The sequence below is a fragment of the Pseudomonas sp. Choline-02u-1 genome (assembly GCF_002836515.1).
GTDB lineage: Bacteria > Pseudomonadota > Gammaproteobacteria > Pseudomonadales > Pseudomonadaceae > Aquipseudomonas.
In genome coordinates this window covers 57,672-173,014 of record NZ_PJBC01000063.1, presented here as the reverse complement: position 1 = coordinate 173,014, position 115,343 = coordinate 57,672, and the positions used below count along the sequence as shown (strand labels likewise).

Genomic DNA, 115,343 nt, shown 5'->3' with positions numbered 1-115,343 from the left:
CGGCGTGGCGAAGGCGTCGATTTCGCTCTTGAAACTGGTCATCACCATCCAGAAAATCGGGAAGAAAATCACGATCGCGATGGCCCAGGCCAGCGTGCCGAGCAGCAGGCTTTGCAGGCGGCGGGATTGTTGGAGCGTCATGGCAGGCCTCACGCTTTGTCTGTCAGGTTTTTGCCGATCATTCGCACCAGAATGATCGCGGCGATGTTGGCAATGACCACGGCAATCAAACCGCCCGCCGAAGCCATGCCGACGTCGAACTGCACCAGCGCCTGGTTGTAGATCAGGTAGGCGAGGTTGGTCGAGGCGTAGCCGGGGCCGCCGTTGGTGGTGGTGAATATTTCGGCGAACACCGAGAGCAGGAAAATCGTTTCAATCATCACTACCACGGCAATCGGCCGCGCCAGGTGCGGCAGGGTCAGGTGCCAGAAAATCGCGATCGGGCCGGCACCGTCCAGGCGCGCGGCTTCTTTCTGCTCCTGATCCAGCGACTGCATGGCGGTCATCAGAATCAGGATCGCAAAGGGCAGCCATTGCCACGAGACAATGATGATGATCGACAGCAGCGGATAGTGGGCGAGCCAGTCCACCGGTTGCACGCCGAACAGCTTCCAGAGGTAGGCGAGGATTCCCGACACCGGGTGGAAGATCAGGTTCTTCCAGATCAGCGCCCCGACCGTGGGCATGATGAAGAACGGCGAGATCAGCATCACCCGCACCAGTCCGCGACCGAAAAATTCGCTCGCTTCGAGCAGCGCACTGATCAACACGCCGAACACCACGCTGATCAGCAACACGCTGCCGACCAGCAACAAAGTATTGGTCGCGCCGGGCATGAAGCCCGAATCCGTGAGGAAATAGGTGAAATTCTCAAGCCCGACGAATTCATTTTCACCGGGGTAGAGCAGGTTGTAGCGAATCATCGAAAAGTACACGGTCATGCCCAGCGGCACGATCATCCACAGCAGCAACAGCGCTACCGAGGGGCTGACCAGAAACCAGCCGGGATTGCGCACGCGCAGCTTGCGCTGGGGCGGCGACAGGTCGATGTGGGCTTTGGCAGTTGAAGTATTCATGGCGATCACAACCGAGTCATACAGACCTATGGAGATCCCCATGTAGGAGCGAGCCTGCTCGCGAAAGCGCTGGGTCAGTGTCATGTGTACTGGCTGACACGATGTCTTCGCGAGCAGGCTCGCTCCCACAAGAGGCAGGAGCAAGTCGTTCAGCGGTTACTTGGGATAACCGGCGCGCTTCATCTCGCGTTCCGAGGTCTGCTGCGCCGCCGCCAAAGCCTGATCTACCGTGGTCTGGCCGATCAGTGCCGCCGAGAACAGCTTGCCGACCTGAGTGCCGACTGCCTGGAATTCAGGAATGGTCACCAGTTGAATGCCGATATACGGCACCGGTTTCAGCGTCGGTTTGCTCGGGTCAGCGGCCTTCAGCGACTCCAGCGTCACCTTGGCAAACGGCGCGGCGCTCATGTACGCATCGCTGTAGGTCGAAGCGCGGGTGCCCGGCGGCACGTTGGCGATGCCATCAGTTTTGGCAACCAGCTCGCCGTACTCTTTGGACGTGGCCCAGGCGCTGAAGGTTTTCGCTGCGTCTTTGGCCTTGGAGCTGGTCGGAATCGCCAGCGCCCACGAATACAGCCACGCCGAGCCTTTGTCGGTGACCTGATGCGGAGCGAAGGTGAAACCGACGTGATCGGCGACCTTGCTCTGGGTCTTGTCGGTGACAAACGAACCGGCGACGCTGGCATCGACCCAGATCGCGCATTTGCCGCTGTTGAACAGAGCGAGGTTTTCATTGAAGCCGTTGCTGGATGCACCCGGCGGACCGGATTTCTTCATGGTGTTGACGTAGAAATTCAGTGCGTTTTTCCATTCCGGGCCGCTGAATTCCGGTTTCCACTGCTCATCGAACCAGCGAGCGCCGTAGGCGTTGGCGACCGTGGTGATCAGCGCCATGTTCTCGCCCCAACCAGCCTTGCCGCGCAGGCAGATGCCGTACTGCTCTTTGTCTTTCTGGGTGAGCTTCTCGGCAAACCCGGCAATCTGTTCCCAGGTCGGACGCTCCGGCATGGTCAGCCCGGCATCCTTGAACAGGTCGGTGCGGTAATAGGTGATCGAACTCTCCGCGTAGAACGGCAGTGCATACAGCGAACCCTTCACCGACAGGCCTTCGCGCACCGATGGGAAGACATCGTCGAGGGCGTAATTGGCCGGCAGGTCTTTCATCGGCTCCAGCCAACCCTTGCCGCCCCAGAGTGCCGCTTCGTACATGCCGATGGTCAATACGTCGAACTGCCCGCCCTGAGTGGCAATGTCGGTAGTCAGGCGTTGACGCAGGACGTTTTCTTCCAGCACCACCCAATTGAGCTTGATGTCCGGGTGTTCGCTCTCGAACGTTTTCGAGAGTTTCTGCATGCGGATCATGTCGCTGTTGTTGACGGTGGCGATGGTCAGGGTCTGAGCGCCAAGGCTGATGCTGCTGAGGGTCATACAGGTGAGAGCGAGCAGAGCTTTTGCAGTGGGTTGCATCGTGCACTCCTTTTCTGGCACCCGGGGGGCAGAAGGACGGTTATTGTTTTTGTGTCTTCCGAATGCAGGAAGAATCTGCGCTGATTACAGCGTTCAATGGCGGGGCTGACAAATCATCCCTAGCACTTTTGCCGATACTTTTTTGCACAGGGGGTTGGTTGAGTGAACGCAGAGAAGGGGCACGCAGCAGAAATGCTCTGGCGGATGCGTACAGGTTTCTGATGCAACACGTCAGCCTGTGGGAGGGGGGTGCTCCCGAAGGCGGTGGCTCAGCAACACAGATTTCGACAAGCCGCATTCGCGAGCAAGCCCGCTCCCACACAGGATGGTGGGTTGTCAGACGTGGTTCTGTTCAGTCAGGCGCTGCACCGCCAGGCGCCGGTAGTGCGAAGGCGTCATGCCCTTGAGTTGCTGGAAGCGTCGATTGAAATTGGAAATATTGTTGAAACCCGACTCGAAGCAAACCTCCGTCACCGGTTTGTCGCCATCGGCCAGCAGCTCACAGGACTTGCTGATGCGCAGGCGATTGACGAATTCGATGAAGTTACGCCCGGTCGCCTGTTTGAATACCCGGCTGAAATAGGTCGGCGTCATGCCCAGGTGCTCAGCCACTTCTTCCAGCGAAATGTCCCGCGCGTAGTGGCTGAAGATGTAATCGACCGCGCGGTTGGTGCGGTCAATGTTGTGTTCGTCGGCGAGTTGCGGCGTGGTGGCGCCGGACAGCAACTGGAAATCGTCACTCGCCGCAAGCAGCTCCATCAGAATGAAAAAGTGCCCGAGACGAGTGATGCCGGTGCTGTCGGCGATCCGCTGCATAAGCGTCATGGCCTGGCGGATTGTGCGTTTGCAGCGGAACTCGATGCCGTACTGTGCACGCTCAAGCAGTGGCGCCAGGCTTTTCAGTTCAGCGAAGACCTGATGGCCGCTCTCGAACAACTCGTCAGTGAAGTTGACCAGCATGTCGCGCTTCTCAACCACTTCCTCTTCGGCCACCTGGCTGATCCAGTTGTGCGGCAAGTTGGGCCCGGTCAGAAAGAGCGTTTCCGGATAGAAATTGCCAATGTAATCGCCAATGAACACCTTGCCGGAACTGGCTACGATCAGGTGCAGTTCGTATTCCTTGTGAAAGTGCCAACGTACCAGCGGGCAGGGGAAGCCGTGCTGCCGGTAGATGATGGACAACCCGTTATGGTCATCCATCAATTCGTACGAGGGGTCGGTCACGCGAGCGGTTCGGGTCATGACGAGGCACTTTTCCTGTTCTCTGCGCAGGATCATGCCCGGTTTGCCACGCCCGGCGCCAGTCTGCAGGAGAGGCAGATCATGCCGAGCGTTGGTGCACCTTGTTCAGATTGGCCGTGCGGCAAAAATCCACTATTCGCGACTCCTCAATAAAGTCGACATTGATAATGTTGCACTTTTGCGCCCAGTCGCTTTTGTCTGGATCAAACCAGCCGTCCAGTTCGGTATGAATATCCACGGGCCCACCAAGAGCGCTGTAACTTGTTGCCGACAAGGACCAAAGCTCCCAATAGGCAGGCGGGTTTTTCAGTACCTGGCCGATGAAGTGCTGCAGTTCTTGAACGTTGGTTATATTGCTGCCGCTCCATTGGTGATTGATTTTGCCGACAAATACGCTTTCGCTGAGATCCCGGTGAGATTGCGCTGCTACCACAACACGTTGCTGTGGACTGATACGCTTCAATTGCTCGAGCGGCAAGTTGTGATTTCGCCGGGGGACGATGTGCGCACCCAACAAGTGAATGATCATTTGATTGAAATATACGAAGTCAAAGTTCGCGCCGTCCAGTGCATGGAAGTCAAGCACGATAAATTCGTCAGGGTATTTTTTAAGGAAGTCTTTAACGTCTGTAAACAGGTTGCCGAGTGTTCGTGAGTTACGGTAGCCCTCGTGATGTAGACGGAATTTACCCAGCCCTTCTGCCCCGTGATCATAGGAAAGGCGGATGTCCAGCGCTCTGGAGCCGTGATGGAGCTGATGGAAGAAAGTATCGTGCTGGCACGCCAGCCAATGACGCGGCGGGCTGAAAAAGGGATATGAGGCTTTCCAATCGCTGCCCGCGTTATGTGTGCCCGGAAGTGTCAGTTCCAGAAGCGATAACGTATCAATGGCCGGCGTTGCCGTCATCCATTGATAAGTGTCGTATTGAGTATTCATAAAGAACCTGCATTGATTAATTGGTTTGCACCAACTATATGGTTGGTGCGGCAGGTTGTTTATAAAGAGGTGTGGTTTGGTTGCCAATGCATTGATTGATGCAAGTTGTTGTTTTGTACGTAGCTATTTGCCGCGATTTTTCTCTTCAATCCATTGCGCCATGTATTGAGTGCTTTTCAGCGTGTGGTGACGCAACATGCCGCCCGTGAAGTTGTTTCTTCTAAGTTGTGTTAGTTGTTGTCGGCAGTGGTCGATTCGCGCAATTAGCGCCGCAGCGTGAGTTGTGCGCTGATAGCGCTGCTCAAGCAATTGCGAACCCAGATACTGCGCTTGCTGCCACCGCGTCTGGTCGTTATACAACTGCGCCGCTTGCCGCGCGAAATCCTGCGCTGTATTCACCACAGCACCGGGCCACGGATGGTCGCCATGCATGCCCTCAGCGCCGACAGGCGTGGTGACGCTTGGCGTGCCGCACAACATGGCGTCGATCAATTTTCCTTTGATACCGGCGCCAAATCGCAGCGGCGCCAGACAAACCCGCGCTGCTGACATCACCTCCAAGGCATCCTCAGCCCAGTCCATGATATGGAAACCTTGCGCTGCGTTATGCAGCGCCGTGGCTTTGGGCGGAGTGTAAGCGCCGTAGATGTGTATTTGCGCTGTAGGAAGTTGTGCTCTGATCAAAGGCCAGATCGTGTTTTTCAGCCACAACACGGCATCCCAGTTCGGTGCATGGCGGAAGTTGCCGATGCTTAAAAAATGCGCACGTGTCGCATGCCCGGTTGGCGCGGCGTCGGGCGCATCAATCATCAGCGGGCACCAGTGCAGCAACTCGCGAGACAAGCCAAAATGTTCCACCAGCAAGTCGATTTCCACGTGGGAAATGATCAGGTTGAGGTCGCATCGGTAGAGCGCGGCTATCTCCCGTTTTGCCAGATCGCTCGCGCTCATCAGCTCGAATTCGTCGCGCAAGGCCGGTGAGAACAACTCACTGAAATCGTCCTGATCCTCGTTCGACTTCAAACGCTCCTTGAGCCGCTGGTGACGCGCGTGACGCAGACTTTGCAGATCGGAAGTTTCGAGGATACGCAAAGCGTTCGGGCAGTGTTTTTCCACACGCCAGCCGAACTGTTCCTCCATCATGAACTGGTCGAACAGCACGATATCCGGGGCCAGCGCGCTGATGAATGTATCGAAACTACTGCTGTTGAGCTCGATCGGCACTTCGTGAATGCCCATCGCAGTGAGGTCTTCTTTATGTTCACCGGGGCCGGCCGGGCTGCCGAAGGTGATGTCCCAGCCTTGAGCGAGGAAAGCCTCAAGGATCTGCATGACGTGTCCGCTGGCCGCCGACGAACGTGGTTCCGGCCAGACATAGCCGATGACAAGGACTTTAGTGGTGGAAGGCAGGGTCATGAGGGCAGTCCTGAGCATCAGCCGGGTCGGCAAAAAAAGGGCGCAATTAAACCACAGCGAAGGTTGTCTGCGCCCCTATTGTCAGCAGTGCACCCGTTTTACTACGCAGGTCTAGCCAGATCGAGCAAGAGTGGCCCCGGAAGGAACTCTCCGGCAGCGGTGTTATTGATCGTGTTGGTGATAACCGAGCGGTTGAATTGGAAAGTGCTGGGGCTGGAGCGGTATTGATCTATCAAGGAAACCGCCAATGAATAGGATTCGGCATTCAACAGTGCCGGGTGCTCTTTGATGATATCTGGCCAGTCTGTAATAGCCTCAAACTCTTTAAAGTCTTCTGGTCTGGCGTAACGGTAGTGAGGGTTCATCGGATTATCGGGATGCGCCTTGCGCGGATCCCTCGCGAACTCCAGCAACCCGACGGCGTCGTACTTTGCCGGGGCTGCACCTTTGACTATATCTCCGTAGTAGAAGTCCAGGGTGTCTGGGGCGCCATGAGACATTTCATGTACCAGAACATCACCGATCCTGGCATCGTCAAATTTCGACGCGGCATATAATTCATCCAGATTGTCCGGGTAAATGGACAGGAAAGACCTTGTGTTGACGTCCAGTTTGGTATTCGAGTACACGGCGGCTTGCCAGCGTTTATAGGCCTGAGGCTGTAACGCAGCATAGGCATCGCTGCCCGGTGGCCGAAAGATCATGTTTTCGAGGCGCAAATAGTCGAGATCTTTGCGCATGCATCGCAGATTTTTTGTGATGTGCTCGACTGCCGCATTCGAGTTGATACCAAATACATGCAACAGGACGGTTCTGATCTCTTCGTTCCGGGCGTTGGAGATCAGCTCAATTGTGTTGTCGATTTTGTTTTTAGCGTGAGGAATCGCTTTTTTAAGATAGCCACGGGTGTAACTGAACGGCTTTGTTCGCTTGAGAGGATTGTGAAAGAAACTGACAAATTTCAGGTTTCTTAATGTTGGCCCCCACGGTTCCCCCAGGCGGTTCACGGCGTACCATTCATCTGTGTGGCGAATGCCCCAGACCTGGAAAAGGTCGGTGGAGTTTTGCGCGTATTGCCGCATGCCCAGTCGCAGACCGTCCGTATCGGCCACCGTGGAAAGTGCGTGGTAGGCCGGTTTTACAGTCCATTTCCGGGCATCGTGTATAGCGCCTTCCAGCGCAGCCACACCGCTGTGCCAGCCTTTACGTAAAAATTTCGCCCCCTTGGCCAGCGCATCTGTCGCTCCGTCGAGCGGATTGAGCAGGCTGCTCACCAGTCCAACGCCGGTCGCGGCAATTCTGCCGGCCTTTGTGGCAACACTCACGCCCGTGGCGACCACGGTGGCCACTTTTGCGAGGGCCGCGACGATCAACAGAACGGTCATTGCGGCTTCCAGCGTGCAAGCTGCTGCCCCTTGAGCTTGTCGTTCTACATCGTCGGAATTCAAATCTTCGATACAGGACTTGAACGGCACGATGACATTCAGGAATGTATCCAGATCGTTGTCCCTTTTGATCCGCAATGCCTCAAGCCGGGTCTGCCCCCAACATTCCTTGACCAGTTCATCGTAAGTGGCTATCGGTCTGTGCTTGAGCACGAAGTTGACCAAACGATCGAACTCCTTGGAATAGAAACTCTGATAATAGCCGTTGATCTGCGGCGGTGGCTCAGCGGGCAGTTCATCGATCCTGTCGATGATGCCCGAACTGAAAGCGACGAGACCGGGCGTCACACCATGGGTATAAGACTCGATATCCGTCGGTAATAGATACTCTGTAGCAGGTGCGGAGTAATTTATCCCGGCAGGACGAACCTTTGCATTCAACAGGTTTTCCTGTTTGATCAGCGCTGCCATTTGAGCGTTCTCACGGCAGACGCCGTGCAACGTGAGTAGTTCGTAACATGAGCCCTGACCTTCGTACTCGCAATAGATCACGACGCCGTAGCGGCCTTTGGCTTGGTCGATTTCTTTATGACTTTCGGTGGGTTTACGCTCAGTCGTCTTTACGATCGCATCAATGACCGATGCAATGGGATTGACAGGCAAACTCGTAATGGTCTGAAGTTTTGCGACCGAGGGCCTCACTGTGAACATTGTCACCTTGCCATTGAGCAGACGAGTCCGGTCAGGCGGTGGCAAGAATGCGAAGGCCTGCTTCAAATGCGTATGCATGGCCTGGGTATGCGTAACATAGGCCCTGTTGAACTGACGGTGAAATTCGCCATCTGGAGAAACCAGATTGCGCAGGAGACCAGGAAACGTTTTATACAGGCTTTCCCCTTCTTTCCGATCCCAGTCGCCGGTCGCAAGATCGTTGGACATGTGTAGTTCAACCGGCGACAGGCGCAGAGCGGTATAGGCGTCTTCAAGCGGTACATTGCGTGTTTGCTGAAGGACGTCCCGTTCCAGGTAAGTGCAGCCCTTGGCGACCTGCTTGAGAATGTCCAGTGCAACGCCTTTGCGCGTCGGCAAAGGACGCGCCAACGTCTCAGCATTTGCGGCCAGGGTCCTGGCATGCTGTAAGTAAGCCTCGGTGGCAATTTCCAATGCCTCAGGGACCGACTTTTCGACGTCTTGAGGTGGAACTATTTTATTGAGTACCGCCCAATCGATGACAGGATCAACAGCCGCCAGGGCATCGAGTTTCTTGCGCGATTCGGTCACCGGTTCCAGTGTCGAAAGTTGTTGCAACTGCGCGTAATTCATCGAGCGGGTCGAACCTGGCGCGACGATTTCTTGCACTGCCACGATTCGGCAGTATTCGACGCATTGCGGTGTGCCTACTAATAGCGTGGCGGGCAGATGTTTGACCAGAAACTCAGGCGCGGGCTCCGCCAGTAACAGGTGAGCGGCCAGCGCGACGTCGGTTTGACTCACCCGATGATGTGCGATCAGATGATTTTCGAAACGGGTTTGAATCTCTGCGAAGGACTTTTCCAGATGCTCGGCAGCATATAAATCGAAGCCAGCTACATGGTTGCGCGGTGCTTGCTCTCCGACTTGCGGATGAAGATCGAGCAAAAGAGAGGTCAGAATCATTTGTTTGCGCGACGCTGCCGATTGTGGCTGATCCGGCTGCGCGCCATACCAGCCCAGATCGCGAACGTAAGCGTCCGCCCAATGCGCGGCGATTGGACTGGAGAGCAGTTGGTCAATGATGTGTTCAGCTTCGGAGCGTTTGAACGGCACCGACCGGCCACCCAGAATGCGTTCCGACAAATGTTCCAGTAGTGACTGTCCTTTCAAATAACTGGCAATCAGCTTACGGAGCTCATCGCGTTGAGCGGCAGACAACGTGGCCGTGTTGTCATCACTGGCCTTGATCATGTCCCGATAGTTACCGAACACTGTACTTGGAGTGGGCGTAGCACTCATGAATGCCACCAGGCGGGAAATGTCGGCGGCGCTGCGGGGGATCAAAAAGCCATGGAATGCCAGCCATTGCGCTAAATCGATTTGATCGGTGTTGGAAATCTTGCCACCGGTCAACTGTGCCATTTCAAACAGTGTCTGCAGGTCTTCTTTCAGGTCCGGAGAAAGTACAAAAGCGTTTGCAAAATCAGTGGTGTTGTTCCAGCTGGCTGCAGAGATCTCGCCAGCAGATGTTACTTCGAAGATGAAACGTTCGGAGAGCTGCAATGTCGCCAGTAATTTTTTGAAGGAGGGCTGTTCGCACAGTTTTTGCAGTAGTTGCCTGCCTGGCAGTAGCGCGTCCTCCAGAGAAGAGCCGGCCAGCAAAGAAAGTTTGGTGCCGGTCAAAGTAATAGTTTGAGAAGGGGTGTGACCCTCTGCGATTTGTTTGAGTTTGTAAATCGCCTCTTCTCTTTCACCAATATCACTGGGAATGTGATCGCGCTGAAAGCCCGTTATATAAGGAGTGCGGGATAAATTGCGATGGCTCAAAGAGTTCGCATGGTCAATGCTCATAAGTTCACTTGCTGTGGTTTGGTAAGTGCGACTTATGCTCTTCGTTAAATCAGTGGCGATCAACAGGCTTTGTATGTGTGAGTTTTCAGTGCTCGAACGTTGTTTTTATTGTGTCGAGGTATTGAATGAGAGGCTGCCAAGTCTGGGGGGTTATTAGCCAGAATTGATTATTTGATTTACTTTTTCGCGCAGTTGTTCGATGGAAAAGGGCTTGCCGATCACATGCATGTCGACAGGCACCTCGATATTCTCGGCATAGCCGCTGGCAAACAGGATGGGCAGGGCAGGACGCAGATCACGTGCCTTTTTAGCGAGTTCGCGGCCATTCATGCCCGGTAGACCGTGGTCGGTCATCATCAAATTGATCGGTTTTTCATGGGCGGCGAGAATCTCAAGCGCCTTGTCGCCGTCTTCAGCCTCCAACACAGTGAATTCCAGTTCCTCAAGCACATCCACGATGAGCATGCGCACGATGTCGTCATCTTCTACGACAAGGATAGTGGAGGCGTTGGTAGACATGGCGGGACTCTCGAAAAATGAAATCGGGGGGTGCCGGGCGATCGGAATCGCCGGACTCTTGCATGAGTAAGTGGCGCGTAGCCACAAGTTCCCGGTCTGATACAAAAAAAACAGATCATTGCGGCGCAGCAAGGATAACTGTTGACGTCGTCTAATGCTCAGGCTTGCGTAGGAAAAAGCCATCATTTATGTGAGAAAAATGGATCCATGCCTGGGTTTTGGGGCAAACTCTCGGGTTTTCAACAGTTCGACAAGGCTGCCCCATGTCCTCTCCGTCCTCGGTTGATGAGCAACGGTTCCGCAAACTTCTGAGTCGCAACGTCAGCCTGCCGCTGGGCGTCGGCGTGCTCAGCGCGGTGTTTTTCGTCTCGCTGATCACCTATTTGCTGTCGGTCATCCAATGGGTCGAGCACACCGACCGGGTGATCAATAACGCCAATGAGGCGGTGAAGCTCACCGTCGACCTTGAAACTGGCATGCGCGGTTATCTGCTCAGCGGCGATGAGCACTTCCTCGATCCCTATGAAATCGCCAAACCGCGCATCGAGGTCGCTCTTAATACTTTGCTGGAGCTGACCGCCGACAATCCGGTGCAGACCGATCGACTGCGGCGTTTGCAGGCGTTGCAGGTGGAATGGGCCAACTACGCACAATCGATGATCGACCTGCAGCGTAGCAGCGGTGATTATCGCGGTGCGGTCAAGGCCGGGCGGGGCAAGCGGCTGACGGACGAAATCCGCAAGCAGTTCGAAGACGTCATCGAGACCGAGCAGGTGCTGCGCGCCACGCGCAACGAAGACGTGCGCCGCACGACGATCTGGAGCATCAGCCTTTATCTGATGTTCATCGTCGGTATCAGCGGTTTGCTGGCCTACATCGGCCGCCGTGACCTGCTCAATCTGTCGGCCAACTACAGCGCCAACCTCTCTGCACAACAGGCCAGCGCCGAACGCCTCGAGAAGCAGGCGTGGCTGCGCAATGGTCAGACACAACTGGCCGAGCAAGTGCTGGGGCAACTCACACTGAATTTGCTGGGACGCAATATTCTGCAATTCTGCGCGCAATACTTGGGCACCGCCGTCGCGGCTCTTTATGTGCGCGAAGAACATGGCGGCCTCAAACGCGTTGCAACCTACGGTTTCTCACGCGAGCAGGAGGAGCTGAACCAGACGATCTACAGCGGCGAAGGCATTGTCGGCCAGGTTGCAGAGCAAGCGCGGCTGATCCATCTCGACTCGGTGCCTGCCGACTATTTCAAGGTCAGCTCCGGGCTTGGCGCAGGCTTGCCGCATAGCGTGATGGTGGTGCCGACCAGCGATGACGACCGGGTCAACGGCGTCATCGAACTGGGCTTCCTGCGCCCATTGTCCGAACGCGACATCGAGTTGCTGGAGTTGATTGCCGGTAACATCGGCACGTCGATCGAAGCGGCGCGTTACCGTCAGCGTTTGCAGGAAGTGTTGGCCGAAACCCAGCAGCTCAACGAAGAGCTGCAAGTGCAACAGGAAGAGCTGAAAACCGCCAACGAAGAGCTCGAAGAGCAGTCGCGGATTCTCAAGGAATCCCAGGCGCATCTGGAAACCCAGCAGGTGGAGCTGGAGCAGACCAACGAGCAGCTCGCCGAACAGCGCGATGCGATGGACAAGAAAAACACCGAGCTGAATCAGGCGCAGATTCAGCTCGAAGAGCGTGCCGAAGAGCTGCAACGCTCAAGCAAGTACAAGTCCGAATTCCTCGCCAACATGTCCCACGAACTGCGCACACCGCTGAACAGTTCGCTGATTCTGGCCAAGTTGCTGGCGGAAAACCCGCAGCAGAATCTGTCTTCGGAACAGGTGAAATTTGCCGAATCGATCTACTCGGCCGGCAACGACCTGCTTAACCTGATCAACGACATTCTCGACATCTCCAAGGTCGAGGCCGGCAAGCTCGAAGTGATTGCCGAAAATACTCGCGTCGATCGGCTGGTCGATGGTTTGCGTTCGATGTTCGAGCCGCTCGCGGCGGACAAGAAACTTGCCTTCAACGTCGAAGTGCAACCGGACGCACCGGGCTTGCTGTTTACCGATCGTCAGCGTCTGGAACAGGTGATCAAGAATCTGCTGTCCAACGCGATCAAGTTTACCGAGCACGGCGCCGTCAGCCTGACGATCACCGCGCAGCCCAACGATCACATCGCTTTCAGCGTCAAGGATTCCGGGATCGGCATCGCTGCCGACCAGCAGGAAAGTATCTTTGAGGCATTCCGTCAGGCAGATGGCACCACCAACCGCAAATACGGCGGCACCGGTCTTGGCCTGTCGATCTCGCGGGATCTGGCGACGCTGTTGGGCGGTTCAATCAGCGTCGACAGCGTACCGGGGCAGGGCAGTACGTTCACGCTGGTGTTGCCGCGCCAGTATCACGAACTTGGTGATACGTCTGCCGCGCCACTGACCTTTCACCCAACACCTTCGGCGCCTGCGCCAGTGGGCGTAGTGGCCCCGGTGGCATCAGCGGTTCCGGCGGTTATTCCGCGTTTTGCCGATGACCGCGACAAGGCGCCATTTGCTACGCGCTGCATCCTGGTGGTGGAAGACGAGCCGAACTTCGCCCGTATCCTCTATGACCTGGCCCACGAGTTGGGCTACATGTGTCTGGTTGCCCATGGCGCCGATGAAGGTTATGACCTGGCCCGCGAGTTTGTGCCGGACGCTATCCTGCTCGACATGCGCCTGCCGGATCACTCCGGCCTGACCGTGCTGCAACGTCTGAAAGAACGCGCCGAAACTCGGCACATTCCAGTGCACGTGATTTCCGTCGAGGATCGCGTCGAAGCGGCCATGCACATGGGCGCCATCGGCTACGCCGTGAAACCGACCACCCGCGAAGAGCTCAAGGACGTGTTCGCCCGTCTCGAAGCCAAGCTGACACAAAAGGTCAAACGCGTGCTGCTGGTCGAGGATGACGATCTGCAACGCGAAAGCATCGCGCGGCTGATCGGCGACGAAGACATCGAAATCACTGCCGTCGGTCTGGCTCAGGATGCGCTGGAGTTGCTGCGCACGACCATCTACGACTGCATGGTCATCGACCTCAAACTGCCAGACATGCTCGGTAACGATCTGCTCAAGCGCATGTCCACCGAAGACATCTGCTCGTTCCCGCCGGTCATCGTCTACACCGGACGCAACCTGACCCGCGACGAAGAGGCTGAGCTGCGCAAGTATTCACGCTCGATCATCATCAAAGGCGCGCGCTCGCCGGAGCGGTTGCTCGATGAGGTCACACTCTTTCTGCACAAAGTCGAATCGCAGCTGTCCCATGAACGGCAGAAGATGCTCAAGACCGCGCGCAGCCGCGACAAGGTCTTCGAAGGTCGCAAAGTGCTGCTGGTGGATGACGATGTGCGCAACATCTTCGCCCTGACCAGCGCGCTGGAACACAAGGGCGCAGTCGTGGTGATCGGCCGTAATGGCCGCGAAGCGATTGAGAAACTTCATGAAGTCGAAGACATCGATCTGGTCTTGATGGATGTGATGATGCCGGAAATGGATGGCTTCGAAGCCACCATGGAAATCCGCAAGGACCCGCGCTGGCGCAAGCTGCCGATCATCGCGGTGACGGCCAAGGCCATGAAGGACGATCAGGAGCGCTGCCTGCAGGCAGGCGCCAACGATTACCTGGCCAAGCCCATCGACCTGGATCGACTGTTCTCCCTGATACGTGTGTGGTTACCGAAAATGGAACGCATCTAGTGGAACGCAGCAGTTCAGCCGAACGCAACAGCGAAATCGAATTACGCTTGTTGATCGAGGCGATTTACCTGAAATACAGCTACGACTTTCGCGACTACTCCGGCGCTTCGATCAAGCGCCGGGTGCAGCACGCGCTGGGTCAGTTCGAATGCGCGACCATCTCGGCCCTGCAGGAGAAAGTCCTGCACGACCCGACCGCGTTCATGCAGCTGCTGCAACTGCTGACGATTCCGGTGAGCGAGATGTTCCGCGATCCGTCGCACTTTCTGGCGATCCGCAACGAAGTGGTGCCGCTGTTGCGCACCTATCCGTCGCTGAAGATATGGATCGCCGGCTGCAGCACGGGCGAAGAGGTCTATTCGATGGCGATTCTGCTGCGCGAAGAAGGCCTGCTCGACCGCACGATCATCTATGCCACTGACATCAACCCGCGCTCGCTGGAAAAGGCCAAACAGGGGATTTTTTCCATGGAAAACGTCCGCGCCTACACCGCCAATTATCAGCAGGCGGGCGGCCAGCGTTCGTTTGCCGATTACTACACCGCAGCCTATGGCTACGCGATTTTCGACAAGAGCCTGTGCGAGAACGTGACATTCGCCGACCACAGCCTGGCCACCGACAGCGTGTTCTCCGAAACCCAGCTGATCTCCTGCCGCAACGTGTTGATCTATTTCAACAAGAAGCTGCAGGACCGGGCGTTCGGGCTGTTCCATGAATCGCTGTCGCATCGCGGCTTCCTGGTGTTGGGCAGCAAGGAAACCCTGGATTTTTCCAACTATTCGAACCAGTTCGAGCCGTTGGTCAAACAAGAACGGATCTACCGCAAATCATGAACGGCGCCCCAGGCCTGCCTCGCATCGAGGCTGTCGTGATCGGCGCCTCTGCGGGCGGTGTCGAGGCTTTGCTGAGCCTGCTCGGACCGTTGCGCAAAGGCTACGTGTTGCCCATCGTTGTCGTTTTGCATCTGCCAGAGGAGCGTCGTAGCCATCTGGCCGAAGTGTTTTCCCGCCGCTTGGCGATGCCGGTCAAAGAAGCCGAAGACAAGCAGGACATCAAACCCGGTACGGTGTATTTCGCCACCCCGGGTTATCACTTGTCGGTCGAAGCGGATCGCAGTCTGTCGCTGAGCCTTGAAGACCGCTTGCACCATTCGCGGCCTTCGATCGATTACCTGTTCGAATCCGCCGCCGATGTTTACGGGGCGACGCTTGCCGCCGTGCTGCTGACCGGAGCCAATCAGGATGGCGCGCGCGGGCTGGCTTACGTCAAGCGTTGCGCCGGCCTGACCATTGTTCAAGACCCCGAGGATGCACAAGTTGCCACCATGCCCCAGGCTGCACTGAACGTTCTGCAGCCGGATCATGTCCTACCCATTCACGGCATCGGCCGTCTGCTAGTCGAGCTGGAACGAATCGCATGCTGAGTAATATCCAAGCCAAACTGTTGATCGTCGACGATCTGCCAGAAAATCTGCTGGCGCTGGAAGCGCTGATCAAGCGTGAGGATCGCACGGTCTACAAGGCTCTGTCGGCGGACGAAGCACTGTCGCTGCTGCTGCAACACGAATTCGCCATGGCCATTCTCGACGTGCAAATGCCCGGCATGAACGGCTTCGAACTGGCCGAGTTGATGCGCGGCACCGAGAAAACCAAGAACATCCCGATCATCTTCGTCAGTGCCGCCGGCCGTGAACTCAACTATGCGTTCAAGGGCTACGAAAGCGGTGCGGTGGACTTTCTCCACAAGCCGCTGGATATCCACGCGGTGAAGAGCAAGGTCAACGTTTTCGTCGATCTGTATCGTCAGAGCAAGGCCATGAAGCAGCAGGTCGAGGCGCTGGAGCAGGCCCGACGTGAGCAGGAAGCGCTGCTGCAACAGCTGCAAAGCACGCAGCTTGAGCTGGAGCAAGCGGTGCGAATGCGCGATGACTTCATGTCCATCGTCGCCCACGAGGTGCGTACGCCACTCAATGGCCTGATTCTCGAAACCCAGTTGCGCAAGATGCATCTGGCCCGGGACAACGCGTCGGCGTTCACCCTCGACAAGATGCAGGCGATGGTCGACCGCGATGAGCGGCAAATCAAAAGCCTCATCCGTCTCATCGAGGACATGCTCGATGTGTCGCGAATCCGCACCGGCAAACTGTCGATCCGACCGAGTCGTTTCGATCTGGTACAGCTGGTGAGCAATCTGCTGCAGAACTTTGCTCCGCAAATGGAAGCGGCAGAAACCAGTGTTTCATTTGAAGCGGGGGCGCCGGTCGAAGGTTGCTGGGACGAGTTCCGCATTGAGCAAGTGGTGTCCAACCTGTTGACCAATGCGTTGCGTTACGGCGGTCGCAGCCCGATTCAGGTGCGCGTTTATCGCGAAGGTGACGAGGCGTGGGTTGAAGTTCAGGACCACGGCATCGGCATCAGCGCTGAGAACCAGAAGCGCATTTTTCAGCAGTTCGAGCGGGTGTCTGCCAAGACGGTGGTGGCCGGGCTCGGGCTGGGTCTGTTCATTTCCGATCAGATCGTCGCCGCCCATGGCGGCTCCATCGTCGTCGAGAGCGAAATCAACGAAGGCGCCCTGTTTCGCGTTTGTCTGCCGATCCAGGAAAACGGCATATCCGACGCAACCTCTGAGTGACCACACGGTCGTATCAGCAGCTATTGACCGAACAAAGGCTTCCCATGAGCGTAGATGCGCAAGATGTAGTACTCGTCGTCGAAGACGAACCGGTTATCTTGATGGTCCTGACAGATTATCTGTCAGGGCAGGGCTATCGCGTGTTGCAAGCGGAAAATGGCGAGCAGGCTTTCGAGATCCTCGCCAGCAAACCTCACCTGGACATGCTGATTACCGATTTCCGCCTTCCGGGCGGCATCTCCGGCGTACAGATCGCCGAGCCGGCGGTGAAATTGCGACCGGACCTCAAAGTGATTTTCATCAGCGGCTATCCGCAGGAAATCCGTGAGACCGGCAGCCCGATCACCAGCAAGGCACCGATCCTCGAAAAACCGTTCGATCTGGACGTGCTGCAGGAAAAGATTCAGGAATTACTGGCCTGATAGGTAGGAGCTGCCGAAGGCTGCCGATCGCGGAACGAGCCTTCGGCAGTTCCCACAGGCTCAGCTATTGATCATCTCCCGCACCTTGGCGGTGAGCAGATCAAATGTGAACGGCTTGGTGATCATTTGCATCCCCGAGTCGAGGAAACCACCGCGCACCGCCGCGTGTTCGGCGTAACCGGTGATGAACAACACTTTCAGACCCGGCCGATACTGGCGGCCGACTTCCGCGAGTTGGCGACCGTTCATGCCAGGTAAACCGACGTCGCTGATCAACAGATCGATGCGCTGCGTCGAGTTGAGGATCGGCACTGCGCCATCGGCATCGCTGGCCTCGACAAAGGCGTAACCCAGCTCACTGAGCACCGCGCTGACCAATACGCGCACCGCAGGATCGTCTTCGACAATCAGCACGGTTTCACCGTCCATCGCATACGGAGCCTGCAGCGAATCCGAGACGGGAATTTCCACTTCTTCGCCACGAAAGCGTGGCAGATACAGTCTCACGGTGGTGCCTTGATCGACTTCGCTGTCAATCGAAACATGCCCTCGTGACTGCTTGCTGAAGCCATAGATCATTGAAAGTCCGAGACCGGTGCCTTGGCCGATCGGTTTAGTGGTGAAGAATGGATCGAATGCTCGGTTGACCACGCTTTGCGGCATGCCGCTGCCATTGTCGGTGACGCTGAGCATTACGTAGTCGCCCGGTTCCAGATTGCTGTAGGCGTCTGTAAAGTCGTGGTGCAGCACCTGATTACTGGTTTCAACAACCAGTTTGCCGCCTTCGGGCATCGCATCGCGGGCGTTGATCACGAGGTTGAGCAGGGCGCTTTCCAATTGATTGGGATCCGCCTCAGCCACCCACAGGTCATCATCCAGACACATTTCCAGCTGAATGCTTTCATTGAGGCTGCGCTGCAGCAGTTCACCCATCGACAGCACCAGCGTGTTCATCTGCACGGCTTTCGGGTCGAGTGACTGACGGCGCGAGAACGCCAGCAGGCGGTGCGTCAGGCCGGCGGCGCGATTGGCGGAAGTCACGCCGAGGTCGATCAGGCTGTCGAGATCTTCAGTGCGGCCACGAGCCAGACGCCGGCGCAGCAGTTCCAGGCTGCCGATGATGCCGGTGAGCATGTTGTTGAAGTCGTGAGCGATGCCGCCGGTGAGTTGACCGACCGCTTCCATTTTCTGCGATTGACGCAGCGCTTCTTCGTTATGGCGAAGTTGTGCAGTGCGCTCTTCAACCTGCTGCTCAAGGGTTTCCAGGGTTGATTGCAGGCGACGTTCGCTTTCGCTCAGATCGATCAGCCGATCGCGAGCTTCGTATTGTCGTCGCCGTCCGCGCAGAGCAGCGGAAACCAGGCTGACCATGGTCGCAGGGTGGAACGGCCGCTCAAGGAACGTCACATTACCCAGCAGCGCACTCAGGCGTGACGGTGGGCCTTGCTCCTGGCCGCCGTGATGCGTGAGCAGGACAATGGGCAGATCCGACCAGGCTGGCTGCTCGTCGAGGTACACAATCAGGATTTCCAGTTCCGGTCCGCGAAGCGCTTCTGCGGCGATGAGCAACAGGCCAGCGCCGTGTTCCAGCTCCGTGCACAAATCCCCGAGACCGGGCGTCACGAGGCCGCTATAGCCGGCCTCGTTGAGAATTTGCAGCGCGATCTGACTGTCGCGCCCCAAAGGCGCCAGAATCAACACCCGTTCGGCCAGAATCAGCGGCGCAGTGTCCGTCACGGGCTTTCATCCTCAAGCAACGGATTGCTCGCTCCAAGATACGTCGGTACGCCCCGCAGCACGCCCTGAAAGGATTCCAGTGGCTGCCCGATGGTCATGCCGCGCGAAGAAATCCGGTATTCGCGAATGGTCGATTCGTGATTGCCGGTACGTTTTTTGATGATCGAGATCGCCCGACGGACTTTGCCGAGGGCTTCGAAGTAACGCAACAGGATCACCGTGTCGGCCAGGTAAGTGATATCGACCGGCGCCTGCATGTCACCGACCAGACCGTGCTGGGCGACAGTCATGAAGGTCGCCGCGCCTTTGCGGTTCAGGTACAGCAGCAGTTCATGCATGTGCAGCACCAACGCATTTTCTTCCGGCATTGCCGCTTGATAACCGTTGATACTGTCGATTACCACGGTCTTGATGCCACGCTCATCGACGCAACGGCGCACACGGTGCGACAGTTCACCGGGAGACAGCTCAGCGGCGTCGACCTGTTCGATCAGCAGATTGCCAGTGGCCTGCAAAGCTTTCAGGTCAATGCCGATATGACGCATGCGCTCGAACAGCAAGCCCAGCTCTTCATCGAAAATGAACAGCGCGGCTTTTTCGCCTCGGGCCACTGCGGCGGCGGCGAAGATCATCGAGATCAGCGATTTACCGGTACCCGCCGGGCCGAGAATCAGCGTGCTCGAGCCGGTTTCGATGCCGCCGCCGAGCAGGGCGTCCATTTGCGCGATGCCGCTGGACAGTTGCAGACGCGCATAGTCGCCGCGATGTTCCGCCGCAACCAGACGTGGGAACACATGCACGCCGTCGCCCATGATGGTGAAGTCGTGGAAGCCACCACGATATTTCTGCCCACGATACTTGACCACCCGCACCCGACGGCGCTCGGCGCCATAGCTCGGTGTCAGCTCTTCAAGGCGAATCACGCCGTGGGCGACACTGTGTACGGTTTTGTCGAGGGATTCGGTGGTCAGATCGTCGAGCAGCAGGACGGTGGCGTCATAGCGCACGAAGTAGTGCTTGATCGCCAGAATTTGCCGGCGATAGCGCAAGGAGCTTTGCGCCAGCAGGCGGATTTCCGAGAGGCTGTCGAGCACTACGCGGGTTGGCTTGAAGCGTTCGACCACTTCGAAGATCTGCTTGGTCGCCTCACCCAGCTCAAGGTCCGAGGAGTACAGCAGACTTTGCTGGTGCTCGGCGTTGAGCAGGCTTTCCGGCGGCGTCAGTTCGAAGATCTTGATGTTCTCGTTAAGCTCCCAGCCATGGGACAGCGCGCCTTGGCGCAGTTCTTTCTCGGTTTCCGAGAGAGTGATGTACAGGCAGCGCTCTCCGGCCAGCGCGCCGGCGCGCAGAAAATGCAGCGCCACCGTGGTTTTACCGGTACCAGGTTCACCCTCAAGCAAAAACACGTGGCCGCGAGACAGGCCACCGGCGAGGATGTCGTCCAGCCCTTCAATGCCGACGGCAGCTTTCGCACTGATCAACTCGTTTGATGTAGTCAAAAAATGCCCTCTTATGACTAGGGTAACCGGCGGCTGGTTTGAGTGAGCCGCCTGAATAACTTGACCTCATGGCGTGTTCACGGTTCCGCTTTTTCTTTAGACCGACGGCAATTGGAGCGCGCTTTACCTTGATTAAAGACCTTGTTGCAAGGCCGGGTCGTCCGGATTCAATTGTTCAAGTTGCGCCAGCAGAATCTGCACATTCTGCAACTGCCCGCTTTCCTTCCAGTAGTTGATCAGCAGTACTCGTGCCTTGCGATCGGCGGGATGGCGCTGGACGATCTCCTGCAATTGTTTCTGCGCCGCTTCCAGTTCTTCAGCACTGTGCAGAGTGGTCGCGAGGTCGTAGCGATAATCCTTGTTGTCCGGTTCCAGCTCGACGGCTTTGGACAGGCCGAGCAGCGCGTACTCGCGCTGACCATGGTGCAACAGCCATAGCCCGAGTGCGTGTTGCAGATAAGCCGAATCAGGCTGCGCCTTCAGTTGCTCGGCAAGTAACTGGCGGGCGGCATCGCTCTGGCCCTGACGGTCAAGTACGTCAATCTGCATGACAAGCGCGGGCAGGTTGGCGGGTTCAAGGCGCAAGGTATTGTCCAGCGCTTGTCGGGCCTGTTTGTATTCGGCGTTGTGAATATACAGGCGTGCCAGTTGCGCGTAGTTGGCGGCGCTTTCCGGCTGGCTTTCCAGCGTCTGTTGCCAGCCATCCACAGCCTGTTGCAGCGGCGCGAAGTAGAGGCCCAGCTCATCCGGGCTCAGGCCGAGCAGGGCGTTGATCGCCGCGAATCGCACAGTTTGCTCTTGATCGTCGAGCAGCGGCCCAAGCAACAGACTGCGCTGCCCGCCGGGCACCAGGCCGACGACACTTTTTATCGCAGCCACGCGTACCAGCGGGGATTCATGGTGCAAGTCGATGTCGGCCAGTTTCAATGCCTGCGGGCTTGGATAATTGGCCAGCTCACCATGCAGCCAGACCCGGCGCTTGACCGAAATGTCCGGGCGGCCCAATTGCTGGTACAACTGGCGCGCCGCACCCGGTTCACCGGTGCGCGCTGCGTTCAGCGCTTCGCTGTAACCATGTTTGATAGCATCGGGGATGGTCGGTGTGCTGCTGCGCAACATCAGCCAGACGACGCCGACGATCAGTACGAGGCCAAGGCCGATCAGCAGGTTGCGGCGGGACTGAGTCATGCGGGTTTCCGAGAGCTTCGAACTTGAGCAGAGCGGCAAGCTTCGGTCAGCTTGGCGCGTGAGTCAAACCCTTGCCAGCGAATCGTCCTACGACACGTGTCGACTGTGAAATCCGTCAGGCTTTTGTGGCAGTGTCTACGCTTGCAGAAGTCGTTTTAAAGAGTGTGCCCATGCCTGCGTTGTTCGCTTATTTCAAGGCTCTGATCCATCCCGGTCAGGCTGTTCTGTTGTTTGCCCTGCGAACCATCGCCGCCGGGCTGTTGACCCTGTATCTGGCGTTCGTTTTCGATCTCGAACAGCCCAAATGGTCGATCATGGCCGTGGTGATTGTCAGCCAACCGTTGGCGGGGATGGCGTTGGCACGCAGTTTCGGCCAGGTGATCGGCACGACCGTAGGCGCGGCGGTGGCGGTGCTGATCATGGCGATCTTTCCTCAGGCGCCGCTGCCGTTCATTACGACATTGGCGTTGTGGCTCGCGCTGTGCACGGCGGGCGGCACGCTGTTGCGCTACACCAGTTCCCAGGCGTTCGTGCTCAGTGGTTACACCGCTGTGGTCGTGGCTTTGCTGGCGATTCCGGATCAGGACGGCACGTTTTTGCTGGCGGTTACCCGAGTTACCGAAACATTGCTCGCGGTCGCCTGCGTGTGTGTGGTCAGTTTGCTGACCGCTCGCCCTGAAGCCGTGGCAAAAGGTTACTTCGCCAAAATCGATCAGGTGATCAAACTGGCCGCCAGCCACGCCGCCGAAGTGCTTCGCACGGAAGAAAGCGAAGCCGATTTCCAGCGCCGGCAAATGCAATTGCTCGGTGAAATCAGCGCACTGGAAGGGTTGCGGCGTCATTTGTATTTCGATGCGCCACGTTTGCGCAGTGCCGATAACCTGGTGTTGCTGCTCGGTAACCAACTGATGTTGCTGACATCCCGATTGACCGCTCTGCGGCATCAACGGGAATTGCTCATCGAGCGATGGGAGGGCGATCTGCCGCTGGACGTTCAGCAACTGCGGGCCGAGGAGCTGGCATTGTTGGAACAACTGGCGCAACAGGGCCGAGCACTGTCTGGGGCGGATCGGCAACGTTTCGTCACGTTGCAGCAACAGTTCGAAGCGTTGGCTTACAAGGCCGAGCAGCAGCACGAGAACATGAGCGCGACCCTGCGTTCACTCGCTTGGGCGCTGCGTTGGGAACAGGCGCGCCTGTTACAGCAACTGGAACAGATTCTTGAACTCAGCGACGCCATTCAGGAAGGGCGCCCGGCCAGCTGCCTCTATCGCGGCCAGAGCAGCCCGTTGCATCTGGATTTCACTTTGGCCTCGATGAATGCCATTCGCGCCTTTACCGCGCTGTTGGTCAGCGGGTTGATCTGGATCGAAACCGCGTGGGATGGCGCACGGGGAGGGATGATTCTGGTGGGGATTCTCTGCTCGCTGATGGCGACTTTTCCGCGGCCGCTGATGGCTGCGCAAAGCTATGCGCGAGGCTTGGGCCTGGCGCTGCTGGTGTCAGCGTTCTACCAATTCATGCTGGTGCCGGCGATCAGTGATTTCGAGCTGCTGGCCTTGCTGTTGGCGCCGCTGCTGTATGCGATTGCCGTGGGCATTTCCAGTCCGGCCACCGCCGGTATCGGCATGGGCCTGGGCTTGTCCAGTTTCCTCATGCTCGGCCCGCAAAATACCGGCACTGGGCAAAACACGGCGATTCAATGGTTCGAGTTTGCCGGTGCCTACGTCAGTGCAGCGATGCTGGCGTTAATCGTCTACGCGCTGATTTTCCCGTTCCGCCCGGCCTTGCGCATCCGCCGCTTGTACGGCGAAGCGCGGGAGCAGGTGTACCAACTGAGCAAAATGCCGGCGACCGATGAACAACAATTCGCCTTCGAGAGTCGGATGACCGATCGCCTGACCAGCATGCTCGGCCTGCTGCCGGCGGCGAATGATCGTGCCATGCAGCGCTTGTATGAAATCAGCCTGGCTTGCGTGGCGTTGGGCGTGGCCATGCATCAACTGAGGCAGCAGGCGCAGAACAACGCGCTGCTCACCGATGCGTTCAGTCAGCGTCTGGCTTCGGCGTTGCGCAAGACCGGTCGTTTGGTTGCCGGACGCGACGATGCGCAGCTTCCAGCACTGCTGGCCACGCTGCATGAGCTCGGAGATGAGCTGGATGAGCTGCACGCCGCCAGTCATGAGCATTTATGGTCAGTGTTCCGCATGCGTGTGGCACTGCTGATAGTGGTGTCGTTCCTTGAGCGCCACGGCGAGCATTTGCAACCTCAAGTTCTGCAAGGAGAACCGCAACTTGCCCATTGATTTCGAGATTGGCGGAGTCTATCTGCCGCCGATTGCCCAGGCGCTGTTACTGGCGATTCCGATTTTCATCGTGCTGGACTGGTGTCTGCGGCGCTTGGGCGTGCTGCGCCTGGTCTGGCATGAAGCGCTGTTCGAAGGCGCGCTGTATGCCTGTGTCTGCGCCACGCTGATTCTGTTGATGGGAGCCTGATGTCTTGAAAGCGTTAGTTGCAAGAATGATGACCTTGGCAGTGGTGATCCTGGCGATCGTACTTGGCTGGTTCGCCTGGGAGTATTACACCCGCGCGCCGTGGACACGGGATGCCCGGGTGAGGGCAGATGTGGTGACGCTGTCGGCGGATGTCTCGGGGCGAATCGTCAAACTGGCGGTGCAGGACAACCAGCATGTCGCCAAGGGTCAGTTGTTGCTGGAGATCGATCCGGCGCGCTATCAACTGGCGGTCGAACATGCCCGGCGTTCGGTTGAAGTGTCCAGGGCCTCGCTGGGGCAATCGCAAGCAGCGATCGTCGCCAGTGAAGCGTTGCTAAAACAACGTCAAAGCGAGGAGCGCCGTCGCCGCACGCTGAAGCAGGGTTTTGCCATTTCTGGCGAGGAATGGGAGAAATCCAGCACCGACGTGGCGGTTGCCCAGGCGGATCTGTTGCGCAATCAGGCCAACCTCGGCCTGGCTGAAGCCAACGTGCAGCTGGCAATTGCCGCGTTGACTCAGGCCGAGCTGGACTTGCAGCGTACCCGCGTCGAGTCGCCCGTCAGCGGTTACGTCACCAACCTGCTGACCCGTCAAGGTGACTACGCACAGGCGGGCGGAGCACTGCTGGCACTGGTGGACAGTGATTCGTTCTATGTCAGCGGTTACTTCGAGGAAACCAAGCTGCCACGTATCGAGGAGGGTGACCGGGTGCGCATTCAATTGATGAGCGGGGAGAGTTTTGGCGGCACCGTCGAAAGCATCGCCTTCGCCATCGCCGACCGCGAAAACGCGCCGGGCAGCCGGTTGTTGGCGAATATCAACCCGAGTTACACCTGGGTAAAACTGGCGCAGCGGGTGCCGGTGCGCATTGGCATCGACGGTGACTTTGCCGGCAAGAATCGCCTGCGCGCTGGTACCACCGCCACCGTTACCGTCCTGGAACCCTGATTCCCCTGTAGGAGCTGTCGAGTGCAACGAGGCTGCGATCTTTTGATCTTGGGACGCGGTGCGCCCCGGCTGCATTGCCATCAAGAATCTCAGCTTCGTTGCACTCGACAGCTCCTACACGGGATCGGTGATTCAGTGGCATAAAAAAACCCCGCGACCGAATGATACGCGGGGCAAAAAATCTGGTTGGTTGCGGCCAACCAAAGGAGCTCTTTAACAATCTTTACTTGCTCGCAACCGTCTCCGGTTGCCAGCCACCGCCAAGGGCCTTGTAGATCGCGACGATGCCGCGATACAGCTCGACTTCGGCCTGCGCCTGACTGTCTTCTGCGTTCAGGCGTTCACGCTGGGCATCGAGGAGGACGAGGAAGTCGGTGGTGCCTTCGCGATAGCGAATCTCGGCCAGATCGGCGGCCTTGCGGCTCGATTCGCTCTGACGAATCAGCGAGATCAAACGTTGCTGACGCTTGCCGTAGTCGCTGAAGGCGTTTTCCGATTCTTCCAGCGCCAGCAGCACTTGCTGCTCATAAGTCGCCAGTGCGCCTTCGGCTTCGGCATCGGCGCCGCGCAAACGGGCGCGGACACTGCCCAGGTCAAACGCAGCCCAGGTGATGCTAGGGCCGAGCGCCCAGGCGTTAGCTGCCGAGGAGCCTATCTGCGAGCCTCGCCCGGCCGTCCAGCCGAGAAAGCCGCTGAGACTGACCCGTGGGAACAGGTCGGCTTTGGCCACGCCGATTCGCGCTGTGGCCGAGGCCAGTTGCCGTTCGGCGCTACGGATGTCCGGACGACGTTGCAGCAGTTCACCGGGATCCCCGATCGGCAGCGCTTTGGCAATCGCTGGCAGGTCTTTCGGGCTCAGGTCTACGGTCAGTTTGTCCGGGCGCTCCCCGAGCAGGGTGGCGATGCGGTTTTTCTGCCGCACCTGTTCCGCCTGCAACTGCGGCACGGTCGCCTCGACATTGGCCAGACGCGCATCGGCCCGCTCAACGTCGAGCTGATCACCGACACCGGCATCACGCAGGCTGACGGTGATCTTGCGCGATTCCACCTGGTTGTTCAGGTTGGCCACGGCGATCTTTTCACGCAGTTGGGCACCGCGCAGTTGACCGTAAGCATCGACCAGCTCGGCAATCATGGTGACTTGCAGTTGATACAGATCGGCTTCGGCGGCCTGCTGATCGGCATCGCTGGCTTCCAGATTGCGCTGGATGCGGCCGAACAGGTCAAGCTCCCAGGCCATGTCCAGGCCGAGGTCATAGCGTTCGCTGTTGACCCGGTCGGTGGTCTGGCCGGGAATCTGGCCCTTGCCCAAGTCACTGCTGGCGCGGCTGGTGATGGTCGGCATCGCGTCGTTGCTGGCGTCGTCGCGGATCGCCCGGGCGGCTTTCCAGCGAGCGAATGCCACGCGCAGTTCACGGTTGCCTTGCAGCGATTGCGTCACCAACTGGTTGAGGGTCGGGTCATCGAATTGCTGCCACCAGATGCCTTCGAATTTCGAACGGTCGAAGTTCTTTTGCCCGGCGGCGCCGTCGGTGGCGGTCGTGATATTGGCCGCCTCCGTGGCTGGGGTCTTGTAGTCGGGGCCGACGGCGCAGGCACTGAGGGCCAGCACCAGCAGACTCGGCAGGAAGACTTTCAGACTCATTGTTGCGCCTCCAGTGGCTTTTGAAGAGTGTGCGCCTTGGCTGCTTTGCGCTGCTCGCCGCGTTCGACAAAGTTACGGATCAGTACGTAGAAGACTGGCGTCAGCAACAGACCAAAGAAGGTCACCCCGAGCATCCCGGAAAACACCGCCACACCCATGGCGTGACGCATCTCGGCACCGGCACCGCTGGAGAACACCAGTGGCACCACACCCATGATGAAGGCGAAGGAGGTCATCAGGATCGGCCGCAGACGCAGACGGCAGGCTTCCAGTACCGCAGCGAGCGGGTCGAGGCCTTCTTCCTGTTTGTCCTTGGCGAACTCGACGATCAGAATCGCGTTCTTGCATGCAAGTCCCACCAGTACGATCAAGCCGATCTGGGTAAAGATGTTGTTGTCACCACCCGAGATGATCACGCCGGTAATGGCCGACAGCAGGGTCATCGGTACGATCAGGATCACCGCCAGTGGCAGGCTCCAGCTTTCGTACTGGGCAGCGAGTACAAGGAATGCCAGCAGTACGCAGAGCGGGAACACGAACAGCGCCGTGTTGCCGGACAGAATCTGCTGGTAGGTCAGGTCGGTCCACTCGTAGGTCATGCCGTTCGGAAGTTCTTCCTTGAGCAGTTTCTCGATGGCTTTTTCGGCCTGGCCGGAGCTGTAGCCGGGGGCGGCGGCACCGTTGATTTCTGCGGTGATGAAGCCGTTGTAGTGCATCACGCGATCCGGACCCGAGGTGTCGCTGACCTTGATGAAGGTCGCCAGCGGAATCATTTCGCCCTTGTTGTTGCGTACTTTCAGCTGACCGATCTGATCGGATTCGAGACGGAACTGCTGTTCGGCCTGGACGTTGACCTGATAGGTGCGCCCGAAGCGGTTGAAGTCGTTGGCATACAGCGAACCCAGGTAGATCTGCAGGGTGTCGAAGATGTCGCTGACGGCCACGCCGTGGGTCTTGGCTTTTTCACGGTCGATGGCGGCATCGACCTGTGGCACGTTCACGGTGTAACTGGTGAACAGGCCGGCCAGTTCCGGCACGTTGTGGCTCTTGTTGATGATGTTCATGGTTTCTTTGTACAGCTCGTCGTAGCCAAGGTTGCCTCGGTCTTCGATTTGCAGGCGGAAACCACCAATGGTGCCCAGACCCTGTACCGGCGGTGGCGGGAAGATCGCCATGTACGCCTCTTGAATGTTCGCGTACTGGCCGTTCAAGGCCCCGGCAATCGCGCCGGCGGACATGCTCGGGTCTTTACGCTCGTCGAACGGTTTCAGGGTGACGAAAACGATGCCGGCGTTCGGGCTGTTGGTGAAGCCGTTGATCGACAGGCCCGGGAATGCTACAGCGCTTTCCACGCCCGGCTGTTTCAGCGCCAGGTCGGACATGCGTTTGATCACGTCTTCGGTGCGATCCAGGCTTGCGGCGTCCGGCAATTGCGCGAAGGCCACCAGGTACTGCTTGTCCTGGCCGGGTACGAAACCGGTCGGTGTGCTGGAGAAACCGAAGAAGGTCAACACCATCAGGCCTGCATACACGAGCAGGGCGATGCCGCTGCTGCGAATGACCCGGCGCACAGTACCGACGTAGCCATGGCTGGCGCGATCAAAGAAGCGGTTGAATGGACGGAACAGCCAGCCACCGAAAATTTTGTCGAGCCCTTTCGAGAAGCGGTCTTTCGGTGCGTCGTGGCTTTTCAGCAACACAGCAGCCAGCGCCGGCGACAGGGTCAGCGAGTTGAACGCCGAGATCACTGTCGAGATCGCGATGGTCAATGCGAACTGTTTGTAAAACTGCCCGGTAAGGCCGGAGATGAACGCCGCCGGGATGAACACCGCACACAGCACAAGTGCCGTGGCCACGATCGGGCCGGTCACTTCACGCATGGCACGTTTGGTCGCTTCGACCGGTGTGAGTCCGAGTTCGATGTTCCGTTCGACGTTCTCCACCACCACGATGGCGTCGTCGACCACGATACCGATGGCCAATACCAGACCGAACAGCGACAGCGCGTTGAGCGAGAAACCGAACAGATGCATGACCGCAAACGTACCGATCAACGATACGGGCACTGCCACCAGCGGAATGATCGAGGCGCGCCAGGTCTGCAGGAACAGGATCACCACCAGCACCACGAGGATCAACGCTTCGAACAGGGTATGAACCACCGCTTCGATCGAACCACGGACGAAGATCGTCGGGTCGTACACGATGCTGTAGTCCATGCCCTGCGGGAAGCCTTTCTTCAGCTCTTCCATCTTGCCGCGCACTTCGTTGGAAATGTCGATCGCGTTGGAACCCGGACGCTGGAAGATCGGAATCGCTACAGCCGGCTGATTGTTCAGCAGCGAACGCAAGGCGTATTGGCTGGAACCCAGTTCAATGCGCGCGATGTCTTTCAGACGAGTGATTTCGCCGTCGTCGCCAGCGCGAATGACGATGTTCTCGAACTCTTCTTCGGAAACCAGACGGCCTTGAGTGTTGACCGACAGCTGGAAGCTTTGCGCCGTCGGGGCAGGGGGCGCGCCCAATTGGCCGGCGGCGACCTGACGGTTCTGCTCGCGAATCGCCGTGACGACATCGGTCGCGGTCAGATTGCGCGAGGCGGTCTTGTTCGGGTCAAGCCAGACCCGCAGCGAGTAGTCGCCCATACCGAACAACTGCACGTCACCGACACCACCGAGGCGAGCAAGCTCATCCTTGATGTTGAGGATCGCGTAGTTGGACAGGTAGAGCATGTCGTAGCGCTTGTCCGGCGAGGTCAAGTGCACAACCATGGTCAGGTCGGGCGACGCCTTGTCGACGGTGATACCGATGCGCGTCACTTCCTCCGGAAGCTTCGGCTCGGTTCGGGTCACCCGGTTTTGTACCTGCACCTGCGCGTTGTCCAGGTCAGTGCCCAGGGCGAAGGTAATGGTCAGGGTGATCTTGCCGTCAGCGGTCGATTGCGAGGACATGTACAGCATGTTCTCGACGCCGGTGATGGCCTGCTCCAGCGGAGCGGCCACGGTTTCACCGATGACTTTGGGGTTGGCGCCCGGGAAGTTGGCGCGTACGACCACGGTCGGCGGCACGACTTCCGGGTATTCGCTGATCGGCAACTGGAACAGCGAGATCGCACCGGCGATCAGGATCAACAGCGACAGCACCGCTGCGAAGATCGGCCGGGAAATGAAGAATTGGGAAAAATTCATCGGAGTTGTCGTCCCTTAACCGCGTGGGGTCGTAGCGGCCAGCTTCGCAGCCGAACCCGATGCGCCCTTGGCAGGGGCAACTTTGGGCAGGTTGCTGGCTTCCAGCGCTTGACGTTGTTGAGCGAGGGCGGCGAGGGTCTGCTCGCTGGCCATCGGAATCACTTCGGGGGTGACCGGTGAGCCAGGACGAACCCGTTGCAAGCCTTTGACGATGATGGTGTCGTCCTTTTGCAGACCGGTGCGGACGATGCGTAGCCCTTCGATTTTCGGGCCGAGTTCAACGGCGCGGTAGGCGGTTTTGTTGTCGCCATCCATGACCAGCACGAACTTCTTGCCCAGGTCAGTACCGACGGCTTCGTCATTGATCAGCATGGCGTTGTAGGTGCCGCTGCCAACCAGTTTCAACCGTGCGTACAAGCCTGGGGTGTAGGTGCCGTCAGTGTTGTCGAACACGGCGCGGCCACGGATGGTGCCGGTTTTCGGATTGACCTGGTTGTCGACGAAGTTCATCTGACCCAGGTGCGGGTTGCCATCTTCGTTGGACAGGCCCATGTACACCGGCGTAGTTGCGCCGCGCTGACCGTTGCGGGCCAGTTGGGTGTACTTGAGGAATACACGCTCGTCGGCGTCGAAGTAGGCGTAGACCTTGTCGGTGGACACGACGCTGGTCAGCGCGGTGGTGTCGGCGGTCACCAGGTTGCCGGCAGTGATTTCGGCGCGGCTGACGCGGCCACTGATCGGTGCAGTGACGCGAGTAAAGCTCAGGTTCAGTTTCGCCAGATCCAGTTGTGCCTGCAGAGCACCGACGGCGGCGCGGGCCTCTTGGGCAGCGCTGGTGCGCGAGTCGGCCAATTCAGCGGAAATGGCGTTGCTGGTGCGCAGACGTTCACCGCGAGCGGCTTCGTTTTCACTGCGAGTGGCGGTAGCGCGGGCTTGCGCGACCAGAGCTTCGAGGCGGCGTACCTCGGCCTGGAACGGACGCGGGTCGATCTGGAACAGCAGGTCACCTTTCTTGACCAGTGCGCCTTCGGTGAATGCGACCTGATCGATCTGGCCTGAAACCCGTGGACGGATTTCAACGGTTTCCGGCGCCTCGAGGCGCCCGGTAAATTCGTCCCACTCGTTGACCGGTTGTTCCAGCACCTTGGCTACGCTGACTTTGGCAGCGGGCGGGGCGCCGGCAGTCTCCGGAGTTTTGCCGCAGGCGCTCATCACCAGTACGGCCAGCATGGCCAACGGGAAGCGCAAATGTTTGAGTGATTGTTCCATGGATGCAATCCGCCGAAGTATTGAAGATGGGCGGATGATGCTCGGCGCGGGTGTGATGGCACGAATCGAATGAAGCAAAGGTAACTATCATTCGGAATGATATAAGCGCCGAGGCAGCCCTCTAGCATGCGCCTTTCGTTAGGTGGCTATCAATTGGCTTGCTGGCAAAAGTTTGTTGCTTTAACCGCAACGATCCAGCGCAGCTGTGAATGCGTTCCGCACAAAAAAACGGCCATGAAGGCCGTTTCGATCCGCGATGGCGGCGATTGATCAGTTGAAGCCTTTGCGGTTGGCACCGAACCGATTGGGGCCGGGTTGGCTGTCTTGCGCCAGAAACACAATGTTGACGATGGGCAGCAGAATCCACCAGCCGCTGCGGTCAGTGTCGTGCATGCGCCGTACGCCAACAGCAAGACTCGGCAACAGCATTGCCAGGTTGTACAGGCTTTGCAGGGCACCACCGGTTTTGAGAAGACCGTCCACAATGCTGATGGCAATTGCGATGCCCATGTTGATCAGAAAGAACATCCAGTATTCACGGCGCGTGGCGCGTCCGGTGAACACGGCATATTTCTTCAGTGCTTCCACGTACGGGTTGCCGCTCGCCATGACGGGGCCACTGGCAATGGAATGCAGTGGCGCTTGGGGTGCGCCGCACTGTGGGCATGTCAGCGCCAGCGTACTTATTTCCTTGGCGCAACCACGGCAGAAAACCAGGCTCATGTTTTTTTCCCTAAAAATTGATCAGTCGAAAGACGGGGCAGATGCTTCCCGAGTGTTTCCGTTGGTGCAGACGTCCGCAAAAGAGAGCAGGAGACTGAACGCCCGACTCTCCATTGGCGGGGCGGCGTAATCTAATCGTTAACATGGGTTTTGTCATCGGCTCTCGACTTTCGATGTGTGGGTGTGCTGCTGAAGCAAAACCCGATCATTGCCAAATCCACTTCGGGCAAGAAGCGTGCAAAAGCATTTGGCTCTAACATGAGCGGTAATTCATGCCATGACCTTCAGCCCCGCCGGACCTTTCCTATATGCGAGACCTGCCCCCGACCGCCACATTGCGCGCTTTTGAAGTGGCCACTCGACACCCGACGTTCACTGCTGCCGCGCAGGAACTGCATGTGACCCAGAGCGCAGTCAGTCATCAGCTCCGGCATCTTGAAGATCTTTGGGGGTTGCCATTGTTCGAGCGCGGCAAAGCGTTGCGCCTTACAGCCGCCGGGGCTGCGCTGGCGCCGATCGTACGTGAGTTTTTCACCAGCCTTGAGGCGACGCTGGAGGATCTGCGCGAACAAAAAGGCAGGGTTCGGCTGAGCGTCAGCACCACTTATTCGTTTGCTTTGAAGTGGTTGCTGCCACGCTTGCCTGGTCTGTCGCGCCAGCACCCTGAATTGTTGGTATCGCTCGATACCACGGACAAGGTGATCCATTTCGCCAGCGGCGACGCTGATGTCGCGATCCGTATGGGCAAGGGCAATTACCCTGGCCTGTACTCGGAGTTCCTGTTCGGCGAGCAGGTGTTCCCCGTGGCCAGTCCCGAACTGCTGCAGCGCGTCGGCATGCCGGGCAGTCCCGCCGAATTGCTGCAAATGCCGTTACTTATTCGCGACGGCGCCGAGCTGGCGCCGAAATGGGAGGTGTGGTTTCAGTCAGTCGGGCTGGAGTTTTTACCGCTGCGCGAGAGCGTCAGGTTTGGCGACACCAACATGACGGTGGAAGCCGCGTTGCTCGGGCAGGGGGTGGCGCTGGTGCGCAGCGGGCACGTCGAAAATGAAATCGGCGACGGCCGGCTGGTAAGGCTGTTCGATGTGCCGTTCCAGTCGCCGCTTGCCTATTATTTCGTTTGCCCCAAAGGCATCGAAGCGCAGGCGCACATCCTCAGATTTCGCCAATGGTTGCTGGGTGAGGCGTGCAAGGTGCAGAGCGCACAGTGTTGAGCCATGAGGTATTGCTCATGAGGCGATGAGGAGACTTCTCTGTAACGCGAATGCTGCGGATGCCTAGAATGCGGCATGCCTTTGCACCTCGTATTCCTCGTCCTGTTCGCCGCGCTCCTGCACGCCAGCTGGAACGCGATGTTGCGCGGCGGTGCCGATCGGCTCTGGTCGATGACGATAATGTGCGTTGCCATCGCCATGGTTTGCGCCGTCGCCGCCGTTTTCATGGCCCCGCCTGCAGCACAAAGCTGGGGTTATGCGCTGCTGTCGGCACTGCTGCATGTTGGCTACAACCTGTTTCTGGTGCGCAGCTATCGAGTCGGTGACCTTGGGCAGATTTATCCGATTTCCCGCGGCTCGTCGCCGGCGCTGATCGCACTTGGTGCCGCGCTGTTCGTCGGTGAAACGATCACTGCGAGCGAGCTGCTCGGCATCGGTCTGGTGTCCGGGGGCATTATTTCGTTGGCATTCCGGGGGCGCAGCCTGTCGGTGCCGAGCCTGCCTTACGCGTTGGGCACCGGTTGTTTCATCGCCGCCTACAGCGTCGTCGACGGCATCGGCGCCAGGCTTTCCGGCGCGCCGCTGGCTTACACAGTGTGGATGAGCGCCCTGTGGGGGATGTTGATGCCAGCGGTCTATATCGGCCTGCGCGATGCCCGCAGTCTGTTTTCCGTGCGGCCAGGAATGTTCACCGCTGTGATCGGCGGACTGGTGTCCTTGCTGGCGTACGCAATCGTGATCTACGCCATGAACGAGGCGCCGCTGGGCGCGGTGTCGGCCCTGCGCGAAACCAGCGTGTTGTTCGCGGCGCTGCTCGGCTCCCTGTTCCTCGGCGAAAGACTCACTGTCCGCCGGATGCTGGCGTGTGTGGTCATCGCCAGTGGCGCCATCATCATTGGCTGATACAGCCCAAACCCGGGAGCACGTCTCATGGATAAAGTCTCGCAGGCCCCGCTGATTCTGATCACCGGCGGCAGTCGCGGAGTGGGCGCCGCCACTGCCAGACTCGCTGCTGCACAAGGTTACGACGTCGCGATCAGCTATGTTGCCAGTGAGTCCGCCGCGCTGGCGGTGGTGGCCGAAGTCGAAGCGCTGGGGCGCAAGGGGCTTGCGGTGCGAGCCGACAGCGCCGAGCCCGAGCAGGTCATTGAGCTGTTCTTGGCGATTGATCGTTCATTCGGGCGCATCGACGTTTTGGTCAATAACGCTGGCGTGCTGGCGCAGCAGTCACGCATGGAAGACCTCGGCTTCGAACGCATGCAGCGGATCTTCGCGGTCAATGCTCTGGGGCCGATCCTGTGTGCGCAGCAGGCGGTGAAGCGCATGTCCCCGCGCCACGGCGGAGCGGGTGGCGTGGTGATCAATGTGTCGTCTGCTTCGGCGCGCTTGGGCAGCCCGAATGAATATGTCGATTACGCAGCGTCGAAAGGCGCGCTGGAAACCTTCAGCATCGGCTTTGCCAAGGAAGTGGCGCGGGAGGGAATTCGGGTCAACTGCATTCGTCCCGGGCACATCTACACGGACATGCACGCCAGCGGCGGGGAGCCGGGGCGGGTTGATCGCGTGAAGGACTCCATCCCGATGGGGCGGGGCGGCCAGCCGGAGGAGGTGGCGCGGGCTATCCTGTGGCTGGCCAGCGCGGAAGCCTCGTTTGTCACCGGTACATTTCTGGATGTGACCGGTGGCAAGTAGCTCGGGTAGAGCGACGGGCTACAGGCTATCCGGATCGCCGAAAAACATCTGGATCCGCGACCGCAACCAACGCTCACCTGGGTCGTTGTCCTGCGAACCGCGCCAGGCCATGTGCAATTCAAAAGTGCGCGTCGGCAACGGTGGATCCTCAGCGCGCAGACCACCAGCTGCTGTCAGTGCGTCCGCCGTGTAATCCGGCACGGTGGCGACGATATCGGTGCCCGCCAGCAACGTTCCCAGTCCGTTGAACTGCGGAACAGCCAGCACCACGTGCCGTTTGCGTCCGAGTTTCTCCAGTTCTTCATCGACGAAACCACTGAGATCGCCAGCGAACGACACCAGCGCGTGCGGTCGGGCGCAGTAGTCGTCCAGGCTCAGCGGCCCCGGCACGGTGTCGGCACGTAGCAGCTTCGGTGCGCTGCGGCGCAGAACCTTGCGCTTGGCGTTAGCCGGCAGATCGGTGGTGTAGCTGACGCCAATCGAAATCTCGCCGGAAGCCAGCAGGCCCGGCATCAGTATGTAGTTGACCCGCCGCACGACAAGGACGATGCCCGGTGATTCGGCACGCAGGCGTTTGAGCAGCATCGGCAGCAGGGCGAATTCGACGTCGTCGGATAAACCGATGCGGAACACCGACGTGCTGGTCGCCGGATCGAAATCGGCGGCACGACTGACAGCCGTTGAGATCGAATCAAGTGCAGGTGAGAGCAGCGCGAAGATTTCCACCGCGCGAGCGGACGGTTCCATGCTGCGGCCGGTGCGGACAAACAGCGGATCGTCAAACAGGCTGCGCAGGCGCGATAACGCGGCGCTGATAGCCGGTTGGCCGAGGAACAATTTTTCCGCGGCCCGAGTCACACTGCGTTCGTGCATCAATGTTTCAAACACGATCAGCAGGTTCAGGTCGACACGACGCAGGTCATTACGATTCATCTGGAGTCCTGGCAGAGTCATCAAGCTTGACGAGAGCGGCCATATGAGAACAATGGCCGGCATGAATCTTACGGGGAAAGGCTGGTACTCTGCACCGGAAAATTCAGCTTTTACGAGACGGCTGCAGCGCTTTTTTGCTGGTTTTTGCCAATGCCGCCCCTGATGCGGAATCAATGACAGGCATGTCGACTATTAATAGCCACTGATGGTCTTGGGTCGAAAGCCCAGATAGAGTTCATGGCATTAGAGGTTACTTTGACGAGGTTTGCGATGTCCCGCACGATCCGTTTTCACAAGTTTGGTCCGGCCGAGGTGCTCAAATGCGAAGAGCATGCGGCTGCTCAGCCAGGTCCTGGCGAAGTGCAGGTGCGTGTCGAGGCAATCGGCATCAGTTGGTACGACACCCTGTGGCGTCAGAATCTGGCGTCATCCCAGGCCCGTCTGCCTTCGGGTCTTGGTCATGAAATGGCTGGCGTGGTCACGGCGGTCGGCGCCGACGTTGAAGACCTGTCCGTCGGTGACAAAGTCGCCAGTTTCCCGGCTGAAAGCCCGAACGATTATCCGGTCTACGGCGAGTCGATCGTCTTGCCGCGCACGGCACTGACCCGCTACCCGGATGTACTCAGCCCGATCGAAGCCAGCGTGCATTACACGCCGCTGTTGATCGCCTACTTCGCTTATGCCGATCTGGCGCGGGTCAAACCAGGGCAATTTGCGCTGGTCACTGATGCCAGCCACTGCGCCGGCCCCTCGTTCGTCCAACTCGGTAAAGCGCTCGGTGTGCGAGTGATTGCAGCGACCAAGTCGGCGGAGGAGCGCGAGTACCTGCTGTCCCTCGGTGCTGAGAAGGTCATCGTCACCGAAGAGGAAGATTTGTTGATGCGTATCAACAAGATCACCGACAACCGCGGCGTCGACGTGGTGTTTGATGGCCTCGGCGGTCCGCAGATGTCGTTGCTCGGCGATGTGCTGGCGCCACGCGGCAGTCTGGTTTTGTACGGACTGCAGGGCGGTAATCAGACACCGTTTCCGGCGTGCGCAGCGTTCCAGAAGAACATCCAGTTCTTTGTGCACTGCATTGGCAATTTCACCGGTAAGCCGGAACTGGGTATTGTTCAGGACCATGTCGCGCTGCAACGCGCGTTGCGTGACATCAACCAGTTGACCGCTGACCGCGTGCTGCTGCCGCTCAAAACGCGTGTATTTGCCTTCAACGAGTTCGTCGAAGCACACCGCTACATGGACGAATGCCCATGCCGCGAGCGGGTCGCACTGCAGGTCGAACCCGCGTAAACCCGCTAAACAGAGTCCGTGGCCCCACGGACTCTTTTGTTTATATTCCGTTCCGGAACTGATCCTGTCCGTCACCGAAGCGCTGACCATTTCAGCAACTGAACTGGTTTTTGCTCTCGATCTGTATCTTCTAATCACACTATAAGCGCTGATAATTGAATGATTACTTTCATCTCAAGGAATGAGCTATGGCTGTGCGTTCAATTTATTCAGGGCAATATCAAACGGCTGGCCCGGCTGACTTCGTAATTTTCTGTTTATTTGCTGTAGGGCGATTCGGAAGTTACTTCTTCTTTTCTTGTAATGAAATGTCGTGGGACGCTGTAAGAAGTTTCCTCAGACTATTTTTCGACCGAAAATATCCAATGAATACGGGTGTTTGAGCATGCAGGTCGGCGTCTTTTGCGATTTTCTCAGATCAAGTGTTTCAAATAACTACAACTTTGTAAGTGTTAGCATTTCAGCGTCTATTACTTATTGATCCAATTGTCGCGGACCCACTGTTCAGTGCGTGCGGCATGAAACTTTCTATACCGGGTATATTCCGATGAGCACGATCCACGATCAGGCAATGAACTACGTTTACCAGCAAGTCTTGCAACGTTTGCTGGGCTTCTTTTCACGGTCAGAGCGCACGGCCTTGCAGCTGTTGATCCAGCGCCTTGTCGTGGCTGCCGGCGGCACGGAGAACATCGGTCAGTTCAAGGTTCTGGTCAATCAGTCCGGCTCCCGTGACAGCTGCTATACGCTGGCATTGCTAAGAGCTGCTCAGTTGACCATCGCGGGCCGGGCGCCAGCCACATTTCAGCTGCGCGTGGCCACCTTGCGCTGGAATGGCAATGGCCCGACCACCCAGCAAAACCTGCATCGAAGCTACAGCGCACTGTTTCTCTACGACGATCCTCGCGTCGAGCTGCTGATGGTCGATAACCGCGAGGTGCTTGCGTTCGACCACCGCACGCCGGTCAGTGCGCAGGGGCATGAAAGCAATCGTGTCAACCTGCTGCTTGTCGGGCACTGTCGTACCTGGATCGAAACACCCGAATTATGGGATGACGCCTATCTGGCGACCGCCGAGTATTACAGCCACATCGCTCGCTGGAGCAATGGTGTCGACGCCATGATCAGCACTGAATCGCGAAGCAGCCAGCGGCATTTTCTCGAGGGTCTGAACCGCGCGATGCAGAGGGTGGCAATCGCGGGTCCCGAACCTGTCCCGTGCGGATTCGAGGCGCTGTTCCCCCTGCTTGACGGGCTCGGTGACGATTTCTATCGCGAGCTGCGTCGCGATGATGACCGTGTCGTCTGGCGCCCCGCAGGCGAATTCGAAGCCTGCCGGCGCACCAGCTTCATCGATGTGAACGATATGATGGTCGGCAAGCTTGAGGATCGCTGGCCGCTGCTGGGTGAATTTCTGGGTTTCGAGCCTGACGAACTGACGCTGTATCAAGGTGAAGTGCTATTTGCCGATCCGCTGATTTCCGCACACGTGCGCGGTCTGCACGCCCGGTTCATCGAGGGACGAACCTATGACGCGGGTGTCGACGACTATTTGCACAAGACGCTGGCCGACCTGCATCGAAAAGAAGCTGCGCAGTCCGTCTGCGAACATTTGATGGGCAGCTTCGACAGTCTCGGGGGGCCAGAGCCGCTGCGTTTACTGGCACAGGATTATCTCTTGCATGGTTTCGCTCTGAACGAAACGCAATTGACGTGCCTGCTGTTCGCACCGTTTATTGACAACGGCAGAGGACTTGAGCGGTTTCTGCGCAACTGTCACCCCGGGATGTTGGTGGCAATGCCCGATCTGCACCGTGCCATGCAAGGCCTGCACGCCCCTGAACAGGTGGTGAAATGGATAACGGAAGTCAGTGGTTTGCCCGTCGGGATGATCATCCGCCTCTATGCCATGGGACCTGTGCAGGTTCACGCGCCCGCAGAATTCGCCTCGCAGAATGCGGGCCTGGATGAGGTGGTTTCAGCCTCGCCATTCGAGCGGTCGACGGAACGCTGACGGTGAACCGAAGCCTGGGGCGCGAAACAAATGTCTGTGCAAAAGAGGGCGTGAAGGGCGCACGGGACAACGACTTTGTTTATCAGGCGGTCTATCGATATCTGACAACACTGATTGATGACGCCGGCGGTAGCACGGCGGTACGTCTGCCTTCGTTACGCCAACTGGCCGACCGGCTGGATGTGTCGATCTCGACAGTGCAGTACGCCTATTCATTACTGGAGAAGGAAGGGCGGGTCTATTCGATAGCCAAGTCGGGGTATTACGCGCAGGTGCTGCCAGGCATCGATACCCCGGGCAACGGCAGAGATCTGCTGGAAAGCGTTTACGTCAACGCCAGGCGTCCCGGAATGTGCGTTTTGAGCGACGACGACCCGGCTTCGCTGCAACCGCTGGACAGTCCTCTGTTAACGTTGGAGCGCGAGCTCCTGCGTCAATACCCTCGTCAGCTTCAATCCTTCATACAGCCTTGCGGTGAGCTGGAACTGCGAGTTGCCCTGGCTGCGCGATACACCTGCTCGACGGAGCATTTCTGGCATGCCGATGACGTCTACATCGGAGCCGACCTGCGGGGAGTGCTGGAGATCCTGATTTCGGTACTGGAGTTGCGTCAATCCGCCGTCATTGTTGAATCACCCTGTGACTGGGTGATATTGCGCCTGCTCGAGTCTTGCGGAGTGCGTGTGATCGAGTGGCCTGCACTGGTGGAAGGCGAGCTCAATCTCCGCTTGCTCGAGTCGCTGCTGGAGCGGGAGTCGGTGCGCTTGATCCTGTTGTCTTCGGTGTTGAGCACACCCCAAGGCACCGGTTTCACCCATGAGCATCAGCAGGCCATTGCGCAAATGCTGGATCGGTATGGCATCTGGGTGCTGGAGAATGACTGTTACAGCGAGCTTGATGAGCGCTGTGATAACCAGCGCTTGCGGCACTGGCTGGATCCGCGACGGCTGCTGGTGTTTTCCACTTTCGAGAAGTTCATCGGCACAGAAGCGCCCTTCGGTTTTGTACTGTCGCGACATTGGCGTCAGGAGCTGCAACGTCATTTTCTGTTACGCGCGTTTCGCTTGTCGCCAATCCGGCAGAAGGCGATTGCCCGATTGTTGAGTGGCGGGCGGCTTGATCAGCATCTTCCTGTGCTGCGGCGCATGCTCTGCGAACGTCGAACCTTGTTGATTCAAGTGTTGCGCGAGCGTTTGGGCGATACCTTGCAGATTGTCGAGCCGCAGGGCGGGGCGACGGTGTGGGTGCGTTCGTTGCGCCCGGTCGACATGGCAAATGTGTTCCAACGATTGCTCAGGCAACAAATCATCGTGGCACCGGGCGAGCTGTTCAGCCTGCAGGGCTTACACGCCGACCACCTGCGGTTGAGTGCGTTGAGCCATGGCGAACGGGATTTGGCGAGTGTCATCTGCTTGCTCGGCGATGCCTTGCGCCTGTCGCCCGATCCATAACGTTAAAAAACATCGGGCGAGGTTTGGATACATCCCGTCGCACAGTGGTCAAACTGCCAGTAAACTGCACAGCATTTCCTGAACCACTCCGATTTCAGAGGTTTTTGCATGACACTCAGTCCTTTTGCGGGCAAACCGGCACCGGCAGAACTGTTGGTCGATATCCCGCGACTGGTTACGGCCTATTACACCGGCCAGCCTGATGCATCTATTTCTACCCAGCGAGTGGCGTTCGGCACCTCCGGCCACCGTGGCAGCTCCTTCGATTCGAGTTTCAACGAATGGCACGTTCTGGCCATCAGCCAGGCGATTTGCCTGTATCGCGAAGCTCAAGGCATTACCGGGCCACTGTTTGTCGGTATTGACACCCACGCACTGTCGACCCCGGCCGGCGCCAGCGCACTGGAAGTGCTCGCCGCCAACGGTGTCACGGTGATGATCGCCGAAGGCGATGAGTACACGCCGACCCCGGCAATTTCCCACGCCATTCTTTGCTACAACCGCGGCCGTACCTCCGGTCTGGCCGACGGTATCGTCATCACCCCGTCGCACAACCCGCCGCAAAGCGGTGGCTACAAATACAACCCAACCAACGGCGGCCCGGCCGATACCCACATCACCAAGTGGATCGAAGCCAAGGCCAATGAACTGCTGGCGAACAAACTGGCCGGGGTCAAACGCATCAGCTACGAGCAAGCGCTCAAGGCCAGCACGACCCATCGCCACGATTACCTCAACACCTACGTCGCCGACCTGATCAACGTGATCGACTTCGATGCGATCCGCGACGCCAAGCTGCGTCTGGGTGTCGATCCGCTGGGCGGAGCAGGGGTGCGCTACTGGTCCGCCATTGCCGAGCACTACCGTCTTGATCTGGACGTGGTGAATAAACAGGTCGACTCGACCTTCCGTTTCATGACCGTCGACTGGGACGGCCAGATCCGCATGGACCCATCGTCCAGCCATGCGATGCAGGGCCTGATCGGTCTGAAAGAACGTTTCGACGTGGCGTTTGCCTGCGACCCGGATCATGACCGCCACGGCATTGTTACACCGTCCGGTGGTTTGCTCGCGCCGAACAATTATCTGGCGGTGGCAATTGATTACCTGTTTCAGAACCGTCCGCAGTGGCGCGCCGATGCCGCCGTCGGTAAAACCGTGGTCAGCAGTGGCCTGATCGATCGCGTGGCCAAGCGCCTGGGCCGTCGCCTGTACGAAGTGCCGGTCGGCTTCAAATGGTTTGCCGACGGTCTGTTCGACGGTTCGCTGGGTTTTGGCGGCGAAGAGAGTGCCGGCGCTTCGTTCCTGCGCAAGGATGGTGGGGTCTGGAGTACAGACAAGGACGGTCTGATCCCAGCCTTGCTTGCTGCCGAAATGACGGCGCGCACCGGGCGCGATCCAAGCCAGGCCTACCGCGCATTGACCGAGGAACTGGGCGAACCGTTCTCGGTGCGTGTTGATGCCAAGGCCAACCCGGAGCAGAAGGCACTGCTGAGCAAACTGTCGCCGCAGCAGGTTACCTCGACCGAACTGGCTGGCGAGAAGATCCAGAGCATTCTCAGCCACGCACCGGGCAACGATCAGGCGATTGGCGGTCTGAAAGTCATGACCGAAAACGGCTGGTTCGCCGCGCGTCCTTCAGGCACTGAAGACATTTACAAGATCTACGCAGAAAGCTTCCTCGGCGACGACCACCTCAAGCAATTGGTGGCCGAAGCGCAAACGCTGGTAGATGGCGCTATTTCCAGCAAGTGAGGCGCACATGAAAAAGGGCAACCGTGATGGTTGCCCTTTTTTGCTGCCTGCGGATCAGGCCAGGTCGACCAATACGATCTCGCTGTCTTCGAGCGCCCTGACCGTCAGCACTTGCTCGTGCGCGACCGCCACACCGTCACGCGCATGGGCACGCAAGCCATTGACCTCGATCACGCCGGTAGCCGGTACCAGATAGGCGCGACGCCCTTCGTCCAGCCGGTATTCAGCGGTTTCACCGGCCTTGATGTTGGCGGCGACCAGACGTGCATTGGCGCGAATGCGCAGACTTTCGTCGTCGTCGCCGTCCTTGCCGCTGGCCAGGGTTACAAACCCTTCGCGCTCACCTTTTGGAAATGGCTTGGCTCCCCATGACGGCGGCGCACCGGTTTCCGTCGGCAGAATCCAGATCTGGAAGATCCTGGTTTCCTTGTCCTCCAGGTTGTACTCGCTGTGGGCGATGCCAGTGCCAGCGCTCATTACCTGCACATCGCCGGCTTCGGTACGGCCCTTGTTGCCGAGGTTGTCCTGGTGCGTGATTGCGCCTTCACGCACATAAGTGATGATTTCCATGTCGCGGTGCGGATGCTGAGGGAAACCGGTGCCTGCGGCGATGATGTCATCGTTCCACACACGCAGATTGCCCCAGCTCATCCGTTGCGGGTCGTAGTATTCGGCAAACGAAAAGTGGTGATGCGCGTCCAGCCAGCCATGATGAGCGCCGCCCAGCGAGCTGAAGGGTCTGAGTTCAAGCATGATCGTCTCCTCGATAAGGTTCGTCAGGGAACGGGCCCCGTGGTTGATGACGGCGATCATCTATCAAACAATCATCGATAAAAAGCGCAAAAACTGCCGCATCAGGATCAGAGAATTAGATGGAATCTTGCCTCGGGATCATTTCATCCGACTTTCAATTCGTCGCCTAAACCGATGACCTGTAAGCATTTCGCTAGAACTGAACGGTAAATCCAGACACCATAGCCGCCACAGTCTCTCACCTGGAGTCCGTCAGCGTGGCGCAACACACCCCCGATCTTCCTCCTGAACTTCGCCCACTGGCCGAGATGCCATGGTTCAAGCGTCTGGCCGCGCGATTCTTCGGTCACGGCCTGACAAAACTACGCGCCCAGCACCGGGCGTCGTGGCTGCACGGGCAAGCCGACGGGTTTCGCAGCGGACACACCGCCGGTGTCGAATACGGCTTCAAGGAAGGCAAACTCGAGGGGCTGGAAGAGGGCCGCCAGGTTCTGCTGATTCGCGACAGCCGCAACACCGAGCATCGTCCGCCCAGTGTCGATAACAACCTGTTCGATGACTGGCGTCTGCCACTGACGGCGGAATTGAAAAAACGCATCAAGGCTGACGTCGCCCGTTTGCTCCCGGCCCACGCTCAGCCCAGCGCTGCGCAGTGGAAAATGATCTTCAGCGAGACGCCGTCCACCTCGGTGGTGGCGGGCGCCGGGGCCGGGAAGTCGACTACGTTGGTGCTGCGCATTCTATTGCTCAGCCATTATCTGGGTTTTGAGCTGGATTCAATGACCGTGGTGACCTTCACCCGCGAATCGCGCAAGGACTTCATCAACAAGCTCATCGAAATCTTCACGCTGTGGGGGCAGTCGCTGAACCTCAAGCAGGCCCGGGAACTGGTGCGAACATTTCACTCGCGCATTCTGCCGATGGTCCGCAGCCTGCCGGGTTTCGAGCGCTTGCAGGCCTTCGAGAACCTCAGCGATCGCCCGCAAAGCGGCGCAGAGGCGGTCGACAGCAATCCGTTTGACCTGCGCATCAATGATGCGCAGCGACAGCAACTGAACGCTTGTTATCACCGCTTGTTCAACGACGATGAGCGTTTCCGTCAGTCGATTCAGCCATTGTCCCGCGCCGGGCTGCAGTTGAAGGAGTTGGAGCGCGATCATCCCGATGTGCAGAAGCGCATGGCGGTCACGGAACTGGCGGCCAAGCGCGATGAAGAACTGTGCGACGTCATCGAGGACCTGTGGATTCGCGCCAAAGCGTGGCCCATCAAAGGCATCGAGCCCAATCGTCAGACCTTCGAAATCAATGGGTCGAACTTCCACGCTCACGGCTATATTCCCAGCCTCGATGCCTGGGTGGTGTTGGGGTTTGATCCCAGGGAAAACGCCCAGCTAAGTCGAGCCAATGCCAGGCTGAGTGTCCGCGCGGAATGGGCGGTAAAGCGCACCCTGTTTCAAGCTTTCTGCCGTAAGCCGTTGATATGGCTTGATACTTATGAGTCATCCAAGCGTGTTCTGGCGACATTGGCCGGTGATGCCAGCGCCGGCCCCGGCTTCGATTACAAGGTCAAGGGCGAGCTGGCATCAGCACCGCTGCTGGATTGTTTTGTCAGTGCCGCAGGCTTCATCGAAAACCTCGGTCTGGATGTGCCGGACGCGGTCAGTCGGATGAGCTTCGCCAAGGACGATCCCGATCGCTTTTTCTTCGAGGCTCTGAGCCTGTTCTGGCGCGCATTTGAGGATCACTTGCTGGATCAGAAACCGCCAGTGATGACTTACAACCGTATGTTCGCGCTGTTCAGTGAACACTCGCCGGAAAACCTCAAGCTGCTCAGCGATGAGTTGCTGCGGCCGATGGCACATTTGATGATCGACGAATTCCAGGACGTATCGCCGCAGATCGTTTCGTGGATTCGTGCCAGCCTCAATGAAATCCGCAGCCGTGGCCCGGCCATGCACATCGGCCGAGGGGCGCAACGGTCGTCGCTGTTGTGCGTTGGCGATGACTGGCAATCGATTTACGGCTGGCGCGGCAGTTCGCCAAGCTACTTCATGGAGTTCAACAAGCAATTCCCTTCGCCGAGCACCACGCGGGTCATGCTCAGTGACAACTACCGCAGCCACCAGCACATCATCGACGCCGCCGAACACATTGTCCGCGCAGCGCCAGCGATCGCGGGCAAGAAGGCCAAGGCGAGTGGCGAGCCTAAATCGCTGCAGCCAGTCAACGTGCTTGAGCGTGACGATGAAGCGCTGGGTCAGCAACTGGCCGAGCATTACCGGCGGGGTGATTCAATCCTGATGCTGTATCGAAAAAGCAGCGATAAGTTATTGATTGAAAAGCACATTGCGCCTGTTCTTAATGTAGATTCGAGCTTGCCGCATGAAGCTCGGCGGCTGAAACAACTGACCTATCACAGCGCCAAAGGCTTGCAGGCCGATGCGGTGTTTATGCTTGGCGATTGTCAGCACCTGACCAGTTCACCGTACAAAAATCAGGTCTACCGCATGGCCGGGCTGGGTAAACATGGCGACAGCGAGCCGTACGACACTGCGCAAAAGGACGAAATCCTGCGTCTGGCCTACGTGGGCATCACTCGGGCCGTCAGCCATTGTTACTGGTACGTCGAACCGCAGGAGGCCCAGGCGGTGAACATGCCGCGAGCGTCAGACCGAGTTGCGAAGGACAAGCCATTCTTCGTCGATCACCGGATGGAAAAGACCATTGCCTGAGCAATAAAAAGCCCGCATTGCTGCGGGCTTTTTCTTTTAAATCATAAGGTTAGGCGTAGTTCTTCAGCGATGCAGGAGGAGTGAAAGCTTCCAGCTCATCCTCGATGGCTTCAATGATTCGCTCGACATCCGCCGCGTTCATCACCGTCGCGCAGGGAATGCCGGCGATGGCGATCATGGTTTCGCCGCTGGCGCGATCGAATAGACGGGCAATCATGCTGCCCGGCGCATCCATCGTCGCCTCGAAACCCATAGGATGAAAATGCCAGCGCATCAGCTGGCAAGCGTTGGGAAAGGTGACTTTGCTGAACCCTTTGTTCATGGTGTTGCCCGCCTGCTTCATCGAGCGCTTCCTTTTGCTCATGTTAGGTGGGAAGAGCCTTCATTGGCTCAACCAGTGCTTGAGCTTTAAAAGTAGCATCCGTGTGTGAAAAAACTGTGAGATTTTTCAGTCCGTTTAGCGATTGATTCGCATTTTTTGATGTAAGTCACTGGCTCATCGATTATCGCCAAAACGCCACTATGGATTTTTCATTGAAGCGGCAGTGGAAGTTGGGCAAGCTCGGTTCTTTTTCGCCGAGCCGCTTATGCACGCCGATGACGACGGCCCAGAACAGACCCAGGCCACGGCCGCCACGGTCATGCGCTATCACCTGAGCTGGAAACACCGGGATCTGGACAGCGTCATGGCGCTTTATCACGCCGATATCCGGTACAACGATTTCTTTCAGAACCGCGTGCTTGCTCTGGATGAGTTGCGCGAATACGTGCGCGTAAGCATGCCGCGAGAATCAGACGAACTGCTCGAGCATTGCGATCGTATTCGGGTGGATGGCGACACCGCGTTCATTCAGTACGAAGTGACCTTGCGCGGCGGCGACGGCTTGGTGTCGTTCCGTTCCAGCGAAGCGATCACCGTCAAGGACGGCCTGATCTGGCGCGTCAATGAGTACGCCTCGCTGGTGCGCACCCAAGCCGATGGCAGCACAGCGCCGAATCAGCGCCCGGCGGTCAGCCGTCTGGGGCTGTCGCCACGGCAACTGAGTTTCATGGCTGAGGACCTGCAGCAATATTTCGAAAAACAGCAACCGTATCTCGATCCTGAACTCGACCTGCAACGGGTGGCAAAGGAGTGCGGGTACAGCCGCAATCAGATTTCCTATTTGCTCAACCAGGTGCTCGGGCAGAGCTTCTATCGCTACGTCAATCAGGCGCGCCTGCAGCATTTGCTGCGTGCGCTGAACAGCGCCATGCCGCCGTTGCGCGTCGACGAGTTGGCCTTTGCCGCTGGCTTCAACTCGCTGTCGGCGTTTTACAAGTGCTTTCGCGAGCACACCGGCCAATCACCCAAGGCCTACGCCAAACAAATTTCTCTGCGGGCACGCGCGCAAGACAGCCACTGAAGGCAACCACTAGGATCGACGCCATCGAAGGTTTTCAGGGCGGAGTCTGGCATGTCGGCGTGGCGCACGATCAGTTTATGGATGGATCAGCTCGATGAGCCCCTACTGGCGCGGCCTGCGCTGGAGCGGGACCTAGATGTCGACGTAGCAATCATCGGCGCCGGTTATACCGGATTGTGGACGGCGTACTACCTGAAGAAACACGCGCCTGGCCTGGATATCGCCATCGTCGAGGCGCAAACCGCCGGCTTCGGTGCATCCGGACGCAATGGCGGTTGGCTGATGGGCAATCTGCTCGGCGAGGATCGTCTGCTGGCAGCATTATCGCCAGAGCAGCGCCGCGCTTCGTACGACCTGCTGCACAACATCCCGGACGAAGTTGAGATCGTCCTCGAACGCGAACGCATCGACTGCGATTACCGTAAGGGCGGGGTGCTTTATTGTGCGGCGCGCTATCCCGAGCAGGAGGCGGTGTTGCGCGAATACCTGAGTAAGCTGCACGCTCAGGGTCTGACCGACAACGATTACCGCTGGCTCAGCCCCGAGCAGTTGGCTCAGCAGATCCGTGTGGCGAAACCCTACGGCGGAATCTTTGCCCCTCACGTGGCGACCATTCACCCGGCGAAACTGGTGCGTGGCCTGGCGCGGACCGTGCTGAACATGGGCGTGAAAATCTACGAAAACAGCCCGGTCATTCAATGGCAATCCGGCAGTTTGCGCACCGCCAAGGCCAGCGTGCGCAGCCGCTGGATCGTCCCGGCCGTGGAAGGTTACTCGGTGACGTTGCCGCCACTCGGTCGCTACCAGTTGCCGGTGCAAAGCCTGATCGTCGCCACCGAGCCGCTGTCTGCTGCGACCTGGGACGAAATTGGTCTCAATCGCGGGCAGGCCTTCAGTGAGTTCAGCCGTCAGGTCACCTATGGCCAACGCAGTGCCGACAACCGCCTGATTTTCGGCGCCCGCGGCGGTTATCAGTTCGCTGGCAAGCTGCGCCATGACTTCAACCTGACCCGTGACGAGGTCGAGTTGCGCCGCTATCTGTTCGGCGAACTGTTCCCGCCACTGAAAAATGTGCAGATCACCCACGCCTGGGGCGGCAACCTCGGCATGTCGCGGCATTTCAAACCGCACATGCTCTGCGATCGCGCCAACGGCATCGCCCTATCGGGCGGCTACGGCGGCGAGGGCGTCGGTGCCAGCAATCTCGGCGGCCGGACGCTGGCCGATCTGATTCTCGAGCGCGACAGCGAGCTGACCCAACAACCGTGGGTGCTGCCTGACGGCGGCATTCACGCGCTCCGTGCCTGGGAGCCGGAGCCATGCCGCTGGCTCGGTTACAACGCGATCATCAAAAGCTTCGTGCATGAAGACCAGACGCTGGCCAATCCGGCGACCGCACCGTGGCGGCGCAAGCTCGCCAGCCGTGTCGCCGGGTTCATGGAAGGTTTCATGCACTAAACGCCGTTTCCCTCAATAAACAGGTCACGCCATGAGCATCACCCAATTCAAGAACACTGCCACGCTCGAGCTTGAGGAATCCAACCCGGTCGCCGTCCCCCTCGGCGAGCCCGTCGCAATTGCTTCGACCACCAGCGTCGAGCGCGACGACGGCGTTGAAACCGGCGTCTGGGAATGCACCCCCGGTCGCTGGCGCCGGCAGATCACCGCGCAGGAGTTCTGCCATTTCATTTCCGGGCGCTGCACGTTCACCCCCGACGGCGGCGGCGAAACCCTTCACATACAAGGCGGCGACGCACTGATGTTGCCGGCCAACACGCTCGGAATCTGGGATATCCAGCAAACCGTGCGCAAGAGCTACGTGCTGATTTTCTGATTGTTTGATCCTTTGATTGCCTGCCAACAAAAAAAGCCCATACAGGAATCGCCCCATGAACCAGAAAACCCTCGCATTGGCGCCGCTGCTGCTGGCCGCTTCCGTCAGTCACGCGGCCGAGACGGTCAAGGTCTACAACTGGTCCGACTACATTGCCCCGGACACCACGAAGAACTTCCAGAAAGACACGGGTATCGGCGTCACCTATGACGTCTACGACAGCAACGAAACTCTCGACGGCAAGTTGATGACCGGCAAATCCGGTTACGACGTGGTCTTCCCGTCGAATCACTTCATGGCGCGGCAGATTCAGGGTGGGGCGCTGAAGAAACTCGACAAGAGTCAGTTGCCGAACTGGAAGAATCTAAACCCGGCGCTGCTCAAGGCCTTGCAGACCAACGACCCCAACAACGAGCACGGCTTCCCGTATCTTTGGGGCAGCACCGGTATCGGCTACAACATTGCCAAGGTCAAAGCGGTGCTGGGCGACAACGCGCCGGTGAATTCCTGGGATCTGATCTTCAAACCCGAATACATGGAAAAACTGCAGAAGTGCGGCGTGGCGATCCTCGACAACGGCCCGGAACTGCTACCGGCGGCGCTCAACTACCTCGGCCTGCCACACCACAGCAAGAATCCCGACGACTACAAGAAAGCCGAAGCGCTGCTGATGAAAGTGCGTCCGTACGTCAGCTATTTTCATTCCTCGAAATACACCAGCGACCTGGCCAACGGCGACATCTGCGTCGCGGTTGGTTTTTCCGGCGACATCCTCCAGGCCGAAAACCGCGCCAGTGAAGCCAGGAACGGCGTCGAGATCGGTTATGCGATTCCCAAGGAGGGCGCTGCGATCTGGTTCGACATGGTCGCCATGCCCGTCGACGCACCGGACGAAAAGGCCGGCTACGCCTTCATGAACTACCTGCTGCGCCCGGACGTCATGGCCGGCATCACCAATTACGTGCATTACGCCAATGGCAACGAACAAGCCGACAAACTGATCGACCCGGCGATCAAGAACGACACCAAGGTTTACCCGAGCCCGGAAATGATGGGCAAGCTGTTTGCGCTGGAGGCGATGCCGTTGAATATCGACCGGATTCGTACGCGGGTGTGGAACAAGATTCGTACCGGTAGCTGAACCTCCGTCCTCTGTAGGAGCTGACGAGTGCAACGAGGCTGCGATCTCTTGATCTTGATCTTAAAAAGGTCAAAGTCAAAAGATCGCAGCCTCGTTGCACTCGTCAGCTCCTACAGTCCGAATAAAGTCATGGAGTTGATATCAAAGCACTGGCACCGCAGCTTGAAAGTGTGACTTGCCCGACAAATCAAAACTTACTGATATTTAATATTTAAATAGAAAATCTTCAGGCAAATCCTGCTATCCCACCAACTAAAAACATTCTTTCCTCGCCGCACGCTTTGTTTACGGCAGTTTCCTGACACCGCCAAATTGGATCGCAAAAAAATCCTTTACGACAGATTTCAAATTGTGTCAGGTTCGTTACGCCTTCATTGGGCGAGTGATAGGACGATCTCGCCAAAGATCGTCCTGTCGGACAAAAACTGTTCCATTGCTAAACAAGGAAGTGTGTTTATGTCGAAAGTTAAAACCAACGCTATTGATAGCGCCGAACAGGCTTTCCAGCTGGCCGCCTTCAGCTCGGCTTACAACCAGATCAATAGCTTCAGCCATCAGTACGACCGTGGCGGTAACCTCACAGTCAATGGCAAACCCTCGTATACCGTCGACCAGGCGGCTACGCAATTGCTGCGTGATGGCGCTGTCTACCAGGACAAGGACGGCAGCGGCACGATCGAGCTGACCTATACGTTCCTGACGTCGGCCTCGAACAGCACAATGAACAAGCACGGGATCAGCGGATTCAGTCAGTTCAGCGCGCAGCAGCAAACCCAGGCCAAGCTCGCCATGCAATCCTGGGCCGACGTTGCCAATGTCACCTTCACCGAGCGAGCCTCGGGTGGCGACGGGCACATGACCTTCGGCAACTACAGCGGTGGCCAGGACGGCGCTGCGGCGTTTGCCTATCTGCCGGGCACCGGCGCTGGTTATGACGGTACTTCGTGGTACCTGATCAACAGCGGTTATACCCAGAACAAGAACCCGGATCTGAACAACTACGGTCGTCAGACCCTGACCCACGAAATCGGCCATACCCTGGGCCTTGCTCACCCTGGCGACTATAACGCAGGCAATGGCAACCCGACCTACAACGACGCGACTTACGGCCAGGACACTCGTGGCTACAGCGTCATGAGTTACTGGAGCGAGAGCAACACCAACCAGAACTTCAGCAAGGGCGGCGTCGAAGCCTACTCGTCCGGCCCGCTGATGGATGACATCGCGGCGATCCAGAAACTCTACGGCGCCAACACCACGACCCGCACCGGCGACACCACCTACGGCTTCAACTCCAATACCGGCCGTGATTTCCTCAGCGCTTCATCATCGAGCGACAAAGTGGTCTTCTCGGTGTGGGACGCCGGCGGCAAGGACACCCTGGATTTCTCCGGTTTCACCCAAAACCAGAAGATCAACCTCAATGGCGCTTCGTACTCCGACGTGGGCGGCATGGTCGGCAACGTATCGATTGCCAAGGGCGCAGTCATCGAGAACGCGATTGGCGGTTCGGGCAGTGATCTGTTGATCGGCAACAGCGTGGCCAACGAGCTGAAGGGCGGTGCCGGTAACGACATCCTCTACGGCGCAGGCGGTGCCGACAAACTGTGGGGCGGTGCCGGTTCGGACACCTTTGTGTTCGCGGCCAGTTCGGATTCCAAGCCGGGTGCGATCGATCAGATTCTCGATTTCGTCAGCGGTCTCGACAAAATCGATCTGACCGGCATCACCAACGGCGCTGGCCTGCACTTCGTCAATAGCTTCAGCGGTTCCGCTGGCGATGCAGTGTTGACGTCGTCGGGCGGCAACAGCCTGTTGTCGGTGGATTTCTCCGGGCATGGCGTGGCGGACTTCATCGTCAGCACCGTTGGCCAGGCAGCGACCAGCGACATCGTCGCGTGATGTAAAGGGAAAGCGGCGCCGCGTGCGTCGCTTTCTTCGCTTGCATCGGCCTGATCGCCGGGCAAGGCTACGAGCGGAAGTGAAATTTCCTATGCGTGGATACGTTTTTACTGACACTACGATGGCATGGCTGATGGCAGTCACGCTGATGATGAGCGGAGCGACAAGCATGGCAAGCAGCCTCAGACTCGAAGAACCCTCGGTATTCGCCGGGCGCTGGCAGGCCACATTGACCGGTCACAACGACACGCATGAAGCGCGAACGCTGCAAGACAAGCCGTCGAACACATGCCTGGTCGATCTCGCGCCGAACCAGACTTTGGGTGCAGGCGCCGAGTGCCTGGGCGCGTGGTTGAGCGAAGCGCCGATCGGCTGGTTTCCCGAGCCCGATGGTATTGCCATCACCGGCAAGGAAGGTTCGAGAATCGCTTTCTTCAGCCGCCAGCGTGAAGGCTTGTATACAAGCAGATTGAGTCCGCATTTGCTCATTTTGCTGGAGCGTGTCGAACACTAAGCAACGAATGGAAAGTTGCAGGTAGTTGATATATGGCACTGCCTGCGGGTTATATGCGCGGGGCCCATTTACTTGTTATGAAATTGTAAGCGCTACTTGCTCATCCTCTTTGCAGGCCAGCGCAATATTCAATGGAATGCTCGTTCGGCAATGACGAGACTATGAACTCAGGAAGAATCAATGAAGATGGCGAAGTCTCCTGCCGCTCCGTTAATCAAGGCACTGGGCGACTATAAAAGCATCCTGATCAGCGTCGGTTGTTTCACCGCGCTGATCAACGTGTTGATGCTGGTACCGTCGATCTACATGCTGCAAGTTTATGACCGGGTGCTGTCGTCGCAGAACGAAACCACCCTGGCGATGCTGTCGTTGATGGTGGTCGGATTCTTTGCCCTCATCGGGCTGCTGGAAGTGATCCGCAGCTTCATCGTAATCCGCATCGGCAGCCAGTTGGAGCGACGCTTCAATCTGCGCGTCTATCAAGCCGCGTTTGAACGCAACCTGTTCAAGGGCGAGGGCAACGCCGGGCAAGCGCTGGGCGACCTGACCCACATCCGCCAGTTCGTCACCGGCCCGGCGCTGTTCGCCTTCTTCGATGCGCCATGGTTCCCGGTCTATCTGTTTGTCATCTATTTGTTCAACGTTTGGCTCGGGGTGCTGGCGACGGCGGGGGCGTTGCTGTTGATCGCGCTCGCATGCCTCAACGAATACATGACCAAAAAGCCGCTGGGCGAGGCCGCCGGGTTTTCCCAGCAGTCCAGCCAATTGGCCACCAGCCATTTGCACAACGCCGAAACCATTCAGGCGATGGGCATGCTCGGCTCGCTGCGCACACGCTGGTTTGGCGTGCATTCGCGCTTTCTCGGCTTGCAGAACCAGGCCAGCGATACTGGCGCGGTGATCAGTTCCCTGAGCAAGACGCTGCGTTTGTGCCTGCAATCGTTGGTGCTTGGGCTGGGCGCGCTGCTGGTGATCAAGGGCGACATGACCGCCGGCATGATGATCGCCGGTTCGATCCTGATGGGCCGCGTACTGAGCCCGATCGACCAGTTGATCGCCGTGTGGAAACAGTGGAGCGGGGCGAAGCTGGCTTATCAGCGCCTTGATGCGCTGTTGCAGGCCTTTCCACCCAGCGACGAAGCGATGGCGCTGCCGGCACCGAAAGGTCAGATCACTTTCGAGCAAGTCAGCGCCGGCCCGCCGGGGCAACGTGCGGCGACGCTGCACCTGGTCAATTTCAGTCTAGGTGCCGGCGAAGTGCTTGGCGTGCTCGGCGCCTCAGGCTCGGGCAAATCGACGCTGGCCCGGGTGCTGGTCGGCGTGTGGCCCGTTCTGGGCGGCACGGTGCGTCTGGATGGCGCTGATATCCACCGCTGGAATCGTGATCAGCTCGGTCCCTACATTGGCTACCTGCCGCAAGACATCGAGTTGTTCAGCGGCACCATCGCCGAGAACATTGCGCGTTTCAGCGAAGCCGATTCGCAAAAAGTCGTCACTGCCGCGCAGCAGGCCGGCGTCCACGAGATGATCCTGCGTCTGCCGCTGGGGTATGACACGCAACTGGGCGAGGACGGCAGCGGCTTGTCCGGTGGCCAGAAGCAACGTGTGGCCCTGGCCCGCGCGCTGTACGGCACGCCAAGCCTGGTGGTGCTGGATGAACCCAATTCCAACCTCGACACCGTCGGTGAAGCCGCACTGGCCAGTGCTATTGCGCAACTCAAGGCTCAGGGCACCACGGTGATCCTGGTCACGCATCGCTCTTCGGTATTGGCTCAGGCGGACAAACTGCTGGTGCTCAACGATGGGCGCTTGCAGGCGTTCGGCCCGAGTCAGGATGTGCTCAAGGCACTTTCCGGCCAGCACGAACAGCAGCGCGAGAAAGCTGCACAGGCACCGGGCGGGCTCAGTATGAGCAGGCAATATCAGCCCTCGACAAGGAATTCGGGCGTATGAGCAGGGCCAGCATGAACACGCAAAACGAAGCGAGCATGGAACATGCCTACGTCGCTGAACGTCCGGAACGCGATGCGAAATACTTCGTGCGCATGGGCTGGATTCTGGCCATCGTCGGCGCTGGCAGTTTCTTCACCTGGGCGGCACTGGCACCGCTGGATCAGGGCATCGCGGTGCAGGGCACCGTGGTGGTCTCGGGCAAGCGCAAGGCCGTGCAGTCGATGAGCAGCGGCGTGGTCAGCCGGATTCTGGTGCGCGAAGGCCAGACCGTGAAGCAGGGCCAGCCGCTGTTCCGCCTCGACCAGACGCAGGTCGCCGCCGACGTGCAGTCGCTGCAGGCGCAATACCGCATGGCCTGGGCCAGCCTCGCGCGCTGGCAGGCCGAACGCGACAACCTCAAGCAAGTAAGCTTTCCCGCCGAGTTGAGCAATGATGCTGACCCGCGTCTGGCGCTGGTGCTGGAAGGCCAGCGTCAGCTGTTCAGCAGCCGCCGCGAAGCGTTTTCCCGTGAACAGGCGGCACTGCGCGCCAATATCGAAGGCGCCACTGCGCAACTGGCTGGCATGCGCCGCGCGCGCAGTGACCTCAATGCCCAGGCCAGCTCCTTGCAGCAACAATTGCGCAACCTGCAACCGCTGGCTGACAACGGCTACATCCCGCGCAACCGCTTGATGGATTACCAGCGGCAACTGTCGCAGGTGCAGCAGCAATTGGCAGAAAACACTGGCGAAAGCGGGCGCGTGGAGCAGGGCATTCTTGAGTCGCGCCTCAAGCTGCAGCAGCACGGCGAGGAATACCAGAAGGAAGTGCGCACGCAACTGGCCGACGCGCAACTGAAAAGCGTGACCCTGTCCGAGCAACTGACCTCCGCCGGTTTCGACCTGCAACACAGCGAAATCCTCGCTACGGCCGATGGCGTAGCGGTCAACCTCAGCGTGCACACCGAGGGCGCCGTCGTGCGCCAGGGCGAAACCCTGCTGGAGATCGTTCCCCAAGGCACCACGCTGGAAGTGGAAGGGCACTTGCCGGTCAACCTGATCGACAAGGTCGGCACGCATCTGCCGGTGGATATTCTTTTTACCGCGTTCAACCAGAGCAAAACCCCGCGCGTGCCCGGCGAAGTCAGCCTGATTGCCGCTGACCAGATGATCGATGAGAAAAGCGGCGTGCCGTATTACGTGTTGCGCAGCAGCGTCAGCGATCAGGCGATGGAAAAGCTCAACGGGCTGGTGATCAAGCCCGGCATGCCGGCGGAGATGTTCGTGCGCACGGGGGAGCGGTCACTCCTCAACTACCTGTTCAAACCGCTGCTCGATCGCGCCGGTTCTGCGTTGACCGAGGAATAAGGATGTTCGGCTGTATGACTAAGCTTTCAATGTTGGGGGCCGTGGTGCTGCTGCTCGCGAGTCACTCGGCAGTCGCCGCCATGGGGCCGTTCGAGATTTACGAACAGGCGTTGCGCAATGATCCGGTGTTTCTCGGCGCAATCAAGGAACGTGATGCCGGCCTTGAAAACCGCGTGATTGGACGCGCCGGGCTGTTGCCTCGGATCGGCTACAGCTACAACAAGGGTCGCAACTCGTCCAAGGCTACGTCTCTGGATGATCGTGCGCGCAACCGCACCGATGAGCGCAACTACAACAGTTACGGCTCGGCGCTGACGGTGCAGCAACCGCTGCTCGATTACGAGGCTTACGCGGCCTATCGCAAAGGTGTGGCGCAGTCGTTGTTTGCCGACGAAGCCTTTCGCGGCAAGAGTCAGGAACTGTTGGTGCGCGTGCTGGACAACTACACCAAAGCCTTGTTCGCCCAGGACCAGATCGACATTGCCCAGGCGAAGAAGAAGGCCTACGAGCAACAGTTCCAGCAGAACGAACACATGTTCAAGCAGGGCGAGGGCACGCGCACCGATATTCTCGAAGCCGAGTCACGCTATGAGCTGGCGACTGCCGAGGAAATCGAAGCGCGCAATGAACAGGACGCTGCCTTGCGCGAACTGGGGGCGCTGGTCGGCGTGCCGGCGGTCGACATCGGCGACCTGGCACCGCTGGGCCAGCAATTCCAGACCTTCACGCTGCAACCGGCCAACTTCGACACCTGGCATGAACTGGCGATCAGCAACAACCCGAACCTCGCTTCACAGCGTCAGGCGGTCGAGGTGGCGCGCTATGAAGTCGAGCGCAACCGCGCCGGGCATCTGCCGAAAGTGAGTGCCTACGCCTCGATGCGCGATAACGAGTCCGAGAGCGGCAACACCTACAACCAGCGCTACGAAACCAACACCATCGGCCTGGAAGTCAGCGTGCCGCTGTACGCCGGCGGCGGGGTGTCGGCTTCGACGCGCCAGGCCAGTCGCACCATGGAACAGGCCGAATACGAACTGGATGGCAAGACCCGCGAAACCTTGATCGAACTGCGCCGACAGTTCAGCGCTTGTCTTTCCGGGGTGAGCAAATTGCGCGCTTACCAGAAGGCGTTGAAGTCCGCCGAGGCGCTGGTGGTCTCGACAAGGCAAAGCATTCTGGGCGGTGAACGCACCAACCTCGACGCGTTGAATGCCGAACAGCAACTGTTCACCACCCGCCGCGACCTGGCCCGGGCGCGCTATGACTACCTGATGGCGTGGACCAAATTGCATTACTACGCCGGAACCCTGAATGAGCAGGATCTGGCGCGGGTGGATGAGGCATTTGTGGTCGCGCAACGGCCCTCACCCTGACCGAGGGGGAACGGGCGAAACCGCCATTGAACCGGCATAAAACAAAAAACGAGAGTGATGACCATGGACGTACGCATCAAACCGATTTCGCTCGGCACGCTGTTGCTGGTGACCTCGGCTACTCAGGCGCAATACCTCGAATCCGGCCAGCCCGGCAATCCGGCCAGTTGGCGCAGCGCCGAGTTCCTGCGTGACTGGGGCCTGCAACGCATGCAGGCGGATCAGGCCTACGCTATCGGCATCACCGGCAAGGGCGTGACAATCGGCGCGCTCGATTCCGGTTTCGATGCCGCCCACCCGGAGTTCTCCGCCGCGCGCTATCACCCGGTCTCCGCCAGCGGCAGCTATGTTGATGGCTCACCGTTCAACGTCGACGGCACGCTCAACCCGAACAACGATTCCCATGGCACCCACGTGGTCGGCACCATGGGCGCCTCGCGTGATGGCAGCGGTATGCACGGCGTGGCTTACAACGCGCAAATCTACGTCGGCAACACCAACAGGAACGACAGTTTCCTCTTCGGCCCCAGTCCTGATCCGCGTTATTTCAAAGCGGTCTACGACAGCCTGACCGACGCTGGCGTGCGGGCAATCAACAACAGCTGGGGCAGTCAGCCGCCGGATGTCAGCTATCGGACCTTGGCGGATCTGCACGACGCCTACGCTCAGCACTGGAACAAAGGCACTTGGCTTGACGCCGCCGCCGATGTGTCGCGGCGCGGCGTGATCAATGTGTTCAGCGCCGGCAACAGCGGTTACCCGAACGCCAGCGTGCGCTCGGCGCTGCCGTACTTCCAGCCGGATCTGGAAGGCCACTGGCTGGCGGTGTCCGGGCTTGATCAGGGCAATCAGCAAAAGTACAACCAGTGCGGCATCGCCAAGTATTGGTGCATCACCACACCGGGGGCGAAGATTGACAGCACCATTCCCGGCGGCGGCTACGCGATCAAATCCGGCACCTCAATGGCGGCGCCGCACGCGACGGGCGCGTTGGCGCTGGTAATGGAACGCTATCCGTACATGAACAATCAGCAGGCGCTGGAAGTGTTACTGACCACCGCCACCCAGCTCGACGGCTCGGTCACCGATGCGCCGAACGAGCGCGTCGGCTGGGGCGTCGCCAACCTCAACCGAGCGATGCGCGGGCCGGGGCAATTGCTCGGTGCGTTCGATGCCAATCTGGGGGCAGGGCAGCGCGATGTCTGGAGCAACGACATCTCCGACAAGGCGCTGCTCCAGCGCCAGCGCGAAGACCTCGCCGAGCACACCGCCTGGCAGCAAACCCTGCAGGACAAAGGCTGGCAGAACGGCGTTCCGACCGGCACCAGTCAGCAGGACCAGACCGACTACGCGGTCGGCATGCTGCGTGATGCGGCAGCGGCGAACCGGGTGTATCAGGGCAGCCTGATCAAGTCCGGCGCCGGGCAATTGCTGCTCAGCGGCGCAAACACCTATCGCGGCCCGACCACCGTCAACGGCGGTCTGCTGACGGTCAACGGTTCGCTGACGTCAGCCGTCACCGTCAACGACAGCGGCACCCTCGGCGGCTCCGGACGCATCGCCGCGTTGACCGCCAACAGCGGCGGCCGGGTTGCACCGGGCAATTCCATCGGCACCTTGAACGTCGCCGGTGATGTGACACTTGCCCCGGGCTCGACTTACGCCGTCGAGCTATCGCCCACCAGCAGCGACCGCATCGTTGCCGGCGGCGCGGCAACCGTCAGCGGCGCTAATGTCAGCCTGGCGCTGGAAAACAGCCCGACCCTGCTCAGCAGCGCCGAAGCGCAAAGCCTGCTCGGTCGCCAGTACAACATCCTGCAAGCGGCGGGCGGCGTGCAGGGGCAGTTTGCTGCGGTCGTGCCGAACTACCTGTTCATCGGCGGTACCCTCGATTACGCCGCAACCGGCATTCAGCTGAATATCCAGCGCACCGCGACCAGCTTCGCCAGCGTCGGGCAAACGCCGAACCAGCGTTCGGTGGCGGCGGCAGTCGAAGGTCTGGGCGCCGGCAATTCGGTTTACGAAAGTGTGCTTCGTGCACCGACTCAAGCCTCGGCGCAGCAAGCCTTCCAGCAACTGAGCGGCGAGATTTATCCGGCGCTGGGCACGATGCTGATCAACGACAGCCGCCAGTTGCGTGATGCGGTCGGCGAGCGGCTGCACGATGAATCGGCGACTCGCAGCAACGGCTGGATCAAAGCACTTGGCGCGTGGGGCAGCACCGATTCCAGTCACGACACGGCCGGCTACAACACTTCGATCGGCGGTCTGCTGGCCGGTGTCGACGGCGCGCTGGACGAGCAGACCCGCATCGGTCTGGTCACCGGCTACAGCGACAGCTCCTTGAGCATGGGCTCGGGCACGCATTCTTCGGCGACAGTCGACAGCTATCACCTCGGCGCTTACGCCGGGCACGACCTCGGCGCGTGGCGCTTGAGCACCGGCGCGGCGTACAGCTGGCATCGCGGCGATGTGAAGCGCGATCTGCAATACGACGTCGTCAGCGCCAAGCAGAAAGCCAAGCTTGATGCGACCACCACTCAGGTGTTTGGCGAGGCGGCGTATCGCTTGCCGCTGCAACCTCTGGCGCTGGAACCGTTCGCCAATTTGACTTACCTGCATCTGGACACCGAAGGCTTTACCGAAAAGGGCGATGCCGCTGCGCTGAAAAGCTCGGGAGACAGGCGCGACGTGGTGTTGAGCACCTTGGGCGTGCGGGCGAGCAAAACCTTCAACCTTACGAACCAACAAGCACTGGACGTCAATGCCCGTCTCGGCTGGCAGCACAGCCTCAGCGATATCGAATCGCAGCAACATTTGCGCTTTGCCAGTGGCGGCACGCCGTACGCGGTGGAGAGCTCGGCACTGGTACGCGATGCGGCGCTGGTCGGCGTGCAGGCCAGTCTGGCCCTGAGCAAAGACGTGCGGGTCAACCTTGATTACAACGGCCAACTCGCCAGCCGCGAGAAGCTGCATGGCGTTGGGCTGAGCCTGAACTGGCAGTTCTGACACAGGTTTTTTTCGCAACATCACTAAGGAAGGTCGTGGATGGATAACAACAATACCCCCGCGCAATCGGGTGGCCGCTTTGCCCTGAAAACCCTGACAGTCGCGATGCTCTGTGCCAGTGCGATGGCGCAGGCAGCGCCTTACGTGGAAAACGGCCGCAGCGGCGATCCGTCAAGTTGGCGCAGCAATGAGTTCAAGGCGGACTGGGGCCTGGGCGCGATCGGCGCGGATTACGCTTACGCCGCCGGCTATACCGGCAAAGGCGTGAAACTGGGAATTTTCGATCAGCCGGTCTACGCCGCCCACCCGGAGTTCTCTGGCAGTAACAAAGTCGTCACCCTGGTCACCAGCGGAATCCGCGAATACACCGACCCGTATATCCCGGTGAAGGCCGGCGACGCGTTTGTGTATGACGGTTCACCCTCGGTCGGCTCCAACGGCAAGCTTGGCGCCCACGGCACCCACGTTGGCGGCATCGCGGCGGGCAGTCGCGACGGCGGGGTGATGCACGGCGTCGCATTTGGCGCGCAGATCATCAGCGCCGACAATGGCGACCCAGGGCCTGAAGACGGCATCGTGCGTGGCAACGACGGCGCGGTGTACAAGGCCGGTTGGGATGCGCTGATCGCCAGCGGTGCGCGGATCATCAACAACAGCTGGGGCATCGGCATTACCGATCGCTTCGACCTCGGCGGCCGCGATCCGGCGTATCCGCACTTCACCGTCAACGACGCGCAGTTGCAGTTCAACGAAATCCGCACCTTGCTTGGCACCAAACCCGGCGGCGCCTATGACGGTGCGATTGCCGCCGCACGCAGCGGCATCGTCACCATTTTCGCTGCCGGCAACGATTACAACCTAAATAACCCTGACGCCATCGCCGGCCTCGGCTATTTCGTTCCGGACATCGCGCCGAACTGGATCACCGTCGCCGCATTACAGCAGAACCCGGACACGGCCAGCGCCAATCCGTACGTGATCAGCACGTTCTCCTCGCGTTGCGGCTACACCGCGAGTTACTGCGTCTCCGCGCCGGGCACCAGGATCTACAGCTCGATCATCGAAGGCACCAACGCCGGCAACCTGACCACCAGCTATGCCAACTACAACGGCACCTCGATGGCGGCGCCGCACGTCGCCGGTTCCATCGCGGTGCTGATGGAGCGCTTCCCGTACATGAGCGGCGACCAGGTCGCCAGCGTGTTGCGCACCACCGCCACCGACCTTGGCGCGCCGGGCATCGACGCCTTGTACGGCTGGGGGATGATCAACCTGCGCAAGGCCATCGAAGGCCCGGCGATGTTCGTTACCGAGCAGGACATCCCCGAGCAATTCCGAGTGCAGGGCGCGTACGGCTCCGGCCAGTTCGTCGCCGATCTGCCGGGCATCGGCGCGATCATCGATCAGGGCAAACCGACCGAGCGCGTGTGCAGCGACATCACGTGCGGCCTCGACACCTGGCGCAACGACATCGGTGGTCACGGCGGTCTGACCAAGCAGGGCATCGGCACGCTGGTGCTGACCGGCAACAACACTTACAGCGGCCCGACGCTGGTCAATCAGGGCCGACTGGCCATCAACGGTTCGCTGCAATCGGCGGTCACTGTCAACAACGGCGGCATTCTCGGCGGCAATGGCCGCATCGGCGCGTTGGCGGTGAACAGCGGCGGTACGGTGGCGCCGGGCAATTCCATCGGCACGCTGAATGTGGCGGGTGACGTGACCTTCGCCCCCGGTTCGACCTACGCCGTGGAGCTGTCGCCAACCCGCAGCGATCAGATCGTCGCGGGCGGCAAAGCGTTCATCGACGGCGCCACGGTGAGCCTGTCGCTGGAAAACAGCCCGACCTTGCTCAGCACCGGCGAAGTGCAAAGCCTGCTCGGCACCCGCTACAACATCCTGCAGGCAGCGGGTGGCATTGACGGGCGCTTCGGTCAGGTCTTGCCGGATTACGCGTTCCTTGGTGGCACCCTCGATTACTCGGCGGGCGGCATTCAACTGGCGGTCGGGCGCAACGCAGCGTCGTTCGCCAGTGTCGGTCTGACGCCGAACCAGCGCGCCGTTGGTGCGGCCGCCGAGCGTTTGGGCGCGGGCAATGCGCTGTTCGAGACCCTGTTGCTGTCGCCCAACGCGGCGTCGGCGCAGCAGGCCTTCCAACAGTTGTCCGGCGAGATTCACCCGGCCATCGGCACGCTGCTGATCAACGACAGCCGCTACGTGCGCGAAGCGGTTGGCGAGCGCCTGCGTGAGCGTGATCTGTTCAATGCCGATGCGCCGACGGACGAGCGCAGCAACGTCTGGGTCAAGGTGCTCGGATCGTGGGGCGAGAGCGACGGCGGGCATGACAATGCCGATTCCAACAGCTCGATCGGTGGGCTGCTGGCCGGTGTCGACGGTCTGATCGCTGAAGATACCCGTCTCGGTTTCGTCACCGGTTACAGCGACAGCTCGTTGAGCATGGGCAGCGGCACGCATTCCCAGGCGTCGGTCGACAGCTACCACTTGGGTGCGTATCTGGGGCATGAAATCGACGCGTTGCGCCTGACCGTCGGCGGCGCCTACAGCTGGCATCGCATCGACGTGAAACGTGATCTGCAGTTCGGCGACGTGAGCGGCAAACAGAAAACCAAACGTGACGCGACCACCGCGCAACTGTTCACCGAGGCCGCGTACGATCTGGGCCTGCAACCGATGAACCTGGAGCCATTCGCCAATCTGTCCTACGTACACCTCAACACCGACAGCTTCACCGAGAAGGGTGACGCGGCCGCGCTGAAGGGCGGCGAAGACAACCGCGACGTGGTGCTCTCGACTCTCGGCGTACGCGCCAAGCGCAGCTTCGCCGTATCGGATAAGCATCAGCTGGAACTGGGCGCTAGCCTCGGCTGGCAGCACAACCTGAGCAGCGTCGATGCCGACAGCCATCTGGCCTTCGCCAACGGCAACAGCGCCTTCACCGTGCAGAGTGTGTCGATGGATCGCGACGCCGCTGTGGTCGGCGTGCGCGCCGGGCTGGCGCTCAATCGCGACGTGCGGGTCAACCTCGATTACAACGGTCTGATCGGCTCGAACGAGAAAGATCACGGCGTTGGTCTGACCCTCGACTGGCAGTTCTGAGCGTAACCGGCAGCGCGTCACGGGCTGCCGGTTTTTCAAGAACAAGGAGCACTGCACATGGGACTGTGCGAGTACAACAATCCAAATGTGCAGAAGATCCAAATGTGGGAGCGGGCTTGCTCGCGAAAGCGGTGTGTCAGTCGAGAAGGTGCCGTCTGACACTTCGCTTTCGCGAGCAAGCCCGCTCCCACAGGGCCGGCGTACACATGATATTTGAGGGTCATCACGAGATGTAATGAAATGCTCCGGAGCCTCGCGCTCTGGCTGTGAGCTATCTCTGACAATTCCAACAACAAGAGAGGCAATGGCAATGGGTGTATACGACTACAAGAACTTCGGCACCGCCGATTCGACTGGCAGTTCTGAGCGTAACCGGCAGCGCGTCACGGGCTGCCGGTTTTTCAAGAATAAGGAGCACTGCACATGGGACTGTGCGAGTACAACAATCCAAATGTGCAGAAGATCCAAATGTGGGAGCGGGCTTGCTCGCGAAAGCGGTGTGTCAGTCGAGAAGGTGCCGTCTGACACTTCGCTTTCGCGAGCAAGCCCGCTCCCACAGGGCCGGCGTACACATGATATTTGAGGGTCATCACGAGATGTAATGAAATGCTCCGGAGCCTTGCGCTCTGGCTGTGAGCTATCTCTGACAATTCCAACAACAAGAGAGGCAATGGCAATGGGTGTATACGACTTCAAGAACTTCGGCACCGCCGATTCCATGGCGATGTTCAGCGATGCCATGGCAATCACGCTGTATTCCTATCACAACCTCGATAACGGCTTCGCTGCCGGTTACCAGCACAACGGCTTCGGCCTCGGCCTGCCGGGGACGCTGGTCACCGCGCTGATTGGCGGCACCGATTCGCAAGGGGTGATCCCCGGGATTCCGTGGAATCCCGACTCGGAAAAACTCGCCCTGGAAGCCGTGCAAAAGGCTGGCTGGACGCCGATCAGCGCCGCGCAATTGGGCTACGACGGTAAAACCGACGCACGCGGGACCTTCTTCGGCGAGAAGGCCGGCTACACCAGCGCGCAAGTGGAAGTCCTCGGCAAGTATGACGCTCAGGGCCACCTCACCGAACTGGGTATAGCCTTTCGCGGCACCAGTGGTCCGCGTGAAATCCTCATCGGCGATTCGATTGGCGACGTGATCAGTGACCTGCTTGCAGCCTTCGGCCCGGCCGATTACGCAAAAAACTACGTCGGCGAAGCCTTCGGCAATCTGCTCGACGATGTGGTCGCATTCGCCCGGTCCAATGGCCTCAGCGGCAACGACGTGCTGGTCAGCGGCCACAGCCTCGGCGGCCTGGCGGTAAACAGCATGGCCGACTTGAGCGGTGACAAGTGGGGTGGGTTCTTTGCTGACTCCAATTACATCGCCTACGCCTCGCCCACCCAGAGCAGTGGTGACAAGGTGCTGAATATCGGTTACGAAAACGACCCGGTGTTTCGTGCCCTCGACGGGTCTACTTTCAGCAGCGCTTCGGTAGGCGTGCACGACGCGCCGCATGCCTCGACCACCGATAACATCGTCAGCTTCAACGATCACTACGCCTCGAGCGCCTGGAACGTGCTGCCGTTTTCGATCCTGAATATTCCGACGTGGATTTCGCACCTGCCCACGGGCTATGGCGACGGCATGACCCGCGTGCTCGAGTCGAAGTTCTATGACCTGACCAGCCGCGACTCGACAATCATTGTCGCCAACCTCTCCGACCCGACGCGGACCAACACGTGGGTGCAGGCGCTCAACCGCAACGCCGAAACCCACAAGGGCAGCACCTTCATCATCGGCAGTGACGGCAACGACCTGATCCAGGGCGGCAGCGGCAATGACTACCTGGAGGGACGCGCCGGCAACGACAACTTCCGTGACAGCGGCGGCTACAACGTCATCCTTGGCGGGCAGGGCAGCAACACCCTCGACTTGCAGCAAACGGTGAAGAACTTTGATTTTGCCAACGACGGCGCCGGCAATCTGTACATCCGCGATGCCAACGGCGGGATCAGCATCACCCGCGACATCGGCAGCATCGTGACCAAAGAGCCGGGTTTTCTCTGGGGCGTATTCAAGGACGACGTGCTGCACAGCGTCACTGCGACGGGTTTGAACGTCGGCGGTAACCTGACCGCTTACGAATCGAGTGTTAAAGGCACGGCCGGTGCCGACACGCTCAAGGCGCATGCGGACGGCGATTGGCTGTTTGGCCTTGAGGGCAATGATCATTTGCTCGGCGGCGCGGGCAATGACGTGTTTGTCGGTGGCGCTGGCAACGACCTGCTGGAATCGGGCGGCGGGGCGGATACGTTTCTGTTCAGCGGCGCGTTCGGCCAGGACCGGGTGGTTGGCTATACGGCCGATGACAAACTGGTGTTTCTCGGCGTGCAGGGTGTGTTGCCGGGGGATGATTTGCGCGCCCATGCCTCAGCGGTCGGGCACGACACCGTGCTGACGTTTGGTGCCGATTCGGTGACCTTGGTCGGCGTGGCGCTGGGGAGTTTGAGCGCCGCCGGGGTCGTTATCGCCTGAGGTTGATGCGGGGCCTGTGCCGGCCCCTTCAAGCCTAAACATACAAGCGAGCCTGCTCGCGAACATCACACGGCATGATCATTCCCACGCTCCGCGTGGGAACGATCGGCGTGGATCAGTCTTCCTTGCGCACGGTCGCGACTTCATCAGCGCGAACCTTGACCTTGGCTCCGGAAATATCCTCGAACTCATAGAAACCATCTTCGGTCTCGGTCTTCGGCATGTCCTCGGTCAGGTACTGGGTGCCGTTCTGCAGCGTCACCACGGTCTGGGTCGAACAGCCGCCCAGCGCCAACAGGGCTGCAACCGCTACAGGAATACCCAGCATCTTGATTTTCATACCCACCTCTGACTCCTTGCTTGAATGTGATTGCGGGCATTGTCGGCCCTGTAACGCGGTTGGTGCCAGCCTCGGCGGAAAAGTTCGATGACGGCGCGAAAAAATGCCATTGATCTTTTTCCGTTTGCGCCGGGCAGGGTTGAGCTGCTATCTGTACGCATAACCAGTGTTCGCTTGCCGTGGCTTTGAATTCCCGTGACCTCCAACCCTCTCGACGATCCGTTCTATTACCTCAACAACTTCCAGCAAGTGCTTGATTGGCTTGGACTTCGCTATGCCGATCTGATGAGCGAGAGCGAGCATGGCTTCATTCGCGACTTCAATGCGCTGCCGCAAGCCTCGCAGGGACTGCTGGTACGCATGGTCATGCGCAAAGGCATTCATTTTCGCGCGAGCAAACTCAATTACCTGGAAATTGGCGACATCGCTGCGGCGGCGCAGCCGTTGCTCGATCAAGGCTGGCTCGACGAGCACGCCGCGCTGACACTGGCCGAGCTGTTCGATGTGCTGCTCAAGGCCGAACTGGTGCAAGCCTTTGGCGCCTTCATAACGCAGCCGAAAGGGCGCAAGGATGAATGGCTGCCCTTGCTCGCCGAGCAATTCACCGAGGCGCAAACCCTGCGCAACTGGGCGCCGCAACTGGCTGACCGGCTATTCAGCCTGACCCTGATGGATTTGTGTGATCGTCTGCGCCTGATGTTCTTCGGCAATCTCTATCAGGACTGGTCGGAGTTCGTGCTGGCCGACCTTGGCATCTTCACTTATGAAAAAGTCGAATTCTGCGCTGACTCCCGCGGCCTGCGCAGCCGCGAAGACGTCGATGCCTGCCTGTTCCTGCATCAGTGCCAGTTGCGCTTCGAGGCCGGTGAACCGCTGGAGGCGATCGCCGCACAGATCAACGCCGTGCAATTGGACAACCCGTGGCTGCGCCGCCGGCAAGCCAAGGCATTGTTCCAGATCGGCCAGTATGGCGAGCGCATCGGCGATTTCGCGCTGGCTCTGAGCGTTTATCGTGACTGTGCTTATCCGGGCGCGCGATTGCGCATGATCCGCGTGCTCGAACGCTGCGGCGAATATGCATTGGCGCTGGAACTCGGCACGCTGGCCGAACAGGCTCCGCAAAGCGCGGCCGAGCAGCAAGGCTTGCAGCGCATCGTCCCGCGGCTGCGGCGTAAACTCGGTGGCCCGCCGCTCAAGCGTGCCAAGGCCAGAGAGGTCGAGCGCCTCGACTTGCACCTGCCGCGCGCCGATCCGGCGCGGTCAGTGGAATATCACGTGCAAGCGCACCTGCATGCCGATGATGGCCCGGTGCATTACGTCGAGAACAGCCTGATCAATTCGCTGTTCGGCCTGTTGTGCTGGCCGGCGATCTTCGCGCCGTTGCCGGGTGCGTTCTTTCACCCGTTCCAGCGCGGCCCGGTCGATCTGCTCAGCGAAGACTTCCTCGAGCGCCGCGCCGAGCTGTTTCAGGCCTGCCTGGGCGAACTCGATGACGGCCGCTACGCCGAGACGATTCGCCAGCGCTTCGTCGACAAGTGGGGCATCCAGTCGCCGTTCGTGTTCTGGGGCGCGCTCAACGAAGACTTGCTGGAGCAGGCGCTGGCCTGTCTGCCCGCCCAACACCTGAAACACTGGTTCAACCGATTGCTGCTCGACATCAAGGCCAACCGCGCCGGCATGCCGGACCTGGTCCAGTTCTGGCCGCAGCACAAGACCTACCGGATGATCGAAGTCAAAGGCCCCGGCGACCGCTTGCAGGACAATCAATTGCGCTGGCTGGAGTTCTGCCATGAGCACCAGATGCCGGTGGCGGTGTGTTACGTGCAGTGGGTGGAGCAGAGCGCTTGAGTTACAGCGTTGCCGTGCGTGCACTGTGCGAGTTCACCGCCAAGACCGGCGACCTCGACCTGCGCTTCACCCCGTCACCGACCGCGCTGGAAGGCATCGTCGGCCATCGCACGGTGGCCTCGCGGCGCAGCGAGCAATACCAGAACGAAGTGGCGCTGCAAGGCGAGTTCGGTCAACTGCGGGTCAAGGGCAGGGCGGACGGCTACGACCCGACGCAAAACTGCCTGGAAGAAGTCAAAACCTATCGCGGCGACTTGAGCAAGCAGCCGGCTAATCATCGCCAGTTGCACTGGGCGCAGGCGAAGATCTATGGCTGGTTGATGTGCGAGAAACTGCAACTGGAGCAGATCAATCTGGCGCTGGTGTATTTCGACATCGTCAGCGAAAAGGAAACCTGCCTGGTCGAATCCCACAGTGCCGAGTCACTCCAGGCGTTTTTCACGCAGCAGTGCGGCGTGTTCCTGCAATGGGCCGAGCAGGAAATGGCCCACCGCGAGGCGCGCAATCTGGCTGCGCAGCGACTGGCGTTTCCGCATGCGGATTTTCGCCCGGGCCAGCGGCATCTGGCCGAATCAGTGTTCAAAGCCGTCAGCACCGGCCGCTGTCTGATGGCCCAGGCGCCAACCGGCATTGGCAAAACCCTCGGTACGCTGTTCCCAATGCTCAAGGCCTTGGCGCCGCAGCAACTGGACAAGGTGTTCTTTCTCACCGCCAAGACCCCGGGGCGCAAACTGGCGCTGGATGCCAGCCAGGTGTTGTTCAGGCAAGCGCCGGACTTGCCGCTGCGGGTGATGGAAATGGTTGCCCGCGACAAGGCCTGCGAACACCCGGACAAGGCCTGTCATGGCGAATCCTGTCCGCTGGCCCAGGGTTTTTACGATCGCTTGCCGGCCGCCCGCGAAGCCGCCAGCCTGATCAACCTTCTGGATCAGGCTGCGATGCGTGAGGTCGCCGCGCAACACAGTGTGTGTCCTTATTATCTGAGTCAGGAAATGGCTCGCTGGGCCGACGTGGTGGTTGCCGACTACAACTATTACTTCGACTTCAGCGCGCTGTTGTTCGGCCTGGCCCAGCTCAATCAGTGGAGAGTCGCGGTGCTCGCCGACGAGGCGCACAACCTCGTGGAGCGCGGCCGGCAGATGTACAGCGCCAGCCTTGATCAATTCACGCTCGCCAGCGTGCGCAAAACCGCACCCGCAGCGCTGAAGAGTTCCCTGCAACGGGTCAACCGCGAATGGAACGCGCTGCATGCGCCGCAACTGGCGGCATATCAGGCGTACGACAAGGCGCCGGACAAACTCCTGCAAGCCATATCGCTGTGTTGCGCGGCCATTGGCGATTACCTCAACGAGCATCCGCAAGGCCTCGACAGCGGTCTGCAGAGTTTCTATTTCGACCTGCTGCAATTTGCCCGGGTCGCCGAGCTGTACGACGAGCATTACCTGTTCGATATCAGCAAACGCGACCTCGACCGCAAGCGTCCACTGTCGCAACTGTGCCTGCGCAACGTGGTGCCGGCGGCGTTCATCGGCCCGCGCCTGACCGCGGCGCGCAGCAGTGTGCTGTTCTCGGCCACGCTCAGCCCGCGCAACTATTACGCCGACCTGCTGGGCACGCCCGCCGACACGGTGTGCATCGACGTCGAATCGCCGTTCAGCGCCGAGCAGTTGCAGGTGCGCATCGTCAGCCAGATCTCCACCCGCTTCAATCATCGCCAGGCTTCGCTGGGGCCCATTGTCGAGCTGATCGCCCGCCAGTTCAGCGAGCGCCCGGGCAACTATCTGGCGTTCTTCAGCAGTTTCGATTACCTGCAACAGGTCGCGACGTTATTGGCCGAACGCCACCCGCACATCACTCAATGGCTGCAGTCGCGGGGCATGGCCGAGGGGGCGCGGCAGGCGTTTCTCGAGCAGTTCAGCGCCGACAGCCAGGGCGTCGGCTTTGCGGTGCTGGGCGGCGCGTTTGGGGAGGGCATCGATTTGCCCGGCGCACGGCTGATCGGTGCCTTCATTGCCACGCTGGGGCTGGCACAGCTCAACCCGGTCAACGAGCAGATGAAGCGGCGCATGGCGGCGATTTTTGGTGCCGGCTACGATTACACTTATCTGTACCCGGGGATGCAAAAAGTCGTACAGGCCGCCGGCCGGGTGATCCGTACCCGCGAGGATCGTGGCACGGTGATGCTGATCGACGACCGCTTTGCCGAAAGCCGCATCCAGCAGCTGCTGCCGCGCTGGTGGGCGATCAAAAGCGCGCCGGCACTTTTCAAATCGGCGGATTCACGCATACTTCAGCCCATGACAGTGGCTGGTGAGTGTGATGAGTGAAAACAACAGAACCGCAGCGATCGAAGACAGCCGTTTCCGGCTGCTGATCGATGCGGTTGTCGACTACGCGATCTACATGATCGACCCCGACGGTACCATCACCAGCTGGAACTCCGGCGCCAAGCGTTTCAAAGGTTATGAAGAAGCGGAAATCATCGGCGAGCACTTTTCCCGCTTCTATACCCCTGAAGACCGCGCCAACGGCATGCCGCAACGGGCGCTCGACACAGCGATCCGCGAAGGGCGCTTCGAAGGTGAGGGATGGCGGGTACGCAAGGACGGCACGCATTTCTGGTCGCACGTAGTGATCGACCCGATCATGGACCCCGACGGCAATCTGCTCGGTTTCGCCAAGATTACCCGCGACCTCACCGACCGCAAGATGGCCGAGGAAACCCTCAAGCAAAGCGAACAGCAGTTCCGCCTGCTGGTGCAGGGCGTCACCGACTACGCCATTTACATGCTCAGCCCCGAGGGCTGCGTCAGCAACTGGAACCAGGGCGCCCAGCGCATCAAGGGTTACTTGCCGGAAGAAATCATCGGCCAGCATTTTTCGATTTTCTATACCCCCGAAGACCGCGAACTTGGCGAGCCGCAGCGTTCGCTGGCGATTGCCATCCGCGAAGGCCGGTTCGAGAACCGCAGCTGGCGGATGCGCAAGGACGGCACGCGCTTTCTGGCGCACGTGGTGGTCGATGCGATTCGCGGTGACACCGGCACGCTGCTCGGCTTTGCCAAGATCACCCGCGACGTGACCGAGGCGTACGAGGCGCAGCAAGCCCTGGAAAAAACCCGTGAGGCGTTGTTCCAGGCGCAGAAGATGCAGGCAATCGGTCAGCTAAGCGGCGGCGTTGCCCATGATTTCAACAACCTGCTGACAGTGATCCTCGGCAATCTCGAAATCGTGCAGAAGCGCATTGGCGACGCGCCGAAAATCGCCCGTCTACTGGAAAACGCCACCCAAGGCGCTTTGCGCGGTGTTTCGCTGACCCAGCGCATGCTGGCCTTCGCCCGGCGTCAGGAACTGAAAACCGAATCGGTGGACATCCCGCAACTGGTGCAAGGCATCACTGGGCTGCTGCGCAGTTCGCTGGGGCCGGGGATTCGCATCGAAACGCGCTTTCCCGAAGATCTGCAGCCAGTGCTGGCCGACAGCAATCAGCTGGAACTGGCAATCCTCAATCTGGCCACCAATGCCCGCGACGCCATGCCCGAGGGCGGCACGGTGATTATTCAGGCGCAAGCCGAAGTGGTTCTGGAACTTAGCCATTCGACATTGCCGGCGGGGCGTTACGTGTGCCTGAGCCTGAGCGACACCGGCGAAGGCATGGACGAAGCCACGCTGGCCTGCGCCCGCGATCCGTTCTTTACCACCAAGGGCCTGGGCAAAGGCACCGGACTGGGCTTGTCAATGGTGCATGGCTATATTGAGCAGTTGGGCGGGCGCTTTATTCTCAAGAGCGAGAAGGGCCACGGCACAGCGGCGCAGCTGTGGATTCCGGTGGCGCTTGAGCGAGCGGTCAGTCGCCCGATGTACAGCAACGCGGCGCCAATTAAAGTGCCCAGGCTCAGTGTGCTGGTGGTCGATGACGATTCGCTGGTGCTGACCAGCACCAGTCTGCTGCTCGAAGACCTCGGCCATCGTGTCATCGGTGCGACTTCCGGCGCCAAGGCGCTGGCACTGTTCGATCAGGGCGAAGTGATCGATCTGGTGATCACCGACATGGCCATGCCGCACATGAGCGGCGCGCAACTGGCCCATGCCATACGCCTGCTCAAGCCGGATCTGCCGATCATCCTCGCGACCGGTTACGCCGAACGCCTTGAAGGCTTCGCCGCCGAACTGCCGCGCCTGCCGAAACCGTTCACCCAGTTGAATCTGGCGCAGATCATCGCCCAGTCGATGACGTGACGCGCTGGTCGATCCGGCTGAACTAGTCTGGGTGCGTGCCTTTCCAAAATGTCTTGATCATTTTTGGAGGGCACGTCTCTTGCCTCGCATATTGACCCAGCCAAGCGCTGCTGAAGAAGCCTTGGCCGAACACGACGCCAAGATGTTTGGCTCACCCAAGGAACGGCTGGACTTCTATCGCCGGGAGATCCAGTACGAAACCAGCATCCTCGCCAACCGCACCGACGCCTATCTGGCGGCGCAGTCGTTTCTGGTGATCGCTTTCGCCTCGTGCATGGCCAACCTCAACCCCGAATGGGGCAAGATGTTCACCCTAGTCGTGCCGCCGTTTCTGGCGCTGCTTGGCGTGCTCAGTTCACTGAACGCCTGGCCAGGGATTCGTGCGGCCTACGACATCATCGACCACTGGCACTTCAAACAGAGCCAGTTGCTGCACAGTGAGCCGGTGATGGGTGCGGCGTATGACGAATCACCGCTGTTCAGCGAAATGGAATCGAGCCACAAGGGTTATCGCAAGTCGCTGCTGTTTTCGGTGCGCACGCCTTGGATCTTCGCCACGTTCTGGGTGATGTTGGGGGTTTATTCGGTGTTTATACAGGTGACCAATCCGTAAAGAGATTGGTCGGCGGGGGAAAGTCTTGCAATTCAATCAGTTTCCCCCTCACTGGCCAGAGTGAGGGGGCTGGTAACCTGCTATGCGGTTTCAAGCTCGCGCCGCGAACTCACAGCATTCTGCACTGCCGCCGGAATCGGCGGAAAATCCTCATTCAGCACACACAGATGATCAATCGCATCTTCAAATTTCGCATCGGCTTTCTTGCGCAGTGCCCGGTATTGCTCAAAGCGTTCGAAGTCGGTAGGCGTCTGTTCCAGCAGCGCGTTGGCCGCTCGGTTCAGTTCGTGGGCTTCTTCGAACAGTTGACGATTGCGTTCCAGAGCCAGTGCTCTGCAAGCCTTGATTTGCGCAGGAGTCGAGCATTCGTTCATGACCGTAACCTTGTTTGTGTCGGGGTTCCGTTTAATAGGCTGTTCACCGCAGGGGAACCGAACCTGCCGGGCCGCGCTGGATGATTGGCGCGGTTAAAGTTGTGACCCTTGAGTCGCACCCGCCGATCCATTTTTTTTCAGAAAAATCTTCGATGATTTCAAGCGAGGCGTTGCGGTTGATGAATCAGCTTTTTCGTTCCTTCAAGCTTTCATAGCGTGCCAGCATCGGCTGGGTGCTGATGCCATGCAGCAGAATGCTCAGCGCTACCACGGAAAGGGTGAGGTCGGTGCAGACCTTGGCCACGTCGGAATCCAGGCCATGGTTCAGCGCGAAGAACAGATAAAACAGGCTGCCGATGCCACGAATGCCGAACCAGCCGATCAATAAACGCTGCGGCCCGCTGAGCAGATTGCCCCAGGGCATCAACGCAACGCTCAGCGGCCGGATCAGACAAAACAGCACCGCGCTGATCCACAGCGCCCGCCAATCCCAGTGGGCAATCAGGACGACGCCGAGCAGGGTCACCAGAAACACTTCCATCGCCCGCTCGACCAGACTGCCAAAAGCCAGCATGTCTCCCATCATGATGCCCGCCGCGACCTGGCTGTCTTCCAGCCGCTCGGTGTCGCCATGCACAGCGTTTTCGGGTTCGACGTTCTGATGGCCCACCACCGGCTGCACCAGATGCTCGGCAGGCGCTTGGGTGATCCCGGTGGACTTCACTTCCTCCTGACGCAGACCGAGGCCGGCGGCAAACACCGCGAGGAAGCCGTAGCCGCCGATGGCATCGGCCACCACGTAGGAAAGCGCGATCAGTGCGAGGGTCAGGTAATCGTTGGGGCCCAGGGTGCTGTCTTCGTTGTGAATGCGCAGCGACAAGGCGATGCGGCCGATGCCACGGCCCATTGCGTAACCGACCAACAGACCTGCCGGCACTGCCCAGAGCAAATCGTTTAAAAACCACTGTTGCAACTCCCTGAAACTGCCGTCGGTGTGCAGCAGCAATAAGCCGAGAAATACAAAGGGGAAGGCCACACCGTCGTTGAGCCCGGCTTCACCGGAGAGGCCGAAGCGCACGCTGTCGACGTCCTGCGCATCATTGACCTGCACCAGCGCCGCCAGCACCGGATCGGTTGGCGCCAGCATCGCGCCGATCAGCAGCGAAGGCCCCCACGCCAATTGCAGGCCCCAATGCAGCAGCAGACATACGCCGATGATGCTCAGGATCATCACCGGCCCCGCCAGACCAAAGGCGATGCGCCAGGTCTTGTTGCCCAGCGGCAAGCGCAGCTTCAGGCCACAGACAAACAAGGAAAAAAGCACCGCCACTTCCGTCAGGTGCTCCATCCACAACGACGATTCTTCCAGTGACAATTTCAACAAATCGAGGCCACTGGGTCCGATGGCAATGCCCAACAGCAGGCATACCGCTGAAGTGGTCACCGGCATCCAGCGCAGCCACGAGGACGTCAGGGCCAACGTCAGCAACACGGCGCCGAGCACCGCAACCCACACGCCGAAACTCATGAGCGCTCACTGCAGTGAATGTTCAAGAACAGTCGCATCGGGTCAGCTCACGGTCGTACGAAGGTACTCGGGGATGAGCACGTTGAACCACAGCAGAATCATCGAGACGAGCATGGTCACCAGCACCAGCAAACCAACGCCCCATACGCACGCCGAATACAGCAGGCCTTGCTCCTTGCGTTCATGCATGAAAGTCGGCAGGCCGACGAACAGCAGGAATGTCGAATAGATTGACGCCGCGCCGAGCACTAGAATCGCCAGCCAGCGGCTCGGGTACAACCCGGCAATCCCGGCAATGAAGAACGGGGTCACCGTGTAAGCGGCAAAACCGATGCATTGATTCAGCGTCGGCCGCGCATCGAATGAACGCGACATCCAGCGAACGAAACCGCCCATGACCGCAACACCCGCGACAATCGTCACGTACAGCAGCACGCTCAACTGCAGCGCGCTGGCGGTGCTCAAACGCACGTTTTCACCCACCGCGAGGCTCCAGCCGACGTAGGCGGTGCCGATGAACAGGCACACGGCGGGAATCAGCGCGAGCAGCAGCAAATGGGCGAGGTAGTGGCGGGGATGGGTTTCTTCCTCGCGGCGGATATCGGTCCAGGCGAAGTTGGGTTGGGTGAAGAGTCTGACGAGGGGGGCGGACATGACAACCTCCTGTTCCTGTTGGCCCGTAGGCGCTTACTGGTATGGAGGGATGCCATGCCGCTGGGGTTCAGTTTTTCTGCTGCACGGTTACAGCATCGGTTTGCCGCCGGTCACGCCGTAGCGCTGACCGGTGATGTAGCTGGCTTCGTCGGAGGCCAGCAGCACGTAAATCGGCGCCACTTCCACCGGTTGGCCAGGACGGCCGAGCGGGGTGCTGCCGCCGAAGTTCTGCACTTCTTCGTCGGGCATGGTCGAGACGATCAGCGGCGTCCAGATTGGGCCGGGTGCGACGCTGTTGACGCGAATTTCCTTCGGCCCGAGCATCTGCGCCAGACCACCGGTGAAGTTGGCGATCGCACCTTTGGTGGTGGCGTAGGCCAGCAGGGTCGGTTTGGGCATGTCCGAGTTGACCGAACTGGTGTTGATGATCGAGGAGCCGGGCCCCATGTGCTTGATCGCCGCCTGACAGATCCTGAACATGGCGGTGATGTTGACGTCGAACGTCATCACCCATTCGTCGTCGGGGATTTCTTCGAAGTTTTCGTGGGTCATCTGGAACGCGGCGTTGTTGACCAGCACATCAATGCGGCCAAAGCGCTCGACGGTCTTGTCAACCAGCGCCTGGCACTGCGCTTTTTCGGCGATATCGCCCGGCAGCAGCAGGCACTGACGCCCGGCCTGCTCGACCCAACGCGCGGTTTCCTTGGCGTCTTCGTGTTCGTTCAGGTAAGCAACGGCAACGTCGGCGCCTTCACGGGCGAAGGCAATTGCGACGGCGCGACCAATGCCGCTGTCAGCGCCAGTGATCAGCGCAATCTTGCCGGCGAGGCGGCCGGACCCGACGTAGCTTTGCTCGCCGCAGTCTGGGTACGGTTCCATTTTGCGTTGCGAGCCAGGCACCGGTTGGGCTTGTTTCGGGAAGGGTGGTTTTGGATAGTCAGTCATCGCAGGGTCTCCTGATTTCAAGGCCAGTGTTCCGGGTTGACCCGGTGGCTTCGCCGTGAGTTCGATCGGATTTGCGATGGATTTTTCAGAAAATGCTCACACCCAATGTGGGCGCGGGCTTGCTCGCGAAGGCGGTCTGTCATTCAACGATGATGTTGACTGGAATACCGCATTCGCGAGCAAGCCCGCTGCCACATGACCTGATTGTGCCAGTGGGATGTCAGCTGTTGCGTTTAGCCAAAGCCCGCTCCATCCGCGCAATGCCTTCTTCGAGCAGCGCCCGCGGGCAACCGAAGTTCAATCGCACAAACTGCTGATGCCGGTCGCCAAAATCCAGCCCGGCACTCAGGCCGACCTTGCCCTGCTCAAGGAAGAACCGCTGCGGATCGGGCAGGTCCAGCGCCGTGCAATCGAGCCACGCCAGATAAGTGCCCTGCGGCACGTTAATGCTCACGCCCGGCAGGCGCGTGCGCACGGCATCCACCAGCCAGTCGCGGTTGGCCTGCAGGTAGGTTTTCAGTTCGGCGAGCCACGGGCCGGCTTCGCTGTAGGCGACGCGAGTGGCTTCCATGCCCAGCGGATTGACGCTGTCGACCATGCCGCAGCGGGCGTGGTTGACGCGTTCGCGCAGGGCGGCGTCCTGAATGATCATGAATGAGGTCTTGAGACCGGCGATGTTGTAGGCCTTGCTCGCCGACATCAGCGTGATCGTACGTTTGGAAATCTCGGGGCTCAGCGATGCGGTGGGAATGTGCACGCGGCCGTCGAAGCACAGTTCGGCGTGGATTTCGTCGGAGATGATCCACGCGTCCTGCGCTGCGCAGATATCCGCCACTGCCTGCAATTCTTCGCGATCGAAGACCTTGCCGATCGGGTTGTGCGGATTGCTCAACAGCAGGGCGCCGCCGCCTTTCAGCGACTCGCGCAGTGCGTCCAGTGGCGTGGCGTAGGTGCCATCGGCCTGGGCGTTGAATTCCAGTTCGACCTTGTTCAGGCCCCAATGCCCCGGCGCATGACGCAGTGGCGGGTAGTTCGGCACTTGCACGACGACATTCTGCTGCGCCTGGACCAAAGCCTTGAGGGCCATGTTGAAGCCCGACTCCACGCCCGGCAGGAAAATCAGCTCCCGCGGCTGGACACGCCACGCGTATTTGTTCCACAGGTCGGCGACGATGGCTTCGCGCAGGTTGTCCTGCGCCACGCTGTAACCGAGCAGTGGATGCAGCAGGCGCTGCTGCAAGGCTTCGACGATGACCGGTGGCGCGGCAAAATCCATGTCAGCGACCCACATCGGCAACACATCGGCCGGGTAGCGGCTCCACTTGGTGCTGCCAGTCTGGTGGCGGTCGAACAACTGATCAAAATCGAAAGTCATGCGCGGTCTCGTCAAGGCAGGATTGGTACTGGGCGCCATGATAAGCCTATGGCCCAAGTGGAGCACTCAAATCCTGTGGGAGGGACCTTGCCCCAAATGCGGGGTTGGCCTGCATATGCGTTGACTGACTCAATGCCTTCGCGAGCAAGCCCGCTCCCACAGGGATTTCGGGCGCGCACCGTCTGATCCCTGAGCCAGCACAGGTTTACCGATGCATGACCGATTGCCGCCGACGGTCGGTTTTCACACAGTCCGCAAGGTCTTTGTCTACAGTGAAAAAGCCAGCGCCGTCGCGCTGCAACCGTGATTGTCCAGATAAAGCCCGGCACAAGTACCGGGTTCCACCTGATCAGGAGTGCACGATGGATCTCAGCCGTCGTCAGTTCTTCAAGGTCGCAGGTCTAGGCCTTGCAGGCTCAAGCCTGGGCGCGTTGGGCATGGCCCCGACGGCGGCCTTCGCCGAGCAGGTGCGCCACTTCAAGCTCGCCCACACCCGTGAAACCCGCAACACCTGCCCGTATTGCTCGGTCGGTTGCGGTTTGATCATGTACAGCCAGGGCGATGCCGGCAAGAACGTGGCGCAAAACATCATTCATATCGAAGGCGACGCCGACCACCCGGTCAATCGCGGCACGCTGTGCCCGAAAGGCGCGGGCCTGCTCGACTTCATTCACAGCCCCGGCCGTTTGCAGTACCCACAGGTGCGCAAGCCCGGCAGCAATGAATGGACGCGCATCGGCTGGGACGAAGCCCTTGATCGCATCGCCGACCTGATGAAGGCCGACCGCGACGCCAACTTCATCGAGAAAAATGCCAACGGGCAAACGGTGAATCGCTGGCTGACCACCGGTTTCCTCGCGGCATCGGCGGCATCCAACGAAGCCGGCTACATCACCCAGAAAGTGATTCGCAGCCTCGGCCTGCTGGGGTTCGATAACCAGGCGCGTGTCTGACACGGCCCGACGGTGGCAAGTCTTGCCCCGACGTACGGCCGTGGTGCCATGACCAATACCTGGACCGATATCGCTAACGCGAATCTGATCCTGGTAATGGGCGGCAACGCAGCAGAAGCGCATCCGTGCGGCTTCAAATGGGTGACCGAGGCCAAGGCGCACAACGCGGCGCGGCTGATCGTGGTGGATCCGCGTTTTACCCGGACCGCCTCGGTGGCCGACTATTACGCGCCGATCCGCACCGGCACCGACATCGCCTTCATGGGCGGTTTGATCAATTACCTGCTGACCGAGGACAAGATCCAGCACGAATACGTGCGCAATTACACCGATGTGTCGTTCATCGTCAAAGCCGGCTATGGCTTCGAAGACGGCCTGTTCAGCGGTTATGACGCGCAGAAACGCAGCTACACCGACAAGTCCGGCTGGGGCTACGAATTTGCCGAGGACGGTTTCGTGCGGGTCGACCCGACCCTGCAAGACCCGCGCTGCGTCTATCAGTTGATGAAGCAGCATTACAGCCGCTACAACATCGACCTGGCCAGCCAGATCTGCGGCATGCCGGTCGACGCGATGCAGAAAATCTGGGAAGAAATCGCTACCTGCTCTACACCGGGCAAGACCATGACGATTCTCTATGCCCTCGGCTGGACGCAACACTCGATCGGTGCGCAGATCATCCGCAGCGCGGCGATGGTGCAATTGCTGCTGGGCAACGTCGGCATGCCCGGCGGCGGAGTCAACGCCTTGCGCGGGCACTCGAACATCCAGGGCCTGACCGACCTCGGTCTGCTGTCCAATGCCTTGCCTGGCTACCTCACGCTGCCCAGCGACAGCGAGCAGGATTACGGCCAGTTCATCTACAAGCGCACGCAGGTGCCGCTAAGGCCGGGGCAGCTGTCGTACTGGCAGAACTACAGCAAATTCCACGTCAGCCTGATGAAATCCTGGTACGGCGCCAACGCCACCGCCGACAACAACTGGCTGTTCGACCATTTGCCGAAGCTCGACATTCCCAACTACGACGTGCTGAAAATGTTCGACCTGATGAGCCAGGGCAAGGTCAACGGCTACTTCTGCCAAGGCTTCAATCCGATCGCCGCATTGCCGGACAAGAACCGCGTGATGGGCGCTTTGGCCAAGCTCAAGTGGCTGGTGGTCATGGATCCGCTCGCTACGGAAACCTCGGAGTTCTGGCAAAACGTCGGGCCCTACAACGACGTGAAAACCGCCGAAATCCAGACCGAAGTCATCCGTCTGCCCACTACGTGTTTTGCCGAAGAGGACGGCTCGCTGGTCAACAGCAGCCGCTGGCTGCAATGGCACTGGAAGGGCGCCGACGGCCCGGGCGAGGCGCAGACTGACATTCGCATCATGAGCGAATTGTTCCTGCGCTTGCGCCAGCGCTATCAAACCGAAGGCGGCAAGTTTCCTGACCCACTGCTGAAACTGTCGTGGCCGTACAAGATCCCTGACGAGCCTTCGCCGGAGGAACTGGCGCGGGAAATCAACGGCACCGCCGTCAGCGATTTCACCGACGCCAGTGGCGTCACGGTCAAGGCGGGCACTCAGCTGGCCGGCTTCGGGTTGCTCAAGGATGACGGCAGCACCGCGTCCGGTTGCTGGATTTTCGCTGGCAGCTGGACCGAGGCCGGTAACCAGATGGCCCGGCGCGATAACGCCGACCCGTTCGGCATGCATCAGCATCAGGGCTGGGCATGGGCGTGGCCGGCCAATCGGCGGATTCTCTACAACCGCGCCTCGTCGGACCCGGCGGGCAAACCGTGGGATGCGAAAAAGCGTCTGGTGTGGTGGAACGGCAAGACCTGGACCGGCACCGATGTGCCGGATTACAAGGCCGACGTGCCGCCGGAAGCCGGGATGAATCCGTTCATCATGAACCCCGAAGGCGTGGCGCGGCTCTTCGCCGTCGACAAGATGAACGAAGGGCCATTCCCCGAGCACTACGAGCCGTTCGAAACGCCGATCGGCATCAACCCGTTGCACCCGCAGAACAAGCAAGCCACCAGCAACCCGGCGGCGCGGATCTTCGATTCGGTCTGGGAAACCCTCGGCGAAGCCAAGGACTTCCCGTACGCCGGCACCAGCTATCGGCTCACCGAGCATTTCCACTTCTGGAGCAAGCACTGCAAGTTGAACGCGATTGCCCAACCCGAGCAGTTCGTCGAAATCGGCGAAGTGCTGGCGAACGAGAAGGGCATCGCTGCCGGTGATCGCGTGCGCGTCAGTTGCAAGCGCGGCTTCATCGAAGCGGTGGCGGTAGTGACCAAACGCATCCGGCCGCTGCAGGTCAACGGCCAGGTCGTGCATCAGATCGGCATCCCGTTGCACTGGGGTTTTACCGGCCTGACGCGTCACGGTTACCTGACCAACACCCTGGTGCCGTTCCTCGGCGATGGCAACACCCAGACCCCGGAATCCAAGTCATTCCTGGTCAACGTGGAGAAACTGTAAATGGCCAGCCAAGACATCATTGCCCGCTCGGCCACCACCACGGTGCCGCCGTCGGTGAGGACTCAGCAAGGCGTCGCCAAGCTGATCGACACCACCAAATGTATCGGCTGCAAGGCCTGCCAGGTCGCCTGCTCGGAATGGAACGAGCTGCGCGACGAGGTCGGCCACAACCACGGCACCTACGACAATCCGCAGGACCTGACGGCGGATTCGTGGACGCTGATGCGCTTCACCGAGCATGAAACCGACGCCGGCAACCTTGAATGGCTGATCCGCAAGGACGGCTGCATGCACTGCGCCGAGCCCGGTTGTCTGGCCGCGTGCCCGAGCCCCGGGGCGATCATTCAGCACGCCAACGGCATCGTCGATTTCGATCAGGACCACTGCATTGGTTGTGGCTATTGCATCACCGGTTGCCCGTTCAACATTCCGCGCATCTCGCAAAAGGATCACAAAGCCTACAAATGCACACTGTGTTCCGATCGCGTCGCGGTGGGGCTGGAGCCGGCCTGCGTGAAAACCTGCCCGACCGGCGCCATCGTTTTCGGCACCAAGGAAGACATGAAAGAGCACGCCGCCGAACGCATCGTCGATCTGAAAAGCCGTGGCTTTGACAACGCCGGCCTGTATGACCCGCAAGGCGTCGGTGGCACCCACGTCATGTACGTCTTGCACCACGCCGACACGCCGAAACTGTATGCCGGTTTGCCCGATCACCCGGCGATCAGTCCGCTGGCGGATTTGTGGAAAGGCGTCAGCAAACCCTTGGCGCTGCTGGCGATGGGCGCGGCGGTGATTGCCGGGTTCTTCCACTATGTGCGCGTCGGGCCGAATCGTGTCGAAGAAGATGAACAGCCGACGGCGCCCGACACTTCGGTGCACGTTGTCGACCCGGCGGTGCACACCTTCGATCCACGCGGGGAGGAGCGGCCATGAGTCACAAGACAATCCTGCGTTACAGCGCCAACCAGCGCACCAATCACTGGCTGGTGGCGATCCTGTTTTTCATGGCCGGGCTGTCGGGGCTGGCGTTGTTTCATCCGTCGCTGTTCTGGCTGAGTCACCTGTTCGGCGGCGGTACCTGGACGCGGATCCTGCACCCGTACATGGGCATCGCCATGTTCGTGCTGTTCCTCGGGCTGGTGTTCAGCTTCTGGCGCACCAATTTCTTCATCGCCAACGACCGCCAATGGCTGCGGCGGATCAATCGGGTCATGGTCAACGACGAAGAAAGCGTGCCGCCGGTGGGTAAGTACAACGCCGGGCAAAAGCTGCTGTTCTGGACTTTACTGCTGTGCATGCTCGGGTTGCTGTTCACCGGGCTGGTGATCTGGCGTGCGTGGTTCAGCGCGTATTTCGGCATCACCGCGATCCGCTGGGCCATGCTCCTGCATGCCTTGGCCGGGTTCGTGCTGGTGCTGAGCATCATCGTGCACATCTACGCTGGTTTGTGGATCAAGGGTTCGGTCGACGCCATGTTGCATGGCTGGGTCAGCCGGCCGTGGGCGAAAAAACACCATGAACTGTGGTACCGCGAGGTGACCCGCGACGAACAGCCTCGGGACCTGTCCGAGCGACCGCTGACGAAAAAGGGCTGACTTTTGCCAAGCATTCTGGAACCTGGGGAAATCGAAGCGGCGGCCAGTTCGCCGCCGTTTCTGTACCTGCCACCGCGTAACCTGTTTGCCCTGCGTGCCGAGCGCCTGGAGCGTCTGGCCGAGGGCAGTGGGCTGGCGGATTATCTGCGGCTGATCGCTGGTGTGTGCCGGGCGCAGCAACAGGTCTTCGACGATCCGCCGCTAACGGCAGCGTTCGATACGCAGCGCTTCGAAGCCTGTCAACAGCACGGTCTGCCGCCATTTGCGGCAGACACCTTGGTGCGTGAAGAGGTCTGGCAGCCATGGCTGGTGGCCTTGCTGCAGCGCTATGCGCCTGCGGATCAGCCAGCGGTCATCGACGCGCTGGACAGTCTGCGCGCCGCCCGTTCCGGTCAATTGCGCGCGTGGGCGGTGGCGCTGGTCAGCGGTCAGTATTCGCTGGTGCCGGCGGCGCTGGTGCCGTTTCTCGGCGCGGCGCTGCAAACCGCCTGGAGCCACTGGCTGCTCAGCGTGCCGCAGTTGCAACTCAAACCCGGCGACAGCCTCAGTCAATGCCCGGCCTGTGGTTCGCCGGCCATGGCCGGGGTGATCCGCCATCGCGGCAAGCACAACGGATTGCGTTATCTGGTGTGCTCACTGTGTGCCTGCGAATGGCATGTGGTGCGGGTCAAGTGCGTGTATTGCGAGCAGAGCAAGGGCCTTGAGTATCTCAGCCAGGAAGATGATCGGCACAGCGCCGAACAGGCGCCGCTGCGCGCCGAAGTCTGCCCGAGCTGTAACAGCTACTTGAAATTGCTGTATCTGGAGAACGATGCCGAGGCCGAGGCGCTGTCGGCGGACCTCGGCAGTTTGCTGCTGGACATGCGTCTGGCTCAGGATGGTTATCAGCGTCTGGCACCGAATCTGTTGCTGGCGCCGGGAGACGAATGAGCACAGCGTCTACACTGCTGGAGCACCCGTGGGAAGGGGCTTGCTCCCGAAGGGGCCTTTCCAGACACATCTTCTTTGGCTGACCCACCGCCTTCGCGAGCAAGCCCGCTCCCACCGGACTTCATCACTGCCGAAAAATGTGGGAGGGGGGCTTGCTCCCGAAGGGGCTGTTTCAGACCATCATCTTTAACTGACCTGCCACTTTCGCGAGCAGGCTCGCTCCCACAGTGCGTCTACACTGCTGAATACCTGTGGGAGGGGGCTTGCTCCCGAAGGGGCCTTTGCGGTCAAAACAGGAGTGTTTGATGTCTTCCAGCGTTGCCCTGCGGTTGCCGTCTATTGATGGGTTGTTGCGTCATCCGGCGTGCGCGCCGTTGGCCGAGCGTTACGGCCGGGATTCGTTGCTGACGGGACTGCGCCAGTTGCTCGATGAGCTGAGGCCTGGCGTGTTGAACGGGCAGTTGTCGGCCATTGAAATCGGCGCTGAAGTGCTCGCCGGGCGCGTCGGCGAGCGCTTGGCGCAACAGCAACGCAGCCAGGTACGCCGGGTATTCAATCTGACCGGCACGGTGCTGCACACCAATCTCGGCCGCGCGTTGTTGCCCGAAGAAGCCATCGAAGCGGTGCAAATGGCTGCACGTTATCCGCTGAATCTGGAATTCGATCTGGCCAGCGGCAAGCGCGGTGATCGCGACGACCTCATCGAGGGCATGATCCGCGAACTGACCGGCGCCGAAGCCGTGACCGTGGTCAACAACAATGCCGCTGCCGTGCTGCTGACCCTCAACAGCCTGGGCGCACGCAAGGAAGGCATCATCTCGCGCGGTGAGCTGATCGAGATCGGCGGCGCGTTCCGCATCCCCGACATCATGGCGCGTGCCGGCGTGCGCTTGCACGAAGTCGGCACCACCAACCGCACCCATGCCCGCGATTACGAGGCGGCGATCGGCCCGCGTAGCGGTTTGATCATGCGCGTGCATGCCAGCAACTACAGCATCGAGGGCTTCACCGCACGAGTGCCGACCGCTGCACTGGCCGAGTTGGCGCACACCCATGGCTTGCCGTTACTGGAGGATCTGGGTAGCGGCAGCCTGCTCGACCTGACCCGATGGGGGCTGCCGGCGGAACCGACGGTGCGCCAGGCATTGCTTGATGGCGCCGATATTGTCACCTTCAGCGGCGACAAATTGCTTGGAGGGCCGCAGGCCGGGTTGATTGTCGGGCGCAAAGAATTGATCGCGAAGATCAAGAAGAATCCGTTGAAACGCGCGCTGCGCGTCGACAAGTTGACCCTGGCCGCGCTGGAAGCGGTTCTTGGTTTGTACCGTGATCCGGACCGCCTCGCCGAGCGTCTGCCGAGCCTGCGCCTGCTGACCCGTTCGCAAACCGAGATTCATGCTCAGGCTGTGCGTTTGTCCCCTTTGCTTGCCGACGTGGTGGGGGAGGTCTGGCAGGTCAGCGCAGTCGAGGCCCTGGGCATGATCGGTAGCGGCAGCCAACCGGTGGCGCGTCTGCCGAGTGCAGCGCTGTGCTGTCGACCGCAGGTGTCCAAGCGTTGGCGCGGGCGCCATCTGCTCAATCTCGAAAAGGCGTTGCGCGGTCTGCCGGTTCCGGTGCTCGGGCGAATCGCCGACGACGCGCTGTGGCTGGATCTGCGTCAGCTCGACGATGAGCCGGCGTGGCTGGCGCAGTTGCCGCAATTGCAGGTCGACCCGTGATCGTTGGCACGGCGGGGCACATCGACCACGGCAAGACCTCGCTGCTGCAGGCGCTGACCGGGCAAACCGGCGACCGCCGGCCGCAGGAACGCGAACGCGGCATGACCATCGACCTCGGTTACCTCTACGCCGAACTGGCAGCGGGTGCCGGGCTGACCGGCTTCATCGACGTACCCGGTCACGAGAAATTCACCCACAACATGCTCGCCGGCGCGCAGGGCATCGATCTGGTGTTGCTGGTGGTTGCGGCCGACGACGGCGTCATGCCGCAGACCCGCGAGCACCTGGCAATCGTCCAATTGCTTGGCATTCCCCGCGCGTTGGTGGCGATCACCAAATGCGACCGGGCCGCAGCGGGCAGGGTGGAAGAGGTGCAGCGTCAGGTGCTGGATCTGCTTGCGCCCGGGCCGTTTGCTGATGCGCCGATCTTCACCGTTTCGAGCGTGAACGGGCAGGGCGTTGATGAGTTGCGCGCGGCCTTGCTGCAGGCGCAGAACGAGGTGCAGACGCGCAGTTTCGAAGGTGGATTTCGTCTGGCAATTGATCGGGCGTTCAGTGTGGCCGGGGCGGGGATTGTGGTCACCGGCACGGCGCTTTCGGGCACGGTTGCGGTCGGTGACAAGCTGGTTTTGGCGCCTGCCGGCAGAACGGTGCGCATTCGTGGACTGCACGCGCAGAACCAGGCTGCACAACAGGCCTGCGCCGGCCAGCGCGTGGCGTTGAACCTCAGCGCGGAGCGCCTGGAACTGGCGCAGATCCATCGAGGCCACTGGCTGCTGGCGGACTGGCTGCACGCACCGGCGCAGCGCGTTGACATCGACTTTCAGCTATTGCCCGGCGAACGCACCTTCGAACATTTTCACCCGGTCCACCTGCACCTCGGCACACAAGACGTCATCGCTCGCGTCGCTTTACTGCAAGGTTCGCGTCTGAGTCCCGGCGAGCGCATGTTCGCGCAACTGCTGACCAACGCACCGGTGCACGCGGTAAAAGGCGATCGGCTGATCCTGCGAGACTCCAGCGCCCAACGCACCCTTGGCGGCGGCGTCGTTCTCGACCCGTTCGCCCCGGCCCGCCAACGCCGCAGCCCGGAACGCCTCGCGCAATTGCAAACCCTCGCCCTCAGCGTCAGCCTCGAACAGGCCCTGCCAGCGCTGCTCAACCACAGCCCCGGCGGCCTCGCCCCGCAACGTCTCGAACGCCAGTTCAACCGCCCACGTGCGCAGTGGGCACTGGCAGCAAATATCCGCCTGATCGACACCCGCCAAGGCCCGCTGCTGTTTAATGTTCAGCGCTGGGGCCAGTTGAAATTCAACTTGCTCGAGCAACTGGCGCGATTCCACGAGCAGGAACCCGACCAGATGGGCCCGGACCGCGACCGGCTACGGCGCTTCAGCGCGTTGGCACTGGAACGGTCGACCTTCATCAGTCTGCTCGATGAGCTGCTCGACGCCGGTTCGATCCTCGCCAGCGGGCCCTGGCTGCACCTGCCCGATCATCAGGTGCGCCTGAACGTCGACGATGAAACCCTCTGGCTGGCTTTACAGCCATTGTTCGACCAGGCCGGTTTCGACCCCCCGTGGGTGCGCGACGCCGCGAAAATGCTCGGTGAAGATGACGCGAGCGTCCGCCTTCTGCTGCGCAAGCTCGCGCGGTTGGGCCTGGTGCACCAAGTGGTGCGCGACCTGTTCATCAGCGACATCGTCCTGCGGCAAATGGCAGCGCTGCTGCTGAAACTCGCTGAAGAAAATCCAGCGATCGAGGTGACAACCTTCCGTGATGCGCTAGGCTTGGGACGCAAACGTTGCATTCAGTATCTGGAGTACTTCGACCGACTCGGCCTGACCCGCCGCATCGGCGAATCTCGCCAGATCCGCCCCGACAACGCGCTGGCCAATGCCGACGCGCCCTGAATTGAGGAAGACAATCGCGCCCGGTGGCGCGGCCGGGCTTCAAACCCGGTTGGGGACGGCATCCGTTCCCGGGCAGGTTCGACTCCGGCTGTCTTCCGCCAGTTTTTTCCTCCGGCGCTTTCCGATTCCACATGGATCTGGCAGAGGTCGCAGAATTTGTGTCTGGCCCAGGTCAAGTGCGGGAGCGGCCTTGCTCGCGAAAGTGTCGGGTCAGCGACTCAGATGTAGGCTGACGCACAGCCTTCGCGAGCAAGCCCGCTCCCACAGGTATCTGGCAGAGGTCGCAGAATTTGTGTCCGACGCAGATCAAATGTGGGAGCGGGCTTGCTCGCGAAAGCGTCGGGTCAGCGACTCAGATGTGGGCTGACGCACAGCCTTCGCGAGCAAGCCCGCTCCCACAGGTATCTGGCAGAGGTCGCAGAACTTGTGTCTGGCCCAGGTCAAGTGCGGGAGCGGCCTTGCTCGCGAAAGTGTCGGGTCAGCGACTCAGATGTAGGCTGACGCACAGCCTTCGCGAGCAAGCCCGCTCCCACAGGTATCTGGCAGAGGTCGCAGAACTTGTGTCTGGCCCAGGTCAAGTGTGGGAGCGGGCTTGCTCGCGAGAGCGTCGGGTCAGCGACTCAGATGTAGGCTGACGCACAGCCTTCGCGAGCAAGCCCGCTCCCACAGGTATCTGGCAGAGGTCGCAGAATTTGTGTCCGACCCAGGTCAAGTGTGGGAGCGGGCTTGCTCGCGAAAGCGTCGGGTCAGCGACTCAGATGTAGGCTGACGCACAGCCTTCGCGAGCAAGCCCGCTCCCACAGTTGACATCCTTTTTTCAGTAACGGCTGAGCGGGTCATTCAGAAACCCAGCGGGTACTGGATGACCACGTAAATCCGGTCAATGTCATCGCCGGCCTGGGCTTCGTTGGCGCGGTGGGTGACGTGGGAGAGTTGCACCGACAAGTCTTTTGCGGCGCCGGACTGGACGACGTATTTCAAGTCGATGTCGCGTTCCCAATGCTTGCCGCCATCACCCTGTTGCGGTTGATAGCCGCCGCTGTCGGCGTCGAGCGGGTTGTACGCACCGCTCCTGGGCGCATGGCTGCCGTCGATGTGGCTGCCACGGACGTAGCGGGTCATGAAGTTCAGCCCGGGAAGGCCGAAGGCGCCGAGGTCGAGGTCGTAGCGGGCCTGCCATGAGCGTTCGTTGGCGCCGTTGAAGTCGGCGTATTTGATTGAGTTGGCCAGGTAGATCGAGTCGCCACCGACGAAATCGAACGGCGTGTCGCCATTGATGCGTTGCCAGCCAAGCATCACCGCGTAGGCGCCGAAGCTGTATTTACCGGAGAGGCTGAAGGCAGTGTTATCGATCTCGCCAGCCAATGCGCGGCCGGTGTCGCGGGTGTGGTAGAGGTTAGCGTCGAGCAGCACGCCGGACTGTTTGAAGTGCAGGTTGCCGTAGTACTGGTGCCAGGTGTCGCTCAACTCGGAGGCGTAGAGCGCGCCGCCGACCGGGTTGCTGCTGAACAGGTCGGCGCCGACGAAGCTGATCCCGCCCGCTTCGGTGCTGGCGCCGTAACCGTAGAAATCGTCTTTACCGGAGGAACTGTCCTGATTCTTGAACGCAGTAAAGTGCCCGCCAACCAGATTGACGTTTTCGAACTCGGTGCTGTTGAGCAGAAAGCCTGTAGCGTATTCCGGTTGCAGGCGTTTGTCGGACGTGTCGAAGACCGGGGTCTCCACAGTCATTTCGCCGAAGGTCAGGGTAGTGCGCGAGACTTTCAGCTTGAAGGCGCCGCCTGCGCTGGAATAGTCATCTTCGCTGCGGCCATCGCTGTCGACCGGTAGCAGGCCGGTACCTGAGTGGCCCTTGCCGCCGTCGAGTTTCAAACCGACGAAGGCGTGGGCGTCGATGCCAAAGCCGACCGTGCCTTTTGTGAAACCGGATGAGAAATTGCCGATAAGACCCTGGGCCCACTCCTGTTTGTAATTTTTCCCGGCAGGCGTTGGCGAGCGGTAATCGTTGTTCAGGTAAAAGTTGCGCAGCAGCACATCGCTTTTCGCATCGTCGAAAAAACCATCGGCGCAGGCGCTAGCGCTGAGGCTGCAGAACAGTGCAAGCAGGGTGAGGCGCGAGGGGGCGCAGTTGATCATGGTCAGAGCCGGCGGCAATTGGGATGGCGCTGATGATCGGTTGCTGCGAACAAAAAGGATTGGGTCGATGTGCTCAGTTAGCGGTGTCCAGAGTCAGGGCATCGCCCGGCGCTTGAGCAGCAAGGTCAGGCCCAGTCCGGTCACGGATAACAGTGCTGCGCTGAAAAAAATCCACGAATAGCCCAGATTCAATGCCACCGCGCCCATCAACGGCCCGGCAATCGCCAGGGCCAGATCGAAGAATACGGCATATGCCCCCAAGCCTGACCCGCGACTCGAACTCGGCACTTGCTTGATTGCTTCAACCCCCAGCGCCGGGTAAACCAACGACAGCCCGAAACCCGCCAGCCCTGCACCAATCAACGCATACGCGGTGGAAGGCGCCAGCCACAGCAGCACAAGGCCGACGGTTTCCACCGTCATGCAGACGATAGCCGAGGCAAACCCGCCAAAGCGGGCAATCGCCGAAATAAACAGCAGCCGCGACAGAATGAAGCACACGCCAAATACCGTCAGGCAGTACGCCGCGCCAGTCCAGCCTCGGTTGAGGTAATAAAGGGTGATGAACGTGGTCAGCGTGCCGTAGCCGATCGAGGCGAGTGTCAGGCTGGTGCCGTACGGCGCAATCTTGCCGAACACCGCCCAGAACGACAGGCGCTCGCCACGGATCACGGGCACCGAGGGCTTGTTGCGGATTAACCACAACGCACCTGCCGCCAACGCCGACAGCACGATGCCAAGACTGACAAAGCCGTATTCAGCGACCATCACCACGCCCAGCGGCGCGCCAATGGCAATCGCGCCGTAGGAGGCGATACCGTTCCAGCCGATGGATTTGGCCGTGTGCTCGACACCGACCTGGCCCATGCACCAACTGATGGTGCCGACGCCGATCAAGCCTTGGGCTATACCGAGCAGCAGGCGCCCGGCGATCAGGATCAACAGGCTGGTCAGCGCAAAGCTTTGCAGCAAGGTCGACAACAACGTCAGCGCGCCACTGAGCACAATCCCCCACAAGCCATAAATGATCGCCCGTTTGGTCCCAAGCGTGTCCGACATGCGCCCGGCCATTGGCCGGCTGAGCAGGGTGGCCAGATACTGCGAACCGATGACCAGGCCGGCAATGATCGCGCTGAAACCCAGTTGCTCGTGGACATAACCGGGCAACACGGCGATCGGCAAACCGATGCAGAGGAAGGCGATGAAAGTGTAGAAAACGATGGAGACGATCTGCAGGGTGATCGCCAGGGAGCTTTGTGGTGGCAGTGGCTGCGCAGACATGAGCACTCGTTCGCGGTCGGCGGTGGGAGAGTTGCCGACATCATGGCGCGGGGCTGAGATAAATGAAAGCAGGCTAACTACTTCACCTTAATGATCGTTCCCACGCTCTGCGTGGTAACGCCGCCATGGACGCTCCGCGTCTGTGGTTGGGACGCGGAGCGTCCCGGGCTGCATTCCCACGCGGAGCGTGGGAACGATCAACGTGCGAGCCTGCTCGCGAATATCTGCGCACCCACAATTCCCAAACGCCGAATGCAAAAAGCCCCGTCACATGGACAGGGCTTTCAACTTGCAGCTTGCCGCTTGAAACTCGCGGCTGTTCTTAGAAAACGACGCCCTGGCTACGCAGGTAGTCGTCATAAGTGCCGCTGAAGTCGGTCACGCCGTTCGGGCTCAGCTCGATGATGCGGGTGGCCAGGGACGATACGAACTCACGGTCGTGGCTGACGAAGATCAACGTGCCCGGGTAGTTTTCCAGCGCCAGGTTCAGCGCTTCGATCGATTCCATGTCCAGGTGGTTGGTCGGCTCGTCCATGATCAGCACGTTCGGCTTTTGCAGAATCAGCTTGCCGAACAGCATGCGACCTTGCTCACCACCGGAGATGACCTTGACCGACTTGAGGATCTCGTCGTTGGAGAACAGCATGCGGCCCAGGGTGCCACGAATCATCTGCTCGCCCTGAGTCCACTGACCCATCCAGTCGAACAGGGTGACGTCGTCTTCGAAGTCGTGGGCGTGGTCCTGAGCGTAGTAGCCCAGCTCAGCGGCATCGGTCCATTTCACGCTACCGGCGTCCGGGGTCAGTTCGTTCACCAGAGTGCGCAGCAAGGTGGTTTTGCCGATACCGTTCGGGCCGATGATCGCGACGCGCTCGCCCGCTTCAACCTGGAAGCTGAAATCCTTGAACAGTGGCTTGCCGTCGAAACCCTTGGCCATTTTCTCGACCATGACCGCCTGACGGTGCAGCTTTTTGTTCTGCTCGAAACGAATGAACGGGCTGACGCGGCTCGAAGGCTTGACCTCGGCCAGCTGGATCTTGTCGATCGCCTTGGCGCGGGAGGTGGCCTGCTTGGCTTTCGAGGCGTTGGCCGAGAAGCGGCTGACGAACGATTGCAGCTCGGAAATCTGCGCTTTCTTCTTGGCGTTGTCCGACAGCAGTTGCTCGCGGGACTGGGTCGCCACGGTCATGTATTCGTCGTAGTTGCCCGGGAACAGACGCAGCTCGCCGTAATCCAGGTCAGCCATGTGCGTGCACACGCTGTTCAAGAAGTGACGGTCGTGGGAGATGATGATCATCAGGCTGTTACGCTGAGTCAGGATGTTTTCCAGCCAGCGAATGGTGTTGATGTCCAGGTGGTTGGTCGGTTCGTCGAGCAACAACACTTCCGGATCGGAGAACAGTGCCTGCGCCAGCAGCACGCGCAGTTTCCAGCCTGGCGAGACTTCGCTCATCGGGCCGAAATGCTGCTCCAGCGGAATGCCCAGACCCAGCAACAGCTCGCCGGCGCGGGATTCGGCGGTGTAACCGTCCATCTCGGCGAATTCGGTTTCCAGCTCCGCAACAGCCATGCCGTCTTCTTCGGACATTTCTGCCAGCGAGTAGATGCGATCGCGCTCGGCCTTGACCTTCCACAGCTCTTCGTGACCCATGATCACGGTGTCGATCACGGTGAATTCTTCGTAGGCGAACTGATCCTGGCGCAGCTTACCCAGACGCACGTTCGGCTCGAGCATGACCTGACCGCCGGACGGATCGAGATCGCCGCCGAGGATTTTCATGAAGGTCGACTTGCCGCAACCGTTGGCACCGATCAGGCCGTAGCGATTGCCTGCGCCGAATTTGACCGAAACGTTTTCGAACAGCGGCTTGGCGCCAAACTGCATCGTGATGTTAGCTGTGGAGATCAATTACCTTACCTATCAATGGGTTAGAGCTGGTCTTTGGTGCCTGGTACAGATTTGAGTACCAATCCGGAGCTTTTCCAGCTCCCCCCAGTCTGTGCTTGAGTTGAGCCAACGCGCATAAGCCGACCGCAACTGGGGCCGTTGAAGGCAAGCTGCTGAGCGACGAGTACGGGGTTCTTGTTGGACATTGGCGCGCATTGTCGCATAACTCAGACGGCAGTTATATGGCAGGCAAACAGGCAGCTGCCTCGGCTGCTCAGACGGACGCGGAGTATCCGCTGATCAAAATCTCGAAAACCCGAATGAACTCACTCGGCCCTTTTCACTTCGGAAAGTGGAGCAGCAGCCATTTCATTCAATCGAGTGAGGATCAAGCCATGCGAGCAATGACCTACCACGGCGTCCATGATGTGCGTGTTGAAACCGTACCGGACCCGAAACTTGAAGCCGCCGACGATATCATCCTGCGGGTCACCGCCACCGCCATTTGCGGGTCGGACTTGCACCTGTATCGGGGCAAAATACCCACCGTCGAACACGGCGATATTTTCGGCCATGAGTTCATGGGCATCGTCGAAGAAACCGGACCCGCCGTCACCGCCGTGCAGCGCGGCGACCGTGTGGTGATTCCCTTCGTGATCGCCTGTGGCGATTGCTTCTTCTGTCAGCAAGAGCTTTACGCCGCTTGCGAGACGACCAACGAAGGCCCCGGCGCGGCGCTGAACAAGAAAATGATTCCGCCACCGGCAGCGCTGTTCGGCTATAGCCGTCTCTACGGCGGGATTCCCGGCGGCCAGGCGGAACTGGTACGCGTGCCGAAAGCCAACACCGGCCCGTTCAAGGTGCCGGGCACGCTCTCGGACGAAAAAGTGTTGTTTCTCTCCGACATCCTGCCCACCGCCTGGCAAGCTGTGATCAACGCTGGCGTCGTCCAGGGTTCGAGTCTGGCGATCTATGGCGCCGGGCCGGTCGGTTTGCTGACCGCTGCCTGCGCCCGAATGCTCGGCGCCGAGCAGATCTTTATGGTCGATCATCACCAGTACCGTCTCGATTATGCCCAGCGCACTTACGGGGTGATTCCAATCAACTTCGATGAGGACGATGACCCGGCCGACACCATCGTCAGCCAGACCGCGGGCCATCGTGGCGTCGATGCGGTGGTCGATGCCGTGGGCCTTGAAGCCAAGGGCAGCACCACCGAAACGGTGATGGCTACACTCAAGCTCGAAGGCAGCAGCGGTAAAGCCTTGCGCCAGTGCATTGCGGCCGTACGGCGCGGCGGTGTGGTCAGCGTTCCGGGCGTTTATGCCGGCTTCATCCATGGCTTCATGTTCGGTGATGCCTTTGACAAGGGGCTCACCTTCAAAATGGGCCAGACTCATGTGCAGCGCTTTCTGCCGGAGTTGCTCGGTTACATCGAGACCGGCAAGTTGCAGCCCGAAGCGATCATCACTCACAGGCTGTCGCTGGAGCAGGCCGCCGAAGGTTACAAGATCTTCAATAAAAAACAGGAAGAATGCCGCAAGGTGATTCTCACGCCGGGTGGCAGCGATGTGCCGCTGGCACAGCTGGATGAAACCACGCCGTTCGCACCGGCCACTTGAACCTGAGGAGTTTTCATGGCGCTACCGTCATCTTCGTTCGCAGCTCCCGTGCGAGCATGGTTTGTGAACCTGTCGCGCACGGGCTGGGGAGGGCGCATTTTCTGGCTGACCCTGGTCGGTGTAACCGTGTTGTTGCTGATCAGCGGCTACACCGGCCTGGTGAGTACGGGGCGCGACACCTTGCGCCTCGCGACGCTCGGCGGGCTGTCGGGTTTCGCCGCTACGGCAGTCGGTGCCTTATTGGCACTGGCTTTGCGCGCGATCACTTCGCGAACCCAGGACAGCATGCTCGGGTTTGCGGCGGGGATGATGTTGGCGGCCAGTTCCTTTTCCCTGATCCTGCCGGGCATCGCGGCGGCGAAAGAGGCGCTGAGCAGCCCCATGCTTGCCGCTGCTGTCGTTGTCGCCGGCATGGCCCTGGGCGTGGCGCTGATGGTCGGCCTTGACCGTTTCGTCCCTCACGAACATGAACAGAGCGGGCGGCGCGGGCCGGAGGCAAAGCGTTTCAACCGGGTCTGGCTGTTTGTGCTTGCCATTACCCTGCACAACCTGCCGGAAGGCATGGCGATCGGCGTCAGCTTCGCCACCGGCGACATGAAGATCGGTCTGCCGCTGACCACTGCCATCGCTATTCAGGACATTCCCGAAGGCCTGGCTGTGGCGTTGGCGCTGCGGGTCACCGGCATTTCGGCCGGGCGTGCAGCGTTGATTGCCGCCGCTTCGGGATTGATGGAGCCGTTGGGCGCGATTATTGGCCTGGGTATCACCAACAGTTTCGCGTTGGGCTTTCCGGTGGCGATGGGCCTGGCTGCGGGCGCGATGATCTTCGTGGTGTCCCATGAAGTGATTCCGGAAACTCACCGCAACGGCCATGAGACGCCTGCGACGCTCGGGCTGATGCTCGGTTTCGGTGTGATGATGTTTCTTGACACTGCATTGGGTTAGAAAATTACGCACGCCACTGAGCGATCGCCTCACACAAAAAAGGAATTTTTATCAGCAGCAATCACTCTTTCGTTTATAGGCAATGCCAATAACGCAGGGGAATGAGTCATGTCGCTGATCGAAATCCCGACCAGGAAGTCTTCGGGTAAAACATCCACGCCGGCGGATACCGAGCGCCGGCTCTATGACCGATTGTTGGCGGAAGACTCCACAGTTGACCGCGTCGCGCTGGATTTTCTGCGCCGGCAATTGAGCAAAGCGGCTGCGCTGCCTGACGACTTGCCGGGCAGTGCCGAAGCGCTGCTGCAGTGGTCGGAAACCCGCAGCGCCAAGGTGGCGGGCGAATTCGCCGATTATCTTGAGCAACGCCAGCAGGGCGCGCCGCGCCGCTATTTCCGCAACAAATCCCACGCGTTGTACTTCATCTTGCATGTGGCGCCGACCAAAGAGGTTGATGGCGCCTGGCTGGCCGGGCTGCTGCCGCAGTGGCAGGATCCGCGCCTCGACGATCTGCTCGACACTTACCTGGAAGAACTCGGCGAGGGCGTGCCACGGCAGAACCATGTGGTGATCTATCGCAAATTGCTGGCCGAGCATGATTGCTCCGATTTGAGCGGACTCGCCGATGAATATTTCCTGCAGGGGGCAGTGCAACTGGCGCTGGGGCGCTTCGGCAGCCAGTTTCTGCCAGAAGTCATTGGCTTCAACCTCGGCTACGAGCAACTGCCGCTGCACTTGTTGATCAGTGCCTATGAGCTGGCGGAGCTGGGCATCGACCCTCACTATTTCCGCCTGCATGTGACCATCGACAACGCCAGCACCGGCCATGCGCGCAAGGCTGTGCAATCGATGCTTGGACTGATGCCGCTGGGCGCCGGGCGCGACGAGTTCTATCGGCGCATGGCCGTCGGTTACCGCCTCAATGATGTGGGCAAAGGCACCACCGCCGTGATCAAGGAATTCGACCTGCAGCAGGAAGTCATCGCCATGCTTGAGCGCAAAGCGGTCTTTGGCCGGCACATGCATTCCGATTACTGCCGCATCGAAAACCGCACGATCAACCAATGGCTGGCTACGCCGGGGCAAATGGGTGACTTTCTCTCGGCGCTGGAGCGCAAAAGCTGGATCAAGCGGGGCGAGGCTGTAGAAGAAAGTCGTTTCTGGCGGTTGATCGACGGCAGCGATGCGGCAATGTTCGGCGTGTTCAATGGCTATGAAAAGCAGCTGTTACGCGACTGGATCACCCAGGATTGCCCTGCATCCCGACCTCGGCCCTACGTGCGCCGAGATGCCCCCGTCGAAGAGGCCTTCGACGATGACGCCGATCTTTTGAACCTCGAAGCCGCACTCGCTGACAAGCCTGCCGCCGAGCAAATGGAGATTTTGCTGCCGTGGTTGCAACCGCAGCGGCACTGGCGTCCGGCCGGACTTTTCGCGACGCGTCGCTTCATGCAATTACGCGCTCGCTTGCGTTGAAACAAGGAGGCTTCATGTCGGCACAAGAATCATCGGACAGAGCGCTGTTCGAGCTGGGCAAGCGCCTGCTCGCCACTGGTTATCACTTCATTACTCCAACACCATTGACCCATGAGCGCGTGCTTCAGCGCTTTGCCACGCCGTTGGCGAAGGATCTGCGCGACGTATTCGGCTGGTCGATGCCGTTTCCCTCAGAGTTGTTCAGGGCAGGCGAGTTGGCCAGTCTGGAGCAGGCCGGCGTAGTCGAACGCGATGGAGCGGTGTGGCGCAGTCATGTTCGTTGGTCGACGCTTAATGAACGCCTGTTCGCCCACTCGGCGTTCCCGACCACGGCAAGCGATGCGGTGTTTTTCGGGCCGGATACTTACCGTTTCGCCCAGGCCATCGAAGCGCAATTGCAGCAACGTTTTTCGCCGATCCGGCGCGCGGTGGATATCGGTTGCGGCAGTGGCGCCGGGGCGGTGCTCATCGCCAGATCGCGCCCGGACGCCGAGGTGTTGGCGGTGGACATCAATCCTCAGGCTTTGCGCTTGAGCGCGGTCAACGCAGAGTTGGCCGGGGCCAGCAATGTGTCGGTGTATCACAGCGATCTGCTGGCCAGCGTCGAAGGCCAGTTCGATCTGATCATCGCCAATCCGCCGTACATGAACGACGAGCAACTACGCGCTTATCGCCACGGCGGCGGGGCGCTGGGCGAGGGCTTGTCGGTGCGTATCGTGCGTGAAGCTTTGCCGCGTCTGGAAATCGGCGGCACTTTGCTGGTGTATACCGGCGTGGCGATTGTGGCCGGCCAGGATCCGTTCCGCGACGCGGTGGCGCCGCTGCTTAAGGGCGAGCGTTTCGGATGGACGTATCGCGAACTCGACCCGGACGTGTTCAATGAAGAATTGCTCAAGCCTGAATATGAACGCGCCGAACGCATCGCTGTGGTCGCGCTGACGGTAACCCGCGAGCAGTGACCGACGGTTGGGCCACTGCTCGCGCGGTGGCCCTTATCGATTTCTGATGCGCGAAATCGTCAGCAGACAAACCCCCACTAGCATCGCAGCTCCGGCGACCAGCAGCGGCGAAGGGCGTATGGGCTGGCGCGAGAGACGCTCGAGGCGTCCGGCGAGAGACGCGCGCACGGGTGCCGCGGGTTCAGCCTGATAGGGCGCTTCTTCAATCTCCAGCCGCAAACCGTCCGGCATCACCAGCGTCAGCCCCTCGATAGTCCCGGCAATCCTGTCCGGATAAACCGGTTCACCGGTCGGATCAAGTTGATCGTAAAAAAAAGTCTGCCCTTCAAGCCAGCCGACGGCGGTCTGCAATTCAGGGCCCAGGTAATACTTCCCGTCGAGGAAAAAGCCAGAGAATTGCGGCGCGCGTTCGACGCTTTCAATGCGATAGCGCTGACCTGGTTTCATACCGGTTTGTGGGGCGATCATGGGGGTTCCTCCCGTTGTTGATAAGCGATAGAGGAGCGTCTGCGAAGGGTGGTTCCATCGAAATGAGCAACGGGCGTTGCGCCTGCTTTTACCCCGGCGCCGGTATTGCACGATAGATGCGCGAGACAGTTTTTCACAGTTGAGAGTTCACTACCGGTTACAAAGTGTGGCTAAAATGCCAGCCATTCACCGAGCGCCCGAAACGGCGCGGGCCAAGGACGCGCCCTGTGCACCAAGACCGCTGCAGAAGACGCTGGGCCCCAGGCCGCCACGCGCGCAGTTTGTTCACTTTTGACGTGTGACCCTTTTCCGTGAAACTCATCATCGCCGCTGTTTATGTCATCTCTATTGCCTACGTCCATTTACGTGGACGCGTGCGCCACAAGCTGGGGCGGCAATTGAGTGACCACTCGACGTTTCTCGCGCCGATCAACTGCTTCCTCTATCTGTTTTCGAAGATGCCCAACAAGCCGTATCTGAATCCGGCTGATTTTCCCGACCTGAGCCCGTTGCAGGCGCACTGGCAAGAGATCCGCGAGGAAGGCCAGAACCTGCTGCGTGCCGGCGAGATCAAGCGCTCGAACCAATATGACGATGTCGGTTTCAACTCTTTCTTCAAGACTGGCTGGAAGCGCTTCTACCTCAAATGGTACGGCGACAGTCACCCATCGGCGATGAAACTGTGCCCGCGCACCACCGAACTGGTGCAAAGCATCGGCTCGATCAAAGCAGCGATGTTTGCCGAACTGCCACCGGGCTCGAAACTGGTGCGCCACCGTGATCCCTATGCCGGTTCCTATCGCTATCACCTGGGTCTGGATACGCCAAACGATCCTGGCTGCTACATCAATGTCGACGGTGAGAACTATCACTGGCGCGATGGTGAAGCGGTAATGTTCGACGAGACGTTTATTCATTACGCAGAAAACACTACCGACCAGAACCGCATCATTCTGTTCTGCGATATCGAGCGACCGCTGAAATATCGCTGGGCCGCCGCCTTCAACCGCTGGTTCAGCCGCACGGTGATGTCAGCGGCGGGCGCACCAAATGATGCAGGAGACAAGACCGGTGCCATCAACCGCTTGTTTACCAGAATCTACAAAGTTCGTTTGCGTGGCAAAGAGCTGAAGAAGCGCAACCGTACGCGGTATTACCTGGAGAAATGGGCGATTTTTGCCGCGTTGTTGGCAATCTTTATTCTGATCTGAAGGTTTACCGTGTCATTGCTGGCCTCTTCGCGAGCAAGCCCGCTCCCACGCTTGATTTGGGTGAATGCAAATATTGCATTCGACTCCGAACCCTGTGGGAGCGGGCTTGCTCGCGAATGCTGGTTCACATCCAACACGTTTGGTTCTGGCTCCACCTGGCAATCTTTATTCTGACCTGAGCTTTACCGTGTCATTGCTGGCCTCTTCGCGAGCAAGCCCGCTCCCACATTTGATTGGGGTGAATCCAAATATTGCATTCGACTCCGAACCCTGTGGGAGCGGGCTTGCTCGCGAATGCTCGTTCACATTCAACACGTCTCGGCCTGACTCCACCCTTATTCCCCAGACGCCTTGCGGGGCTTCTTCGCCGGCGCCGCCTTACTGGTCGATTTGGCTTTGGGCTTGGCCGGTGCCTTGCCGCCGAGGCTGCGCTTGAGCAGCTCCGTCAAGTCGATAACATCGGCAGTCTTGCGTTCTTCCTCGCCGGTGGCGGTCTCGACGTCCTCGATCTTGCCTTCGTGAGCCTTCTTCTCGACCAGCGCCATGATCTTGTCTTCGAACTCGTCCTTGTAGTCTTCAGGCGTCCACTCCGACGTCATGTCTTCAACCAGACGTTTGGCCATGTCCAGTTCGCCTTTGGCCAGTTGCGGCTTGGTCACTTCGCTGCCCAGCGCCAGCTCATCAAGGCTGCGCACCTCCTGTGGCCAGCGCAGTTTCACCAGCACCAGCGCCGACTCGAGCGGCATCAGCGCCGCCAGATATTGCCGGGTGTGCAGGACGACGCGGGCGAGGGCGACCTTGTTGGTTTTGCTCAAGGTTTCGCGCAGCAATGCGTAGACCTTGCCGCCGCGTTTGTCCGGCGCCAGATAGTACGGCGTGTCGATGTTCTGCAGCGGAATCTGCTCAGCGTCGACGAAAGAGAAAATGTCGATGGTTTGCGTCGAAACGGGGTGCGCCGAGCGGATCTCCTCCTCGCTGAGCACCACGTACCGGCCTTTTTCGTAGGCTACACCTTTGACGATGTTTTCTTTGGTGACTTCCTTGCCGGTGACCTTGTTGATGCGTTTATAGCCCACCGGATCCATGCTGCGGCTGTCGAGCCAATCGAAGTCCACGCCTTGCGACGACGTCGCTGAAACCAGCGCCACGGGGATGTGTACCAGTCCAAAACTGATTGCGCCTTTCCAGATTGCCCGAGCCATGACCTGTCCTCCGAGTGATGATCAGGTGACCCGTGGCGCGGCGAGAAAGTTTCCAGTCATTGCGGGGCTTTCAGCGGTACGGTCAAGCCGTGTTACATGTTGTTTGAGACACGAGGGTTAACAAATCCGAACCCACGGCGTAGCGTGGGCTCCAAGGCTCTAGTCCACGTACGTTGAGAGGCATCGCTCATGAACCGGTTTCTGATTGGCATCGCCGTCCTGGCCCTCAGTGGCGGTCTCGTTCATGCCGACATCGTGCTGGCGCAAAGCCCCACCGGCAACAGCAACAATCCCTACAACAGCCCGATCCGCCGGGCCAATCCCAACAGCATGCAGGGCACCCAGCCCAGCAATCCGCCCCTGCGCGGGCCCAATACCGTTCCCGTGCCTCGTCAGCCAACCGTCGACAATCGCGGCATCGGCAATGGCCAGCCCATTCGCTCGGTACCGAGCCATCCGCCGACCTTCATTCCCAACCCGCCCTCCCGGAGCACCGGCAGCAACCGTTGAACGGCAGGACTGCGGTTCTGTCGGCCCTTCACACGAACAAAAGGAATCGTGCATGTTGCGTAAAACCCTTCTAGCCACCTGCTGCGCCGCCGCGCTGATCAATGCTTCGGCGTTCGCCGCCGCGCCCAAAGAGCTGAAAAGCGAGCAGGGCATTCTTGAAGTCACCACCATTGCCCAAGGCCTGGAACATCCGTGGGCGCTGGCGTTTCTGCCTGATCAGGCGGGCATCTTGGTGACCGAGCGCCCGGGCCATCTGCGCGTGGTGAGCAAGGACGGCAAATTGTCGGAGCCGATCAGTGGCGTGCCACAAGTCTGGGCAAAGGGGCAGGGCGGCTTGCTAGACGTGGTGCTGTCGCCGGACTTCAAGCAGGACCGCATGGTTTATCTGTCCTATGCCGAGGGCGGAGGAGAAGGCGGCAAGGCAGGCACAGCGGTCGGGCGCGGGCGACTTTCCGAAGACCTGAAGACGCTGAAGGACTTCAACGTGATCTTCCGTCAGGAACCGAAACTGTCGGTAAGCAACCATTTCGGTTCTCGTCTGGTGTTCGATCGCGACGGGTATCTGTTTGTCACCCTGGGAGAGAACAACGACCGGCCGACTGCGCAGGATCTCGACAAGTTGCAAGGCAAGGTCGTACGCCTCTTCCCCGATGGCAAGGTGCCGGACGATAACCCTTTCGTTGGCCAATCCGGCGTTCGGCCGGAAATCTGGGCCTACGGCCTGCGTAACCCGCAGGGCGCGGCGCTCAATCCGTGGACCGGCACGTTGTGGGAGAACGAGCACGGGCCGCGTGGCGGCGATGAAGTGAACATCATCGAGCGCGGCAAGAACTATGGCTGGCCGTTAGCGACCCATGGCATCAATTACTCGATGCAGCCGATTCCGGAAGCGCAGGGTAAAACTGCTGAAGGCACCGTGACCCCGCATCATGTCTGGGAAAAATCGCCCGGCGTTACCGGCATGGCGTTCTACGACGCCGATCGCTTCAAACCCTGGCAGCACAATGCATTCATCGGTGCGCTGGTGACGCAAGAGCTGATTCGCCTGCAGTTCGATGGCGACAAGGTCGTGCATGAGGAGCGTTTGCTGGGTGAGCTGAATCAGCGTATCCGCGATGTCCGGCAGGGCCCGGATGGATATCTGTATGTGCTGACGGATGAAGAGAATGGCTCGTTGTACAGGCTGGGGCTGAAACCCTCGATCTGAGGCATACCTGTGCAGGAGCTGCCGAAGGCTGCGATCTTGTGGTCTTGTGAAGCGCAACGTTCCGAAAGATCGGAGCCTGCGGCAGCTCCTACGGAATCATGACGGTCAGTCCCGTATTTGGCCGAACCGCCGCCCCCTTGCCTTGTTATAGTTCGGGCCTTATTTTTCAGCCCCGGTAAAGGATTTCTGCCATGACTCAATACTCCGCCTTCAGCGTCGAACTGGCTGACAACATCGCGCATGTGCAGATCAATCGCCCGGAAAAGATCAACGCGATGAACACGGCGTTCTGGAGCGAGATCGTCGAGATTTTCCAATGGATCGACGATACCGATGAAGTCCGCGTAGTGGTGCTCAGCGGTAACGGCAAACATTTCTCTTCCGGTATCGATCTGATGATGCTCGCCGGCGTTGCCAATGAACTGGGCAAGGACGTAGGCCGCAATGCACGTCTGCTGCGGCGCAAGATCCTCAATCTGCAAGCGTCCTTCAATGCCGTGGATAATTGCCGCAAACCGGTGCTCGCTGCCATTCAGGGTTATTGCCTGGGCGGAGCGATCGATCTGATCGCAGCGTGTGATATGCGCTACGCCGCCGAGGACGCGCAGTTCTCGATCAAGGAAATCGATATCGGCATGGCCGCTGACGTCGGCACGTTGCAGCGGTTGCCGCGGATCATCGGAGACGGCATGCTGCGTGAACTGGCTTACACCGGTCGCGCCTTTGGCGCCGATGAAGCGCGCAGCATGGGGCTGGTCAATCGCGTCTACAGCGACAAGGACACGCTGCTCGAAGGCGTGTTCGACATCGCCCGTGCCATCGCGGCGAAGTCGCCGATTGCCGTGACCGGCACCAAGGAAATGATCAGCTACATGCGTGACCACCGCATCGACGATGGTCTCGAATACGTTGCCACCTGGAACGCCGCCATGCTGCAATCCACCGATTTGCGCGTGGCCATGGCCGCCCACATGAGCAAACAGAAACCCGAATTTCTGGATTGACCAAACCATGACCTCTCGCTGGACCACTGCAGTACTCGACACCGATCAACCCGGCGGCTGGGCCGTAGCGCGCAGCCCGGAAGGCTTTCTGTTCGATGACAACGGCGCGCTGTTCCCGCGCGAATGGCTCAAGCGCCAGGACCTCTCAGTCCTCGCCGAGCATGGCATAGGTCATCTCGACGGCGAACCGGTGTACCTGCTGGAGTTGCGCAGTGTCAGCGAGGTGCCCGGTTGCGGTTGGAAAGGCCTGCGAGCGTTCATGCTCGAGGGCGATCACACGGTGTACAAAGTGCTCGGTTATGCCGCACAGATTGGTACTTGGGCACGCGAACATCGCTTCTGCGGCAACTGCGGCCAGCCCATGACGCAAGTGCCGCGTGAGCGGGCGATGTATTGCCAGCCGTGCGATTTACGCAACTATCCGCGCATCTCACCGAGCATGATCGTGCTGATCACGCGTGGCGACGAGATCCTTCTGGCGCGTTCGCCGCGTTTCGTTACCGGGGTTTACAGCACGCTGGCCGGTTTCGCCGAGCCGGGGGAGTCGGCCGAGGAGTGCCTGATTCGTGAAGTACGCGAGGAGGTGCAGATCGAAGTGAAGAACATCCAGTACATCGGCAGCCAGTGCTGGCCGTTCCCGCATTCGATGATGCTCGGCTTCCATGCCGAATACGCCGGTGGCAAAATTGTCTGTCAGGAAGATGAAATCGAGGACGCCCAGTGGTTCAACGTACATGACTTGCCGCCGTTGCCAGCGTCGCGTTCGATTGCCCGTTACCTGATCGATGTCTACGTGGCCCGGCGCTTAGGCCACGCTGAACCAGTGCTGCCAGGCTAGGCGCACGGTCAGGCCAAGCACTACGGTGATGAACACCGGACGAATGAATTTGGCGCCGCCGCTGATTGCCGTGCGTGCGCCGAAGAAGGCCCCGACCATCACCGACAGGCCCATGCACAGGCCGATGATCCAGTCGACCTGACCGGAGAAAATGAACACCGACAGCGCCGCGATGTTGCTGACAAAGTTCATGCTGCGCGCCACGCCGCTGGCCTTGACCAGATCGATCGGGTACAGCAGCAGACTGCTTACTGTCCAAAACGCGCCCGTCCCTGGACCCGCCACGCCATCGTAGAAGCCGAGGCTGAAACCCTGGGTCGACTGCCATTTCTTCTTGATCGGTGCGTCGCTGTCCAGCGGCGCTTTGGGCGTGCCGCCAAACAGCAGATACACACCACAAGCGAAGACGATCACCGGCAGCATCTTGTTCAGCCACTCGGCAGGCAGGTAGTGCGCAACGACCGCACCGGTCAGCGCGCCGACCAAAGTGCCGACAATCGCGTGGGTCCACTGGCGCGGGTGAAACAATTTGCGCTTGTAGAAGGTGAAACTGGCGGTCGCCGAGCCGAAGGTCGAACTCAGTTTGTTGGTGCCCAGTACCAGATGCGGCGGCAGGCCCGCTGTCAGCAGCGCCGGCGTGGTCAACAGCCCACCACCGCCAGCAATGGCATCAATGAAACCGGCAAGGAAGGCAACGGCGGCCAGAATGGCCAGGGTGGTGAGGTCAACGCTGAGTTCGAAAGGCATGGAGTCGGCTTATTCGGCAGGGCGCAGAACGGGAGCTGCGGGAGGGCGGTTATGTTACCTGTATCCAACTGTTGCGGCGAGCCAGAGCATGCCGTCGTCAATTATGGTCTGGACACGTTCCTGTGCAGGAGCTGCCGAAGGCTGCGATCTTCTAGGACGCAGAGCGTTCCGGCTGCTGCGCGTGGGAAGCGCAAAGATCGCAGCCTTCGGCAGCTCCTACACAGGGGTGAGTAGCCTTTAGAGGCCGAGTTCGCTCAGCCCCGGATGATCATCCGGACGGCGGCCCAGCGGCCAGTGAAACTTGCGTTCGCTTTCCTTGATCGGCATGTCGTTGATGCAGGCATAGCGCTGGAACATCAGGCCATTGTCATCGAACTCCCAATTCTCGTTGCCGTAGGAGCGGAACCAGTTGCCCGAATCGTCGTGCCATTCATAGGCATAACGCACCGCAATACGCGTATCGGAGTAGGCCCACAGTTCTTTGATCAAACGATAATCGAGTTCCTTCGCCCATTTACGCGTGAGGAACGCCTTGGCTTCTTCGCGGTTGTTGGCGAACTCGGCGCGATTGCGCCATCGGGTATCGAGGGTGTAGGCCAGCGAGACCTTTTCCGGATCACGGGTGTTCCAGCCATCTTCGGCGAGGCGTACTTTCTCGATGGCTGACGCATGGTTGAAAGGGGGCAATGGCGGACGTACCTGAGCTGCGGTCGACATGTTCAATCTCCTGATTCATTAAATGTATGAACAACGAGTCCGGCTTATTAAGCGTTACAGGCCAAATGATTTTCGCGCCATGCATTGCGCATCATCGGCGGCACTGTGATCACCCATCACAAGCCCTACGGTTATGGCGCCTTCAATCAGAATCAGCAACTGTCTGGCCAGCCGCTGCGGATCCTCGGCACCATATTCGATACACAGCCCGCTCAGGTAGTCGAGCAGCTTGTGTTTGTGTTCTTTGGCCACCCACCGCACCGGATTCTGTGCGTCCCCGGTTTCGCCGCTGGCTTGATGAAGGCACAGCCGCGAAAGGGCCGTTATGGTCATCGACGAGACCCGGCGCAGACGATGGTGTAAGCTCTCAAACTCTTCGGAATCGAACCTTGCGAGCCTTATGCCGTTGCTTTTCAAACGTTCTCTGCTGCCTAAACTGCGCAGCTTCGCGCTGACCGCCGAGGCGGTGAGCATTCTGTCCAGCGCTGCCGAATTCCGACGCTGCCTGCTCGAGCAAATCGCCGCAGCGACGCAACGCATCTACATCGTCGCGCTGTATCTGCAGCAAGACGAAGCCGGCCAGGAAATCCTCGACGCCCTGCACGCCGCCAAGCTCAAGCGTCCCGAGCTGGAAATCGCCGTGGTGGTCGACTGGTTGCGTGCCCAGCGCGGTCTGATCGGCGCCGGCAAACAACCGGGCAATGCCGCCTGGTATCAGGACATGACCCGCTCGCATCAGAGCGAAGTGCCGATCTACGGTGTGCCGGTGCAGACCCGCGAGCTGTTTGGCGTGCTGCACCTCAAAGGCTTCGTCATCGATGACAAGGTGGTCTACAGCGGCGCCAGCCTGAACAACGTCTACCTGCACAAGCTCGACAAATACCGCTTCGATCGTTACCACGTGCTGCGCAGTCGCGAGCTGGCGGATTCGATGCATCATTTGGTCAAGCATGGCCTGATCGAATCGAAAGCCGTGCATCGCCTCGACCTGCCGAACCTGCCGAGCACGCGCAGTTTGCGCAATGACATCGGTGACCTGCGCAGCCGTCTCAAATACGCGACCTACGAAACTGGCGCCGGCAGCACCAGCAAAGAAGGGCTGTCGGTCACGCCGCTGCTCGGGGTTGGCAAGAACAACCCGCTGAATCGGGCGATTCTCGAACTCATTGCCAGCGCGCAAAAGCAGCTGACCATCTGCACGCCTTACTTCAACCTGCCGCTTGGCGTGATTCGTGAAATAAACCGTGCGCTGGCCCGTGGCGTGAAGATCGACATCGTGGTCGGCGACAAGACCGCCAATGATTTCTACATTCCGCCGAGCGAGCCGTTCAAGGTGATCGCCGCGCTGCCGTATCTGTACGAGATCAGCCTGCGCCGATTCGCCAAACGCCATCAACACAGCATCGACAGCGGCCAGTTGAACCTGCACCTGTGGCGCGACGGCGACAACACTTATCACCTCAAGGGCATGTGGATCGATCAGCGCTACACCTTGCTGACCGGCAATAACCTCAATCCGCGGGCGTTCCGCCTCGACCTGGAAAATGCGCTGCTGATCGAAGACCCGAAAGGCGAGTGGCTGGAGCCTCGGGCGAAAGAGCTGGAAAACATCTTTCGTCATACCACACGGATCGACAGTTTCCAGACCCTGGAGACCCTGCCGGATTATCCGGCAGGGGTGGCGAAGTTTCTCAAGCGCGTAAGCCGGGTGAGGATTGAGCGGTTGCTCTATCGAATTCTTTGATCGCTAAAAGCAAAAGATCGCAGCCTTCGGCAGCTCCTACAGGATTTACACCGGCCAATGCAGGAGCTGCCGAAGGCTGCGATCTTTTCTACTGACGAATCAGTTCTGTCAATTCAGCCCCAACTTCCCCCGCATCATCGACAAATCCTCCGCCAGCGTATTCACCGGCCCGACCAGCGCCTTGCGGTCGTTGCCCTTCACTTTGTCGTAGGTTTCAAAGCCGCCATCCGCTGTTTTGTACTTGGCCAGAATCCTGTCCACCGTGGCGAAGTTCTTGTCGACTTTTGCTACGAATGCCTTGTCCTGCTGCTCGATCTGGGGGCGAAACAGGTCGACGATCTTCTTCGCGCCGTCGATATTGCCCTGGAAGTCGTACAGATCAGTGTGGCTGTAGCGGTCTTCCTCGCCGGAAATCTTCGTCGCCGCGACTTCTTCCAATAGCGCAGCAGCGCCGCCGACGACTTTCTCCGGCGGGAATGTCAGGCCGGCAACACGCGTTTGCAGATCCTGCACGTCCTTGTTCAAACCGTCGGCCAATGCCTCCAGACCCTGGGTGGATTTCTCGGCGAACAAGGAATATTCGAGCCGGTGGAACCCGGTGAAATCTTCAGCCTTCACGCCTTTCTCGTGATCGTCGACGCGCGAGTCGATGGACGCATCGAGATCGCTGAACAGCTCGGCAATCGGCTCGATCGATTCGTAATACACCCGCGTCGGCGCGTAGAGTTTTTGCGCGGTGGCCAAGTCGCCTTTTTTCACCGCGTCGGTGAACTGCTGGGTGTGGCTGGCCAGTTCATCGAGCTTTTCGGTCACGTAGATCTTGTAGTCCGACACCGGCCCCACCAGATCCAGCGGCGCGGTCGCGGCGAACGCCGACAGCGGGGTGTTGAGCAAACCAAGGGTCAGCAATAACGCGAGTGGCGTTTTTTTCATGGGGCGGCTCCAGTGTCGGTGGGGTGTCATGCGGTTTTGTTGTGAGAGGTGGCCGCCAACAACGAGCAACCGATGAAATCGTCATCGCCGGTCACGCCGGGCAGGGTGAAGAAGTAGCCGCCGCCGACCGGTTTGAGGTATTCCTCAAGCGGCTCGCCGTTGAGGCGGGTCTGCACGGTGATAAAGCCTTTTTCCAGGTCTGCCTGGTAGCAGATGAACAGCAGGCCCATATCGAGCTGGCCATTCTTGTTGACGCCGTTTGAATAGTTGAACGGCCGGCGCAGGATCAAGTTGGCTTGGCTCGCGGCGGTACGCGGGTTGGCCAGGCGAATATGCGCATCGAGCTTGGTCAGCTTGCCGGCCGGGTCTTGGCTGTAGTCGGGCACTTCACTTTCGCTGTGGCCGCCGATGGGCGCGCCGCTGCTTTTGACCCGGCCGAAAATGCTTTCCTGTTCCTGCAACGGTGTGCGATCCCAGCGTTCGACGAAGTTGCGGATGATGCGCACCGCTTGATAACTGCCATGGGCAGCCCACGCTGGCTCGTCGCTTCCCGGTTGCACCCAGACGATACGGTCCATGGCCTTGGCGTCGTTGGAATCCGGGTTGGCCGAGCCATCGCGAAAACCGAGAAAATTTCGTGCCGACTGTGCAGGTTCACCGGGTTTGGCCGGGGCTTGGGGCGGTACGCTGCCTTCCTGTTTCCAGCGCACCAGCAGCAGGTCGGGGAGGTTTTTGACGATATCGCGCAGCGCGTGAATGTTGGTGTCGGCGGTGTTGGCGCAGAACTGCAGGCTCAGGTCGCCATGGCAGCAATCGGCATCGAGCGCATCGTTGGGGAAGCCGACCATGCGTTGCAGGCGTTTGGGTTTTGCCGCTGCCAGACCGAAGCGCTCGTCAAACAGCGACTCGCCGACAGACACAGTGATGGTCAGGTTATCCGGGGTGACCACCGGGCCGAGGATGCCGGAATCCGGCGGCGGCAGTTTCGGATCGATTTGCGCGACCGGGCCGCCCTTCATCAAAAATGCGATGCGTTCATTCAGCGTGCGGAACAGCCGCTTGAGGTCTTCGCGATCGCTGGCCAGCACATCAAACGCCACCAGCATCCCGGAAGCCGGGCGGGGGGTGACGATGCCGGTCTGGTGCAATCCGTGGAAATCGTGGCGGTCTTGGGTCTTGTCGCTGCTCGGCGCTTCGGTGACTTGCGCGGGCGCGGCGGCCATGGCCGGGCAGCTCAGGGCTGATCCGGCGAGGGCGACACCGGCGGCGCCCATGCCCATCAGCACGCGGCGCCGTTGCAGGTTGAGGGGTTCTGAATCGTTCATCGGGTCGTCTTCTGTTTACAGGCCGGAGAGGCCGAGGGCGGGGTCGATGCCATTCAGCGCCGTGGCCAGAGCCTTGGCTTTGGCGGCGATCTGCTGGCGTTGCACGGCGGTCACGGCGTCATAACTGACGTAGCCGTCGGCGGATTTGAGCGCGTCGAGCTGGCTGTCAAAGTCGCTCAACGACTGGTCGACCGTGGCCAGCACCTCGGCGGCGGATTTGCTCAGCATCGGCCGCAACAGGTCGACGATTTTGTGCGCGGTTTGCGCGTTGGCGGCGAAACCGTTGAGATCGCTATGGCTGTAGCGCTCTTCTTCGCCGCTGACAGCGCGCACCTCGGCGAGGCTGTTGAGGTTGCGCACGACGATGCTCACCAGTTGCTCTGGCGGCAGCGACTGTGCGAGCAACTGCTGCTTGAGGGTGGTGACGTCAGCGAGCAGGCGTTGACCAATCGGTGCGGTAGCGTCGAGATTGCGCTGCTGGAAAAGGGCGTATTCGAGGCGGTGGAAACCGACAAACGCTGGATCCTGCTCACGCTTTTCAAAATAGTCGGCGCGGGCATTGATCTGATTGTCCAGCTCGGCCAGGCGCTGCGCGGCCGGCGCCAGACGCTGATAAGCGGCACGCGCCGGCAGGTACAGCGCTTGCGCCTGACTCAGGTCGCCCCTGGCGATCGCCTGATTCAGCGCTGTCACCGCTTTGATCAAAGCGCTGCCCTGAACGGCCAGATACACGCGAAATTCCGACAGCGGCCCAACGAAAGCCACCATCGACGGCTTGGCTTTGGCGGCTGCATCTGAAGCGGCCGTCGGTGTGACGTGCAGGATCCCGCGCGGGTTGCTCAGCAAACCGCAGGTGATTGTGTAGTCGCCCGGTTGCAGGTTGGCGTTGATCACCTGGCTCAGGCCCGGCGCAATGTTTTCCCGTTCTTCGACCACCAGCACGCCGTCGAGAATTTCCCACTCGACCGCACGCTCGGAGCGATTGACGATGCGGAAACTGGCACGGCCGGCCGGCACTGTCAGGGCATTCGGCTCGCAACTGTGCGGATGGATATTGACGACGATTTCGTCATGGTTGTGCTGACGCTTGGCGGCGGCCATGTTCGAGGCGTACCAGAACAGTCCGCCGGCGCCGATCATCAGCAGCACCGAGCCGGCCAGCGCCCAACGCAAGGCCGGTGGGGTTTGAGTAGTAGACATGGGGGGCCTTATTAGCTGGAAACGGAAGTCGTTGGCGTTGCCTGGCGTGGCGCGGGCATGAAGAACATCACCAGCGCCAGCAGCAGATAAATCAGATATGCGCCGAGGGTGCTGACGGTCGGCGCATCCTGATAACCGAACATGCCGGCCAGCACCGAGCCCAACGGGCCATCCATCGGCAACGTGGCGCTGAAGTCGAACAGCACGGTCTGCAGGTGATTCCACAGCCCGGCTTCATGCAGCGCTTGCACCGAGTTGGCGAGAATGCCGGCGGCGACCACGAGGATGAACAAGCCGGTCCACTTGAAGAACGCCGAGAGATTGAGGCGCATGCTGCCGCTATAGATCAGGAAACCGACGATGACCGCCAGGATGAGACCGAGCAGGGCGCCAATGGGCGCGCCCGGGCCTTCGCTCTGCTGGAACACCGCGAGCAAGAAAAATACGGTTTCCAGGCCTTCGCGAGCGACGGCGAAGAAGACCATGGCGATCAACGCAATTACTTGATGCCTGGACGCTGCCAGCGCCTGATCCAGCGAAGCTTGCAGTGAATGCTTGATCGACCGCGCGACCTTGCGCATCCAGAAGACCATCGAACTGAGAATGCCCACCGCGACCAGACCGACGACGCCTTCGAAGAGCTCCTGCTGCTTTTGCGGGAATTCGGCGCTGACCAGTTCCAGGCCACCGCCGACCAGCAGGGCGAGGGCGGCTGCGAGGAAGACGCCGATCCATACGGCTGGCATCCATTGGCCGCGGCCGGTCTGCTGCAGATAACTGGCGATGATGCCGACGATAAGCGCGGCCTCGATGCCTTCACGCAACATGATCAAAAAGGGAACGAGCATTGGACGGCCACGGCGATTTAGATAGGAGGCTAAGTTGTAACATAATGACACTCATTCCCAAATGGCATTCATTGACATTTAGCTGAACGTGAGCTGAACAAGCCTTCTTTTTGGCAAGCCCGCTACCACAGGTGCCGCGCGTCTCTCTGGGCAACACCGATCCCCGGTGGGAGCGGGCTCGCGAATGCGTCAGGTCAGTCAATAAATGTTCAAGCTGAACCACCGCTTTCGTGAGCAAGCCCACTCCCACAGGTGCCGCGCTCTGATCACAAATCCTTCTGGGCAACAAATCCCCGGTGGGAGCGGGCTTGCTCGCGAAGGCGTCATGTCAGTCAATAAATGTTCAAGCTGAACCACCGCTTTCGTGAGCAAGCCCACTCCCACAGGTGCCGCGCTCTGATCACAAATCCTTCTGGGCAACAAATCCCCGGTGGGAGCGGGCTTGCTCGCGAAGGCGTCGGGTCAGTCAATAAATGTTCAATCTGAACCACCGCTTTCGTGAGCAAACCCACTGCCACAGGTTCTTCGCTCTGATCACAAATCCTTCTGGGCAACAAATCCCCGGTGGGAGCGGGCTTGCTCGCGAAGGCGTCAGGTCAGTCAATAAATGTTCAAGCTGAACCACCGTTTTCGTGAGCAAGCCCACTGCCACAGGTTCTTCGATTTGATCACAGTCTCTCTGGGCAACACCGATCCCCGGTGGGAGCGGGCTTGCTCGCGAAGGCGTCGGGTCAGCAATAAAGAAGCAAGCTGAACCACCGTTTTCGTGAGCAAGCCCACTGCCACTTTGGTCCTGCAGTGGCTCTAGCAGCTGAGGTAAGATGCCCTCCACCGAAAAACAACAAGGTTCATCCCGGTCCATGGCGGAAAAAGACACCATTGCCATCCAACTGGTGCGCGAAGCGCTGCTGCAGAGTTGTGCTCCGGGCGCAACCACGGATGAGGCGTTGAGCAAGGTCGGCATCGATCCGGCGTTATTGACAGCCGACGCGGGCAGGGTGCCGGCTTCGCAATATGCCAAGCTCTGGCGCCTGCTGGCCCGGCGCGGCGATGATGAGTTCTTCGGCATGGACCCACGCAAGCTCAAGTCCGGCAGCCTGGCGTTTCTGTGTCGCAGCGCGATGGCGCAACCGACGCTGGCGGCAGCGCTGGATACCGGTCTGAGCTTTCTTTCGCTGATGCTCGAAAAACTGCCGGCGCAACTGGTGCATCAGCAGAGCCTCGCCGAAATTGTCTTGCTCGAAGACGACACCGAACCGCGCCGCGCCTTCACTTATTTCACTTACTGGATGATTGTTCACGGCGTGGCGTGCTGGCTGGCCGGGCGGCGGATTCCGATTCTCGCGATTGAACTGCGCTGCGCCGAACCGGATTTCACCGACGACTACCAGGTGATGTTTTCGCAGAACCTGCGTTTCGAACGTCCCCGCACGCGAATGATTTTCGCCGCCGATTGCCTCGATCTGCCGATCAAGCGCAGTGCCGAAGAGTTGAAGCGTTTCCTTGCCCAGGCGCCGGCGAACATTCTGGTCAAGTATCGCGACCCCGATAGTCTGGCCAGCCGAATCAAGCAGGATCTGCGGCACCTGCCTGCCGAGCAGTGGCCGGAAACCGAAGCGCTGGCCCGGCAATTGTGCATGTCCGCCTCGACCCTGCGCCGCCGTCTCGCTGAGGAAGGGCAGACCTATCAGGGGCTGAAAGACAGTGTGCGAAAGGAACTGGCGATTACCTGGCTCGCCGAGCCTTCGATCAGCTTCATCGAGATCGCCGCGCGCCTCGGTTTCGCCGATGTCAGCTCGTTCTACAAGGCGTTTCGCAAGTGGTCGGGGTCGAACCCCGGCCACTACCGTAGCCTGATCCTCAGCCAGCCAACGGGATCCAGCCCGGCTGAGGAATAATCAAAGCTCCTTTACGCTGACCAGCGACGTTGTGCCGGTGCCAAATGCGGTGGTTTTGATGCGCAAGCTCAGTTCATCCTTTGCACCACGCAACACATAGATATGATCCGACAGTTTCGGGCTCTCGAGTTTGTAGAGTTTCACACTGCCCTTTGGATACCGCGTGGGATCAAGCTCCAGCACTGCATGGATTTTGTTGGCGCGAGAGGACGCGTTGTGGCGGTTCTTGCCAAACAGGGTTTCAGACAGCTGCTGCCGTGGCATCGAATCAGGGGCCAGGTCGGTCACGTACAATCCGACGACACTGCGCTGCGGCCTGCCGTAAGCATCGTTGGACGAGTTATTGATGAAGGAGCTGCTCAGCGCTTTGATCGTCGCCAGTTTTTCCTTGTTGACGTAGTGATACAGACGCTCGGGCAGGGTCTCGATTTCGGTTTCGATGACGGCCGGGAATCCACTGCTGTCAGCAATCGCCCGTCGCGACGGGCCCGGCGCCTCGGTATTGGATCCGTCGTGTGCGCGTTTGTTAGGCGCACCGCCCTTCAAATGCAGCCGGTTATCGATCGTCCAGCGCCCCTGACCGTCGGTGGTCAGGAATGGGCCCGGTCGAAGATTGTCGACGGGATCAATGATCAGTACCGGACCTTCTTCAATCGATACGCGGAAGAATTGCTCGCCAACCAGCGCGTGCCACCTGTCGTTGTAGCGATACAGGCCCTTGTTACGCCCTTGTGCGACTGGTGCTCCCAGATCGGTCGGCTTTGCCAGTGCGAAGCTATCGAGCAGTGCCTGCTGCCCCTCGGTGTAAGCCCGCGGCGTGGCCCATGCGTTTTCGGTGCTCGCCCGGTCTGCCTGCGGGTGCTGCTCACTGGGCAGCATCGGGTTTTCTTCGACCGGAATATCTGGCGCTGCGGGCCCGGAATTGTCTACGGCGAATTCGAAAACCTCAGGGTCAAGGTGTGGAGCATTTCCGGTGTTTCGAGCCCCGTTGGCGATACGTCCGGCGTGCATGAGGACGGCTGCGAGATTGAGCAGCAGGTTAGCAACGGCAAATGATTTGTCCTGGCCGTCCGCTGTCGATAGCGCTTGAAGGTCATCCTTGAGGCTGACCGCCAATTGCAGCAACCATCCTGCAGTGGCGGCAGGCCCGGTGACCAGTGGCAGCAGCGATTCGAATATCAACCAGCCCAGCGTCTTGAAGTTGGCCCAGCGGCTTTCAGCGTTGGACACCGATTGCCGATCCGCCAGTTCCACCAGCGCCTGACTGTTGGCTTCATACAGCGGCTGAAATATATCGCCATGCATGGCGGGCGAAACGGTCATTTCCCAGCGCAGGCGAATTTCGTTGGCGCCCAGCAATCCAGTGTGACGAACCGAGGCTTTGTACCAGTCATGAATACTTTTTTGCAGCGCAGCGTCGGATTCGATCGCGCGTTGCAGATGGCTCTTCGAGGGAAACTGAATCAACGAAGGCGAGTAGAAGGGGCGATAGAGCACGACCGGCGCATTGCGTTCGGTGCCCTCAATAACAAACATGTTCAACACCGGACCCAGGCGCAGGTGCAACGGGCTGACTCTCAGATGGTTTGCCGTTTGCCGGTCATCAGCCAGTGCGATGATCAGGTTTGCGCCATGAACGTCAAAACCGTGCT

Annotated in this window: 85 protein-coding genes, 1 tRNA gene and 1 pseudogene (2 of these 87 cut by a window edge); 50 read left to right on the top strand and 37 right to left on the bottom strand. The window is 59.8% G+C overall.

Annotated features, from left to right (window positions below):
* From CXF97_RS20565 to CXF97_RS20530, 8 genes are all read right to left on the bottom strand, one after another.
* Nucleotides 1-141, bottom strand: partial view of a carbohydrate ABC transporter permease gene (locus tag CXF97_RS20565; RefSeq protein WP_101160473.1) — the beginning only. 690 nt of this gene lie to the left of the window's left edge; 141 of the gene's 831 nt are visible here — the first part of the coding sequence; the start codon lies at nt 139-141; the stop codon falls past the left edge of the window.
* An 8-nt stretch (nt 142-149) separates the two neighbouring features.
* Nucleotides 150-1,076 (bottom strand): carbohydrate ABC transporter permease, encoded by a 927-nt coding sequence (locus CXF97_RS20560; protein WP_101160527.1) that lies wholly within the window; start codon nt 1,074-1,076, stop codon nt 150-152.
* Nucleotides 1,077-1,232: 156 nt separating this feature from the next.
* Entirely contained in the window at nt 1,233-2,543 is a 1,311-nt protein-coding gene (locus tag CXF97_RS20555; protein WP_101160471.1) for a sugar ABC transporter substrate-binding protein, read from the bottom strand.
* Nucleotides 2,544-2,879: 336 nt separating this feature from the next.
* Complete coding sequence (locus CXF97_RS20550) at nt 2,880-3,785, bottom strand: AraC family transcriptional regulator (protein WP_101160467.1); 906 nt, start codon at nt 3,783-3,785, stop codon at nt 2,880-2,882.
* A 79-nt stretch (nt 3,786-3,864) separates the two neighbouring features.
* Nucleotides 3,865-4,722, bottom strand: coding sequence for a phospholipase (locus CXF97_RS20545; protein ID WP_101160465.1), 858 nt, complete (start codon nt 4,720-4,722; stop codon nt 3,865-3,867).
* Between the two features lie 123 nt (nt 4,723-4,845).
* A complete protein-coding gene (locus CXF97_RS20540) occupies nt 4,846-6,138 on the bottom strand; it encodes a glycosyltransferase (RefSeq protein ID WP_101160463.1) in 1,293 nt (430 codons plus the stop codon).
* Nucleotides 6,139-6,239: 101 nt separating this feature from the next.
* Complete coding sequence (locus CXF97_RS20535; RefSeq protein WP_256589880.1) at nt 6,240-10,067, bottom strand: hypothetical protein; 3,828 nt, start codon at nt 10,065-10,067, stop codon at nt 6,240-6,242.
* 153 nt (nt 10,068-10,220) lie between these two features.
* Nucleotides 10,221-10,586, bottom strand: a complete 366-nt coding sequence (locus tag CXF97_RS20530) for a response regulator (protein WP_101160460.1) — start codon at nt 10,584-10,586, stop codon at nt 10,221-10,223.
* Between the two features lie 263 nt (nt 10,587-10,849).
* Here CXF97_RS20530 and CXF97_RS20525 point away from each other — a divergent pair, with 263 nt between their 5' ends.
* The 5 genes from CXF97_RS20525 to CXF97_RS20505 are packed head-to-tail and all read left to right on the top strand — an operon-like array spanning nt 10,850 to nt 17,376.
* The gene (locus tag CXF97_RS20525; protein ID WP_101160457.1) at nt 10,850-14,323 is read left to right on the top strand and encodes a response regulator; all 3,474 of its coding nucleotides are present in this window, start codon (nt 10,850-10,852) and stop codon (nt 14,321-14,323) included.
* A complete protein-coding gene (locus CXF97_RS20520) occupies nt 14,323-15,156 on the top strand; it encodes a protein-glutamate O-methyltransferase CheR (RefSeq protein WP_101160455.1) in 834 nt (277 codons plus the stop codon). The genes CXF97_RS20525 and CXF97_RS20520 overlap by 1 nt, the downstream gene beginning before the upstream one ends.
* A complete protein-coding gene (locus CXF97_RS20515) occupies nt 15,153-15,746 on the top strand; it encodes a chemotaxis protein CheB (RefSeq protein WP_101160452.1) in 594 nt (197 codons plus the stop codon). Before CXF97_RS20520 ends, CXF97_RS20515 begins: the two co-directional genes overlap by 4 nt.
* Nucleotides 15,740-16,954, top strand: coding sequence for a hybrid sensor histidine kinase/response regulator (locus CXF97_RS20510; protein WP_101160450.1), 1,215 nt, complete (start codon nt 15,740-15,742; stop codon nt 16,952-16,954). The genes CXF97_RS20515 and CXF97_RS20510 overlap by 7 nt, the downstream gene beginning before the upstream one ends.
* 44 nt (nt 16,955-16,998) lie before the next feature.
* Complete coding sequence (locus CXF97_RS20505) at nt 16,999-17,376, top strand: response regulator (protein ID WP_016774860.1); 378 nt, start codon at nt 16,999-17,001, stop codon at nt 17,374-17,376.
* 60 nt (nt 17,377-17,436) lie between these two features.
* Here CXF97_RS20505 and CXF97_RS20500 read toward each other — a convergent pair whose 3' ends face one another.
* From CXF97_RS20500 to CXF97_RS20490, 3 genes are all read right to left on the bottom strand, one after another.
* Nucleotides 17,437-19,113 carry an ATP-binding protein gene (locus CXF97_RS20500; RefSeq protein WP_101160448.1) on the bottom strand — a complete coding sequence of 559 codons (1,677 nt, stop codon included), beginning with the start codon at nt 19,111-19,113 and terminating at the stop codon, nt 17,437-17,439.
* Nucleotides 19,110-20,612, bottom strand: a complete 1,503-nt coding sequence (locus CXF97_RS20495; RefSeq protein ID WP_101160445.1) for an ATPase domain-containing protein — start codon at nt 20,610-20,612, stop codon at nt 19,110-19,112. Before CXF97_RS20495 ends, CXF97_RS20500 begins: the two co-directional genes overlap by 4 nt.
* Nucleotides 20,613-20,744: 132 nt before the next feature.
* On the bottom strand, nt 20,745-21,800 hold the full coding sequence (locus CXF97_RS20490; protein ID WP_101160442.1) for a tetratricopeptide repeat protein: 1,056 nt from the start codon (nt 21,798-21,800) through the stop codon (nt 20,745-20,747).
* Between the two features lie 170 nt (nt 21,801-21,970).
* On the opposite strand from CXF97_RS20490, the gene CXF97_RS20485 reads away from it, so the two are divergent.
* The 3 genes from CXF97_RS20485 to CXF97_RS20475 are packed head-to-tail and all read left to right on the top strand — an operon-like array spanning nt 21,971 to nt 25,245.
* Nucleotides 21,971-24,106, top strand: coding sequence for an FUSC family protein (locus tag CXF97_RS20485; RefSeq protein WP_101160439.1), 2,136 nt, complete (start codon nt 21,971-21,973; stop codon nt 24,104-24,106).
* Nucleotides 24,096-24,296, top strand: coding sequence for a DUF1656 domain-containing protein (locus CXF97_RS20480; RefSeq protein WP_101160436.1), 201 nt, complete (start codon nt 24,096-24,098; stop codon nt 24,294-24,296). The genes CXF97_RS20485 and CXF97_RS20480 overlap by 11 nt, the downstream gene beginning before the upstream one ends.
* A 25-nt stretch (nt 24,297-24,321) precedes the next feature.
* A complete protein-coding gene (locus CXF97_RS20475) occupies nt 24,322-25,245 on the top strand; it encodes a biotin/lipoyl-binding protein (protein ID WP_371918392.1) in 924 nt (307 codons plus the stop codon).
* A gap of 223 nt (nt 25,246-25,468) precedes the next feature.
* On the opposite strand, the gene CXF97_RS20470 is transcribed toward CXF97_RS20475, so the two are convergent.
* The 4 genes from CXF97_RS20470 to CXF97_RS20455 all read right to left on the bottom strand — a co-directional run bounded on the left by CXF97_RS20470 (nt 25,469) and on the right by CXF97_RS20455 (nt 32,070).
* Complete coding sequence (locus CXF97_RS20470) at nt 25,469-26,890, bottom strand: efflux transporter outer membrane subunit (protein WP_101160431.1); 1,422 nt, start codon at nt 26,888-26,890, stop codon at nt 25,469-25,471.
* A complete protein-coding gene (locus tag CXF97_RS20465; RefSeq protein WP_101160428.1) occupies nt 26,887-30,078 on the bottom strand; it encodes an efflux RND transporter permease subunit in 3,192 nt (1,063 codons plus the stop codon). Before CXF97_RS20465 ends, CXF97_RS20470 begins: the two co-directional genes overlap by 4 nt.
* Before the next feature lie 15 nt (nt 30,079-30,093).
* Nucleotides 30,094-31,347 carry a multidrug efflux RND transporter periplasmic adaptor subunit MexE gene (gene mexE, locus CXF97_RS20460; RefSeq protein WP_101160425.1) on the bottom strand — a complete coding sequence of 418 codons (1,254 nt, stop codon included), beginning with the start codon at nt 31,345-31,347 and terminating at the stop codon, nt 30,094-30,096.
* A gap of 270 nt (nt 31,348-31,617) precedes the next feature.
* Nucleotides 31,618-32,070 (bottom strand): DUF805 domain-containing protein, encoded by a 453-nt coding sequence (locus tag CXF97_RS20455; protein WP_101160422.1) that lies wholly within the window; start codon nt 32,068-32,070, stop codon nt 31,618-31,620.
* Nucleotides 32,071-32,378: 308 nt separating this feature from the next.
* Between CXF97_RS20455 and gcvA the strand changes: the two genes are divergently transcribed.
* From gcvA to CXF97_RS20440, 3 genes are all read left to right on the top strand, one after another.
* Nucleotides 32,379-33,284 (top strand): transcriptional regulator GcvA, encoded by a 906-nt coding sequence (gcvA, locus tag CXF97_RS20450; RefSeq protein WP_101160419.1) that lies wholly within the window; start codon nt 32,379-32,381, stop codon nt 33,282-33,284.
* 75 nt (nt 33,285-33,359) lie between these two features.
* Nucleotides 33,360-34,187 (top strand): DMT family transporter, encoded by an 828-nt coding sequence (locus CXF97_RS20445; protein ID WP_101160416.1) that lies wholly within the window; start codon nt 33,360-33,362, stop codon nt 34,185-34,187.
* Nucleotides 34,188-34,214: 27 nt separating this feature from the next.
* Nucleotides 34,215-34,976 carry an SDR family oxidoreductase gene (locus tag CXF97_RS20440; protein WP_101160413.1) on the top strand — a complete coding sequence of 254 codons (762 nt, stop codon included), beginning with the start codon at nt 34,215-34,217 and terminating at the stop codon, nt 34,974-34,976.
* Between the two features lie 18 nt (nt 34,977-34,994).
* Here CXF97_RS20440 and CXF97_RS20435 read toward each other — a convergent pair whose 3' ends face one another.
* The gene (locus CXF97_RS20435; protein WP_101160410.1) at nt 34,995-35,909 is read right to left on the bottom strand and encodes a LysR family transcriptional regulator; all 915 of its coding nucleotides are present in this window, start codon (nt 35,907-35,909) and stop codon (nt 34,995-34,997) included.
* 270 nt (nt 35,910-36,179) lie between these two features.
* Between CXF97_RS20435 and CXF97_RS20430 the strand changes: the two genes are divergently transcribed.
* From CXF97_RS20430 to pgm, 4 genes are all read left to right on the top strand, one after another.
* A complete protein-coding gene (locus tag CXF97_RS20430) occupies nt 36,180-37,202 on the top strand; it encodes a zinc-dependent alcohol dehydrogenase family protein (RefSeq protein WP_101160407.1) in 1,023 nt (340 codons plus the stop codon).
* A gap of 547 nt (nt 37,203-37,749) precedes the next feature.
* Nucleotides 37,750-39,216 (top strand): hypothetical protein, encoded by a 1,467-nt coding sequence (locus tag CXF97_RS20425; RefSeq protein ID WP_101160404.1) that lies wholly within the window; start codon nt 37,750-37,752, stop codon nt 39,214-39,216.
* Between the two features lie 50 nt (nt 39,217-39,266).
* Nucleotides 39,267-40,667, top strand: coding sequence for an aminotransferase class I/II-fold pyridoxal phosphate-dependent enzyme (locus CXF97_RS20420; protein ID WP_101160522.1), 1,401 nt, complete (start codon nt 39,267-39,269; stop codon nt 40,665-40,667).
* A gap of 108 nt (nt 40,668-40,775) precedes the next feature.
* A complete protein-coding gene (pgm, locus tag CXF97_RS20415) occupies nt 40,776-42,422 on the top strand; it encodes a phosphoglucomutase (alpha-D-glucose-1,6-bisphosphate-dependent) (RefSeq protein WP_101160400.1) in 1,647 nt (548 codons plus the stop codon).
* A 54-nt stretch (nt 42,423-42,476) separates the two neighbouring features.
* On the opposite strand, the gene CXF97_RS20410 is transcribed toward pgm, so the two are convergent.
* Nucleotides 42,477-43,175, bottom strand: a complete 699-nt coding sequence (locus CXF97_RS20410; protein ID WP_101160519.1) for a pirin family protein — start codon at nt 43,173-43,175, stop codon at nt 42,477-42,479.
* A 257-nt stretch (nt 43,176-43,432) separates the two neighbouring features.
* On the opposite strand from CXF97_RS20410, the gene CXF97_RS20405 reads away from it, so the two are divergent.
* Nucleotides 43,433-45,907, top strand: coding sequence for a UvrD-helicase domain-containing protein (locus CXF97_RS20405; protein ID WP_101160397.1), 2,475 nt, complete (start codon nt 43,433-43,435; stop codon nt 45,905-45,907).
* Between the two features lie 49 nt (nt 45,908-45,956).
* Here the strand turns inward: CXF97_RS20405 and CXF97_RS20400 are convergent, their stop codons facing one another.
* On the bottom strand, nt 45,957-46,229 hold the full coding sequence (locus CXF97_RS20400) for a DUF1652 domain-containing protein (protein ID WP_101160516.1): 273 nt from the start codon (nt 46,227-46,229) through the stop codon (nt 45,957-45,959).
* A 265-nt stretch (nt 46,230-46,494) separates the two neighbouring features.
* On the opposite strand from CXF97_RS20400, the gene CXF97_RS20395 reads away from it, so the two are divergent.
* The 12 genes from CXF97_RS20395 to CXF97_RS20340 all read left to right on the top strand — a co-directional run bounded on the left by CXF97_RS20395 (nt 46,495) and on the right by CXF97_RS20340 (nt 66,029).
* A complete protein-coding gene (locus CXF97_RS20395) occupies nt 46,495-47,310 on the top strand; it encodes an AraC family transcriptional regulator (protein WP_101160513.1) in 816 nt (271 codons plus the stop codon).
* Between the two features lie 51 nt (nt 47,311-47,361).
* A complete protein-coding gene (locus CXF97_RS20390; protein ID WP_101160394.1) occupies nt 47,362-48,768 on the top strand; it encodes an FAD-binding oxidoreductase in 1,407 nt (468 codons plus the stop codon).
* A gap of 31 nt (nt 48,769-48,799) precedes the next feature.
* The gene (locus tag CXF97_RS20385; protein ID WP_101160392.1) at nt 48,800-49,144 is read left to right on the top strand and encodes a cupin domain-containing protein; all 345 of its coding nucleotides are present in this window, start codon (nt 48,800-48,802) and stop codon (nt 49,142-49,144) included.
* Nucleotides 49,145-49,199: 55 nt separating this feature from the next.
* Nucleotides 49,200-50,285, top strand: coding sequence for a polyamine ABC transporter substrate-binding protein (locus tag CXF97_RS20380; protein WP_101160389.1), 1,086 nt, complete (start codon nt 49,200-49,202; stop codon nt 50,283-50,285).
* 456 nt (nt 50,286-50,741) lie between these two features.
* Entirely contained in the window at nt 50,742-52,187 is a 1,446-nt protein-coding gene (locus CXF97_RS20375; RefSeq protein WP_101160386.1) for a serralysin family metalloprotease, read from the top strand.
* 133 nt (nt 52,188-52,320) lie between these two features.
* Nucleotides 52,321-52,701 carry an AprI/Inh family metalloprotease inhibitor gene (locus tag CXF97_RS20370; RefSeq protein ID WP_256589879.1) on the top strand — a complete coding sequence of 127 codons (381 nt, stop codon included), beginning with the start codon at nt 52,321-52,323 and terminating at the stop codon, nt 52,699-52,701.
* 180 nt (nt 52,702-52,881) lie between these two features.
* The gene (locus CXF97_RS20365; protein ID WP_101160383.1) at nt 52,882-54,654 is read left to right on the top strand and encodes a type I secretion system permease/ATPase; all 1,773 of its coding nucleotides are present in this window, start codon (nt 52,882-52,884) and stop codon (nt 54,652-54,654) included.
* Between the two features lie 11 nt (nt 54,655-54,665).
* On the top strand, nt 54,666-56,000 hold the full coding sequence (locus CXF97_RS20360; RefSeq protein ID WP_101160507.1) for an HlyD family type I secretion periplasmic adaptor subunit: 1,335 nt from the start codon (nt 54,666-54,668) through the stop codon (nt 55,998-56,000).
* A 2-nt stretch (nt 56,001-56,002) separates the two neighbouring features.
* A complete protein-coding gene (locus CXF97_RS20355) occupies nt 56,003-57,373 on the top strand; it encodes a TolC family outer membrane protein (RefSeq protein ID WP_101160381.1) in 1,371 nt (456 codons plus the stop codon).
* A gap of 63 nt (nt 57,374-57,436) precedes the next feature.
* Complete coding sequence (locus CXF97_RS20350; protein ID WP_101160504.1) at nt 57,437-60,382, top strand: autotransporter serine protease; 2,946 nt, start codon at nt 57,437-57,439, stop codon at nt 60,380-60,382.
* Between the two features lie 39 nt (nt 60,383-60,421).
* Nucleotides 60,422-63,499 carry an autotransporter serine protease gene (locus tag CXF97_RS20345; RefSeq protein ID WP_101160378.1) on the top strand — a complete coding sequence of 1,026 codons (3,078 nt, stop codon included), beginning with the start codon at nt 60,422-60,424 and terminating at the stop codon, nt 63,497-63,499.
* Between the two features lie 676 nt (nt 63,500-64,175).
* Nucleotides 64,176-66,029: a polyurethanase gene (locus CXF97_RS20340; RefSeq protein ID WP_101160502.1), complete on the top strand. Its 1,854-nt coding sequence runs from the start codon at nt 64,176-64,178 to the stop codon at nt 66,027-66,029.
* 115 nt (nt 66,030-66,144) lie between these two features.
* Here the strand turns inward: CXF97_RS20340 and CXF97_RS20335 are convergent, their stop codons facing one another.
* Nucleotides 66,145-66,369 (bottom strand): YgdI/YgdR family lipoprotein, encoded by a 225-nt coding sequence (locus CXF97_RS20335; protein WP_016774830.1) that lies wholly within the window; start codon nt 66,367-66,369, stop codon nt 66,145-66,147.
* A 195-nt stretch (nt 66,370-66,564) separates the two neighbouring features.
* Between CXF97_RS20335 and CXF97_RS20330 the strand changes: the two genes are divergently transcribed.
* The 4 genes from CXF97_RS20330 to CXF97_RS20315 all read left to right on the top strand — a co-directional run bounded on the left by CXF97_RS20330 (nt 66,565) and on the right by CXF97_RS20315 (nt 73,069).
* Nucleotides 66,565-68,217: a VRR-NUC domain-containing protein gene (locus CXF97_RS20330; RefSeq protein WP_101160375.1), complete on the top strand. Its 1,653-nt coding sequence runs from the start codon at nt 66,565-66,567 to the stop codon at nt 68,215-68,217.
* A complete protein-coding gene (locus CXF97_RS20325) occupies nt 68,214-70,544 on the top strand; it encodes an ATP-dependent DNA helicase (RefSeq protein WP_101160372.1) in 2,331 nt (776 codons plus the stop codon). The genes CXF97_RS20330 and CXF97_RS20325 overlap by 4 nt, the downstream gene beginning before the upstream one ends.
* Entirely contained in the window at nt 70,537-72,456 is a 1,920-nt protein-coding gene (locus CXF97_RS20320) for a PAS domain-containing sensor histidine kinase (protein WP_101160369.1), read from the top strand. Before CXF97_RS20325 ends, CXF97_RS20320 begins: the two co-directional genes overlap by 8 nt.
* A gap of 79 nt (nt 72,457-72,535) precedes the next feature.
* A complete protein-coding gene (locus CXF97_RS20315; protein WP_101160366.1) occupies nt 72,536-73,069 on the top strand; it encodes a hypothetical protein in 534 nt (177 codons plus the stop codon).
* Between the two features lie 80 nt (nt 73,070-73,149).
* On the opposite strand, the gene CXF97_RS20310 is transcribed toward CXF97_RS20315, so the two are convergent.
* From CXF97_RS20310 to CXF97_RS20285, 5 genes are all read right to left on the bottom strand, one after another.
* Nucleotides 73,150-73,443, bottom strand: a complete 294-nt coding sequence (locus CXF97_RS20310; RefSeq protein ID WP_101160363.1) for a hypothetical protein — start codon at nt 73,441-73,443, stop codon at nt 73,150-73,152.
* A 184-nt stretch (nt 73,444-73,627) separates the two neighbouring features.
* Nucleotides 73,628-74,971 (bottom strand): sodium:proton antiporter, encoded by a 1,344-nt coding sequence (locus tag CXF97_RS20305; protein WP_101160360.1) that lies wholly within the window; start codon nt 74,969-74,971, stop codon nt 73,628-73,630.
* Nucleotides 74,972-75,013: 42 nt separating this feature from the next.
* Nucleotides 75,014-75,625, bottom strand: a complete 612-nt coding sequence (locus tag CXF97_RS20300) for a Yip1 family protein (protein WP_101160358.1) — start codon at nt 75,623-75,625, stop codon at nt 75,014-75,016.
* A gap of 87 nt (nt 75,626-75,712) precedes the next feature.
* Entirely contained in the window at nt 75,713-76,570 is an 858-nt protein-coding gene (locus tag CXF97_RS20295; RefSeq protein ID WP_101160356.1) for a glucose 1-dehydrogenase, read from the bottom strand.
* 220 nt (nt 76,571-76,790) lie between these two features.
* Nucleotides 76,791-77,945, bottom strand: a complete 1,155-nt coding sequence (locus CXF97_RS20285) for a MalY/PatB family protein (protein ID WP_101160354.1) — start codon at nt 77,943-77,945, stop codon at nt 76,791-76,793.
* Nucleotides 77,946-78,307: 362 nt separating this feature from the next.
* Between CXF97_RS20285 and fdnG the strand changes: the two genes are divergently transcribed.
* The 7 genes from fdnG (at nt 78,308) to CXF97_RS20245 (ending at nt 87,633) form a co-directional block, all read left to right on the top strand.
* Nucleotides 78,308-81,373: a formate dehydrogenase-N subunit alpha gene (gene fdnG, locus CXF97_RS20275; protein WP_157830917.1), complete on the top strand. Its 3,066-nt coding sequence runs from the start codon at nt 78,308-78,310 to the stop codon at nt 81,371-81,373.
* Nucleotides 81,374-82,309, top strand: a complete 936-nt coding sequence (gene fdxH / locus CXF97_RS20270; protein ID WP_101160348.1) for a formate dehydrogenase subunit beta — start codon at nt 81,374-81,376, stop codon at nt 82,307-82,309. It abuts the gene before it with no gap.
* On the top strand, nt 82,306-82,971 hold the full coding sequence (locus tag CXF97_RS20265; RefSeq protein ID WP_101160346.1) for a formate dehydrogenase subunit gamma: 666 nt from the start codon (nt 82,306-82,308) through the stop codon (nt 82,969-82,971). The genes fdxH and CXF97_RS20265 overlap by 4 nt, the downstream gene beginning before the upstream one ends.
* Nucleotides 82,972-82,974: 3 nt before the next feature.
* Nucleotides 82,975-83,901, top strand: a complete 927-nt coding sequence (gene fdhE / locus CXF97_RS20260) for a formate dehydrogenase accessory protein FdhE (protein ID WP_101160343.1) — start codon at nt 82,975-82,977, stop codon at nt 83,899-83,901.
* 305 nt (nt 83,902-84,206) lie between these two features.
* A complete protein-coding gene (gene selA, locus CXF97_RS20255; protein ID WP_101160340.1) occupies nt 84,207-85,619 on the top strand; it encodes an L-seryl-tRNA(Sec) selenium transferase in 1,413 nt (470 codons plus the stop codon).
* The gene (gene selB / locus CXF97_RS20250) at nt 85,616-87,532 is read left to right on the top strand and encodes a selenocysteine-specific translation elongation factor (protein ID WP_101160337.1); all 1,917 of its coding nucleotides are present in this window, start codon (nt 85,616-85,618) and stop codon (nt 87,530-87,532) included. The genes selA and selB overlap by 4 nt, the downstream gene beginning before the upstream one ends.
* A gap of 5 nt (nt 87,533-87,537) precedes the next feature.
* A tRNA-Sec gene (locus CXF97_RS20245) sits at nt 87,538-87,633 on the top strand.
* A 739-nt stretch (nt 87,634-88,372) separates the two neighbouring features.
* On the opposite strand, the gene CXF97_RS20240 is transcribed toward CXF97_RS20245, so the two are convergent.
* From CXF97_RS20240 to CXF97_RS20225, 3 genes are all read right to left on the bottom strand, one after another.
* Nucleotides 88,373-89,668: an OprD family porin gene (locus tag CXF97_RS20240; RefSeq protein WP_101160335.1), complete on the bottom strand. Its 1,296-nt coding sequence runs from the start codon at nt 89,666-89,668 to the stop codon at nt 88,373-88,375.
* 93 nt (nt 89,669-89,761) lie between these two features.
* Nucleotides 89,762-90,949 (bottom strand): MFS transporter, encoded by a 1,188-nt coding sequence (locus tag CXF97_RS20235; protein ID WP_101160332.1) that lies wholly within the window; start codon nt 90,947-90,949, stop codon nt 89,762-89,764.
* 322 nt (nt 90,950-91,271) lie between these two features.
* On the bottom strand, nt 91,272-92,858 hold the full coding sequence (locus tag CXF97_RS20225) for an ABC-F family ATPase (RefSeq protein WP_016774693.1): 1,587 nt from the start codon (nt 92,856-92,858) through the stop codon (nt 91,272-91,274).
* A gap of 374 nt (nt 92,859-93,232) precedes the next feature.
* Here CXF97_RS20225 and CXF97_RS20220 point away from each other — a divergent pair, with 374 nt between their 5' ends.
* The 4 genes from CXF97_RS20220 to CXF97_RS20205 all read left to right on the top strand — a co-directional run bounded on the left by CXF97_RS20220 (nt 93,233) and on the right by CXF97_RS20205 (nt 97,839).
* Nucleotides 93,233-94,459: a zinc-dependent alcohol dehydrogenase gene (locus CXF97_RS20220; protein ID WP_101160499.1), complete on the top strand. Its 1,227-nt coding sequence runs from the start codon at nt 93,233-93,235 to the stop codon at nt 94,457-94,459.
* Between the two features lie 15 nt (nt 94,460-94,474).
* On the top strand, nt 94,475-95,404 hold the full coding sequence (locus CXF97_RS20215) for a ZIP family metal transporter (RefSeq protein WP_101160326.1): 930 nt from the start codon (nt 94,475-94,477) through the stop codon (nt 95,402-95,404).
* Nucleotides 95,405-95,512: 108 nt separating this feature from the next.
* Complete coding sequence (locus tag CXF97_RS20210) at nt 95,513-96,880, top strand: iron-containing redox enzyme family protein (RefSeq protein WP_101160324.1); 1,368 nt, start codon at nt 95,513-95,515, stop codon at nt 96,878-96,880.
* Nucleotides 96,881-96,894: 14 nt separating this feature from the next.
* Complete coding sequence (locus CXF97_RS20205) at nt 96,895-97,839, top strand: class I SAM-dependent methyltransferase (protein ID WP_101160321.1); 945 nt, start codon at nt 96,895-96,897, stop codon at nt 97,837-97,839.
* A 33-nt stretch (nt 97,840-97,872) separates the two neighbouring features.
* Here CXF97_RS20205 and CXF97_RS20200 read toward each other — a convergent pair whose 3' ends face one another.
* A complete protein-coding gene (locus tag CXF97_RS20200; RefSeq protein ID WP_101160319.1) occupies nt 97,873-98,307 on the bottom strand; it encodes a short chain dehydrogenase in 435 nt (144 codons plus the stop codon).
* 311 nt (nt 98,308-98,618) lie between these two features.
* Here CXF97_RS20200 and lpxO point away from each other — a divergent pair, with 311 nt between their 5' ends.
* Nucleotides 98,619-99,518 carry a lipid A hydroxylase LpxO gene (lpxO, locus tag CXF97_RS20195; protein ID WP_101160316.1) on the top strand — a complete coding sequence of 300 codons (900 nt, stop codon included), beginning with the start codon at nt 98,619-98,621 and terminating at the stop codon, nt 99,516-99,518.
* A 335-nt stretch (nt 99,519-99,853) separates the two neighbouring features.
* Here lpxO and CXF97_RS20190 read toward each other — a convergent pair whose 3' ends face one another.
* A complete protein-coding gene (locus CXF97_RS20190; protein ID WP_101160313.1) occupies nt 99,854-100,720 on the bottom strand; it encodes a Ku protein in 867 nt (288 codons plus the stop codon).
* Nucleotides 100,721-100,909: 189 nt separating this feature from the next.
* Here CXF97_RS20190 and CXF97_RS20185 point away from each other — a divergent pair, with 189 nt between their 5' ends.
* The 4 genes from CXF97_RS20185 to nudC all read left to right on the top strand — a co-directional run bounded on the left by CXF97_RS20185 (nt 100,910) and on the right by nudC (nt 104,279).
* Nucleotides 100,910-101,230 carry a hypothetical protein gene (locus CXF97_RS20185; protein ID WP_101160311.1) on the top strand — a complete coding sequence of 107 codons (321 nt, stop codon included), beginning with the start codon at nt 100,910-100,912 and terminating at the stop codon, nt 101,228-101,230.
* 52 nt (nt 101,231-101,282) lie between these two features.
* Nucleotides 101,283-102,437 (top strand): PQQ-dependent sugar dehydrogenase, encoded by a 1,155-nt coding sequence (locus tag CXF97_RS20180; protein WP_101160308.1) that lies wholly within the window; start codon nt 101,283-101,285, stop codon nt 102,435-102,437.
* 191 nt (nt 102,438-102,628) lie between these two features.
* Entirely contained in the window at nt 102,629-103,441 is an 813-nt protein-coding gene (locus CXF97_RS20175; RefSeq protein ID WP_101160306.1) for a crotonase/enoyl-CoA hydratase family protein, read from the top strand.
* 7 nt (nt 103,442-103,448) lie between these two features.
* A complete protein-coding gene (gene nudC, locus CXF97_RS20170) occupies nt 103,449-104,279 on the top strand; it encodes an NAD(+) diphosphatase (protein ID WP_101160303.1) in 831 nt (276 codons plus the stop codon).
* Here nudC and CXF97_RS20165 read toward each other — a convergent pair.
* The 3 genes and pseudogenes from CXF97_RS20165 to CXF97_RS20155 form a co-directional block, all read right to left on the bottom strand.
* Complete coding sequence (locus tag CXF97_RS20165) at nt 104,247-105,026, bottom strand: TSUP family transporter (protein ID WP_101160301.1); 780 nt, start codon at nt 105,024-105,026, stop codon at nt 104,247-104,249. The two genes, nudC and CXF97_RS20165, sit on opposite strands and share 33 nt — an antisense overlap.
* 237 nt (nt 105,027-105,263) lie before the next feature.
* Nucleotides 105,264-105,743 carry a nuclear transport factor 2 family protein gene (locus CXF97_RS20160; RefSeq protein WP_101160298.1) on the bottom strand — a complete coding sequence of 160 codons (480 nt, stop codon included), beginning with the start codon at nt 105,741-105,743 and terminating at the stop codon, nt 105,264-105,266.
* A 54-nt stretch (nt 105,744-105,797) separates the two neighbouring features.
* Nucleotides 105,798-106,060, bottom strand: a pseudogene (locus tag CXF97_RS20155) (TetR family transcriptional regulator); the annotation flags it as partial.
* An 83-nt stretch (nt 106,061-106,143) separates the two neighbouring features.
* Between CXF97_RS20155 and pssA the strand changes: the two are divergent.
* The gene (gene pssA, locus CXF97_RS20150) at nt 106,144-107,487 is read left to right on the top strand and encodes a CDP-diacylglycerol--serine O-phosphatidyltransferase (protein WP_101160295.1); all 1,344 of its coding nucleotides are present in this window, start codon (nt 106,144-106,146) and stop codon (nt 107,485-107,487) included.
* A gap of 108 nt (nt 107,488-107,595) precedes the next feature.
* On the opposite strand, the gene efeO (CXF97_RS20145) is transcribed toward pssA, so the two are convergent.
* The 4 genes from efeO (CXF97_RS20145) to efeU are packed head-to-tail and all read right to left on the bottom strand — an operon-like array spanning nt 107,596 to nt 111,793.
* A complete protein-coding gene (gene efeO / locus CXF97_RS20145; protein ID WP_101160293.1) occupies nt 107,596-108,420 on the bottom strand; it encodes an iron uptake system protein EfeO in 825 nt (274 codons plus the stop codon).
* Nucleotides 108,421-108,446: 26 nt separating this feature from the next.
* A complete protein-coding gene (gene efeB / locus CXF97_RS20140; protein ID WP_101160290.1) occupies nt 108,447-109,745 on the bottom strand; it encodes an iron uptake transporter deferrochelatase/peroxidase subunit in 1,299 nt (432 codons plus the stop codon).
* 15 nt (nt 109,746-109,760) lie between these two features.
* Complete coding sequence (efeO, locus tag CXF97_RS20135) at nt 109,761-110,945, bottom strand: iron uptake system protein EfeO (RefSeq protein ID WP_101160272.1); 1,185 nt, start codon at nt 110,943-110,945, stop codon at nt 109,761-109,763.
* Nucleotides 110,946-110,956: 11 nt separating this feature from the next.
* Nucleotides 110,957-111,793, bottom strand: coding sequence for an iron uptake transporter permease EfeU (gene efeU, locus CXF97_RS20130; RefSeq protein WP_101160270.1), 837 nt, complete (start codon nt 111,791-111,793; stop codon nt 110,957-110,959).
* 860 nt (nt 111,794-112,653) lie between these two features.
* Between efeU and CXF97_RS20125 the strand changes: the two genes are divergently transcribed.
* On the top strand, nt 112,654-113,691 hold the full coding sequence (locus tag CXF97_RS20125; protein WP_101160267.1) for an AraC family transcriptional regulator: 1,038 nt from the start codon (nt 112,654-112,656) through the stop codon (nt 113,689-113,691).
* Here CXF97_RS20125 and CXF97_RS20120 read toward each other — a convergent pair whose 3' ends face one another.
* Nucleotides 113,692-115,343: the 3' end of a dermonecrotic toxin domain-containing protein gene (locus CXF97_RS20120; RefSeq protein ID WP_157830916.1), read on the bottom strand. 1,669 nt of this gene lie beyond the right edge of the window; 1,652 of the gene's 3,321 nt are visible here — the last part of the coding sequence; its start codon lies off the right edge, out of view; the stop codon is at nt 113,692-113,694.

Bases quoted from the DNA above. Each gene is read 5' to 3' on its own strand.
- CXF97_RS20360 (WP_101160507.1), top strand. From the start codon at position 54,666: ATGAACACGCAAAACGAAGCGAGCATGGAACATGCCTACGTCGCTGAA.
- CXF97_RS20380 (WP_101160389.1), top strand. From the start codon at position 49,200: ATGAACCAGAAAACCCTCGCATTGGCGCCGCTGCTGCTGGCCGCTTCC.
- CXF97_RS20490 (WP_101160442.1), bottom strand. From the start codon at position 21,800: ATGACTCAGTCCCGCCGCAACCTGCTGATCGGCCTTGGCCTCGTACTG.
- CXF97_RS20265 (WP_101160346.1), top strand. From the start codon at position 82,306: ATGAGTCACAAGACAATCCTGCGTTACAGCGCCAACCAGCGCACCAAT.
- CXF97_RS20510 (WP_101160450.1), top strand. From the start codon at position 15,740: ATGCTGAGTAATATCCAAGCCAAACTGTTGATCGTCGACGATCTGCCA.
- CXF97_RS20550 (WP_101160467.1), bottom strand. From the start codon at position 3,785: ATGACCCGAACCGCTCGCGTGACCGACCCCTCGTACGAATTGATGGAT.
- CXF97_RS20205 (WP_101160321.1), top strand. From the start codon at position 96,895: ATGTCGGCACAAGAATCATCGGACAGAGCGCTGTTCGAGCTGGGCAAG.
- CXF97_RS20220 (WP_101160499.1), top strand. From the start codon at position 93,233: ATGCGAGCAATGACCTACCACGGCGTCCATGATGTGCGTGTTGAAACC.
- CXF97_RS20335 (WP_016774830.1), bottom strand. From the start codon at position 66,369: ATGAAAATCAAGATGCTGGGTATTCCTGTAGCGGTTGCAGCCCTGTTG.
- CXF97_RS20540 (WP_101160463.1), bottom strand. From the start codon at position 6,138: ATGACCCTGCCTTCCACCACTAAAGTCCTTGTCATCGGCTATGTCTGG.
- CXF97_RS20215 (WP_101160326.1), top strand. From the start codon at position 94,475: ATGGCGCTACCGTCATCTTCGTTCGCAGCTCCCGTGCGAGCATGGTTT.
- CXF97_RS20285 (WP_101160354.1), bottom strand. From the start codon at position 77,945: ATGACTTTCGATTTTGATCAGTTGTTCGACCGCCACCAGACTGGCAGC.
- gcvA (WP_101160419.1), top strand. From the start codon at position 32,379: ATGCGAGACCTGCCCCCGACCGCCACATTGCGCGCTTTTGAAGTGGCC.
- CXF97_RS20370 (WP_256589879.1), top strand. From the start codon at position 52,321: ATGGCAGTCACGCTGATGATGAGCGGAGCGACAAGCATGGCAAGCAGC.
- efeO (WP_101160272.1), bottom strand. From the start codon at position 110,945: ATGTCTACTACTCAAACCCCACCGGCCTTGCGTTGGGCGCTGGCCGGC.
- CXF97_RS20200 (WP_101160319.1), bottom strand. From the start codon at position 98,307: ATGATCGCCCCACAAACCGGTATGAAACCAGGTCAGCGCTATCGCATT.
- CXF97_RS20385 (WP_101160392.1), top strand. From the start codon at position 48,800: ATGAGCATCACCCAATTCAAGAACACTGCCACGCTCGAGCTTGAGGAA.
- fdxH (WP_101160348.1), top strand. From the start codon at position 81,374: ATGGCCAGCCAAGACATCATTGCCCGCTCGGCCACCACCACGGTGCCG.
- CXF97_RS20190 (WP_101160313.1), bottom strand. From the start codon at position 100,720: ATGGCTCGGGCAATCTGGAAAGGCGCAATCAGTTTTGGACTGGTACAC.
- efeB (WP_101160290.1), bottom strand. From the start codon at position 109,745: ATGAACGATTCAGAACCCCTCAACCTGCAACGGCGCCGCGTGCTGATG.
- CXF97_RS20430 (WP_101160407.1), top strand. From the start codon at position 36,180: ATGTCCCGCACGATCCGTTTTCACAAGTTTGGTCCGGCCGAGGTGCTC.
- CXF97_RS20350 (WP_101160504.1), top strand. From the start codon at position 57,437: ATGGACGTACGCATCAAACCGATTTCGCTCGGCACGCTGTTGCTGGTG.
- CXF97_RS20390 (WP_101160394.1), top strand. From the start codon at position 47,362: ATGTCGGCGTGGCGCACGATCAGTTTATGGATGGATCAGCTCGATGAG.
- pgm (WP_101160400.1), top strand. From the start codon at position 40,776: ATGACACTCAGTCCTTTTGCGGGCAAACCGGCACCGGCAGAACTGTTG.
- CXF97_RS20235 (WP_101160332.1), bottom strand. From the start codon at position 90,949: ATGTCTGCGCAGCCACTGCCACCACAAAGCTCCCTGGCGATCACCCTG.
- CXF97_RS20505 (WP_016774860.1), top strand. From the start codon at position 16,999: ATGAGCGTAGATGCGCAAGATGTAGTACTCGTCGTCGAAGACGAACCG.
- CXF97_RS20175 (WP_101160306.1), top strand. From the start codon at position 102,629: ATGACTCAATACTCCGCCTTCAGCGTCGAACTGGCTGACAACATCGCG.
- CXF97_RS20300 (WP_101160358.1), bottom strand. From the start codon at position 75,625: ATGTCCGCCCCCCTCGTCAGACTCTTCACCCAACCCAACTTCGCCTGG.
- nudC (WP_101160303.1), top strand. From the start codon at position 103,449: ATGACCTCTCGCTGGACCACTGCAGTACTCGACACCGATCAACCCGGC.
- CXF97_RS20535 (WP_256589880.1), bottom strand. From the start codon at position 10,067: ATGAGCATTGACCATGCGAACTCTTTGAGCCATCGCAATTTATCCCGC.
- CXF97_RS20160 (WP_101160298.1), bottom strand. From the start codon at position 105,743: ATGTCGACCGCAGCTCAGGTACGTCCGCCATTGCCCCCTTTCAACCAT.
- selA (WP_101160340.1), top strand. From the start codon at position 84,207: ATGTCTTCCAGCGTTGCCCTGCGGTTGCCGTCTATTGATGGGTTGTTG.
- CXF97_RS20355 (WP_101160381.1), top strand. From the start codon at position 56,003: ATGTTCGGCTGTATGACTAAGCTTTCAATGTTGGGGGCCGTGGTGCTG.
- CXF97_RS20515 (WP_101160452.1), top strand. From the start codon at position 15,153: ATGAACGGCGCCCCAGGCCTGCCTCGCATCGAGGCTGTCGTGATCGGC.
- CXF97_RS20445 (WP_101160416.1), top strand. From the start codon at position 33,360: ATGCCTTTGCACCTCGTATTCCTCGTCCTGTTCGCCGCGCTCCTGCAC.
- CXF97_RS20295 (WP_101160356.1), bottom strand. From the start codon at position 76,570: ATGACTGACTATCCAAAACCACCCTTCCCGAAACAAGCCCAACCGGTG.
- CXF97_RS20440 (WP_101160413.1), top strand. From the start codon at position 34,215: ATGGATAAAGTCTCGCAGGCCCCGCTGATTCTGATCACCGGCGGCAGT.
- CXF97_RS20185 (WP_101160311.1), top strand. From the start codon at position 100,910: ATGAACCGGTTTCTGATTGGCATCGCCGTCCTGGCCCTCAGTGGCGGT.
- CXF97_RS20320 (WP_101160369.1), top strand. From the start codon at position 70,537: ATGAGTGAAAACAACAGAACCGCAGCGATCGAAGACAGCCGTTTCCGG.
- CXF97_RS20525 (WP_101160457.1), top strand. From the start codon at position 10,850: ATGTCCTCTCCGTCCTCGGTTGATGAGCAACGGTTCCGCAAACTTCTG.
- CXF97_RS20475 (WP_371918392.1), top strand. From the start codon at position 24,322: ATGATGACCTTGGCAGTGGTGATCCTGGCGATCGTACTTGGCTGGTTC.
- CXF97_RS20435 (WP_101160410.1), bottom strand. From the start codon at position 35,909: ATGAATCGTAATGACCTGCGTCGTGTCGACCTGAACCTGCTGATCGTG.
- mexE (WP_101160425.1), bottom strand. From the start codon at position 31,347: ATGGAACAATCACTCAAACATTTGCGCTTCCCGTTGGCCATGCTGGCC.
- CXF97_RS20560 (WP_101160527.1), bottom strand. From the start codon at position 1,076: ATGAATACTTCAACTGCCAAAGCCCACATCGACCTGTCGCCGCCCCAG.
- CXF97_RS20410 (WP_101160519.1), bottom strand. From the start codon at position 43,175: ATGCTTGAACTCAGACCCTTCAGCTCGCTGGGCGGCGCTCATCATGGC.
- CXF97_RS20345 (WP_101160378.1), top strand. From the start codon at position 60,422: ATGGATAACAACAATACCCCCGCGCAATCGGGTGGCCGCTTTGCCCTG.
- CXF97_RS20530 (WP_101160460.1), bottom strand. From the start codon at position 10,586: ATGTCTACCAACGCCTCCACTATCCTTGTCGTAGAAGATGACGACATC.
- CXF97_RS20395 (WP_101160513.1), top strand. From the start codon at position 46,495: ATGCACGCCGATGACGACGGCCCAGAACAGACCCAGGCCACGGCCGCC.
- CXF97_RS20180 (WP_101160308.1), top strand. From the start codon at position 101,283: ATGTTGCGTAAAACCCTTCTAGCCACCTGCTGCGCCGCCGCGCTGATC.
- CXF97_RS20425 (WP_101160404.1), top strand. From the start codon at position 37,750: ATGAGCACGATCCACGATCAGGCAATGAACTACGTTTACCAGCAAGTC.
- CXF97_RS20340 (WP_101160502.1), top strand. From the start codon at position 64,176: ATGGGTGTATACGACTTCAAGAACTTCGGCACCGCCGATTCCATGGCG.
- CXF97_RS20470 (WP_101160431.1), bottom strand. From the start codon at position 26,890: ATGAGTCTGAAAGTCTTCCTGCCGAGTCTGCTGGTGCTGGCCCTCAGT.
- CXF97_RS20165 (WP_101160301.1), bottom strand. From the start codon at position 105,026: ATGCCTTTCGAACTCAGCGTTGACCTCACCACCCTGGCCATTCTGGCC.
- CXF97_RS20125 (WP_101160267.1), top strand. From the start codon at position 112,654: ATGGCGGAAAAAGACACCATTGCCATCCAACTGGTGCGCGAAGCGCTG.
- CXF97_RS20240 (WP_101160335.1), bottom strand. From the start codon at position 89,668: ATGATCAACTGCGCCCCCTCGCGCCTCACCCTGCTTGCACTGTTCTGC.
- CXF97_RS20365 (WP_101160383.1), top strand. From the start codon at position 52,882: ATGAAGATGGCGAAGTCTCCTGCCGCTCCGTTAATCAAGGCACTGGGC.
- CXF97_RS20375 (WP_101160386.1), top strand. From the start codon at position 50,742: ATGTCGAAAGTTAAAACCAACGCTATTGATAGCGCCGAACAGGCTTTC.
- CXF97_RS20545 (WP_101160465.1), bottom strand. From the start codon at position 4,722: ATGAATACTCAATACGACACTTATCAATGGATGACGGCAACGCCGGCC.
- CXF97_RS20465 (WP_101160428.1), bottom strand. From the start codon at position 30,078: ATGAATTTTTCCCAATTCTTCATTTCCCGGCCGATCTTCGCAGCGGTG.
- efeU (WP_101160270.1), bottom strand. From the start codon at position 111,793: ATGCTCGTTCCCTTTTTGATCATGTTGCGTGAAGGCATCGAGGCCGCG.
- CXF97_RS20210 (WP_101160324.1), top strand. From the start codon at position 95,513: ATGTCGCTGATCGAAATCCCGACCAGGAAGTCTTCGGGTAAAACATCC.
- CXF97_RS20485 (WP_101160439.1), top strand. From the start codon at position 21,971: ATGCCTGCGTTGTTCGCTTATTTCAAGGCTCTGATCCATCCCGGTCAG.
- CXF97_RS20555 (WP_101160471.1), bottom strand. From the start codon at position 2,543: ATGCAACCCACTGCAAAAGCTCTGCTCGCTCTCACCTGTATGACCCTC.
- efeO (WP_101160293.1), bottom strand. From the start codon at position 108,420: ATGAAAAAAACGCCACTCGCGTTATTGCTGACCCTTGGTTTGCTCAAC.
- CXF97_RS20400 (WP_101160516.1), bottom strand. From the start codon at position 46,229: ATGAACAAAGGGTTCAGCAAAGTCACCTTTCCCAACGCTTGCCAGCTG.
- CXF97_RS20310 (WP_101160363.1), bottom strand. From the start codon at position 73,443: ATGAACGAATGCTCGACTCCTGCGCAAATCAAGGCTTGCAGAGCACTG.
- CXF97_RS20455 (WP_101160422.1), bottom strand. From the start codon at position 32,070: ATGAGCCTGGTTTTCTGCCGTGGTTGCGCCAAGGAAATAAGTACGCTG.
- CXF97_RS20305 (WP_101160360.1), bottom strand. From the start codon at position 74,971: ATGAGTTTCGGCGTGTGGGTTGCGGTGCTCGGCGCCGTGTTGCTGACG.
- pssA (WP_101160295.1), top strand. From the start codon at position 106,144: ATGCCGTTGCTTTTCAAACGTTCTCTGCTGCCTAAACTGCGCAGCTTC.